Below are 115,020 nucleotides of genomic sequence, written 5' to 3'. Positions count from 1 at the left end.
ATGAGAGGTTCGATACCGTGCCATTCACGCGCAAACGTCGTTTCGTGGCAAGTTCGATGAACAAAGCACCGAGATTGTCACCTGGACGCAGACCCGACAACGACGAAGCCTTATTTGAGGGGCCCGATGCGTCGTCCAACGCCAGCGTTAGTGTCTTGCCAGCCTGGTCTGAAATGGCAAAACCCTTATCCCCCGCAATAAATTCCGCCCAGACGGAACCAGCTTTGTCTTCGCCCCCGACCACGCAGTAGAATTGTTGTGCCAGAAACATCAACGCGTTGCGCGGAATAGCACCTGCGATCAGACGCCCGTGTGCAGCAGCCATCGCACGCTCGCCGGTTAATTCCTGTATTTCGATTTCGCCACGGTGGAATGGTTGTGACATATCAGCCTCCTTCAGTGTCGAATTGGGCGCCACACAGCCTGTGGCGCCCGTCTTTGTTTTTCCGATCAGAACGTTACGATGCGGTAACCTTCATCCAGGTAACGGGACAGATCGATAACGCCCGCTGTGCCTGGAATGGCTTTGTCACCGACCAACTCAAATCCTGCGGATTTCAAATCATCGGTTGCGCCGAAAACTTCAGCGCATCCTTTGCAGGCACCTGCCACGGTGTCTGAAACAGCATTGTAAAGCGCATGGGCTGGGTGCTCTGGGTTGACCAGTTCGCTGGCCCACCGGACGCCTGCACCCTGAAAGATGAGCTCGACTTCCTGTTTCTTATCTTTGAGCTCATAAGCAAGGAACATGGCATTGAAGAGCCGTCCGACCGCCTCTTCCGAGCCTGCTTTGGGGTCGGAATAAACGACGATTGCAGTTTTCGACATAGAATTCTCCTGGGTTGAGTTGACAATTACCGAACGAACGGTAAAAGACAAATGCCTGAGTGGTAAGGTGAGGTCAATATATTTTACCGTTCGTTCGGTAAAATAGTTGTGACAGGAGGTAATTCTGCTATGGGGCGCAAAGCAACCATTGAAGAAAGTGAACTGATGACGCGGCTAAGCCGGGTGTTTCGTGATGTAGGGTATGAAGGTGCCACGCTTACGTCCCTGTCCGCAGAGACCGGGCTGAAAAAAGCCAGCCTTTACCACCGATTTCCCGGTGGCAAAGAACAGATGGCCCGCGAGGTGCTCGAAGATGCTGCAAGTTGGCTCGAGGAAAATTTGCTGTCACCTCTCAGAGGCGACGGGAAACCAGAAGCGCGCATTCGGGCCATGACGCGGAAGCTTGACGAGTTTTACTCTGGCGGGAAACAGGCTTGCCTTTTGAACATGCTGACATCCGCGCGTATTCAGGAAGGGCCTTTCGTTAAACCGATCAAAGATTTGTTCGATTCCTTGATCAGAACTCTCGCGAACCTGTTGTGCGAACACGGGCTTGAGCAGGATGAAGCCCGCCAAAGAGCAGAACGTGCGGTGATGCTCTTGCATGGCAGCCTGGTCCTTTCCCGTGGCACGGGATCGACACAGCCCTTCAAGCGGTTTTTGAAAACTCTTCCAGAAGAATTGATTGGCTAACAAAGACACTTCAGAAAATGAGCTTCAATGGCACCTCCCCTACCCTGCGAGTTGATTTAACCTTCCAATAACGTTGATCTTGGGACAACGCCCGACGAGGTGGTCCAAGGAAAGTTTTGAAAAAGGCCCGGTCCGGCACCAAGTGCCAAAACATGAATCCCTATTAATATGGGTTCTTGGGCGTCCTGTCGTCAGAAAGCGATGCCTGTCTGCGTTCTACTAGCAGTTCGATCGCGTCGGCCAAATGCTCTTCCTGGATATTGTAATCGCCGCGTTCAACACGAAGCTTATGCGCCTGGATCATTACATCGGCATAGCTGCAGCCCATTGGCGGCTCAAACCTGTAAGAGGCTAGCTCAATCAAAAGACCAAGTGGATCTTTGAAATATATTGAATCCATAAACCCACGGTCTTTCGGACCGGAATGTTTGATGCCGCGTTCGTCAAGACGCGTCACCGCCTGCTTGAATGTAGCTTGACTGATCGCGAATGCCAGATGATGGACAGCCCCCGGGTCGGTTGACGTTCGTGTTGAGTCTGGCTTGCGGTTTTCGTTTGTGAAAACAGTGATCAACCGCCCGTCACCGGGGTCAAAGTAGAGATGGCCCTCATTCGGGTTATCCAGGTTTGGCTGATCAAAGATGAAGGGCATGCCCAATACACCTTCCCAGAAATCGATCGAAGTTTGTCGATCTGCGCCAACGATGGTGATGTGATGTACGCCTTGGGTCTGTAGTTTTCGCATGACCATTTCGCCCAATTACTGAATGCCGACAAGCCTAATCCGTTTGTCCTGATCTTGCCAGCATGACCTTCGGCTGGGTTTGACGTTTCACGTATTAGGTTCCTTGTAAAGCGATCCAACCACCCAAAGGCATGGCTGAAAAAAATCATCATGGAATACGATCCAATCATGCTCTAACATTTAGGGCCGACCTTACTGGTTAGCAGATCGCAGGGTTGCGTTATCGCGGAGGCAAGCATGATTAAAGTGCAGGATCTTGGGGTCTTGGATGGCGACGTTCTGTTGTTTGGTGGCCCCTATTCAAATTTAGGCGCCACGCGCGCGTTGATTGCCAAAGCGAAGGCGCTCGGCATTCCGGCGCAACGATGCATTTGCACAGGCGATATCGTTGCGTATTGCGCAAACGCGAATGAAACCGTATCCGAAATCAGGAAATTTGGATGCCCTGTCATCGCCGGGAACTGCGAAAAACAACTTGGAAACAGCGCGCTCGACTGCGGCTGTGGCTTTGACGAGGGAACCACATGTGATCTGTTGGCCGCAGGCTGGTACGCACACGCAAACAACACCGTGAACGCGGATGCGCGCGCATGGATGAACGCATTGCCAGATTTAATCGTGTTCGAACATTTTGGCTGCCGATATGCAGTTATTCATGGCGGCCTTACCAATATCTCCCGTTTCATCTGGTCCACTTCGCCAGAGGAGGTTTTTCGCGAAGAATGCAGTGCAGTAGCGGCCGCCGCAGGACCAGTGGACGTCATCATAAGCGGACATTCAGGAATACCCTTCAGACACGAGATCGACGGGTTTCTCTGGATAAACGCGGGGGTTATTGGCATGCCCCCTCACGACGGTCAGCAAGACACGCGGTATGTCGTGCTCCGTGAAGACGGCGTGTTCTTTAAACGGTTACAATATGATGCAAAGGCAGAATCTGAAGCGATGGTCGCAGCTGGGCTGACGCAGGGATATCATGACTCTCTGTTATCGGGCATATGGCCAAGTGTGGATGTTTTGCCCGATGAGCTACGAGGCTGATCTCGCGGAAATTCGCCTGTAAAAGTTAAAACGCCCTGCCCCAATGGTAAAAATTCATCAGCTTCCTGCCATTGCTATTCGTGTGAACTATGGTGAAGCAGCAACGCTGCTGTATTGATATCGGTCAAAATCCAACTTGCTGGCGGGTCTAGGTAGATTTTGTTCTAACGTATGAGAAGTTTTGAGGGAAAGCAGCATTGGGAAAATGGCAACTGATACTTCGCTATGCGGTTTTTGCTGCTATGGCCACGGTGGCAAACCTTGCGGCGCAACGGCTTGTTCTGAAAACGGTGACTGCTGACCTCCGGCTCGCACTCGCGATTGGTGTTGGGACCATTGTTGGGCTTATCCTGAAATATATTCTCGACAAGCGCTGGATATTTTTTGACACAACCAGCGGAACGGCAACCCATGCGAAAAAATTTACGCTTTACACAGTGATGGGAATTTCAACAACCTTAATTTTCTGGGGTGCTGAAACCGCTTTTTGGATGATCTGGAAAACCGATGCTATGCGCGAGGTTGGTGCAATTCTTGGCCTGATCGTTGGCTATGTCGTTAAGTACAATCTGGACCGCCGATACGTGTTTCAGGATAGCTCCGGTCACTGAATTGGCGTTTAAGTTTCAATTCACGAAAAATGAAACCAGTAAGCCCGGTATCTTCATTTCGTGATCAATACCTTGCATGTTTTGATTTGCGTCAAGTGCCGAGACCTAGCACCATTCTAAGGTGCAATTGAGATAAGCTTCCGCATTGCGGGAACTTAGCAGAGATCGGCACAGACGGGCATGGCCCGGTATGAAATGACGGAGGCGACCTTGAACTACCTGATAACAGGCGGCGCCGGGTTTATGGGCATAAACCTCATCCGGTACCTGCTTGCGCGCGGACATCAGGTTCGGAGCTACGATATAGCCCCGTTCGATTACCCGGAGGCAAACGAGATCTCCGTTCTTCAGGGCGACATCAGGGATCGTTCAATACATCAGCAGGCCTTTGAGGGCGTGGACATCGTCGTTCACTGCGCAGCGGCTCTGCCGCTCTGTAGCCGAGAAGAGATCATGTCGACAGATGTCGAAGGTACACGCAGACTTTTGGACACTGCCGAAAAGGAGAAGATTGACCGGTTCATCCATATTTCGTCCACCGCTGTTTACGGCGTTCCGGACCATCATCCGTTGTTTGAAGATGACAGTTTGATCGGCGTCGGCCCATACGGAGAGGCCAAGATTTTAGCTGAGCAGGTGTGCACTGAGTTTCGCGATAAAGGACTTTGCATTCCTGTTTTGCGTCCAAAATCCTTTATCGGTCCGGAACGCCTTGGTGCATTCGAACTGCTTTATGACTTTGCCTATAACCGCCACAATTTTCCGGTTCTTGGATCAGGCGACAATCGATATCAGTTGCTTGATGTCGAAGATTTGTGTGAGGTGGTTCAGCTTTGTGCAAATAAAGACCAAAGTGCTGTCAACGATGTATTCAATGTGGGGGCCGCGCGCTTTGGAACGTTGCGCCAAAGTTTTCAGGCGGTGCTTGATCGGGCGGGCCATGGCAAGCGTATAATTGGTTTGCCACTGACACCGGCAATCTGGACGCTACGGGTGCTGGAAGCGCTACATCTCTCACCGTTATACCAATGGATTTATGAAACAGCCGGGAAAGAGAGCTTTGTCGGCATAGACAAGCTCGTTGACCGTTTCGAATTTACCCCGAAGTACTCAAACGAAGAGGCATTAATTCGAAATTTCGATTGGTATGTCGCCAACCACGACCGAATTGCTAATGCGACTGGCGTGACACATCGTGTCCCTTGGAAAAGGGGAGCATTGCAGGTGGCTCGCTATGTATTTTGACACGCGAATGATGACGAACACTCTGCTGAAAAGGGTGTTTCAGACTGTTTCTTTAACCATTTTTCTGGGTCTGTTCTGCCATGCAGCATGGGCGCAGTCTGATGAGGTTCTGGAGCAGCAGCGCGTACAATATGACGAAGTTCGCGCTAAGACTATTCTTGAACTGCAGCCATTCAGGCATGAGACAGCGGTGGTTCTAACTGATGCGGATACTGAGTTGAGGTGGGTTTCAATGAATCCCGCAATCAACGGTTGGTTCTTATTGCAAATAGGTACATTTGACAGCAGAACCGCGCCGACAAGTTACCATATCGAGAATCCGAATCCGACCGGGCAAACCGTCAGGTTGGAAACCGGCCCCAACCCAACCCTAATCCTGAATGACGAGACAGGAACCGAATTCTGTGCGCCATGGGCGGACGGACAAAGCGCGTTAAACGAGGCGCGCGAAACCGGCCTGCCCTTCGCGCCCCTTTGCGGAGGTCGGCTTTATCTGCGCAATCAGGTATCCGGTTCCCGCACAAGTCTGGAGCGAACGGCAGAATTTTTACGGGACCATTTCTGGGGCGGAGAAACCATCGTTCGCTTTGTGCGCGACAGTTTCTTCAGGGATAGCCAGTTTGAAACAAGCGAAGAACTTGAGGCGACCGGGTTCGGGCGACTTGCCGTGGGGCCCGGAGCAGCAGCAATAGACGCGCCGCTTGAAGAACGACCCGTCATAGCAACGCAAACGGAGCTTGGACTTAGCGGAACCGATGGACATCGGATGACTTTGGGGCTTTGGTATCCCGTCATCGGCTTGCCCGGTGTCTTTGCAAGCGCGATGCAGCCAAAAGCCATCAGTGAAGCTGTAACGCAAGGCCCGGGTGTGACAAGCGCATTGGATTGGGTCGAAGCCCGCGCCATCACTTATCTGGTTGCTTTCGACCTGGGCCGTTTTGACCTTAACTTTGCTTTGGGCACGGATCATCCAGGGCTTGGATGGTCGCCCCGGCCACCGTCACGTATAAGGCCACGCGGAGTGCCGGGGCCTGATGGTATAAATTCGCCGCGACCGCTTGTGACCCTCGGAATGGTCAACCCAGCGCTAGCCGACCGAACAGTCGCTGTTTTCACTGGCGGGTTCAAGCGTGCGCATGGAGCCTTCAAATGGGGGGACTACATATCAATCAACTTTGGAACCCACTATGGGTTCATTGAAAACGGAACGATCCTGAGCAAACTACAACCTAGTCTTTCAACCCTTTACGTGCTTGCGGATGGCACGATCGGAATGAAAACGTGGACGGAAGACGACAATGTATTGCTGCCGCAGATCAGGTTCGCCCGCCAGAACGGCGTACCCCTTTTAGAAACCGATCCGGAAACCGGCCTTGGTGTCCCCGGGGCATTGGTGACGCGCTGGGGGCCGGGCAATTGGTCTGGGTCGGCTGACGCAAAACTTCGCACTCTGCGCGCAGGTGCGTGCCTTCGTGAATCTGAAGGGGAAAGATATTTGATCTACGGATATTTTTCCACGGCGACGCCCTCAGCCATGGCGCGAACCTTTCAGGCCTATGGATGCAAATATGCGATGTTGCTCGATATGAACGCGCTCGAACACACCTATCTTGCGCTCTATGTGCGCCATGAAGGAGACCTGCTCGTCGAACATCTGGTTCCGGGAATGCGTCTGATTGACAAAAAAGCGCGTGATGGCAGCCTGATTCCAAGATTCTTGGGGTTTGTTGACAATCGGGACCTGTTTTACCTGACACTTCGGGAGGAATAATCACAATGCGTGGCCTTGCGATAATATTAGTTTTTTTACTTGTCGGCCTCGACTCAACCGTCGACGCCCAAACAACCCTACAGCAGCGCAATGAGCTTTTATTTCAGCAAATCAACCAGGTACATCGCCTAAGTGATGTTGAAATGAGCCAACTAAGACGAATATTTCAACGTTCCGGGTTTATCGGTCAGGGCAACCCTGCGATCACGAACCATCCGCTTACACCTGAACAGTGCCGCGCACGTATACCGGATGGAACCAACGGTTATAACAATGCCAGAAACGAGAGGGTTTGTGGCGACCGTTACATGGCGCCGCTTTATGATCCGCGCACACAACAGCCAAGAGACGCGACGGCCTGCATTGACCAGTTTGAGTTCCCCAACATTCCTTGCACCTACCCTGTGGTCTGGACAAAAGCGGCTGAAGCCGCAGAGATTTGTGCTGCCGTGGGTAAACGCCTTTGCGATGCCCATGAATGGGAAGGTGCCTGTGCAGGTGCGCTGGAACCACCAGACTATCGGTTTGATCTGGCGGCAGGAGTTTCGGCAGGAACTGCCGTAAGGCGCATGCAGGCAGCGCATAACGCCAGATACGCGCCCAGCAAAAGCTGGAGCTATGGTCCCGAATATGAACGCGGAACATGTGCCGCCGCGAGTCAGAAAAGCGCGACATGCGGCGGCGGTGGATTTCGGAGCTGCGGGTCAAATACCTATCCAACCGGAAGTTTCCCGAATTGTCGCAGTGCGCTTGGTATTTATGATCTGAACGGAAACGCAGCCGAGCATATGAACCTGCCGCTCTCGCCCGGCCAGATGGCCAGCCGTGGCAGCACGACACTCGGCGTGACCGAGATGAAAGGCAGTTGGTTCATATTTGACAGATATCGCGCCCATCCGGATTGGTGCCGCTGGAGGGCCCCGTTCTGGCACGGCTCACGGGTAATGAGTTCTGGTAGTCACGCGAATTATCATCTGGGATTCAGGTGTTGTAAAACCATAGACTAACCAGCCCGTTCATTCATCACTTAACATTTAAAAATAATGATATCAGTTGCTTAGAGAGATCAATAGATCCTGCGCATTGGTAATTGGCCCTTCTTCGCTGACGATTTGCGCCAATTCCGGGTTCTGCATAATGCTTGTCAAAGATTGGGCATTGCCATTCACGAATGCGGTCTGGCTCACAAGTCTTACGCCGTGACTATAATCTGCATAACGCGCTCCGTGCACAGTGCTAAGCGGCTGAATCGGAATGCCATTGGTCCGGTGCCAGCCATAGATCGCAACCTTACCGGGTGCCGCACGCAGCCGCATCGAAAACACTAGGTCTTTCTTCTGGCCCGCTGTCAGCGCATCAAGAGACCTGCCTGAGCGCGCGCGCATCGTGTCGACAGTCGAATTGTGTTGCATCAGATAAGATGTCGACGTCATCTGATTGGTCGGGCTCATCGGACTAGGCTCCAAATGTACAGCGGCCTGTGAATAGATCGCGTCAACCATTTTCGTTGTCGGAAGGAAAAATCCAAACCGCACCGCAATTCTTGCGGCAGCTGGCAGCCCCATCGGGACACGCACAAAGTCACGATCATGACCGATTGCAAGATAATCCGGCGTAACGCAGATCGTTACTTGGGCGTTTTGTCCGTCCGACAACTCCCCCTCGAATATAACCGGTGTAAGTTTGCGCAAAAAAGCAGGAATGTTTCCATCTAAAACCTGCTCAGCGACAACCTGATCCCGCTCAGAACCGCTTAGGTGAAGCAATCGGTCCATAACGACACTCCCCACCAATGCACGCGCCGCACGCGCCGGAATTTGCTTTGTTAACTGGCTGTTACACTCGGCTGCTGATGCACTAAAGTTGATCATAGCTGGAAAAATTATAAAAGCGATAAAGACAAAAAAGTTGATCCGCCCAGTAATGGAAAGTCTTTTCATATGCTGTCCGTGTTCCAATTATTTTTTTTAGAGTGATACTCTTTGCCAAGAAAACTGGATTTCAGTCAAGTCGGGCCGATCAGGCGGGCGGAAATCCGCTAGTCACCGCTACAATTTAGCGATATGGAAATCAGCTTGGATACGACTATTCTTTTACATTTTCACCTCGATATCTCGACAATATCTGTCAGCGCATGCGTTCATGGTCCACATTCTTCCGGCAAGCTAAACATTGATTGGCCTTAAAGTATCTTTCTTTGGACAAAAAAATGACCCTAAGAAACGCGAGGCTTCAAACGATAAAACTGATGCAAAATCAGACAGGCGACGACAGAGGTTATTATGAATCTGGCTTCTCAATACGAACCAGGACATGCGGAGAATCGTTTTCCGCCGTCTGAAAGTAATTTGAAAAACGTTGGTCTGTTTGTCCTTCGCGACGAACACCGGATTGCGGAACCAGCCTTTCTTTTTTCGGCAAACGCACTGCGCATCACGTGCGGCGTCTGCAGTGGCGAAAAGATAGAGAGTGTCGAGGATTTTATCGCAGGTGACACGTTGAAATTGGCCAGCTCGGCAAATGCGAAACCCGCATTTCTTAGCGGTTCAGAAAATCAGATCGTGATTACGATGGCCAGACCTGTCGACGTGGGTGCAAACCAGTTTGTTGGCAACAACGTTCACCCGATCGCACTGATGTCTGAAAACGGCCGCGCATTGAGCGGCTCAATCGTTGCGGACACATCAACAACACAAGGCTCTGTTTTTCTTTTACTCTCTGAGGAGATGGAGCCGAACGTTGAATACACCATCCTTTGGTGTGGCCCAAACTAATGCCTCTTGGGTAAATGTTTACCCACCCCCTGCTAAGCATTTTTTTTGGCATGGTGTTTCTCAAAGAAATGTGACCCAGCGCGCTTGCGTAAAGGCATTTCATCGGTGATAAATCATATAGATTTTCACCAATATGAAAGACAGCATGTCACCTCTTATGGTTTTGAAAGCACTGGCAAACGACAAACGCCTGAAAATCATGGAATGGGTCCTCTCTCCGGAGGAGCATTTTCCACCGCAGCAAGATGGCGATCTTGTTGAAGACGGGGTTTGCGTCGGATTTATCACCGAAAAAATCGGTCTTTCGCAGCCAACTGTAACGTCACATATGAAACAGCTCGCCGATGCTGGACTGGTCACCTCTAAGCAAATTAAAAACTGGGTTTTTTATAAACCTGACAGGCCTGCCATTCGCCGTGCAATGTCTGAGATTGGCACGTTGCTGGATTTGGACAGGCAGTCGTAAAAAACGATGTCTCAAAAATCGAAAAGCCATGTGACTTTGACAATTGAGAGCTTCAAGACCTTTGGGAACTGCGTGGACGCCGTCGGGACTGAGGCCTTTCCCAAATTGCTAAGCCAGCTCTGCGCCGATCTCTGTTTGGCCGATGCGGTTTATCTTTGTGCCTTTTTTGACCATCAAAAGCCGGTTCCCCTTTACGCAAATCACGATGATGAAAAAAACTCGGACCGCCTTAAAGCTCTACAACGATGTTGCCTATGTTCTGAATCCCTTTTTCAAGTGATTTCAGGATAAGCTTGGCGACGAGGTTATTCGCCTCAGTGACTTTGCGTCTGATAATTTCAAGAAAAGCGAGTATTACCAGCTTTTCTACTAGGCGATGGGGTTGCGCGACGAATGCGGCCTGATGATCCATATCAGCGATACTGCCGCATTGTTTTTCTCGTTCGGGGTTCATCAAAAGGGGCATCGGACGCGCCCGGCGCAACTGCGCATGGCACTGCCCTTCGTCGTGTCACTTGCCAAAAGATACTGGACGGTTCTGACACCGGAACGCACGGACGGCACCGGGCGGCTGGCGGCCCATCTTGACGCCGCATTTAATGCGTTTGGTTCAACAATACTCAGCCCCCGCGAAGGAGAGATTGTACACATGATCCTGCGGGGGCATTCAAGCAAAGCCATTGCCAGGGCCTTTGATAACAGCCCCGAGACCATCAAGGTGCACCGTCGGCGTGTTTACACAAAACTGCAGATTGCCTCGCAAGGAGAGCTACTTTCGCTCTTTTTGTCAGCCCTTTCCGCCGCACCGCCTTCAAGCACGAAAGACCCGCTGGTACACTTCAACATTGCACAGGAGTAACACTGCACTGCGTCTATTCAAGCTGGACAATGGAAAGCTGCACATCCTCGTCACCAAGCACGGTCGTGGTATGGCCTGATCCCGAAACATCTTCCATCCGCCATATCGCACCGGCACCAAACTCGCGAACCTCACCACTACCTGCTTCCACTCTTAACCTGCCCGACAGGCAGAACCCGACCTGCCTGCGCGGCGAAGGATGCTTTGCACCACCCCATCCCGCGGGAAGAACAAGATATAACAGATGCTTGCAGTCTTCTTTTTGCGAGATCGGCATTGTCGGTGCGGGTGGTGCAAAATCACCTGATGACAGTGGAATTTCTACATCCGCGAAGTACGAAACACCGTTTTCGTCCTCAGTCATGTGCAAATATTGCATGATGCTGATCTCTTTCTTCCAAAATGTTTCTGGCAAGATATCTGAAAAGCGCTTCTTATTGTAATGGCTGGTTTCAATATCTTGGTAGGGTTGGCCTTTGTCACTGAAGTCCGTCCCTCTGTTGATACAAACGAAAACACTTGATCAAACCCGTCTGCGTGGCCATGCTATCTGACTGTAAGCAAAACACACCAGCCGACGGGCCATGAACAACAGTTTCAAAGACCATTTCCCGCTGCGAAAATCCCGCGCCCATGAGGTGACGGGCCCCACTGCCCTGAGTTTTGCCGCAATCGCCTGTGGGCATGGGGGAAAAGGCGCGATGTGGATCGTGGAAAGCTGGCAGCAGGAAACGCTCAACCCTGTTGGCCTCGCCCCTTTCTGTGATCCTGCAAAGGTGGTTCTGGTGCGTGCGGATAGCCCCATCGATGTGCTGGCCGCCTCTGAAGAAGCCTTACGCTCGGGTGCGGTCAGCACTGTTGTTGCGGAACTGACCAAACCCTTAGGCCTGACGGCCGGGCGGCGCCTGCAATTGGCCGCAGAGGCGGGAAAGACGACGGGTGTCTTCATTATTTCTGACGGGATGGGCAGCAACGCAACAGAAACCCGCTGGCGGTGTTCGCCAGAATTTGACGCGCAGGACTCGACTCTTCAGCGGTGGGAACTTATTAAGAACAAATCGGGAACATTAAAAGTTTGGAGAGTCCGCTGGGATGCAGAAGCGCGTCGTGTCATTGTGGTTTCCGAGGCTGGCGAGTGACCGCTTTTTGCGCGCACGCACCATGGACGCGCCCTTTGCCCTGACGCTTCGCGAAAACAACACCGAGCGGCTTTATTGTCTGAACATGAAAGCCGAAGAGCTGGGTCTTAGACGCGGCATGGGGTTTTCCGATGCGCGTGCGCTTTTTCCCGACTTGCAGACCTGCCCTGCCGATCCGCGTGCTGACAGCCAGTTTCTACGGGCTCTTGCCCGTTGGGCCGCGCGCTATTGCCCCTGGGTCGGGCAGGAAGGCACGGACGGTCTGGTTCTGAACATCACCGGCTCGGCCCATCTGTTTGGGGGCGAGGCTGCACTGCTTGCAGATATGCGCGCACGGCTGTCGCGGGCGGGGCTGACGGCACGGCTCGGGCTGGCCGATACCCGTGGTGGCGCATGGGCCCTGGCACGGTTTGGTGAAGGGGTCGCCCTGCCCGACAAAACGCTGGAAAAGATCGCCCCCCTGCCGGTTGCTGGTTTGCGATTGTCCGGGTCGGTCTGCGACACGCTGCAGCGTCTGGGCATCAACAGCATTGCCGATCTGCACGCCCTGCCCCGTGCCACGCTGACCCGGCGCTTTGGCCGCGAACCGCTGCTGCGGCTTGATCAGGCCCTTGGCGACCAGCCAGAGGATGTCTCGCCCCTACCTGATCCGCCGCGCTACAGCGCGCGCCTGAGCCTGCCAGACCCAATCGGCCTTGCCAGCGATGTCATGGCAGGGCTTGAACGGTTGCTGGGGCAACTCTGCGCGCGATTGACCGACAGGGAACAGGGTGCGCGCACCCTGCAACTCACATTGCGGCGCGTTGATCAGGCCAGCCAGCAGGTAGAACTGCGCCTCGCCCGGCCCCTGCGTGATCCGGCCCGCATCCTGCCCTTGTTTCAGAAAGGCGTCGAAACCGTTGATGCCGGCTTTGGTATTGATCAACTGCGTCTTGAGGCCACCTTGGTCGAAGACCAGCCCTTGCGCCAGATCAGCCACGCCAGCAGCGGACCAGACGACAAACTGGATGACCTGATCACGCGCCTTGGCAGCCGGATCGGGCTGGACAATATCATCCGGTTCCTGCCCGCCGACAGCCATATCCCGGAACGCAGCTATATTACCGCATCGGCTGCCTATAGCGCGCCCGGCGGCGCATGGCCTGTACTACATCACCGCCCGTTGCGCCTGTTTCCGCCAGAACAGATCGCCGCATCCGGGCGCACCCCGCCGCGCGGGTTTCGCTGGCGGCGCATGGCGCTGTCCACGGCGCGCGCCACGGGGCCGGAACGCATTGCGCCCGAATGGTGGCTAGAGGATGAAGCATGGCGCACCGGCCTGCGTGATTACTGGATGGTGGAAACCCGTCAGGGGCGGCGGCTGTGGCTTTTCCATACCCCGCAAAACCCCGGCTGGTATGTGCAGGGGGAATTTGCATGACTGCACCACAAGCCCCACGTTCACACGACAATGGGTACAATCGCGGCTATGCCGAACTTTGCGTGACCTCGAATTTTACCTTTCTGACCGGGGCATCGCACCCCGAAGAGCTTGTGACACGTGCTGCGGAACTCGGCCTTGCAGCCATTGCCATCACCGACCGCAATTCGCTGGCGGGTGTCGTGCGGGCCTGGGCGGCCCTCAAGGAACTGAAACGTGAATCGACAGAGGATATCCATATCCGTTCAAGTCAGCGCATTGACCCAAGCAGTCGGCAGGATATTGGCAATCACGTCATGCTTGCCCGCCCAGCGCAACGGCCCTTACCGCGCCTGATTGTCGGGTGTCGTCTGGTGTTGCGCGCCAGCCCGGTTGACTGGCTGGCCCTGCCTAAAAACCGCGCGGCCTATGCGCGGCTTTCCCGATTGCTGACCCTTGGAAAACGCAGAGCCGAAAAAGGGGAATGCCACCTGACCCTGAGCGATTTTCTGGAAGGTGCCAAGGGGATGATCCTGATTGCCCTGCCCCCGAAAAAAGCAAAACAAACAGGTCCAGAGCAGCACGATGTCATGATCCATATCCGCCGCACGGCCACCCATTTCCCCGGTCATGTTTTTCTGGGGGCTGCCCCCCGGTATGACGGCCGCGATCAGGCTTATTTTGACCATTGCGCGCGCCTTGCCCATCGCTGCGCGGCCCCGATGGTTGCGGTTGGCGATGTCATCATGCATCACGGCAAACGCCGCCAATTGGCCGATGTGCTGACCTGCATGCGGGAACATATAATGATCGAGGATATCGGCACGCGCGCGCTCCCCAATGCGGAACGCCGGCTGAAAGGACCAGACGACATGGCTCGGCTGTTCCGCCACCACCCCGCCGCGATCAGCCGCAGTCTTGAAATTGCAGCCCGCTGCACCTTTGATCTGGGGGAGCTGTCTTATGAATACCCCGATGAAATAAGCAATGGCGAAGCCCCGCAGGACCGGCTTGCGCGCCTGACGCACGAGGGGCTCGCGCGCCGCTACCCTGACGGGGTGACAGACCATGTGCGCGCGCTTGTTGCAAAGGAACTGAGGCTGGTCGAAAAGCTTGGGTTTGCCGCCTATTTCCTGACGGTGCATGACATTGTCGAACACGCGCGCAGTCTGAACATCCTTTGTCAGGGGCGCGGATCTGCTGCAAACTCCATCCTCTGCTATGCGCTTGGTATCACCGACGTCGGACCCGAGGTCATCACCATGGTGTTTGAACGCTTCATGTCCGAACACCGGGGCGAGCCACCTGATATCGACGTCGACTTTGAACATGAGCGCCGCGAAGAGGTCATCCAACATATCTACGAGCGCTATGGCCGCCACCGCGCCGGGCTTTGCGCCACAGTGATCCATTTTCGCACCCGTGCCGCGATACGCGAGGTGGGTAAAGTGATGGGGCTAAGCCAGGATGTGACCGCCAGCCTGTCAGGGCAGATCTGGGGCATGTCGGGCGGCGGTGTTGATGAAAACCGGGTGCGCGAGCTTGGCCTTGACCCCGCAGACCGGCGGCTGGCCCAGACCCTGCGCCTGATCGGAGAGTTGATCGGCTTTCCCCGGCACCTGTCGCAGCACGTGGGCGGCTTTGTCATTACCAAGGGCCGGCTGGACGAACTCTGCCCGATTGAGAATGCCGCGATGGAAGACCGCACCGTTATTGAGTGGGACAAGAATGACATCGACGCCCTTGGCATTCTGAAGGTCGATGTGCTGAGCCTCGGGATGTTGACTTGCATCCGGAAGTGTTTTGATCTGATTGCCGGTCACGGGGGCGAACAGCTTTCTATCGCCACGGTGCCGCAGGACGACACCCCAACCTATGAAATGCTGTGCAAGGCTGATGCTGTTGGGGTCTTTCAGGTCGAAAGCCGGGCGCAGATGAATTTCCTACCCCGGATGAAACCGCGTAAGTTTTATGACCTTGTGATCGAAGTTGCGATCGTGCGGCCCGGCCCCATTCAGGGCGGCATGGTGCATCCCTATATCAACCGCCGCCAAGGGCGCGAGAAACCGGAAATCCCGTCAGAAGCGTTGCGCGGTGTGCTGGGCAAAACGCTTGGTGTGCCCCTGTTTCAGGAACAGGCGATGCAAATCGCCGTTGTCGCGGCTGGATTTACCGCAGAAGAGGCGGATCGCCTGCGCCGTTCGCTTGCCACCTTTCGGCGGATGGGCACCATCGGCACCTTTCGTGACCGGTTTATCAATGGCATGCTCGAGCGTAATTACACCCCCGATTTTGCAGAGCGTTGTTTCAGCCAGATCGAAGGCTTTGGTGAATACGGCTTTCCCGAAAGCCATGCAGCCGCCTTTGCAATGCTGGCCTATGTCTCAGCCTGGCTGAAATGCCACCATCCTGCGGCCTTTGCCTGTGCCTTGCTGAACGCGCAACCCATGGGGTTTTATGCCCCGGCCCAGATCGTGCGCGATGCGCGTGAACATCAGATCGAGGTGCGCCCGATCTGTGTGAACAACAGCCTGTGGGACAACACGCTGGAACGCCGCCCGGACGGCGCACTTGCCCTCAGGCTGGGATTTCGCCAGATCAAGGGGCTGCGAGAGGATGACGCGAGTTGGATCGTGGCGGCACGCGGCAATGGTTATCCGGACCCAGAGGCGCTTTGGCTGCGGGCCGGCATTACACCTGCTGCGCTGGAACGGCTGGCCGAGGCGGATGCGTTTTCCGACATGGGGCTTGGGCGGCGCAACGCACTTTGGCGGATCAAGGCCATTCGCAGTCAACAGCCCCTACCCCTGTTCAATGACCCGATTGAAGGCGAAGGCATTGACGAGCCCGCCGTCACCCTGCCCGCCATGCATCTGGGGCAAGAGGTTGTGGAAGACTACGTCGCCATGCGCCTTAGCTTGCGCGCCCATCCGATGGAACTTCTGCGCCCCTCGATGCCCGGCCTTATCCCGCACGGCGAGTTGGCTACGGCCTCTCTGGGGCGCGCTGTCGTCTGCGGCCTTGTGATTACCCGTCAGCGCCCCGGCACAGCCTCGGGTGTCGTATTTCTGACGCTGGAAGATGAAACAGGTGTCAGCAACGTGATTGTCTGGCCAAAGGTCTGCGCGCATTATCGCCGTGCGGTAATGGGCGGGCGGCTGCTGCGGGTCACCGGCTATCTGCAACGCGAAGGTATTGTTGTGCACCTGATCGCGCAGCGTATTGAGGATATGTCTCACAGCCTTGCGCTGCTTGGCCACCCAAATGCAGACAGCATTGGCCAGACCCAACCGCAGGCAGACGATGCCCCGCGCAGAACCGCGAAAAAGCCCGCCGCCCGCGCATACCACCCAAGGGATCAGGCGAAGAAATTATTCCCAAGCCGGGATTTCCATTAGAAATGCCAAGCGGCCAAGGCGAATGAACGGGGATGCCCTATTCGCATCAAACCTATGTTGGTCTGCGAAAAATTGTCAGAATTTCATCGCGACAAATACTGGCACGGAATTTTCCGTGTACGCCTGTTACCCCGAATTTGTTAATAAAATGGGTATATTCCAGCCCCAGATTATACTTGTTTTCCGCACCGCCAAAAGCATGGCCAATATCCCAGCGCAGTTGCGGGGAAAACACGATTTGACCGTCCACACCTGCCCCCTGATCACCGATGAAATCGACAAACCCTTGAGCGCTGAACTTCTGGCTTCCAACCTCAAAACGGCGCATTCTACACGAAAGTCGCCTGATAGGTCGTGTCCAGATTGCGATCGAAAGGATCGGTAACATTGTCGTAAGCGTAGACCCCGAAAGTGAACACGTTGAAACCGGGCACATTAAAGCTTGCACGCAGCCCGTAGAGCCCCACAAGAAAATCATCGCCCTGGTTAATGCCAAAATCCGGACCAATATCACTGATGAAACCGGACTCCCCGAAACTCAACCCCAACGCGCTGCCGTTCAGGTGCCCGTAGATTTCGCCATAACGACTGCTCTGGGTATTTGTTGAGGGTCCGTCGTGATCGCTGAACAAATCAACAAAGAAAAAGACATCACCATGTTCAAATGCTGTGAAGTGTTCCAGCGTAATCGGTGTGCGCGCTGTTTCATCTAACCCGTTGCGCCCAAGACGGTAGCCATCACCAAAGTGAAGCTGTGCTTCGGTGGTAGAAAAGGCTTGCACGCCACTGCCGGCCAGCGTGCTGGCAACGACCACTGCGGTAGCCGCGATATTTTTGTGTAATAATTTTTCCATGCGTAGTGCCTTTCTGCTTTTCCATTTGATCGTCGTGATGATTGTCTCTTTTCGTTCGTTAGCTTTTTTGAGTTTACGGCCATCCAGCTTTCACGGGCTGTTATTTCTCTGTGAAACGGCTTCAAAAATTCTTGTATTTTTTGTGTTCACCCGCGCCGGTGGAAATCGACTTCTTTGCTAAAGGATGGCTACTTTGGCGGCGGCACGTCACAGCCAAGGCATCTTTCACTTTGCAAGCCTGCCAATTGTCGGTCAAACAGAGTATTCAGGGAAAAAACCGCAAAAACAGGAAACCATCGCATGCAGCAAAATTCGATTTCCATCACTCCGGCGTGGCCCAGCATGCTGTTCCTGTGTGAATGGGCAGAGCACGCAACTCATGCTCCAAACATTGTCTCGCATATTAATGAACTTGCATCTGGTTACAACGAGCCAATCGCAAGCGGTGTCGCCAAATCCGCGAAACCGGCGAAGGGCCTTATAGAAAGCCCGCTGAACCTGTTCACAACCACAAAGAACGAAAGCCTTCTAAAACTGGTCAACTGGATATCGAACAGCGTTAAGGTTGCAGTCAGCAAAGTGAACGGCGATCAGGTTCCTCCAGAGCGTTTGCAACTTGAGTTCTCGCAGAGCTGGTTTCACATAACGAATGATGGCGGCTTCCATGACGCGCATACACATGGTGCATGTTCCTGGTGCGGCATCTATTATCTTGTCGCCGGTGAAGCGGGCGAAGTCAGTGCAGACGGCAATGCTGTGGCTGCAAATGGCATTAACCGGTTTTACAGCCCTCTCAGCAGCGGCGGGTTGGTCCGTGACTACGGAAACGCCTATCTCGGACGCGGCTTTCTGGACGTCCAGCCACATGACGGGCGGCTGGTGATTTTTCCGTCATATCTGTTACACAGCGCCCTTCCCTACACTGGCGAAACAGACCGGATCGTGATGGCATTCAACACCCGCACTCGGGCCATGTAGGGTTAAAAAAAACAGCCGGGATCGCGGTACAGCGAAGGGATCAGAGCCGGTCGTCACCGTGCCAGAACCAAATCAACCTTTAGACCTCCAAGCCGGTCGCTTTCGCTCAGACGCAGGGTGCCACCATGCCCCCGCGCAATATCAATTGCGATTGACAGTCCAAGACCAACACCGCTGCCTTTGTTTTGGTTGCGGCCAGGTTCTAGACGCGAAAACGGCTTTAACGCTTCTTCTCGGTCTTCAGGCGCAATACCCGGGCCATCATCCTCCACAGAGATGCGCACCGCTTTTTCGGTAATAGCAACGCTGACTTCGGCGCGCGTCCCGTAGCGCACGGCATTGCCAATAAGATTATCAAGCGCACGGCCAATCGCCGTAGGCCGCACCAAGACCTCCCCAGCCCCCTCTTCGGAAACGAGTTGCACATCTTTGCCCGCTCGCTCCGCGTTTTCAACGGCCGTGCGAGCGATCACCATTGGATCTGAGAGCACCAGTTCATCCCCAGCGGCACCCCGGGCAAAGTTCAGGAACCCGTCCAGAAGCCGCTCCATTTCTGCGACGTCCTGCAACATGGCATCAACATCTTCATTTTCGTCCACCATAGACAAACCAAGTTTGAGGCGCGTCAACGGGGTGCGCAAATCGTGGCTGACACCAGATAGCATAAGGGTACGCTGTTCGATCTGCCTTTCGATACGCGACCGCATATCGAGAAACGAGCTTCCGGCTGCCCGCACTTCAAGCGCACCAGACGGGTTATAGGGAACTGACCTGCCCTTCCCAAAGGCTTCCGAAGCAACGGCAAGCCGTTTGATGGGGCGCAGCTGGTTGCGCAAAAACAAATAAGCAATCACGGTCATCAACAAGCTCACAGCGATCATCAGAACTAACAATTGGTGCGGATTGGTTGCGGACACACGGGACCGCGAGAATTCTACCGCCATGTTACCGTGGCGCGTTTCAACCTGTAAATGCACGATATCGCTGTCACCTTGCAGATCTATGACCGATATCGGCAAGCCACCGCTGCGTAGCGTTTCAATGACTGTGATGCCTGTAAGATCGGCGAAGTCACGTTTGTCCGCAGTCGCACTGGTACCGGCTCCCGGCAATGTGATCGTCATTTCCAGTGGATCAGCCAGAGCCTTTGAACCTTCCTGCGCCTCTTCAAGCCTTTCCTCAGCCTCGATCTCATCGAGAAGATACGCGAGTTCCAGCTCAACGTTTTGCGTCATCTGCTGTGTCACACGGTCAAAATGGCGCTGGATAAAGACGATGGACACAACCAATTGAATTGTGACAATCGGCACAATCAGAATAAGTGCGGCACGCCCATACAGGCTGCGTGGCATGAAACGTTTGAGCCAACCGAAAAACATGACAAAAGACTAGCGATACCATCGACAAACGGAAAGCAGGATTATGAGCGCAAAAGAGAATGTTCCACCGCCGACCGGCGTCGCAGAAATGCTGGAGCCTGGATTGCGTCGTATTCTTGCGCCAAACCCATCGCCAATGACGTATCACGGCACGAATACCTATCTGGTGGGCGAAAGCCATGTTGCGGTAATTGACCCTGGGCCAGACAGCCCTGCACATCTCTCAGCCATCCTGAACGCGGTGAATGGCCAAAAGGTAGAGGCGATATTGGTCACTCATAGCCATCTGGATCATTCTCCCCTGTCGCGGGCTTTGTCGGAAAGAACCGCAGCTCCCGTCATGGCCTATGGCGACAGTCGCTCTGGGCGGTCGCAACTGATGGAAAAACTGGCCGCATCAGGCCTTGTCAAAGGCGGAGAAGGCGTTGACCCGGCGTTTGCGCCTGACGTGACGCTCGCAGACAATCAAGAAATCAAATCCGCCGAATGGAGTCTGCGAGCGCTCTGGACACCCGGGCATTTTGGAAATCATCTTAGCTTTGTCTGGGGGAATGCGGTTTTTACAGGAGATCACGTCATGGGATGGGCCAGTTCGCTGGTGTCTCCGCCAGATGGTGACCTGACCGCGTTTATGGCATCTTGCGCGCGTCTGGCAGCAAGAAATGACAGAATATATTACCCGGGCCACGGTACCCCGGTTACAGAGCCAAAGGCGCGTATCGACTGGCTGATCAGCCACCGCCACAGCCGGGAAGCGGAAATACTGCGCGCCCTGTCCAAAGGCCCGCAAAGTGTAAAAGCTCTGACCGCAGACATGTACACAGATGTTCCCGCTGCCCTTTTGGGTGCTGCAGCACGGAACGTGTTTGCGCACCTGATTGATTTGTCTCAAAGATCACTTGTGAAGACTAAAGGTGAACTTGCGATTGACGCAGTTTATTCGCTCATTTGACAATTGTAGCAGATTCCGGTGCTTTTGTGATAAAACCCTCTGGACGCCGCAAAAACCTATCGCTATATCGTGCGTCGTGTTCCGGCGTAGCTCAGCGGTAGAGCAGTTGACTGTTAATCAATTGGTCGTAGGTTCGATCCCTACCGCCGGAGCCAAATAATCATACATTATCAATTACTTATTGATTAGTTGAGTTTGGCAAAGTTCATATGAATGTTTCACGAAAGAGTGAGGCAAACGTTTAAGTGTGAATTTTTCGCTGCTACTCTGGCCAGCAAATTCAGTTTTTTACTATTAGTAACAAACACCATATGTTGCTTGGCGCTCTTCACCACCTCGTCAGTCCGGCTTTCGTTACCCCTTGGCACCAGAAATTTCGCGTGCCATTTTTGGTGATGCGCCCTACCGTCCGCATTGCGGCCCTTTCCAGCACCGATGGAGTAATAATGAAATCGATCGACCAGACCCTGCTGGTGAACATCAGAAAAAAGTTCGCGCAGGTCGACCATTGTCCGCAACAAGGCCCACGCGTCTTTTTCGAAAATGCTGGTGGCGCCTTGACGCTGAATTCTGTGGTTGAGTGCTCAGCTCTATATGCCTCGATCCCCGACAACCAGGGGCGTGACAATCCGGCCAGCCACGAACTTGTGCGGGTCATCAACAAGGCAAAGGACGACATGCGCGTCTTTATGAATGCGCCGGGCGGGCAGTTCTTTGTTGGCGAAAGTGGCTCTGAACTGCTGTTTCGCCTGATCTCGAACGCCTGTCTTGGCACACCCGAGGGCGGAGTTGTTCTTGGCTCGACATTGGAACACCCCGCAACGCGAAGCGCCTGTGACCGCTGGGCAAAGATTGCACGCCAAAGTCATGTTTTAGTTCAGCATGATGGCGCAACAGGCACGCTGGAGCCTGCCGCCTATGCCGCCAAAGTTACAAAAGACACGCAGGTTGCCACGATCGTGCACACTTCTCCTGTCACCGGTATGAGCGTCGATGTGGCCGCCGTCGCCGCCGAGATACGCAAGGTTGCACCGGATTGTTTCATCATCGTTGACGGCATTCAGCACGCTGCTCATGGCCGGATCGACATCGCTAGCTATGACATCGATGGCTACGTGATTTCACCTTACAAAGTGTTTTCGCGTCACGGGTACGGGTTCGCCTGGATATCTGATCGGATGGGCGCCCTGCCCCATGACTGCCTGATTGATGGACCGGCTGACAATTGGGAAATGGGCACGCGCGATACCGGCGCCTATGCCACCCTGTCCGAAGTCGCCGCCTATTTTGAATGGCTGGGGGAACAGGTCAGCGACACGACTGATCGCCGTGAAAAATTTGTTGCGGCGGGTGAAGCGATTCATGCGCAGGAAAAAGCGCTGACCGACGCAATGATCCACGGCACCGGAAACCTGGAGGGGCTGGCAGAAATGGAAAAGGTGCATCTGATTGGCGGCGTTGACAACCCGGCGCGCGAAGGCCTTGTTTCGCTTTATGTTGATGGCGTGCCCTCGGTCGATGTGGTTGCCAGGCTGAACGCGCAGGGCATCCGCACGCATCTGCGCAAAGACGACCATTATTCAGGCAATATCCTGAAACCTTTGGGGCTTGCGAGCTGCGTTCGCGTATCGATGTGCCACTACAACAGCGCGCATGAAGTTGCCCAGTTTCTTGCAGCACTGAAAACCATTGCTGAGTGAAGCGATCAAAGGTTTACTATGCACAACGAAACCAGGGCCTGAGAGCCCGATTTATTTGTGGGTACATCGCGCATTCTCGGGCTAGCTTCGCGTCGAATCTCTGCAAAATGCGGACCCTGCCTGTGGGCCGTGTTTCTGGGTTAAATGCAGGCAAGGGAACGTATAGATGAAGACACATGCACAGGTCGTTGTTATCGGAGGCGGGCTTGTTGGCTGCTCGATCCTCTATCACCTGGCGAAACTTGGCTGGACAAACGTTGTTCTGTTGGAACGGGACGAACTGACAAGTGGTTCAACCTGGCATGCGGCGGCCAATATTCATGGTCTTCACGACAACAACAATATCACGCGAATCCAGCATTATACGATGAACCTCTACAAAGAGCTGGAAAAGGAAACCGGACAGGGCTGCGGTGTGTTTCAGCCCGGCTCGCTATACCTTGCCCAGACAGAAGAGCGAGAGCATCAGCTTCGCCTGCAAGAAGCCAAAGCAAAATTCTACGGCCTCAATTTTTATGAGATCGACAGGGAAAAAGCGCTGGAATTGCACCCGCTGGCGCAGTTTGACGATATTCGCTGCATCATGTTTGAACCAGAGGGCGGCAATGTTGACCCTTCGGGCGTCACGATGGCCTACGCTGCGGGTGCGCGCCAGATGGGGGCAACGGTTGAACGGTTTTGCCCGGTCATCGGAACAGAACAACAACCGGATGGCAGTTGGATCGTCCGCACCAAGAAGGGCGACATTCATGCACAATGGGTCGTGAACGCCGGCGGTCTTTGGGGCCGCGAGGTTGCTGCGATGGCGGGGATAGAACTGCCGCTACTGCCGACTGAACACCAGTATTTTGTAACCGAAGCCATTAGCGAAGTTGCGGATCTCGGGCGGCGCCTGCCCTCTATAGCGGACCGCGATGGCGAATATTATTTCCGTCAGGAAGGCAACGGATTGCTGATCGGTGCCTACGAAAAAGACATGAAGTTCTGGGCCGAAGACGGCACGCCCCAAGGTTTTGGACACGAACTTTTTGCCGATGACCTTGACCGTATCATGGAAAACGTGATGCGCGCGATGGACCGGGTGCCGGCAGCGGCAACAGCCGGCGTGAAACGTGTGATCAATGGCCCGATGATCTGGAGTCCGGATTCAAACGCATTGTTCGGAACGGTGCCCGAGCTTCAAAACTATTTCTGCTGTACCGGCATCATCCCGGGCTTCAGCCAGTCGGGTGGTCTCGGCCTTTTGGCCGCCCAATGGATTATCGAAGGCGAGCCCGAATATGACATGTTCGCCTGGGATCTGGCACGGTTTGGCGACTGGGCCGACAAGAAATTCACCAAGGCACGGGTGCGTGACCAGTACCAGCACCGTTTCAAAATTCATTTCCCGAACGAAGAACGCTCAGCGGGCCGCCCTGCCCGTGTGCGCCCGGCTTATGAAATGCAAAAAGGAATGGGCGCTGTCTTTGGTCTGAACTGCGGCTGGGAGCATCCATTGTGGTTTGCTGATGCGCCGGGAGCAGAGGAAACCATCGGTTTCACGCGACAAAACTGGTTTGAGCCTGTCGGGCGTGAAGTAAAAATGTTGCGGGACAATGTTGGCGTGATCGACATTTCGAACTTCGCAAATTACGTGATCAAAGGCACGGGCGCACAAGACTGGCTGGACGCCTTGGTCGCCAACCGTGTCCCGTCCGAGGTTGGCCGTTCCTGCCTGACCCCGCTGATCGGGGTGCGCGGCGGTGTCGCCGGGGATTTCACCATCACGAAAGTCGCGGATGACAAATACATGATGGTCGGCTCTGGCATGGCAGAACGTTATCACCAGCGATTCTTCAATATGATTGAATTGCCGGAAGGCACTACCTTTAAGGTCGAAACAAACAATATTGCGGGCTTTAACGTGGCTGGGCCAAAGTCGCGCAGCATGTTGCAACGGCTTACCAATGCTGATCTTTCAAATTTTGCGTTCCGCTTTATGCGTTCAAAAACCATCGAGGTCGCCGGTATCGAATGTTTGGCGATCCGTGTCAGCTTTACCGGTGATTTGGGTTGGGAGCTGCATTGCGACGAAAAAGATCAAGTGCAGCTTTACACCGCTTTGCTGGATGCCGCGCGTGAATTTGATGGCGGTCCGGTTGGCGGCCGTGCGCTTGGCAGTCTTCGGATTGAAAAAGGCTACGGTTCGTGGGGGCGTGAGTATTCTCCGGAATACTGGCCGCAAGAGGTTTCGCTTGAACGCCTTATCAAGCTCGACAAAGATTTCTTGAATAAAGAGGCATATTTGTCAGTCAAAGATAATGTAGCTCGTGAGCGGCTTTCAATCTTTGAGGTTGAAATAACAGACGATGCCGACGCCTCGGGTGGTGAGCCCATTTTCCTACCAGATGGCACGCCAGTAGGCCGTGTAACATCCGGCGCTTTCGGCTATTCGGTCGGCAAGTCCCTTGCGCTTGGATACGCAAAGGAAGGTGTCGCAAAACCCGGGGACACTGTTCACATTTTCATTCTAGGCAAACCACATAAGGCCACACTTCTTGCGAAACCTCCCTTTGATCCTGATGGTGACAAACTGCGGGCGTGATATGAAACAGGGCCGCCCCCCTTGGGACGGCCCATTAAATCCACAAAAACCTGCTCTCCTGTCAAAATTATTCCGTCCGCATTCTCAAACGTCCATCTCTGCGGCAGCCTTTAACAACCAGTTCTTGAACAGTTTCACTGACGGAGTCGCCGATTTATCTTTGAAGTCTGCGAAATATGTCCAGGGGCTTGAAATATCGAACGCGAATGGCTCGTACAGCAGCCCGCGTTCCAGATAGGGTTTCACCAGCGATTTTGGCATCACCGCACAACCAATGTTCTTGACCGCCATTTCCAGCGCGAGATTTGAAATGTTTGTCTGGAACCCTGCTTTCAACCCAAGTTCCCCCAAACCAAAATGTTTCGCTATCAGTTCCCAATAAACGGGCCGTCCGAGAATATGGATCAGATTGGCGTCATCTAGTTGCACGGGATCACTCAAAGCTACACCGCTGACCTGATAGGATGGCGCGCAAACGAGTGAGAGCTTTTCATTCCAGAGCTTTACCGCGTCTCCATTTACGTCATCCAGATGATTGATAGTAATGCTTATGTCCGAAATCTTTGGTTCCACATCCGTCCAGACAGTTCCATGAACGGTAAGGATGATATCAGGATGCAGAATGTTGAAATCCTGCATGACCTGCGGCAACCAGCTTTCTGCCAAACTGATTGGGCAGGAAACCACCACCTCTCGCTTGTGGCTGATCGAGATCAGAGAATCCGTTGCAACATCAATCTCTTGCAGGGCGTGACGGATCGAGGGCAAATAGGCCTCTCCGACTTCGGTCAACGTTAATGACCGCGGATGGCGCACGAACAACGGGCGTCCGATAAATTCTTCCAACGAACGTATGTGATTACTGACCGCTGATTGGGTGCAATTCAGCTCTTCCGCAGCACTGGTGAAACTCAGATGGCGCGCTGCGGCCTCAAATGATCGCAAAAAGGTAAGATGAGGTACATTTTTCATAGGGCTTTAGTATACCAAACTCAAAATCGGTTCTATTGCCTATGTTCCCTTGCCGGACAAAGACTGTCTTTGCATAAAAGTGGCAGATTAGGTTCGCAGATCATGCGAAAATGAAGCTATGATTGAGCAACACGCTAACACGTCATGTGCATTAAATTTAAGATGTCGGATAGATTGAAACCAAGGACCAGTAAATGATTAACCCCACCGTTATCATTCACACAGAAAACGCCGAAGCCGCGCGTGACCTGGTTGCAAAACAGCACCCGGATCTACCAATTTTTGCCTGTGATACCTACGAAGATCTGCCTGCGCTGATTGAAGAAACACAAGCCGAAGTGGTCTATGCAATGCGCTTCCTGGATACGCCTGACTACCCCCGAGAAACGCTGGTTGAAAGCGCTTCGGTCAAATGGGTATCGGTCGGCGGTTCGGGTATAAATCACATAACCCCTTGGGATACTAAACGGTTAATCGTGACAAATTCAGCGGGTGTCGCAGCGGACATGATGGCGCAGTATGCGCTTGGGGCAATGTTGCATTTTTCGCTTGGATTTCCTGCTTTTCGTGCCGCCCAAAACCGCCATGAATGGATATCGGCAGAGGTTGAACCGATCGACGGTAAAACTGTTTTGATCATTGGCCTTGGCAACACCGGCGAGGCTGTGGGGGCGCGTTGCAAACCCATGGGACAGAAAACCATCGGTGTGCGGGCGCAACCAAAGCCGACCGACAATGTAGACGAGGTGTACGGCATTGATGCATTGCCAGACCTGTGGCACCACGCTGACTTTATAGTCGTTTGTGTGCCTTTGCTGGACAGCACAAAGGGGCTTGTCAGTTCCGATGCCTTCGCGCGAATGAAACCGGATGCCGTCATCATAGATGTGTCGCGAGGTGGCGTTATTGACGAAGGTTCGTTGATCCGCGCGCTTGATGAAAACAGTATTCGCGGTGCAGCCCTTGATGTCTTCATGACCGAACCTTTGCCAGCCGATCATAAGCTTTGGGCATATGACAACGTGATCATCACCCCACATTGCTCTTCCGTTTATGCGGGATGGGACCTGAAATCTGTCGAAATGTTTTCGGAGAACCTCGGGCGGTACCGAAGGGGCGAAACTCTAACAAGAATTGTCGATCCAAAGCGTGGCTACTGACGGGACGTAAAAGCGAATAGAAAAGTTAAAGCTCATTCTTCAGTTTGCTTTACCTCGCTGAGGGCGTGTAAGGCGGATGACAAATCAGAGTCAAAAACCTTTTGCGCTGTTCAGCTGATTTTGCGGTTTGGCTGTCCAATTATTTCCGGCGGAACGCTCGCTGTACCAATGGTCAAGCGATGCAACAGCTCTATTTGCCCAGAGGTATCAGTCTTGGCGTAGATTGAGCAAAGATGGGACCTGACCGTGACTTCACGAATGGAAAGACCGGATGCAATGTCTTTTACAAGCATGCCCTCTTTAACCATCGTGCAAATTCTGTATTCGCACCGACTAAGCTCATACGGGTTGTTGATGTCCAGTATCAGTTTTGAGGGCAGCCCTGGTTGATCAAGCGTCTTTTGAACGCGCGATTGTGCCAGCAACTTTTGTACAGTACCCGGCAAACGCTGCTCCCATGTTTTTGACAAGGTCGCCGCAAGCAGAGAAAGGTGGTTTTTATCGTCTTTGCCAAGATTCGATTTTTTGCCAAGATTCGATTTAAAGTGGAGTTCCAGATAATCATAGTGCCCGGCTGAATTTTCCAGGCCGATTAGTCCAACATCGCTCAGACCGCTACTTAGAAATCGCTGTTGAATGTGCAAACTCTCCACGGCATCAAAATCCTCAATCAAATCGGACCACAACCACAAGGTGCCGGTTTTTGAAACGCCAAGGTTCTCGCCAAGCATTATTTCCGCGAATGAAGAATGCCCGCGCGCAATACATTTATCTGACTTCTGATCAACTACAGCGACTTTCCTCGGCTGCCAGTTGCCCTCAACAAAGCGGACAATCAGCGCGGCATCGGACTTGTAAAGTGACAAAAGACTGAAAAGAGCGTTTGTGATTTTGCCCTGACCGTGCAGTGCCTGAACCCATGTTGCCAACACATCAAAACTGTTTGGATTAATCGGTCGTCCTGCGCGATTTTGAAATAACTGACCCACAACACACCTCAAACATAAAAACTCGTACCAAAAGATTTCTACAACCACTGCCCTCCAGCCAGAGGGGCATTCAGATTTTCCTATCTGACACTTATCTAACGCAAGGTTTTCGAGGCAATTTGCTTACTTGACCTTCACAAGGAAAGCGCGGCAAGGCACAATCCTTTGTTATTAAAGTATTTTTTCGGCTTATTTGGTCGAGGAGCTGAAAGTGGGATCAAACATCTTTGTGTCAGCTATTCAAAACAATAGCCAATTTTATGCCTCATTATCGCCTTAAACTTGGCAGCGAAGCGTACTGAGCATGATTCGAAACAGGTAAGCAAACTAAACACCAAAAAAGCGTCCCTGAGGCGACCGCCTTCTGTGATTGAACATCCCAAGGTTGCTTTATTCATTGTGTTGATGGATGTGTGCTGCACCCTCACCCGCGTATTTTAGAAGGTGAATGGCGGGAGGTTTTCACATTGGAGTCGCCACGCACAGTATTGACTTGGTAAAAATACATTTATGGCGGGGTCGCACGATGAAGGTTTGCAATTTTGAATTGGTCAGGGATTTTTTTAGAGGACATTCGCGATGAACCTGCCAGTTAAGCAGAAGTCGAGTGACCGCTTCGGGTATAGGGCAACCCGGCAATACAGCAGCCTAGCGAGAAGCCGACGCAAAAAAGCGCTGCAATCCATTACTGGCTACAGTGTCGTTACGACGTTAGATGGTGTGAACAAGCTGGAATACACGTTCGATCAGCCCCCGACAGCCGCACAAATTGTCGCTCAGTTTGGACCCAAAGCCTTTGTTATCAGCGCCAATCCCTGCCAACGCTCGCCAAGAAGCAGGGCCAACGTTCGGCTGATCACGAAACAGTAGTTTTCTGCAGAGGTGTTTTTTACGAAAGCGACTCACTGTTGTGCCGCGTTTCGCATTCCGGAAAACAAAACTGCTTCGCACCCGCCTTTGGACGACGTGCACTCCACTTCAGATACAAAATTGAAACAAAAACAAATCTATCTGAAACACGTTTTCCGTCATCGGTACCCAAAATTTGCGCTATAAAGGCGTATTGAAGAGGGGACCAACAATGTCTAAGAACACAAAGATCAGAAAGACGAACGGGCGTGGACGCCTGTTTGACAGCATTTTGGATACGGTCGGCGACACGCCCTGCGTGAGGGTTAACAACCTCGCGCCTGAAGGCGTTACCATTTATGTGAAGGCTGAATTTTTCAATCCGGCTGCGTCAGTTAAAGACCGTCTTGCGCTTAACATTATTGAAGAAGGCGAACGGAACGGAACGCTAAAACCGGGCCAGACCGTTGTCGAAGCGACCAGCGGGAACACCGGTATCGGACTTGCGATGGTCTGTGCGCAAAAAGGATATCCGCTCGTTGTAACAATGGCTGATAGTTTTTCGATTGAACGGCGCAAGCTTATGCGAATGCTGGGCGCAAAGGTCGTACTGACACCCAGAGCCGAAAAAGGCTTAGGGATGTACAAAAAGGCGGTTGAACTGGCTGAAGCAAATGGTTGGTTTTTGGCCCGCCAATTTGAAACAACTGCAAATGCCGATATCCACGAGTCGACCACTGGGCGCGAAATTATTGCTGATTTCAAAGGTGAGCGTCTGGATTATTTTGTGACCGGCTACGGAACTGGCGGCACCGTGACAGGGGTTTCGCGCGTTCTGCGCAAGGAACGTCCTGAAACGAAGATCATCCTGACAGAGCCTGCAAACGCCCAGCTGGTTGGAAGCAACGAGCCCCAGAAACGCGGCGATGGCGGCTCACCCGCAGCCAGCCACAGCGCGTTCGAGCCGCATCCGATTCAAGGGTGGACACCTGACTTTATACCTTTGGTTCTACAGGAAAATATCGATTCAAAGGGCTATGACGAGCTTATCCCAATCGCCGGTCCTGTCGGAATAAGCTGGGCTCAGAAACTTGCCAAGCACGAAGGAATTTTAACGGGGATCTCAGGCGGATCTACCTTTGGAATCGCGATGGAAGTCGCGGCCAAAGCAGCACCTGGATCTGTCATTCTATGTATGCTGCCTGACACAGGTGAACGTTACATGACCACACCTTTGTTCGAGACAATTCCTGAAGACATGGATGAAGAGGAAACCGCGCTTTCTCTCTCAACACCCGGCTTTCATATGAGCTAATCCACACCTGAGCGGCGCATCCTTTTTGATGCGTCGCTTTGTCTTTTCGATCCAACAATTCCAGAAAAGTTCAAAGAGAGACTTACTACGTCTAAAAAAGAAGAAACTCTTGACCCGAATGACTGGTCTGACATACGTGCTCTTTCACATAAAATAATCGACGAAGCCATTGATTTTACACGTGATGTCCGGGACCGCCCGCTTTGGCAAACGATGCCGGACGACGTGGTCGGCCTTTTTTCCGAGCCGCTGCCTCAGGAACCAACTGCAATCGAAAACGTTTACAATCTGCTGACCGAAAACATGATGCCTTACCCGATGGGAAACATCCATCCGCGGTTTTGGATGTGGTACATGGGGTCGAGCAATTACACCGGGGCGCTTGGCGATTTTCTGGCAGCGATTCTTGGTTCTAACCTTGGCGGTGGTAACCACGCCGCAAGTTGTATTGACCAGCAGGTGGTCGACTGGTGCAAAGAGATGATGGGGTTTCCCAAATCTGCGAGCGGAACGCTGGTCAGTGGCGGCTCAATGGCGAATATCATTGGGCTGACCGTCGCGCGCAACCAGATGGCAGGTATTGATGTCCGTGAAGAAGGGGTCGCGGTGATCAAACAACCCCTTCGGTACTACGGATCTGACCAGATTCACAGTTGCCACCAGATCGGTGTTGAAACACTTGGCTTGGGAAACAAGGCGCTTTGCAAGGTTCCGTCAAACCCCGATTGCACAATGAACATCAGCGCCCTGGAACAAGCTATCACCAATGATCGGGCGGCTGGCCTCAAACCCGCCTGTGTCATCGCGACATCTGGCACTGTGAATACCGGGGCCATCGATGATCTACATGCTATCGAAGCAATTTGCCGGCGCGAAAACATGTGGTTTCACGTCGATGGCTGCATTGGTGCTCTGATCGCAATTGCGCCTGAGAACAAACACCGGGTGGCTGGTATCGAACGCGCCGATTCCATTGCGTTGGACCCTCACAAATGGCTACATGCCCCGTTTGAAGTCGGATGCGCATTGGTGCGCGATCACGACGCCCACTACGGCGCATTTACCCTTACGCCTGAATATCTTGAGATGACGGAGCGCGGCATCGCATCTGCACATTGGCTGCATGACTATGGGGTTCAGACATCTCGGGGCTTTCGAGCGCTTAAGGTTTGGATGGCGCTCAAGGAGCATGGCATCCAAAAATTCGGCCGCCTGATCGACCAGAACTTCAACCAAGCAAGATATCTTGATGAATTGGTTCAGAAAGAACCAATGCTAGAACTTGCGCACGAAACAAACATTAATATTGTTTGCTACCGCTTTAATCCCAAAGGTAAATCAGAGTCTGAGCTAAAGGAAGTCAACACTGAAATCATGCTTCGGATGCAGGAAACCGGTGTTGCTGCCATTTCAGACACGACCGTTCGGGGGAGTCACTGTCTTCGTGTTGCGATCAACAATCACCGAACGACCCTGGCTGACCTGGATTTCCTTGTGAAGGAAACGGTGCGTCTAGGTGCTGAAATTTGCCAACCGAATTCGTAGAGCAAGCCAGCGGTTGGGCTTAATTCTAACTTAGTTCGGACAATCCGCGTGAAAACCCTGTACCAGCACGCAAAGGGTGTGTGTCTGGATTGTTGCGATCAATTGATAGTTATCAATGCAGCCTGCCTGTTATCAGAAGAACATACCTCCATAGACCAATCAGCAACGGAGGATGGCATGAAACATCGTGCTTTAACGCTCGCATGCGCTTTAGGCGCTGCTATGACTTTTGCAGCATCTGCATTCGCTCAGGATTCCGCGCTCGGCAGGACAGAATTTAGCATGCGCTGTGCTGTCTGCCATGGCAACGGCGGTATGGGAGACGGAGAGATCGGCGGTTTGTTCAGCCAACAGCCAAAAGATTTGACGCTTCTGTCGAAAGAAAACGGCGGTGCGTTTCCATTTTCAGAAGTGTATCAGGCTGTAGACGGGCGGCGCGATATTGCGGCACACGGAATGCGGACAATGCCAGTCTGGGGTGATTATTTTATGGCAGATTCCATGCGTGACTTGCCGTCATCCCATGGATTGGATTCGGAGGCCATCGTGCAGGGTCGTATCTTGTCGGTTGTGTATTTTCTTCAAAGTATCCAGCAACCTTAAGTAATTTCTCTCTCGGCATTATTCTTTGGCAGGCCGGTTTGAAAAAGGGCTCTCATGATCATTCGATCCAAAGTCGCTTAATGGCTGTGTTATTTTTCCGAGGCTTGGGTAGAAGCGCCCGAGCCTCGGAAGCAGTTTAAACTGTTTTCACCGGATGAGGCATCATTCAGGAAGGCAGTCTGGAACGCTCAAATCCTTTACGGGGTCGTTTGGACCACATTCCTCACCCGAAATCGGGTATTGGTCGGGGCCAGTGCAACCAATCAGAAAAACGGCAGTCAGCGCCAAAGCAATAAGGCTGGACAATTTCATTTTATATCCTTTCCAGATACCGAACCCCGCAAAGATCAGTTGCAAAGCGGTCTGCCCGGGTGCAGTTAATGTTTGCAGGGAATTATTAGCCAAAAGACCGTTGCAGTAATTTGATATCCATCAAACAAGCCTGCTTTTTAAGCCGCCTTTCAAGTTTTGAGCGAAATCAAAGAACAAACAGGCGGCACCTGAGACTATGTGCAGGGAAAGGTGCGTTCATGCCAGACCTAATCTTCAGGACCGAAGGGGTGACCAAGGTTTATGATACCGGCGAAGTAAAGGTCTACGCGCTTGCTGGCGTGGATTTAAAACTCTTTGCTGGTGAGTTTACAGTTCTTCTTGGCGCGTCCGGTAGCGGTAAGTCGACGCTGCTGAATATTCTGGGTGGACTGGACCATGTGACGGAAGGCCGGGTCTGGTTCAAAGAACTGGAACTCACACAATTAAATGATCGTGGTCTGACATGGTTCAGGCGCGACCACGTTGGGTTTGTGTTTCAGTTTTATAACCTTGTTCCAAGCCTGACCGCACGTGAAAATGTTCAACTGGTTACCGATGTCTCGCCAGATCCAATGGCGCCGGAAGAGGCATTGGAACTTGTAGGGCTCGGTCACCGGATGGATCATTTCCCCGCAGAAATGTCCGGCGGAGAACAGCAACGAGTGGCGATCGCCCGCGCGATTGCGAAACGCCCCGAAGTGCTTTTATGTGATGAACCGACAGGTGCGCTTGACAGCAAAACGGGCATTCAGGTGCTGGAAGCCTTGAAGAACATCAATGACCGTTTTGGAACGACAACGGTTGTGATCACGCATAATGCGGCAATCCAGAAGATGGCCCATCGGGTGATCCATTTTCAGGACGGGCGTATTAGCAATGTTTATACAAATGACCAAAGACTTCCGCCTTCCGAAATTGTGTGGTGAGCGGGGCAATGCAAGCATTAGACCGAAAGTTACTACGCGATTTCAGACGTCTTTGGGCGCAGGCATTGGCCATCGCACTGGTGCTTGCCTGCGGCGTAGCGATATTCATCACGTCCTTTGGTATGTACCGCGCGCTCGAGGAAACCCGCATCGCTTACTACGAGCGCAATCGGTTTGCAGACGTCTTTTCCGATGCCCGCCGCGCGCCGCTTTCCCTCGCACGTGAAATAGAAACAATCGAAGGTGTATGGGCGGTTGAAACACGTGTATCCGGTGCCGCAATTCTTGACATCCCGGGGCGCTCCAAATCTGCCGTTGGACGCATCCTTTCAATCCCGACGTCGGGCAGATTTTCTCTGAACGTTCCACTGCTAAGGTCGGGGCACGTTCCGGACCCGGAAACCACAGATCAGGTTCTGGTGAATGAACCGTTCGCACAGGCCAACGGCTTTCAGATCGGTGATGTTTTTGCCGCAAATCTTAACGGCCAGAAAAGGCCGTTGACCATCACCGGAACAGTGCTTTCGCCCGAGTTCATCTATACGATTGGCCCAGGCGGTTTGATGCCAGATAACGAAGGGTATGGCATTATCTGGATGCCAGAAGATGCTGTCGCCGCCGCGTTTGACATGGCAGGTGCTTTCAATCACGTCAGCCTCAAACTCAGGGCAGATGCCCGGGCTGAAACCGTCGTAAGCAGCCTGGATAATTTGCTAGAACCTTATGGCGGACTTGATGCTTATGACCGTTCACAACAACAATCAGATGCTTTCATTGATGCTGAAATCAAACAACTCCGAAGCACCTCTATCATCCTACCACCGGTTTTCTTTGGTATTACGGCCTTTTTAGTCAACATGGTGATCGGCCGTATTATTGCACTGGAGCGGAGCGAAATCGGGCTTTTAAAAGCGATTGGATATTCTAACTTCGATATCTGCCTTCACTACCTGCTGCTGGCTGGGCTCATCGCTGTCGTTGGTATCGTGATTGGTTGGGGTGTGGGAAGTTGGCTTTCCCAGTCTCTAGCCCGTCTTTACGCCGATTTCTTCAATTTTCCATTTCTGATCTACCGGGTTTCTTATGATGCTTACATCATTTCCGGAATTATCGGTGTCGCGACAGCGGCTGTTGGCGCGATACGAAGCGTTCTTAACGCAGCACGCCTTGCGCCTGCGGTTGCGATGTCCCCACCTGCCCCGCCAAAGTACAAAAGAAACACGCTTGACCATGCACTTCTTGCTTTGCGCCTTTCGCAGCCGACCATGATGATCTTTCGCAACCTGATGCGCTGGCCCGTCCGGTCAGCACTTACCACACTTGGCTTGTCTCTTGCGGTCAGCATTCTGGTTGCTGCAACATTTTTTGACGATTCGCTCGACACCATCGTCGACACGGCCTTCTATCAATCAAACCGGCAGGACGCGGTTCTTACCTTTACAGATGAAATGCATGAAAGTGTCTTGGAAGACGTTCGAAGGCTACCGGGCGTGCTACAGGCAGAGAGCAAACAGTACTATCCTGCCACCTTGCGAAACGGCCATCTGTCTAAACGGATTGCGATCGAGTCCAGCCGTCCAAATCCCGATCTCAGCCGTGTCATCGACAGCGATGGCCGGGTGGTGAACCCGCCAGCAAACGGTATTATGCTCTCAGACCGGCTCGCGTCTGAACTGAATGTGCGGGCGGGTGACACAATAGCTGTCGATTTTCTGAGCGGGCGGCGTGAATCACACAAAATTATGGTCGCAGGAACCGTGACACAATATCTTGGCCTTGGTGCCTATATGGATATGGATGGTCTGTCGGCGCTGTTTCGCCAGAAACCGCGGATTGGTATTGTGAACGTAACGCTTGATGAAAATCAAACTGACAATTTTCATGCTGCCTTGAAAGAAGCCCCAAACCTGGCGGGAACAACGATGATGACTGAAACGCGGCAATCCTTTCTGGATACAATCCGCCAGAATGTGATCATCATGACAACGATTTATGTAATTGTTGCGACGCTGATCACGGTTGGGGTGGCTTACAATGGTGCGCGCATACAATTGTCTGAACGCGCCAGAGAACTGGCAAGCCTGCGCATCCTTGGCTTCACCCGCGGTGAGGTCTCGTTTATCTTGATGGGCGAGACGATGATCCTTGCGCTGCTAGCGCAGCCTTTGGGGTGGTTGATCGGGGTCGAGATTGCCCGCCTTATGACAAACGGGTTCACGAGCGACCTGTACACCATACCTTTGATTTTAAAGCCCACGACATTCAGTTTTGCGAGCCTTGTTGTCCTGAGTGCTGCATTGGTGGCAACATTGGTGGTGCGCAGACGGCTGGATCGCCTGGACCTTGTTGCCGTTATGAAAACGCGAGAGTGAGCCGATGAAGCTGAACCTGCGAAATGTCGTATTGTCGACGCTGCTTGCTGCCGTGATTTCTGCGCTGCTGTACGTGACGTTCCGGACCGATCCGATCCCTGTTGATCTGCAGCCGGTTACGCGCGAAAACCTGCAGATCACAATCAACGCTGATGGCAAAACCAAGATCCGCGATGTTTATGAGGTTGCAACGCCCATAGCAGGAACAGCGATACGTTCCCCTGTTGAGGTCGGGGATACCGTAATTGGTAATGAAACGGTCGTCGCCGTTGTTGAGCCCGTCACGCCAAGTCTGCTTGACGGCAGAAGCCGGATTCAGGCCGAAGCTGCGGTGCGTGAAGCAGAAGCAGCGCTACATGTTGCGGAAAGTGAGATAAGCCAGGCCGAGGAAGAGCTTGCCTACGCGCAAAGCCAATTCAACCGAATTCAGACTCTGGTCTTGCGTGGGGTCACATCTGAGACTCAGTTGGAAGATGCAGCGCAGCATGTCGCGATCAGACAGGCTGCTAGAGCGGCGGCATTTGCACGTCTCGACATGGCAACGGGCTCACTAGACCGCGCACGTGCAGTATTGCTCGAACCAAGCGGCGGCAGGTTTGGTGATTTGCCCACCTGCTGCGTGGAACTGCGCGCGCCAATTGATGGGACCGTTTTATCTGTAGATGTTGTCAGCGAACGCCCGGTAAGCGTTGGAACGCGCCTTGTTTCCATTGGAGACCGCAACAATCTGGAAATCGTTGCAGATCTTCTTTCGAGCGATGCCGTTCGAATTGGTCCGGGCACCATGGCTATTGTAGAGCGTTGGGGCGGCCCAAACCCGTTATCGGCACGGCTGGTTTCAGTTGACCCAGCAGCACGTACAATCGTTTCGTCCCTGGGGATCGAAGAGCAACGTGTTGATGCCACTTTTGAACTGTTATCTCCGCTGGGCGAACGCAAAGGTCTGGGAGACGGGTTTTCGGTTTTTCTAAGGGTTATCGAATGGCAGGCTGAGGATGTCCTGCAAGTTCCGCTCAGCGCACTGTTCAGGTCCGAGGGAAAATGGGCTGTTTTCGTCGCAGATGACAGCGTTGCCCATAAGACAGAGGTAACGATTGGCCGACGCAATGGAACAAACGCCCAAATCATCAACGGTTTAGAGGAAGGACAACAGGTTATCACGCATCCCAGCGACGAAATTGCAGACGGTGTGGAAATCGTCAGCCGCTCTCAGATGTAAAATACGAGAAAATTCAAACGCCGCGAAGAATTAAGTCGGATAATTGAGTAAAATCAAAGCATGCATCAAACGCTACGGTAAGCTTGACCCAGCCTAGCTAGGAAAGTGTGGCAGATGCAAGCCAGAGCGGTTCGTCTATTCGACATATTCGGGTTTCAAATAAAGGTGGAGCCCAGCTGGATTTTGATTGCAATTCTGATCGTCTGGAGCCTCTCCTCAAGCTTTTTTCCTGATGCATTACCCGGCCTCGGACAACTGGATTATATTGCCCTGTCGATCATTGCGATGCTGGGCCTTTTCGCCTGTCTCATTCTGCATGAACTGGCACATTCCCTTGTTGCACGGCGTTTTGGGCTTGGCGTTGGGGGGATTACACTTTTCATTTTCGGTGGTGTTGCAGAGCTAGAGCATGAACCGGCTGACGCCAGATCTGAGTTCTGGATCGCGATTGCCGGGCCTTTGATGAGCTTTGCTTTGGCCGGTATCGTGTATCTGATCAGCCGATTGACTGCAGGTGCTGATCTTTCGGCACCTTTGCAGGTTGTTCTTAACTATCTTGCCGTGATCAACCTTGTGCTTGCATTTTTCAATCTTCTGCCGGCGTTTCCGCTTGATGGTGGGCGGGTACTCAGGGCCGCCCTGTGGCATTGGTATGGTGATCTGACACGCGCAACACGAGTCGCAAGCAACTTTGGTGTGGGCTTTGCCTATTGTTTGATGGCGCTCGGGTTTCTAACCTTGTTTTCAGGCGGTAGAATCAGTGGGCTCTGGCAAATTCTGATTGGGATTTTCCTTTTGACGGCGGCACGAACGGCCTACCAGCAGGTCATTTTCAAAGCTGCATTCTCCGGAAAAACCGTTGCTGATCTGATGACCCCTGCCCCATGGTCCGTCGAACCCGAAGAAACCTTGTCAGACCTTGTCGAAAAAATTCTGCTGCACCACGCAGTCAGTTTTGTTCCCGTCTGCGAAGGGGAACACCTGCTTGGTTACGTCGATAGCGGCATCTTGCAGAAGATCGATCGGGAACATTGGCCCGACACGCAAGTCGCCGACGTTTTTGTCGCCACGGACAGCAAAAACACCGTCAACCTGGATATGCCAACAGAAACCCTGATGGAACAAATTGTTGAGACTGGGCGGCGGAAATTTCTGGTTTCTCGCGACGGTCGGCTTATTGGGGTCATCACACTGTCAGATCTTCTGTCCTTTATTGCAATACTTCAGGAGTTGGGCGGACCAACGAAGCCCAAAAAAAGTAGCGACTGAATCCGGCACAGTGAGATATCAATATGAAGAACATACTGATCATTCAGGGCCATCCAGACGGTGTTGAACCGCACTTCTGTCACGCGCTTGCCAATGCCTACGGCGAAGGAGCTGTATCTGCGGGCCATACGGTTCATACAATTGATCTGGGGCGGCTTGATATCCCCATGTTACGCTCCAAAAAGGAATGGGAGACCGGAACACCCCCCGATTTTGTAAAGGACGGGCAGGAAAAGATACTTGAAGCAGATCATATCGTTTTCATCTATCCGCTCTGGATGGGAACCATGCCTGCGTTGATGAAAGCCTGGCTTGAGCATGTGTTACGGCCAGATTTTGCATTTGATTTAGAAGGCGGAAACAGCTGGACTGCCAACTTGAAAGGCAGATCAGCACGTATAGTCGTTACAATGGGAATGCCCGCAACTGCCTACCGATGGTTCTTTTTCGCCCACAGTCTGAAAAGCTTTGAAAGGAACATACTAAAGTTTTCCGGTATTCGCCCGGTTCGCTGGTCTTTAATTGGCATGGTTGACACCAAGAACAGTGCCGGTCGGGAAGCATGGGTAAAACAAATGAAGGCAGACGGGGCAGCCGCCCGATAGGAAAAACACACCAACTGCTCGGCAAAAACTATGCTGTTTTAAGTTATTGACCTTTGCACCCTTAAGCGTGCCATATTCTGTGCATGACCAATGTCACTGCCAAGAATGAGGCGCTGCTGGATGCCCTGCTAAATGCAGCCGTCGATGCAATAATCGTTTCCGATGAAACGGGAAACATTATTCGTTCAAACCCTGCAGCAAGCAAGATGTTCGGATATGAGCCTGACGAAATTCTGGGGTTAAATGTTAGATCTCTCATGCCCGATAAGATGGCGGCCAAACACGGCGATTTCTTGCAGCGCTATCTCGAGACAAGAGAAACCTCCATCATTGGTGTCGGTCGCGACCTCGAGGGGCAAAAGAAAGATGGTTCCATTTTCCCGGTGCATCTTTCCATCGGGAGCGCAGAAGTCGGAAGGCAGGTTTTTTTTGTCGGTGTCCTGCACGACCTCACTGAACGGAAAAACGCCGAAACTGCGCTTAACCGGTCACAGAGACTGGAAGCAATCGGTCAGTTAACGGGCGGCGTCGCACATGATTTCAACAATTTGCTGACTGTTGTCATCGGCAACCTCGAACTGCTTGAACCTACGCTGAGAACAAAAGAACAGTCGGAGTTACTAAATGATGCGCTAGAGTCTGCCGAACATGGCGCTGATCTTATTCACCGTCTTCTGGCCTTTGCCCGAAGAAGCCCGCTCGCCCCGGTACCGGTCGATATTAGCGTATTCGTCGATCGCGTCGGTAAAATTTTAGCCCGGACAATAGGCGCACGATACGATTTAAACATCGTTCCAAGCCCAAATATTTGGCATGTGCATGCTGATCCTGCGCAACTGCAAACAGCAATCCTTAACCTCGCGTTCAATGCGCAGGACGCAATGCCAGATGGTGGCAAGCTGGTGATTGAAACGTCCAATATTGTGATCGATGACGCCTTTATGGCGAAAGAGATTGAAATTGAAATGGGCAGATACGTACGGCTCTCCGTCACTGACACGGGGCATGGGATGAGCCAGGCAGAATTGGGCCAGGCCTTTGAACCTTTCTTTACCACAAAACCCGCCCGCAAAGGAACGGGCCTTGGCTTGTCTATGGTTTACGGTTTTGTAAAGCAATCCGGTGGTCATGTCGCACTTTACAGCGAGCCGGGTCAGGGAACTACGGTCAACCTTTATCTTCCAGCGTCAGATGGCGACGCGGTGAAAGTCGATGATCTCACAAAAGTTTCTGTCGCGGGCAACGGCCAAACCATTTTGGCGGTCGAAGATAATCCGGCGATCCAACAGATATCCCTGTTGCGCCTTGAAGCACTGAATTACAACGTCATCGGTGCCGCTGATGCCGCCGAAGCCTTGGAATTTTTGGCTGACAGATCAGACATCGATCTGATGTTCACCGATCTCGTAATGCCAGGTGACATGACAGGATATGATCTCGCCAAGACCGTGCATGAAAAACGGCCAAGAATCAAAATTCTTCTGACTTCGGGCTATGCCGAAGACCTGCTAAATGGTGGCACACTTTCCAAAAGTGGATTTCGCCTGTTACGCAAACCCTACCGCCAAGCGGATATCGCCGCGGAAATCCACGCATTGCTTTCTGAAGATCAGAGTTAATATCTAGCCGCGCTCCACATCGGTGGCAAAGATATATCCAATTCCGCGAACGGTTTTAATGAGCATTGGATTGGCAGGCTCTCGTTCAAGTTTTTTTCTAAGCCGGGCGACCTGATTGTCGATTGTCCGATCCAATGGAGTCCATTCAATTCCATTCAACTGATCCATAATGTGTTCGCGTGACAAAACACGTTTAGGGTGTTTCAAAAATATCTGGAGCAAATTAAAATCACCAGTCGTGAGTTCTGCTACGTTTCCGTCACGGTCAAGCAACTCAAACCGTTCAGTATTCGCAACCAGTCCATCAAAGCGAAAGCTGGTACTTTCAGTATTCCGGGACACTTGGTTATCAGACGCGCCAGCAGATGGCTGCGCCCGCGCATCCGTTCTCCGCAGAACGGTTTTGACACGGGCCAGAACTTCGCGAACGTGAAATGGTTTCGTGATGTAGTCGTCTGCGCCAACCTCAAGCCCGACGACCCGGTCAATAACATCCCCCTTGCCAGTCAGCATAATTATCGGAACATCTGAACGCCGTCGAATCGACTGCGCAATGGTAACACCGCTTTCGTGGCCAAGGTTCAGATCAAGTGTTATGAGCCGGATATCATTCTGCTCAAGCGCAGAAATTACATCCCGTTCTGTTTCAGCCTCAAGAACAATATAGCCGTCACCTTCCAGGCAACGGTGCAATAACTTGCGAACGCTTCGGTCATCATCCACAACCAAAATCAATGGGTTGCTACCGTCGCGCTTCAAATTAATACCCCCATTTGTTGAGTCGAATTCTTAGAGTATGAGTGATATTGTTTCGATTACAATAGCGGACATATTCATACAAAGTAATACATTCAACAAATAACCCCTGCGACAAAGTACCGATAATTTGAGCGGTGGCAACATATAGGGGGTTAACATGTATGTCACAGTGCCAAATGAATTTTTCCCACAGGCCGGAAAACCGATCTATCGTCAAAGGCAGAGCGACAAACAATCCCGGGTGAAAGAACGGGCCCTTATCACTGGCCAGACCCTCTTTAGAGAGGGCGACAGAGCCGACTATGTGTATGAGGTTGTCAGCGGGGTCATGCGTTTAACCCGGGTGTTGGAAAACGGTCAAAGACAAGTGATATCGTTCGGCTACCCCGGTGACGTGATCGGGTTCCCCCGAAACGGCCGCTACCACACTGAATGCGATGTTATCTCGGCCGGCACGGTCAAAATGTACCGTCGCGATGCGCTTCACAGTTGCGCCACCGACGTCGCGCTGCACAAGTTTCTGACCGAATCTGCACTTGAAGAAATTGCCTTGATGCAGGATCATTTCCTGATGCTCGGACGAAAAACGGCAAAAGAAAAACTTGCGTCTTTTCTGATCGCACTGATGAACCGTGCAGGAACACCTTTAGGGCAATACAAAAAGATCAAGCTGCCAATGAGCCGGTCTGATATCGCAGATTTTTTAGGTCTGACAACCGAAACCGTAAGCAGGACTGTATCGGAATTCCGGCATAAAAACATTATTGCGCTGGATGATGCGCATACTGTGATCGTGTTAGAAGAGGACGAATTGCTAAAAATCGCCTATAGTAACTGATTGGCACAAACCATTCTGATCGACCAAAATCTCACTAGCTTCAAATTTTGGTCGACGGCCAGAATTCGCGGATCGCTTCTGGCAGAGACGCACGAATATCTTCAATCTCGCCGCTTGAAAGCCGTGCGTTAAGAAAGCGCAGCACCGTCCTTATGTCCTCTGAACCTCGATATTCCGTTACATTCGAAACTTCTGCATCAATCTCGGCAAGAAATGCGTCAAGGTGACGGTCCTTGCCTTTGGTGGGTGATGGGTTCCAGCCTTCATAAAACATACCCCGTATCAGCAAGGGCAGCTGTGCTGTGAACTGGGCGATCTCATCGTGGCTCAGATAGTCGCGGAACGTGCGCATCGTAACACGCAGCAGTCTAAGCGCATCTTTGTGGCTGCTCCAATCCAAGCGTTCGCAAAGTTCGTTGATCCATTCATGTGTCAAATGGACCGTGTGTTCGATAACTTCCAAGCCCTTTGCAGTCATGTTATTCCCCTGGTTACAGCGTAATTGTCCGAACAAGTATTTCAACAAACGACATTTTTCGCGCTCTGTATATGTCGAAATCCTGTAAAGCGATTGTAGAGAAACAATTTTCTGCTGGCTTGATCCGTATCAATTTTTTACGAAAATTGTACTGGTAGCTTTAAAGTTGATCGTCCTCAGTCAAACCGTTCGCGGCCAAATCTGCAGAAGTTTTGAAATGTTGAACGCCCCATCAAGAACTATCTGTCGCACTCCGCGCTTAGGGACGCATAAGTTTGCGTTCGATAGAAGCGCTCAATGACGCCTCAAAAAGCTATAAATATACTCCGCTCAGGTTTTGTGGCGATCCCGTTGTTGGGTCTGATCCTGGGTCTTGCCGCGCTTTGGTATGGAAACGCTACCGCCGCCTCTGTTCTATGGGTCGCGGCAACCTTGCCAGTTCTGGCAAAACTATGCGCAGAGATATGGGTCAGCCTGCACAGGGGCGACTATGGTCTCGACATAATTGCAGCCCTGTCGATGACAGCCGCTCTGGTTTTTGGGGAACACCTGGCCGCTGCGGTTGTGGCGCTGATGTATGCGGGTGGGCAGTATCTTGACGCCTATGCAGCGCACCGTGCCCGGCGCGAAATGACAGCGCTACTCTCTCGTGTCCCGCGCACCGCATTGCGTCACCTTAATGGAGAACTGGAAGAAGTTGCTCTTGATGACGTCATCCCGGGCGACCGCCTTTTGGTGCGGAACGGAGATATCGTTCCCACGGACGGAACAGTTTCAGAGGGTGTTGCAGTACTGGACCAAGCCGCCCTGACCGGAGAGTCCCTTCCCGCACGGCATTCCGTTGGTGACGCTGTCATGAGCGGCGTAACCAACGTTGGTGATCCCTTCGATATTGTCACCACACGAAAAGCAGCTGACAGTACATATGCAGGTATTGTGCGTCTCGTTGAGCAAGCCCAAAAAAGCAAAGCGCCCATGACGCGGCTTGCTGACCGGTTTGCGATCTATTTCCTGTTCGCAACGCTCGCAATTGCGGGTGCGGCCTGGGGCCTCTCGGATGATCCGATACGCGCTGTCGCCGTGCTTGTGGTGGCAACGCCCTGCCCGCTTATTCTTGCTGTCCCTGTTGCCTTGGTTTCGGGGCTTTCGCGCGCGGCAAGCCACGGCATTTTGATAAAGGGCACCAAAGTTCTGGAGCTCATGTCGCAGGTTCAGACTTTTGTTCTGGACAAGACCGGAACGCTGACCGACGGCAAGGCGCATATTGTGGCCACCTCCGCCACGACAGAGATGGGCGCGCAGGAAATGCTTCGCATTGCCGCCTCGCTTGACCAGACATCGAAACACACAATCGCCCAGACGCTTGTCGCAGAGGCACGAAATCAGGGTTTGAACCTTTCAATACCAAAATCTGTCAAAGAAACGGCCGGGGAAGGCATGGAAGGCAATGTTGACGGGCGCCAGGTTATCTTGGGCGGCCGCGCCTTTGTGGCAAATAAAATTGGTCTCGATCCATCAAATCTTACGAATTCGCACGAAACACCCGGTGCGATCAGCGTGGCGATGGCGGTAGATAGTCAGTGGGTTGGTGAATTGATATTTGCCGATGGCCTGCGCGACGGTACTGACGCTTTTTTGAAGAACATCAGGGATTTCGGTGTTCGCCGCATCGTTCTGGCGACCGGAGACAGACGTGATGTTGCCAAAGAGGTTGTTGATGGCCTTGATTTTGATTCCATCAATGCCGAATTGACGCCGGAACAGAAAATCAGAGTCGTGCTGGTAGAGCGCAAAAATGGCCCGGTCATGATGATCGGGGACGGTGTGAACGATGCGCCCGCCCTTTCAGCCGCGGATATCGGTGTTGCAATGGGTGCCCGTGGTGCCGCGGCATCAGCCGAAGCTGCTGATGTCGTTTTGCTGGTTGACCGGCTTGATCGCATTCATTCGGCCCTAAAGATCGCACGCCGTTCCAGAAATATAGCACTACAAAGTGTTTATGCAGGCATTGGGCTGTCATTGCTTGGCATGTTTGCTGCCGCCTTTGGTCATATCACCCCTGTTCAGGGCGCTCTTTTGCAGGAAGTGATTGATGTGGTTGTCATTCTGAATGCACTACGCGCACTGCAGGGGAACTCAATAACTGAACAAAAGCAACCGTTCGCGGCTCCCTAGATCAGGCACCACTTTTGCGACCTTCTGAAAACTGTTCCATTATCGCAATAACCTCTGCGTCACTGACTTGAGGAAAGCTGTGATAATAGGCCCCTACAGACATAAAACTGCCGGGCGTCATAAGGCAGATCATTTCATCAGCCAACGGCTTGAACGCTTCGATCGTGCCAGGCGGTGCGACGGGAAGCGCAAGGATTAGGCGTGCGGCGTTCTTTTGTCTGAGCGCTTTTAATGCAGCGCGAAGTGTAGCACCGGTCGCGACACCATCATCGACAACGACCAGTGTTTTTCCTTTTAGGGATGGGCGAGGCCGCCCCCCAAGGTAGAGTTCCTTGCGACGCTCGATTTCAGGCAACAGTGCAGCACCCATCGCCTTGATATCCGTCTTGCTTAACTCGAAAGCCCGCGCAATCCGTTCGTTCACTTCGATCATTGGCTGATCGCCATCGACAATGGCCCCAACAGCAAGCTCGGGCTGGCCCGGCGCGCCAATTTTACGTACGAAAGCCAAATCAAGGGGCAGATCAAAGGCCCGGCAAATTTCCGCAGCCACAGGCACACCGCCGCGCGGCAACGCGATGACCACAGTTTCTTTTGGATCAGGCGTTGGCAGCGCTTCGGCCAAAAGCGCGCCAGCATCCGCCCTGTTGTTGTACATATTCCTTCGCCAGGTCATGTCTTACACCTTGTTCGCCTGCCCCCAATTGAATTCTGTGTCAGGCAACCGATGGGGGTTTGCGTTACTGATCTAGTCTACAGCCAATCGCCGTTTCTTCGATTGATCCTGATCAAAGAGCGGGCCATTCGCACAATCTATCAATGATCTGGCTTACAGGTGCTATATGAGGTCACATGTCAAAAATTCTGACCATCACCCTGAATCCTGCGGTGGACATTTCCACATCGGTCGAACGCGTTGTTGCAGGGCCAAAACTGCGATGCGCCACGCCCAGGGTCGACGCAGGTGGTGGTGGTATCAATATCTCCCGCGCAACTCAGATACTGGGCGGGTCAAGCACCGCCTTTGTCGCGACTGCCGGGCGAACCGGGGCAACCCTGCTTTGCTTGCTGGAAGAACTCGGCGTTACTGTTCTGCCTTTCGACGGACCCGGAGAAACCCGCCAAAGCATTATGATCACGGATGACAGCACAGAGGCACAGTACCGTTTTGTCCTACCCGGGCCAGTTTGGGCAAAAGAAGAAACGGCCCGCGCGCTATCCGAAATTAAAGAGGCGGCACCGAAATATCGCTATATTGTTCTTAGTGGAAGCATGCCACCCGGCACGCCTGATGATATCGTTTCAACCCTAGCAGATATTGCAAACAATGCAGGTGCAAAACTGTTAGTAGACACCTCCGGCGCAGCCCTTAAACAGACCGTATCAGCGCCAAAGCACAAGCCGTATCTGGTAAGACTAAACCAACGTGAAGCAGAAAATGTATCTGGCCGATCTCTTGTAAATGAACGCGATTATATTGCGTTTGCCGCTGACCGTGTCGCAGCGGGTGTCGCGAACGTCATTATTGTCGGGCGCGGGCGCGACGGTTCTGTTCTGGTGAGCAAAGACGAATGTTTGACTTGTACGGCTGCAGAGGTCGCCATCAAAAGCCGAACGGGTGCGGGCGACAGTTTTCTCGCGGCACTGACGCTTAGCCTGTCACGTGGTGAGCCGCATGCCATTGCTTTCCAATGGGGCGTCGCTGCAGCCTCTTCCGCCCTTACAACAGACGCGACAGCGCTTTGCACTAAAGCAAGCACTGAACGTTTGCGCGCAGAATGCGACATCGCACGTATTTAGAACTAATTGTCTGAACAGAAGCCGAATTTTTCGCCTTGCGAAGCAAACACGCGAAATATTCGTTTTGACGCAAGTCAATGCTATGATCCTGACTGACCTTCATAGTCAGTTCATAGAATAGTGGGATGATGGTTATGTCCAAAGCGAAACCAAGCAGACGCAATATGCCCTTGCCCCTAGAGGTGGGAGAGTTGCGGCGCGAGTGCGACCCTTCTGCCTTTACCTTTAAGACAACCAAAGAATTGAAAGACATCCAAGGGTTAATCGGACAAGAACGCGCGATGGACGCGTTGCGACTGTCAGCGCGGATATCCCACAGGGACTTTAACTTATTTGTTCTTGGTCCTTCAGGAACCGGACGCCACCGCGCTGTTGAAAAACTATTGGGGGAACAAGCCGAAAAACGCCCCATTCCTTGCGACTGGGCCTACGTCAACAACTTTGACGCACCGCACAAGCCTCATGCGCTGCGACTTCCTGCGGGCATGGCTGAGCAATTGAAATCTGCGATGGAAGAACTTGTAGACGATATGGCGGTCGAAATCCCTGCCCTCTTTGAATCAGAAGATTACCAAACCCAACGCCGTTCAATTGAACAGGAGTTCGGCGAAAGACATGAAACCGCATTTTCGGATTTTGTGGATCACGCAAAAGAACAGAGCGTTGCGGTACTGCGCACGCCAGTCGGGTTTGCATTGGCCGCCATAAAAGATGGCGAGATTATAAAGCCCGAAGTTTTTGAGAAACTCAGCCAAAACGATCAAGATGCGATAACGTCAAAAATAGAAACCCTGCAGGAAGAACTGTCTGCCGTTCTAAAAACCTTCCCGGCTCTTGAAAAAGAACACCGGCGGCGGTTGGAAAGACTGCACGCCGAACTGGCGGAACAGGCTGTTGCAGGACAAATCAAACAGGTACAGCAAAAATTTTTGGGTGTCGAACCAATCAAAGAGTACCTCGAGGCGGTTCGCGGCGACATGGTCACCAATGCAGAATTGTTTCTTCAGGTTCGCCAGGGTGGCGATCAGGGCCCCTTCCCGCAGGCGATATTGAAATTCCACCGGGAACCAATTTTCCAACGTTATGCCGTCAATGTCATGGTTTCGCACAATGGCAACAAAGGCGAAGGCGCACCGCTGGAAAAAGAAAGCCTTCCCACTTTGGGGAACCTGACCGGTCGGATCGAACATGTGTCTGACATGGGTGCGCTTATGACCAACTTTACCCTGATCAAACCCGGCGCGCTTCACCGTGCAAACGGGGGGTATCTGGTCATGGATGCCCGTCGGTTGCTGAGCGAACCTTTCGCATGGGATGCCCTTAAGCGGTGTTTGGACAACAAAGCGATCTCAATCACTTCAATGTCAGAACGGCTTAGCCTTGTTTCTACAACGTCACTTGAACCAGATCCAATTCCGCTGGATGTGCGCATCGTGTTGATTGGTGATCGCTATCTTCATGCGCTTTTGGTTATGTTTGACCCAGATTTCAGCGCTTTGTTCAAAGTTCAGGCCGATTTTGAACAAGATGTGGAACGCACTCCGAAAACGCTTCAGCTTTTCGCCCGCTTGATTGCTGCATCTGCGCGACATGACGGCTTGCGCCCGCTGACAGCTACCGCAGTTGCCCGTCTGCTGGATGAAGCGGTCAGGATGGCCGAGGATAGCAAGCGGCTATCGCTCAAGCTTGGCGCATTGGCTGATATTCTACGTGAGGCAGAATATTATGCAGGCGAAGCAAAGCGCGACACCATCGACAAAACAGACGTTGAACAAGCGATCAACCAGGCAGAATATCGCGCGTCGCGCATCCGCGATCGCAGCCAGGAAATGATCACACGCAACACGATCCTTATCAAAACCAGCGGTAAGGACGTCGGGCAGATAAACGGCCTTTCTGTTATCGACCTTGGCACGCATCGCTTCGGCCGCCCCTCGCGCATTACGGCGCGTGTGCGCGTTGGTGCCGGTAAAGTCGTTGATATTGAGCGCGAAGTCGAACTTGGTGGCCCGCTTCATTCCAAGGGCGTTTTCATACTATCGGGCTATCTGGCCACCCACTACGCGCTGGATGTACCGATGTCTTTACAGGCCAGTATTGTATTTGAACAAAGCTATGGCGGTGTCGACGGGGACAGTGCGTCATCAGCAGAGCTTTATGCGCTTTTGTCTGCCTTGTCAGGGGTTCCGATTTTACAAAGTTTCGCAGTCACCGGGTCCGTGAACCAAGCCGGGGAAGTTCAGGCGATTGGTGGCGTAAATGAAAAGATCGAGGGGTTCTTTGACATTTGCAAAACCCGGCGGTTGACGGGTCATCAAGGCGTTCTGATACCCAAGGCAAATGTTGACCATCTTATGCTTCGGCCCGACGTTGTCGACGCCGCGCGCAAGGGTAAATTCCGGATTATACCTGTCGAGACAATTGATCAGGGTCTGGAACTTGCAACCGGGGTCGAAGCCGGAAAAAGGGGCCGCAACGGGCGTTTCCCTGATGGCTCGGTCAATGCCTTTGTTGAAAGCCGCATGTACGAGTTCGCTCAGCTCCGTAAAAACTTTGCGCGTTCCGGAAAAAACGGCCCGAACGGGGAAGAGTCATGAACAAGAGCAAAGACAAAGAAACCACTGGTTGCATAATTGTGGGGGCGAGTTGCTATGCAGATGCGACACCTGCCCTGAACCTCGCCGCAATGCTTGCGCCGCTTACGAAGGCGGACATCAGGGGTATTCTTGTTGAAGAAGACCAGTTGCTGAGTATTGCGCAGTTCCCGACCTCACGCATTGTATCCCCTGCCGGAGAACGAATAGTTACACCTTCACTGCAACAAATGCTGACGGTTTTAGCCGGCGATGCCCGTGCTTTTGAAAAAGCAGTTTCTGATCTTGCGCGCGCGAGCTTTCGAAGCTGGACGTTCGAACGGTTTAGGGGCGAAATGCTAAGCCATTTGCGCGCAACAACAGGTAGCCACGACATTCTGTTGATTGGCCACCAAACCGTCCATCAGTACATTGGAGACGTCGTGCTTGTTCATCAGCCGGGACGTGACTACAAAGCGGCCTTCAGTCTGGCGAGACACCTATCAAACGATCTGAAAAAACCGTTGTTTATTGCTGCGATTGCCACCGACCAGCATGAGTATTCAGCAGCAATCCGCGAACAACGCGAAATGTTGCAAGACGCCCACCAACGGGGATCATCCGGCGAAATTTTTGACACGAAATCAGACTTGCTCACACGGCTTTCCCATTTCAACGCGGCAACGGTTGTTATCGACATCGATGCCGGTCCGTTTCAAACTAACGAAGAACTTCAGGATTTTCTGGATAAAGCACGTTGCCCGGTCGTGGTGGTTGGGGCGCATGCGGGCTCTCACACGCTCGAATATAGCACGGTCATTCCCGAGACTCGTTGAATCTAACCGAAAGCAGTTTCAAATTGACGCAAGACGTGCATCCCAAAAAAAGCGATCTTAACACACGATCACCCGCACCAGAAAAACAGGAACTGCTGCGTGCAATATCGCTGCCTTTGCTTGTTTTGTATGGTCTTGGGGTTACCATTGGTGCTGGCATCTATGTGCTGATCGGCGCAACCGTTGCGCAAGCAGGCATCTATGCCCCCAGTTCGTTTCTGATTGCTGCTTTTGTGATGGCGTTTAGCGCAGGCAGTTTTGCTGAACTAACCGGAAGATTTCCCAAAAGCGCAGGCGAAGCCATCTATGTGGACGCAGCTTTTGGCAAACCGTGGCTGACCCGCGTAACGGGTGGGTTTGTGATCTTGTCCGCTATCGTGGCTGCTGCGGCGATCACCCTTGGAGGCACGGGATATGTTTTGGCAATTCTGGATCTTCCGCAACCATTGGTCGTCATTGCAATTGTTGTTCTTATGGGAACGGTCGCGGGTTGGGGGGTGCTGGAATCTGTGACATTTGCAGCCGTTTTTACGGTTCTGGAAATTATAGGCCTGCTCATCATTATCATAGCTGGCATCTGGGCCCATCCGGATATCCCGCAAAGACTTCCCGAAGTCTTTCCACCTTTAAGCAACCCTGCGGCGATGAGTGCCGCTTTCACGACAAGCCTGATCGCTTTCTTTGCCTTCATCGGTTTTGACGATGTCGTTAATCTGGTGGAAGAAACCAAAGACCCGATCAAAAAGATGCCACGGGCGATCATACTGACGCTTTTGATTGTCACGTTAGTTTATTTTTCTGTGGCGACGGTTGCTGTAATGACAATTCCACATCAGGCTCTTGCGACCACTGGGGCGCCAATCAGTCTTATGTTCGAACAGCTTACAGGTTTGTCGCCGTTGGCTATCTCTCTGATTGCCATTGTTGCGACACTGAATGGGATTGTCATTCAGATTATCATGGCGTCACGGGTACTTTACGGGCTTGGAAATGCAGGGCGAATTCCGGAATTCTTTGGGAGTGTGAACGCTTCAACCCACACACCGTTGGTTTCGACATTCATTGTTTCGTCATTGGTTCTTGTGCTGGCGCTTTTCTTTCCGATTAGTCGGCTTGCAGAACTGACAACGCAGATCATTCTGGTGGTTTTTACTTTGGTGAATCTGTCGCTAGCCACCATCAAGTTTAGAAAAGCCAAAGCCCCGGACGGTGTTTTCATTGTTCCGGTTTGGATTCCCGTATTGGGATTTTTATCCTGCATAGCACTGCTGGCAGGGCCCTTCATCCTATAGCCAGACACAGGGCCAGGTTTCAGTTAATCCATCAGATCTTGCCAATGATGGCAGGCAACTTCATGTTCACCGCTGGAATGTTCCAATTTCGGTTCTTCTTTGCGGCAGATATCTGTTGCGTAAGGGCAGCGCGTCTGGAACTTACAACCCGGCGGAGGGTTTGTCGGTGACGGAATCTCTCCCTCCAGCTTTTGCGCGATGTTCGGAGCATCCGGGTCAAGCGACGGTATCGCAGATAGCAAAGCTTTTGTGTACGGGTGGCGTGGTGCGGCAAAGAGCTCTCGTGTCGGGGCGGACTCGACAAGCCTGCCCAGATACATCACCGCCACATGATCGCAAATATGGGCAACAACACTAAGATCATGACTGATGAACATAAAGGTTAGACCCATCTCTTGCTGGATCTCTTTCAAAAGGTTCAGAACATCAGCCTGAATTGAAACATCAAGGGCCGCAACGCTTTCATCTGCCACAACAAAGCGTGGGCCGGAAACAAGCGCCCGGGCAATCGAAATACGCTGCCGTTGCCCACCCGAAAACGCGTGTGGGAAACGGCGAAGATGTTCAAGGTTCAGACGGCATTTCGCAGCAATTTCGCGCACGCGTTCATCTGTTTCTTCGCGCGAGGACGTCAGCCCCATAACCTCAAGCGGCTCTGCGATAATATCCCGCACCGTCATCCGCGGGCTAAGCGCAGCGTATGGATCCTGAAAAATCAACTGCGCACGCGAGCGGTAGTCTTTCAGCGCTTTGCCATCAATTTTCGTCAGGTCGTGCTGAACTTCACCATCGTTATATTGAACCGATCCGCGCGAAATTGGCGCCGCCTTTAGCAACGCGCGCCCAAGCGTTGTTTTACCGGAACCGGATTCGCCAACCAAACCAAAGAAACTGCCTTTTTCGATGTCCAGATTGACACCTTCAACAGCGCGAACAACCACAGCGGGCCCAAAGAGCCCACCGCCACGAATGGGAAAGTGAACTGAAAGGTCACGGGCTTCAATCAGAAGGTCGTCACTCATTTTGCAGCTCCCTCGTTAAACAAATGGCAAGCCACACGGTGACTATCGGCAACCGTTGTGAAATCTGGCAAGTCGCGGCTGCAAACTGCCCCAAGATTAGCTGAACAACGCGTGTTAAAAACACAGCCTGATGGGCGGTCAAGCGGGGAGGGAATATCCCCCGGAACCGGGGTCAGCGGTCTGTCGAGGTCATCAAGGCTTGGCAGCGCTGCCAGCAAGCCCTTGGTATAGGGGTGTGCCGGTCTGCGAATAACATCGCGCACAGTCCCCTGCTCTACGATTCGACTGAGGTACATCACAGCAACGGAATCTGCCGTTTGCGCAATAACGCCCAGATCGTGGGTAATAAAGACGATGCCCATGCCAAATTCGGTGACGAGATCCTTCATCAGGTCAATGACCTGCGCCTGAATGGTTACGTCCAGTGCGGTTGTCGGCTCATCCGCGATCAGCAGTTTCGGCCTAGTCGAAAGCGCCATCGCAATCATCGCCCGTTGGCGCATGCCACCAGAGAGTTCAAAGGCGTATTGCTTGAAACGCGTTGAGGCGTCAGATATCCCAACACGGTCCAGCATCTCGATTGAGACTTCTTTAGCGCGTTTAGCATTCATATCCGTATGAATTTGCAACTGTTCGACCATTTGATCGCCAATTGAAATCGCGGGTGCAAAGCTCGCCATCGGTTCCTGAAAGATCATCGAAATTGCACCACCACGCACAACACGCAAGTCTTTCGAACTTTTCAGCGTCATAATGTCAACCGGGCCGTCATCAAGATGCAAAACGATCTTTGTGCGTTCGTCATAGACTGCGTTTGATGCGTTAAGCTTCATCAGTGATTTTGCCGTGACTGATTTTCCTGAGCCGCTTTCGCCGACAAGACCCATGACTTCGCCGGCTTCCAGCGTGAAAGACACGTTATCGACGGCAGTGATCAAACCCTCATCCGTTTTGAATTTAAGGGTCAGGTTTTCTACATCAAGAAGGCGCGTCATTTATGGGAATCCGAATAGGGATCGGCGGCATCTCTCAGTCCGTCTCCGACGAACACAAAGGCCAACACGAGCGTTATGAAGAAGATCACAGGAATAAAGTACCACTGGTAGTTCAGCAGAACATCTGCACTGGTTACGTTCTGCAGCATCACGCCAAGCGAGTTTACCGGGTCTTTAAGCCCAAGCCCGATAAAGCTGAGCGCGGTTTCAGACAGAACCATGTAAGGAAATGAAATCACCAGATCCACGATGATATAGCTGGTAAAGCTTGGCAGCAGGTGCCGCCGGATCACGTGGCTTGATGACGCCCCGCAAAGCTGCGCGGCCAGCACATATTCCTGACTTCGTTCCGTCAAAAGGTGCGTTCGTATTCGTCGGGCCAGTGTTGGCCAGCCGATCAAACCAAGAACCATCGAAATGAACAGGAACCGCGTTTCGGCGCTCCATACATCCGGAATAAAGGCGGCTAGGGCCATGAACAGCGGAATACTCGGGATTGTCCGAACCGTATCGGTAATCATCTGCAGGCTGGAGTCAAGGAAACCGCCGTAATACCCAGAGATTCCACCAATCACCAATGCCATGATAAAGGCAATAAACACCCCGATTGTACCAACTGCCATTGAGGTATTAATAGCTGTCAGCGTTCGGGAATAAATATCCTTGCCGGTCGAGTCCGTACCAAAGATATGGATCATGCCTTTGTCGACACCAAACAAATGAGTGTTGAATGTGAAACCGGGAATTCTAAAATCAAGCGCTTCACCAGGCAAATTGATGTCAAAAGACAGATACGTGTATTCCGATCCTTCAACAAAGAACTCGAGATACCGACGGCCCTCAAGTTCTGTGTTCACGATGGTCACCCAGCGAAAACTGGTTTCGATCGATCTGGTTCTTTCAGAACTATAGATAAACGGGCGCAATGAGCAGCCGTTGTCATCACAGAAACTGGGAATCTGCGGTGCCCCATTTAGATAGTCTTTATCCCGCCCGGAAATCGTCGCGTCATAGGGTGTAAGGAAAGGTGCAAATATGCCTGACAGGATAAGAATAATCAAAACCCACGCACCAAAAAGGGCGGACTTGTTCTTTTTGAACCTTTGCCAGATAAGCTGCCCCTGAGACGCGGTAAAATACGCCTCTTTTAGTTTCTGGTCGGTGGATGCCTGGTTGTTCGAAGTATCGGTCATATCATTTACCCCACAATACTGCGGCGAACCCGCGGGTCAGTAAGCGCCAGAATTATATCAGTCAAAAAGTTGATCGCGACGATACTGCCCGTCAGCATGAAAATAATCGCACCCGCAAGCTGTTGGTCGTTAGACCGCGCAAGCGCCTCGATCAAAAGCGACCCGGCCTCGGTCAGCGTCAGGATCAGGGCAACAATAGGCAACTCATTGAAAATTCTATTCAGATCAAAACCCAAGGAATTGATGATCGGACTGAGTGCGTGGCGAGCTGGATAACGCATCAGTAATCGTCGTCCTGAAACCCCTCGGGCCTCTGCGGCCGTGACATAGAGCTTGCCAATCTCGTCAGACATCAAGGCTCGCACTGTCTGGATCGCGAACGCAGTTGCTGACCAGCCCAGAATAAAGATCGGAAGCCAAGCATGGCCAAGAAAATCCATGACCCGTTCATAGGACCATTCGGCATCCCGGAATTCTTTTGAGAATAGCCCGGTCAAGCTATCCCCGAACATTACTGTCGAAAACAGCATCACCATCAGCGCCAGCAAGAAATTCGGTAAAGCCAGTCCCAGATAGCTGACAAGGCGCAAGCTGTTGTTCAAAACACGGTTGTTGGACGTTGCCGAGATAATCCCGACAGGAATAGCGATGATATAAGCAACCATCAAAGACGTGAGGCAAAGCCCGAGGCTTAGCCAGAATTTCTGACCCAGAAGCTGGCTGATGTTCAGGCGCAAAATACAGCTGTCGCCAAATTCACCTTGAAATGCGTTGATAATCCAAACACCCCAGCGCTGGACATATGGTTTGTTAAGGCCAAGTCGGATGCGCTCTGCTTCAATATCTGCAATCGAGATTACGGCGCCCTGGGAGTTTTTAAATGCAACATACCGCTCGGCGCAATCGCCGGGGACCAGTTCCATCAGGGTAAAGACGATAAAGGAAACCAATATCAGAGTTAATATCGCCAGCGAGGCTCGAATTGCTACGAACTTTGAGAATTGAAGCATTATGGTTCTTACGCCCCCGCGATATTGGAAAAGCTCTTTGGCTCATTTTATTTTTGAACTGCGGGCAATCGAAACTGCCCGCAGTTAGTTTTTGTCTTCAGAAGACTACTTTATTCGTCAAAATACCACTGCGTCGCGCGGTACGGATAGGTCCGATAGTACGCGTACGATTGGGTTTGGAATTCTGCGAAGTTCTTCAGGGTGTTTGAGTGATAGATCGGTGCGACCGCTTTTACAGTCCCGATGAACAACTGGCTTTCTGCCATCGTTCTAGCGAGCCTGAGGCCAATCTCGTTCGATTCATCGGACCCTGCAATTGCAGACTGGAACGCGTTGATATCGTCCATCATTCCGTAAACATAGTCGGGTGGTTTGATACCTGCAGCACCGTCAGAGTCGATGTATTCGCCCCAGAGCATTGCAGATCTCAGGTTGAAATAGTTGTCAAACGGCGGGATGAACAGCTCTGAAATACCAAGGATAACCGCGAGTGGTTGGCCTTTTGCATACATAGTCACATCAAGCTGGTTCGAAGATTGCGCCGAACGATACTCGTCCGTCGTAACTTCTTTCACCGTGTTATCAATGCCGACGTCTTTCCAGTTTTGTCCCACAAGTTCTACCAATTTGACAGAGATAGCTTGGGTCGCAACTTGCAGGTTCAGAACGAGCCGGTCGCCATTTGGCAATTCGCGCATTCCGTCGCCATCCACATCAACCATACCGATTTCATCCAGCAGGGCGTTTGCGGCATCCGGATCGAATTGAGCTAGGTATTGCTCAACCTCTTCTGGAACAAACGAAGGTGTTGGCGAGAAAGCAATATACTGCTGAGGACGACCAAGACCAAAATAAACGACTTCGTTAATCTCATCACGGTTAATCGCCAAAGACATAGCTTGGCGGAACTTCAGGTTACCAAACGCTTCGCGCTTGCCTTCATCGGCAGAGGTTACGTTGAAAGCAAAGGTTGCCAGGGCGATCTCTGGTTTCAGATCAACCGAGAAGTTACCTGTTTCCTGATTTTCAAGAAGCAATGGTGCATAATCAAGGTTTAGCGCCTGAGATTTATAGTCAACTTCTGCGTTGACCAGTTTCAGAAGGCGAACTTCGCTTTCACCAACAAAAAGCTCGTCCTGCTCGTTGATATAAGGAAGCTGGTTACCTGCAGTGTCAACCTGGAAGAAATACGGGTTGGCAACCAGATGGCGACCTTCCGTTGTTTCAGAAATCAGGATGTGACTTTCCAAAGTTGGTGTCGTGTCTGCTGGCATCCCGGCAACCTTGTCAGGATGTGACAACATAGGTGTCGGTGTATCCATCCAGTCAGAACTACCATAGTAAGCGGCGATCGCTTCATATCCGGTCTCAAAACCAAGAGCTTGCGCGTTTGCATCTGCGTTCGGATCAACCGCTGGGTGGAACTGGCCAAGGAAATGCTTGGGCTGGAAGCCCTGCGCATAGTGGTTCGCAAAATGCGAAAGCAAACCAGGCTTTGGCGCTGGCAGGTTAAACCGGACAGTTGTTGCGTCAACCGCGTCCACTGTCATTGGCTCGCCACCAACAAGAACATAATCTTTCGGGCTTGCGATCACATTTGTATCAAGCGCCAGATTTTCATACCAGAACTCAACATCTTCGGCGGTGAATGGTGCACCATCTGACCATTTGTGACCTTCGCGCAAAAAGAATGTCAGCTGCGTGAAGTCTTCATTCCATTCCCAGCCTTTGGCAACGTTTGGAACAATGGTTTCAAGGTCGTCAGAGTAACGAACAAGGTTCACGTGGCGCACAGACATAAAGTCTGATGTTCCGGACTCTGTTGCATTCGACAGAGCATCCAGTGTGCCACCATAAGAACCGATTGCATCGTAAGGTGCTACAACCAGTGGCTCAGCCGGAAGGCGATCTGCAAGGGCCGGAAGGTCACCGTTACCGCGAATGCGGGCGTTCATAGCCTCAATGTCGGGGTTCGCAGAGAACTCCATTTCGCAGTTCGCCAGCGACTGGAACTCTGAAAGTTCATATTGCTGCGGGAACGCGCCAGGGGCGACTCCCATCATGTCCGCGACTGTCACCGCCGGGCACGAGGCAGCAGATGCCCCGGTCGCCAGCGCAAGCAGCGCGACTCCAGAATAAAAAAGCGATTTCATATTTTTTTCTCTCCGTTGTTGTTCAAACCGGACTGACTTGCCAGTCCGGGTGTCTTGTTTCGACATCATTTATTTACTCAACTTGTACCCATTGAGTTGGCTCTTGGCCTATCTGAGTATCCTCACCAATCCTCTGTTTTAGAAGATTCATATGTCAACTAGCACAAACACGTAGCAGCTATGGCTAACTCGAGCGAGACTGAACTTAAGCCTTTGAGCTGTCAATGATCTTTCAAAACCCTCCTCTGTAATTTCACACGTTTGTCATATTGGGCGGCAACAAGGCCGGGCGATAGCACGGTTGCTCCGACTGGATTGATCGGAGCAAATTCCATTGTGAAACATGTTCGTGCCTTCGTTTGGCGTGCTGTGTTTTTAAATTTCGGCATCAGCATCATCCAATGTTTCGATAAGGCGGGTTTCGAGCAGTTGGCCGTTACGGTAGAGCAGCGGGTAAGCAACCGCAGAACACTGACTGTTCAAATCTTTGAGGCCGCGCAGCGTTTCAAGATGAACATCACTTGATTCGAAGCTAACGGCACCGCCTTCAGACAATCGCTTCAAATGGCGCTTTCGGCTTTTGCTTTCGACACGCGCAATTTCAGCCTTTTCAGCAATAAGCAGACGCGCGCTTTCCAGATCATCCGAGACCAGAACGTTTGAGGCGAGACGCATGTTAGAGATCACACATTCATGCATTGAAACGAGCTCTGACCACCCCGCCTTTGAAAACCGCAGCTCTTTCTTTGCAACCTCCCGTGCGAGCGGAAGCAAACGCTTCGCAACAGTATCCCCCGCCATACCAAGATTTATCGCGTAGTCAGCCAGCTCGCGTGCGAGTTTAACATCAAGCTTGCTCATGTTTTCCGTCGACATCTCTGCGACGTAGCGACGGACACCCGTCCTGGTTTTGTTTACCTGTTGGTCAAGCGCAATAAGTTCAGAAATACGTCGGCTGTCACCGCTTTCGTAAACCTCCATCACCGGATGCGCCATTCGTTCAACAAGTTCGCTCATTCTAAGAATTTCGCGCTTGAGGCTGGCAAGCGCCAGGCGCGGATTGTCCAGAACGGTTCTGTCGAGGGCGCTTATCGGCTCTGCTAGTGTTATTCCGGCTTCCGCCACTTCATCTGGAAAATATATCTCGGCGACGCCACCCATCTTACGTACGAATGGTAAAGCCAAAAGCAGAAGCGACAGGTTGAAAGCGATATGTGTATTGATCAATGTTTGAGCCGGGCCCATCATTGATAAGTAGGTTGTGACTGGGAGCAGATTCACCAAAAAAAGTGTGACGAGCGCCCAACTGCCGCGCAGCAGGAAGTTTGCAAAAGGAACGCGCCGTGCAAGCGGGCTCATCCCGCGTGACAACCATATAGGAATGATTGCTGACCCAAGGTTTGCGCCCAGGACCAATGAAATACCCGCCTCAAGCGGAATAGCCCCGATTGCAACAAGCGTGACACACATCAGGATCGTTGCGACGCTGGAATGCATTACAAAAGCAAGTGCGGCACCCACAAGAAACGCTGTCAGATAATCGCGTGCAAGGTACTCGGCGATAGCAGGAAGAAAGTCACTTTCCCGGATCGGGTCCATCGCCTCGCGCAGAAACCGCAACGAGATCAGAATAAACGCGATTCCCATTACGATACGGCCGTATTGGCGAAGCCTGCGCTGATCGCTGTTTACAAAGAGCCACCCCCCAGCAGCCAAAAGAAGCGGGACCAGCCAATCAAGTCGAAAGCTGAGGATCTGAATGATAAGAGCCGAACCAAGATCGCCCCCCAAAACAACGGCCAGTCCGGTTCCAAAACTCAAAACGCCACTCGCTGAAAAACCAGCAACCAAAAGCGCAACCGCAGCAGAAGATTGCAAAACGACAGCAAGCCCCAACCCGGCAGACGAAGCACCCAGTAAGCCTTCTCTTTCGGTTAGAATACGTTGGAAAGATGCGCCAAAACCGCGCTCAATCCCTGTTCTGACCATTCGCACAGCAAACAGCAGCAACATCGTCGCCCCGGCAAGATTTATGAGAAACCCGAGTATGGCCATGTTTCTATTCGCTTACCAACTTAAGAAGTTCTGCGTGAAGTTCGGGCGTCGCAGCGGCAACAACCCTGCCCTCAGAGTTCATCGTCATGGAATCGCCTTGCCAGTCTGTGATGATCCCGCCTGCAGCCTCGATCAGCGCGGTAACGGGCAAATGGTCATAAGGTTCCAGACCAAAATCGACCAGGGCATCAATGTAGCCCGCAGCCAAAAGTGCATGGGGATAACAATCATACGACATACGTCGCGTTTGCCCAGCATTCATCAGCCGATCAAAAACATCCGGCAGCGCTTTGTAAATTCGCTCTCCTTCATTGATGTAAAGGATAGCCTTGTTCAGGTCCGTCTGTTCGGAAACCCGTATGGGTTTGCCGTTCAGCGTTGCTCCCTGGCCTTTTGCTCCGGCAAAAATTTCCCCGGTCGCAGGCATACCAACAACCCCCATGTCCGGAACTCCATCAACAAGATGCCCCAGAAGAAAGCCAAACAAGGGATGCCCCGACAGGAATGAACGCGTTCCGTCAATGGGATCTACAATCCACATTTTCGAGCGGCCTTCGCCTTCAACACCGAATTCTTCACCAAATATACCATGGTTCGGAAATTTTTCAGAAATCACACGCCGAACGGCTGTTTCGACTGCTTTGTCAGCCTGCGTAACCGGGCTTTCATCAGCTTTAAATTCAATTCCAAGCTTGCCCCGAAAATGACGGAGCGCTTCGGCGCCAGCTGTCTCAGCAATTGAAATTGCGTCCGAAATGGTTGGCGCTTTCATGGCTGTTCTACTTTCTCGTTTGCGATACGCACTTCAACGCCCCATTTCGCCAAAACCGCAGCGAGCTTTTCGTCAGGTGGCGCATCGGTAACCAGGTGGGTAACTGTTTCAGGCGGGCACACTACCACGGGGGCACGTGCCCCAAACTTTGTCGATCCGGCCGCAAACACAACTTTATCTGCCTGACCGCTCGCAACTCTTGTTAAGCCAGCTTCTGCGGGATTCATTACCATAAATCCAAATTCGGATGAAATCGCATTCGCCCCGAATATTGCCAGATCATAGGTGAACTGTCGCACGTAAGCTTCTGTTTCACTTCCAAAAGTTCCTCTTTCACTCGGTTCCACCTCGCCACCCGCCAGGAAAACGCGGTTGTCATTGTGGTTCGCCAGCGCCTGCGTGACTGATATGGAGTTTGTCACAACCATCAGGTTGCGACGCAGCCGAAGCTGCTCAGCCACATAAGTTGTAGTGCTGCCAACGTTCAGAAAAAGCGTCATGTCATCACTGACCATATCGGCGACAGCATTCGCAATTCTGGATTTTTCCTTGGGGTTTTGCCCAAGGCTTCCAGAAAAAACCGGGGCTTCATCATTTCCGCGCAGATAGGTTCCACCATGCACACGCTCGACTCTACCCGCTTTGTCGAGCGCCTTAACCAGTCTGCGTACCGTTTCCTCGGACACACCCATCACCTGGGAAATCTGCGCATTTCTGGCCGAGCCGCCTAACCGTTGCAAGACGTTCAAAAGCTCGTGGCCTCTGTGGGTTATTGTGTTTTTTTCGTGCGCTACGACAGCTTGATTCCGTGTCATTGGGCGGAAAACACCACATATATCCACATTTGTCCAGAATAATGGTTGAAAATGACCGAATATAATCATTTGGTTTTATCAAATTGCTGGAAGGGGATTCGGCGTGTCAGACCAGAAAAACGTCATGTTCATTATTATCGACCAATTGCGTGCGGATGCACTGTTTGGCGAATTGGCAAACCATGTCGACCTGCCGAACCTGCGCGCCCTGATGGGCGAAGCTGTAACCTTTAAACGCAATTATTCTGTGACAAACCCCTGCGGCCCATCCCGTGTTTCCATTTTGACTGGGCAATATGCGATGAACCACCGAAGCGTACGAAACGGCACACCGCTTCGACATGACACGCCCAACCTTGCCACAGAGGCGCGCAAGGCAGGCTATATGCCGATGTTGTTTGGTTATACCGACACATCACAGGACCCGCGGGCCTACCCGCCCAATGATCCGGCGCTGAAAACTTACGAACACTCGATGTATGGGTTTTACGAGGTTGTCGAAATGCGGCTGGATGAATCTTATCCGTGGCGCGCGGATCTGATTGCCAAAGGATATGATGTTCCGGACTATTCGGAACATTACGTTCCCGCTGCCCCCGAAGGACGCGCGCGCCGTATAGATGACCCGGCCTTTTACAAAGCTGAAGACAGTGACACGGCCTTTCTGACAAAGGCCTGCCTGACAAAGCTTGCTGCGCGGAAAAAGGAAAGCTGGTTCAGCCATCTGACCTATATACGCCCACATCCACCGCTTGTTGCCCCTGCACCATACAACCGGATGTATGACCCGAAATCCCTGCCCCAGCCCGCACGCTTGGATAGCGCAGCGTCAGAGCGGGAAATTCACCCCTTTTTCGCCCCAGCACATGCCCATCAGCCAGCAGAGAGCTTTGTAAAAGGCTTTCCTGATCTGAAAGCAGATGACGATGATATCCAGACGCTTCGTGCGGTCTATCTTGGGCTGGCAACCGAAGTCGATTTGCATATCGGTCGTGTCATCACCTTTCTGAAGGATACCGGCCAGTACGACAATACGCTGCTGGTTGTAACTGCGGACCACGGTGAAATGCTGGGCGATCGGTTTAGTTGGGGCAAGATGTCGGTCTATGATGCGGCCTATCACACACCGCTTATCGTCCGCGATCCGCTCAACCCCCAAATGCATGGGGCAGAAGTCAGTAAACCAACCGAGACGATTGATATCACTCCCACAATTCTGGATTGGATGGGGCAAGATATTCCGAGCTCGATGGATGGGTCATCACTCACTCCGTTCCTGAGTGGCGGCAACACGGAGAATTGGCCGGATTACAGCTATTCAGAGCTTGATTTTGCAAACCCGGTTTCACCGACAATCTGGCAGCAGGAACTTGGGCTGGGGCCAAGTTCAGCGAACCTCGCGATCTTGCGTGGGCCACGTTACTCGCTGGTGCATTTTAACGGCGGCCTTCCCCCGTTGTTGTTTGACAAAGACGGCGAAGGAGAATTCCGCAATCTGGCGGCAGAGCCTGAAATGACGCCAATCGTTTTGGACATGACCCGGAAATTGCTGGATCACCGAATGGAAAACGCGGACCAAACCCTTGCAACGACCATGATCACAGCCAAGGGCCCTGTCAGGGGTAGCCGATAGTTCAGGTGGCGAAGTCACGAGTTTGATCCAATTTTGGTTGAAAGTCTCTCAGTAAAAAAGGCTGGAACGAACCAAATAGAGGGTGTGTATTGAGGTTAGGAACCCGCTATTCCCAATGAGAACCGTCGTAGAGATGTTTAGAAGAATAATGGAAATGTAAGCCATCCTCGCAAAGGGAACCACAAATGCACGGTATCCATTGAGCAAAAGCATGGAACAAATTGCGATCAGAAATGTGAGAGTGGAGTGAATTTCAATTGGCGCCAAAAGCTGCGCTTCACGCAACAGAACGGATATACCAACGTTAATTGTTAGAAAAATAACGATTTCCCTAAAAATGGGATTCTCTTTAATTTTCACAGTTTGAATTCTCCACACGACCAACGTGCTCATTCTTCAACGGGTTTATATTCGACATTTACCTGGCAATTTCTGCTCAAAATTGTTGAAAACTAGAGAATGGATAGCGTTTTTGTTGATTTCAGCCCCCGCTGAGACGTCAAAGTTCATAAACTTCAAGACGACGTGTACCCAAAGTTTTAAGTGAGTTACGTTGAGATACCAAACTGGGGTTTAGGGGCGAAGTTTCTTTTCTCTAAAATTTTATTCGTCGGTGATCCATGGCACTGCAGCACGGCCAAGGGTCCTGCCTGAAGAGGCCGCTAAATCAAAGCTTGTCGCGCAGGGAAAACCACAGCATCGCCAGCACCAGCAAAGGCGAGCGTAGCGCGGCCCCACCCGGAAACCGCGGGGTTGGCACATTCGCCATAAGGTCGAACTTTTCAGCCTGCCCGGCAATTGCCTCTGCCGCAATCTTCCCACCCAAAGTTGCCATCGCGACCCCGTGACCGGAATAGCCACTGGCCGAAAGGATATTCCCACGAAGCCGTTCAAAATGCGGCATCCGGTTCATCGTTATGCCAAGTGTACCGCCCCAGGCATAATCAATGCGGATATCTTTAAGTTGCGGGTAAATCTCTGACATCGGTTTACGCACCAGCCCGGCAATGTCCTTTGGGAAACGATAACCGTAGGACTCTCCGCCACCAAACAACATCCGCCGATCTTCGGACAGGCGAAAATAGTTGATGACAAACTTTGAATCGGCAACGGCATAGTTGTTCCGGATCAGTGCCTCGGCATCTGCTTCGCTCATCGGCTCAGTTGCCGCGATAAAGTTGTTGATCGGCATCACACGGGCCGCGACCCTGCCTTGCAGGTGGCCAAGATAGCCGTTGCAGGCCAGAACAACGTAGTCCGCTGTAATCTCAGCGTTTTGAGTAGTGACTTTCGCGGGTTCAGCCTCTATCAGCCCCGTCACTTTGGACCGCTCAAAGATGCGCACGCCTTTTTCTGCCGCAAGTTTTGCAAGACCAAAGGCGAACCGCAACGGGTGTGTATGGCCACCGCCCATATCAAGTGTTCCCCCGTGGTATGCAGGAGAGCCAACAAGATGGCGCATTTCTTCGCGGTCAATAGATCGAATGAGGTCGTAGCCGTATTCGTTTCTCAGCTTTTCGGCGTAGGAATGGTTTTCAGGAACAAGCCGCGAGCGGTGATCGGCATGGATGATGCCGTCCACAAATCCGCAATCCATGTCATGCGTTTTTATGAGATCACGCACCAGTTGGACGGACTCAAGGCCAATATCCCAAAGTTCGCGGGCAGTCTCTTTTCCGACCATTTTTTCAAGCGCGTCCTGTTCGACGCGCTGCCCGGTGCCAACCTGTCCGCCATTGCGCCCCGAGGCCCCAAAGCCAACCCGGTGCGCGTCAAGCAGAATGACATCATAGCCCTTGTCCGCCAGTATAACTGCAGCCGAAAGCCCGGTGAAACCCGCACCAACGACACAAACGTCACAAGCCAGTGCCCCTTCCGCAGCCGGAAAGGGCGCAGGTCCCTTGGCCGTTGCTGCGTACCACGACGAAGGATACTCGCCGACGCGGTCGTTGGATGTCAGAATGTCCACGCCAATGCTCCTTGCGACTTAAGCCGCTTTCAGCAGACCGTCGCTCTTGATGCTTGCGTAAGTCTCGTCCAGCGATCTGGCAGCGCGTTCCACAAGCGTATCAATCTCTGCGGGTTTGATCACCAGAGGCGGCGCAATAATCATCCGGTCTCCAACGTGGCGCATGACCAGTTGGTTCGCAAAACACCGCTCGCGGCAACGCAAGCCGATCATTCCTGCTTCGGATGCAAAATTTGCGCGCGAGGATTTATCGGGCGTTAGGGCGATTGTCGCCATAAGACCGACAGATTTCGCCTCTCCGACCAACGGATGATCAGCGAGTTGCCCCCATTTTTCAGCGAGGTATGGCCCTGCCACATCATTCACATGATCGACGATTTTTTCTTCTTCGAGAATGCGCAGGTTCTCTAGCGCAACGGCCGCCGCAACCGGATGACCGGAATAGGTGTAGCCATGATTGAAATCGCCCGCATTGGCGACAACATTTGCCACCTCGTCACACACAATCGATCCACCGATTGGTACGTAGCCTGATGAAAGGCCTTTGGCGATTGTCATGATATCCGGGCGGATGCCAAATGTCTGGGATCCAAACCAGTTGCCGGTCCGGCCAAATCCACAGATCACTTCATCCGCGATCAGCAGAATTTCATGTGCATCGCAAATCCGCTGGATTTCAGGCCAGTAGGTTGATGGCGGGATAACCACACCCCCGGCACCCTGCACCGGTTCCGCGATAAAGGCCGCAACTTTGTCTTCACCAAGTTCAGCGATTTTCGCTTCTAACTCGCGGGCGCGCAGCAGGCCGAATTCCTCTGGGCTCATATCACCGCCTTCGGCATACCAATGCGGCTGACCAATATGCACAACATCTGGAATGGGCAGTCCGCCCTGTTCATGCATCGGTGTCATACCACCAAGGCTTGCCCCGGCCATTGTTGATCCGTGGTACGCGTTATGACGGCTGATGATTACTTTCTTGTCCGGCTTGCCCTTGGCCGCCCAATAATGCCGCACAAGGCGCATGTTCGTGTCGTTCGCCTCAGATCCAGATCCAGCATAGAACACATGGTTCAAATCGCCGGGCGCCAGTTCTGCCAGACGCGCCGACAGTGCGATGGCAGGCACGTGCGATGTCTGAAAGAAAGTATTGTAGTAAGGCAATTGCTTCATCTGCCGCGCCGCAACATCTGACAGTTCGTCCCGGCCATACCCGATGTTGACGCACCACAAACCGGCCATAGCGTCCAGAATTTCGTACCCTTCAGAATCCGTCAATGTCACACCCGAGGCTTTCGTAATGATGCGAACGCCTTTTGCAGCAAGCTCTGCCCCGTCGGTAAACGGGTGCATGTGGTGTGCAGCATCAAGTGCCTGAAGTTCAGCAGTCGGCATATGGTTCGTAATCATGTTCATCTCATGACTCCTTTAGAAATTGACGCTCTCAGACGTTCAAAAGCAGATGTTGGCGTTCCCAAGGGGAAATCTCGCGCTGGAACTCTTCGAGTTCAGCATTTTTTATTCCGGCGTAGAGCTCGCAAAACTCAACGCCAAGGATTTCCTGAATCGTTCTATCATTGTTAAACTCGTCCATCGCGACATTCAGGCTACGAGGTAGTACAGCGCCCTCCTCATAGACTTCCCCGGTTGCAGCAGGGCTTGGGTCAATCTTGTTGACCATGCCCAGATACCCGCAAGCCAGGCTTGCCGCGATTGCTAGATACGGATTTGTATCAATCCCCACGACGCGGTTCTCAACACGCCGCGCGATTGGCGGCGAATTCGGAATACGAAGCCCGGTGGTTCGGTTATCGGCTGCCCATTCGAGATTTACCGGCGCACTCATCCCGGCTGTAAAACGGCGGTAGGAGTTTACATAAGGTGAAAGCAAAGGAACGACAGATTTCAGATGGTATTGAGAGCCACCAATAAAGTGAAAGAACTCAGCCGTTTCAGAACCATCCGGCGCAGAGAAAATATTGTCGCCGGTTTTTGCATCAATCACACTTTGATGGATATGCATCGCACTTCCGGGTTCGTCACGCATGGGTTTTGCCATGAACGTCGCGAATGTTCCGTTTTTCAGCGCTGCTTCTCGAATTGCGCGTTTGAAATAAAATACCTGATCTGCCAACACCAGCGGATCACCGTGCAAAAGGTTGATCTCTATCTGTCCAGCGCCGCCTTCCTGAATGAGCGTATCAATCGCAAGACCCTGCGCCTCTGCGTAATCATATATGGTATCGATCACTGGCCCGTATTCATCTACGGCCACCATGGAATAGGCTTGTCGCCCTGCCCCGCGCCGCCCCGTACGACCTACAGGTGGTTCGATCGGTTCATTGGGGTCGACATTTGGCTTAATAAGATAGAACTCTAGCTCGGGTGCAACAACGGGTCTCCAACCTTTGTCAGTATATAAACCCAGAACACGCTTCAGCACGTTTCGCGGCGCAACGGCAACCGGCTTACCATCGCGGGTTTCAAGATCGCTGATCACCTGAAGCGTCACATCATCAGCCCACGGCACAGCGGACGCCGTTGCCATATCCGGCCTTAGGACAACATCATATTCCATCCACTGGTTCTTGATATCAAGATCGACGTATTCACCCGTAATGGTTTGGTAAAACAGGGAAATTGGCAGAAAGAACGTGCTGTCCGGGCTGAATTTATAATACGGCATGGATTTACCGCGCGACATACCTGCAAGGTCCGGAATAATACATTCCACCTCTTCAATACGCCGCCCTGACTGATACTCTTTGAAAGCATCAGGCAAGGACTCTCTCCAGTCAGTTTTGTTGTCAGAAGCCACGATATCACCAGTTTTTATTGCTTTTCCCAAAGCGGGATCTCCGCCGCATTCTCCCATGTTACCGGCAGCGAAACAAACTCGAACCCGTATCGCTTATAACGCTAATTTGGGTCGGCAGGTCACGCTCAGTCTGGACGCACGGGGCGACTCGGCGTTGTAGGGTCAGAATATGATCAAATTATTTACTGTCAATTGGTTTTGATCAAAATATCTATTTTCCCAGTGACATTTTAATTTGTTCAAGCCCTTGGCGCAAATCTTCCTTGATAGCATTTGCGGCTGCGTCGGCGTCTCCGATACGCAAGGCATCAAGTGCTTCCTGGTGCTTATCCGGAAGATTGTAGGTCCCAAATCGACCACAGACAACGCGTAATGACGGCCCAACCCGTAGCCACAAAGTGCTGACAATGGATCTCAGAATATGCGCTTCTGAAATTCTGTAGAGCCCGGCATGGAACCGATAGTTTTGCTCCAGATAGGCGCGAACGTCGCCATTCGCGATCGCGACATTCAATGCTTTGTCTATCTCGCTCAGCTTCTCGATCTGTTCAGGTAAAATCTTTTGCGAGGCCAGATATGCAAGGTGCGGCTCAATAGCGAGCCGGGCAAATGTAAGCTCTTCCAACTGAGAAACAGACAGGACTGGTACACAGATTCGTCTGTTGCCAAGAAACTCAAGCGCGCCTTCGGCTGTCAGGCGGCGAATCGCCTCGCGCACGGGGGTCATTCCCACCTCCAACACGGACACCAACCCCTGAATCGTGACCGCCTGCCCCGGCGCTAACTCTCCAAAAAGAATCATCTCCCGGATTTTCCGATACACTAATTCGTGCGTCGGTAACTTACGATAAGACATGTCCACGTCTTATTTCCTTTACTAAGAACCCGCCTTGGCATTTCAAAAATCCAAACTGCTTTTCAGCTTAAACCTTCACGAAAAAAAATACCATATTGCATTGAGTCGTTTTTTTTGATCAAATCTTGCGCAAGAGGGTAAAACGACTCTCTCTCAAAAACAACGGGAGTAATATTTATGAAACAGACATGGCTACCGCTGGCCGCCGCTCTAACACTGAGCGCCGCTGCTGCCACCGCGGAGGAAGTCCGGGTCTACAACTGGTCTGACTATATCGACGAAGATCTTCTGACAAAGTTCGAAGAAGAAACCGGTATTGACCTGATTTACGATGTGTTCGATTCAAACGAAGTGCTGGAAACCAAACTGCTTGCTGGTGGATCCGGCTACGATGTTGTCGTTCCCTCAGGCACCTTCCTGCAGCGCCAGATTGTTGCAGGTGTCTTTCAGCCACTCGACATGTCGCAACTTTCAAATGCCGGAAACCTGTGGGAGCCGATCAAGGCCCGTACAGAGGTGTATGACCCAGGCAATGCTTATTCAATCAACTACATGTGGGGCACGACCGGACTTGGCGTAAACGTCAACAAAGTTATTGAGGTTTTGGGCGAAGACGCACCAATCGGGTCGCTCGCCCTAATTTTTGAACCCAGCAATATGGAAAAGCTGGCGGAATGCGGCGTTCACATGCTTGATGCACCTGTCGAGATAATCCCGGCTGCTCTGGCATACATCGGCGAAAACCCCGATAGCCAAGACCCGGATGTAATTGCAAAGGTAGAACCACTACTCACTGCTATCGCTCCTTATGTGCAAAAGTTCCACAGCTCTGAATACATTAATGCGCTAGCAAACGGTGACATCTGCGTTGCATTCGGCTGGTCCGGAGACATTCTACAAGCCCGCGACCGCGCCGACGAGGCCGACAATGGTGTTGTAATTGAATATGCCGCCCCGTCAGAAGGCGCCTTGATGTGGTTTGACCAGATGGCGATTCCGGCTGATGCCCCCAACCCATCGGGTGCGCATAAGTTTCTGGACTTCATTCTGAACGCTCAGAACATGGCTGCCGCTTCTAACTACGTTTACTATGCAAACGGCAACCTCGCCTCTCAGGAATTCCTCGAAGAGGATGTGATCGGCGATACAGCGATTTATCCGGACGAGGAAACGCTCGCCAATCTTTATACAACGACACCCTACGAGCCAAAAGTTCAGCGGATCGTCACGCGTCTTTGGACCAAAATAAAGTCCGGTATCTAATCCGGGTTTCTGTGCCCCGCGCCCCCAAAAAAGGCGCGGGGTTTATTTGTTTAAGCATGGTGACTTCATGGCGCATTCTTCCAGCACATCTACATTCGCACCTTGGGAAGACTCCGAACAAAAACCATTGATCCAGTTCAAGAATGTGACCAAGCGGTTCGGTAGTTTCACTGCGATAGATAATCTGAACCTCGATATTTTTGAGCAGGAATTCTTTGCACTGCTGGGCCCGTCGGGATGCGGTAAAACCACCCTGATGCGCATGCTTGCGGGTTTTGAATCCGCCACCGAAGGTACAATTTTGCTGGATGGTCAGGACATGGCACCGGTTCCGCCCAACAAGCGGGCCGTGAACATGATGTTCCAGTCCTACGCTTTGTTTCCCCATTTGACAGTGGCAGACAATGTCGCTTTTGGGCTGAAACGATCAGACATGCCCAAATCTGAGATCGAAGGCCGTGTCGACGAAATGTTGCGCCTTGTGCGGCTTGAAAAATTCGCAACGCGAAAACCGCATCAGATATCCGGCGGTCAACGCCAACGGGTCGCTCTTGCCCGCTCGCTTGCGAAAGCACCAAAACTTCTGTTGCTTGACGAACCCCTTGGTGCGCTTGACAAAAAGCTGCGTCAGGACACGCAGTTTGAGCTTATGGATATTCAGGAAAAAACCGGCACAACCTTTGTCATCGTGACCCATGATCAGGAAGAGGCAATGACAGTTGCCAGCCGCGTGGCCGTTATGGATGAAGGTAGGCTGGTTCAGGTCGACACACCCGCCCGCATCTATGAAAACCCAAATTCCGTTTACGTTGCAGACTTCATCGGGGATGTGAACATCATCGAAGGAAACGCGTCCAACAAAGGTGACGGTCTTGTCGAAATAAACTGGGCCGAAGGACAGCCAGCAATCCAGGGAACTGCGACAAACGCGGTGCAAGATGGCACGCGTGTAACATTCGCAATCCGGCCTGAAAAAGTAACGATCACCCAAGAGCGTGTTTCAGATAAGGCGAATTGTATTGAAGGCAAGGTGCTTGATATCGCGTACCTCGGGAATATTTCCACCTATCACGTGGAACTTCCTTCTGGGCATGTCATCAAGGCACAGGCAGCCAACAACCGTCGTCTCGCCCGTCGCAGTTTCACTTGGGAAGACGCGGTCTGGCTTTCGTTTACGGATACAGCCGGCATCGTCCTTTCGGATAATGCGGGGGGCTGAAAATGAATGTTCGCCGCCTGTTTTTGATTTTTGTGCCATATTTATGGCTGCTTGCGTTATTTCTGGTGCCCTTTCTGATCGTGCTAAAAATCGCGCTATCGGATGGGGCGCTCGCCATTCCGCCTTATATCCCGACACTGGATTTCTCAAATGGTTGGGAAGGGATCAAAACCTTTTTCGCGGGTCTGGATATGGAGAATTTCATCTTCCTGACCGAAGATGAACTTTACTGGCGGGCGTATCTGTCGAGCCTGCAGATCGCTGCGATATCCACAGCTATAACTTTGCTGGTCGGATATCCCATTGCTTATGGCATGGCTAAGGCCCCGGATGAATGGCGCCCTACCCTGATGATGCTTGTGATCCTGCCCTTCTGGACCAGCTTTCTGATCCGGGTGTATTCTTGGATGGGTATCCTGAGCCAGGAAGGTTTTTTGAACCAGTTTCTGCTTTGGACAGGTATCATCAACGACCCCCTGACAATTTTGAACACTAACACGGCGGTCTATATTGGCATTGTTTACACCTATCTGCCCTTCATGATCCTGCCGATTTACGCGGCCATTGAGAAACTGGATGAATCCTTGCTTGAAGCCGCTGAAGATCTGGGATGTTCCCGGATGCAGGCCTTTTGGCTGGTGACAATTCCCCTTTCCAAATCAGGCATCATCGCAGGGTGCTTTCTGGTGTTCATTCCGGCGCTGGGTGAATTTGTGATCCCGTCTGTGCTTGGCGGTTCAAAAACGCTGATGATCGGTAAGGTACTTTGGGAAGAGTTTTTCTCGAACCGGGACTGGCCTGTCGCGTCAGCAGTCGCCGTCATCCTGCTTTTGATCCTTGTTATTCCTATCATCCTGTTCCAGCGCAACGAGCAGAAACAGAGGGAGAGTGAAGGATGACCCGCCGTTTTTCATGGTTCAACGCCACTTCACTGACGCTTGGCTTCACTTTCCTTTACCTGCCAATGCTCATCCTGATTATCTACAGCTTCAACGCCAGTAAGCTGGTGACGGTCTGGGCTGGCTTTTCAACTAAATGGTACGGCGAACTGCTCCACAACGAGGCGTTTCTTGACGCGGCGTGGGTGACGTTAAAGGTTGCTGTCCTCTCCTCCACCTTTGCAACGGTGCTCGGCACAATGGCCGCATATGTCATGGTGCGAGGCGGGCGGTTTCGGGGCAGAACATTGTTCTCCGGCATGATTTATGCACCACTTGTGATGCCCGAAGTTATCACCGGCTTGTCGCTTCTGTTGCTGTTCATTGCTATTGGATTGGATCGTGGCGTTGTTACCATTGTGTTGGCCCATACAACGTTTTCAATGTGCTACGTGTCTGTTGTAGTTTCCTCGCGGCTGGTCACGTTCGATCGTTCTTTGGAAGAAGCGGCGCTTGATCTTGGGTGCAGCCCCTTCGACGCTTTCAAAAGCGTGACTTTGCCAATCATCGCACCTGCGGTTATTTCTGGTTGGTTGCTGGCCTTTACCTTATCTCTTGACGATCTGGTCATTGCCTCGTTCACCTCTGGCCCGTCGTCTACGACCCTGCCAATCAAGATATTCAGTGCAGTCCGCCTGGGTGTCAGCCCGGAAATCAACGCGCTTTCAACGATTATGATCGCCATCGTTGCGATCGGTGTGATCACTGCCTCACTCGTATCAAAACAGGCAATCGCCCGTCGACAAAACGAAGAACAAAAGGCCCTAAAGCAATGAGCGATTTTCAGGCAGAGTATGATGCCTATTGCAACGAATATGGAACGCCAGACCGCATCGAAATGATGCTCTGTGACCTCAACGCTGTTTTGCGCGGTAAATGGCTGCCCGGCGACGAGGTCGACAAGCTTATTAACGGCGGGGTTCGCCTGCCAATGTCGACATACGCGCCAAATATTCTGGGGTCCGAGGTTGAAGCGACTGGGCTTGGCATCACGATCGGCGATCCTGATGGGTTTATCGTTCCTGTAGACGGAACTTTGAAACCTGTTCCCTGGGCGAACGGAAATGTCGCCCAGGTTCTCGTTGAAATGGTCGATGAAGACTGCAATATCAGCAGCATTTCAACCCGCAACCACCTGAGAAACGTGATTGACCGGTTCGAAAAAGAAGGCCTGCACCCCGTTGTGGCCACCGAGCTTGAGTTCTACATCGTGAAGCGTCGCGACGATTCTTCCGATGCGCCCTCCCCGCCGGATGGTCTGCCCGACGCGCAGAACTATGATCTTGAGGTGCTCAACCAGTCAGAGGCAATCCTGACAGAAATTCTGGAAACCTCCAAAGCGCAAGGTCTGGCAACGGATGCGTTAATTGCCGAATACGGGCCCGGCCAGTTTGAGATCAATTTCCACCACACTGACGACGTACTGGCAGCGGCCGATACTGCGCTTATGTTCAAACGTCTGGTGATCGGCATCGTGGACGGGCACGGGCTGGAAGCAACCTTCATGGCAAAACCCTATGCTGAAGAACCGGGCAATGGGATGCATGTTCATGCGTCTGTTGTTGACGATGACGGCAACAATATTTTTGCCTCTGAAAATGACGAAGACGTATCTCCGCGCCTGAAAGCAGCAGTAGCAGGAGTTTTGGGAACGATGCGCGATATGCAGGCGATTTTTGCGCCACATATGAATTCGTACCGTCGGTTTCAGCCAAACAGCTTTGCGCCTTCCGCACCGGACTGGGGGCTTGATCATCGGGGGGCGGCCATTCGGCTGCCGGAAATTTCCGGCCCGGGTGCGCGGTTAGAGCATCGGATAAGCGGCGCTGATGTGAATCCATATCTTGTTCTCGCGGCGATCTTGGGGGGCATTCACTACGGTCTGCATCATGAATGTGACCTGCCACTGCCACTTGAAGATGATAAGTCAAGCGATGCAGAACCTTTGACCCACGACTGGACAACTGCAGTTGCTCTGTTTGAAGAGTCAGACTTTGCCAAAGATTTGTTTGGCGAAGATTATCAGAAAATCTATACGGCCGTGCGCCGCGATGAAATAAAAGAGCTGACCTCTATTATCACAGCGGTTGAGTATCGCTATTACCTTAGCCGCCTCTGAAGGTTCCCGATGAAACGGATTTACGAAGCAGCGGCCTATGCCTCGTCTTCGGATGATGGGTGCTATTGGCGTACAACAATAGACGACGCGCGCGCACCCTACCCGCATGTCGAAGACGAAATCACCTGTGATTTTGTTGTCGTCGGCGCGGGTTTCACCGGTTTATCTGCAGCACTGCACCTCGCAGAGAGGGATGCTGGGCGTATTGTCGTGCTTGATGCGAAAACACCAGGTTGGGGCGCATCGGGGCGTAACGGTGGATTTGCCTGCATTGGAGGCGAAAAATCGAGCACCCGCGCACTGCGTAAACGATACGGGCAGGAAGATGTCGCGCTCTATCATCAAAGCCAGCGTGCATCGATTGATCTGGTCGCTGAACTGATTGAAAAACACGGAATAATTGCCGACACCCATTCCAATGGTGAAACACTGCTCGCACATCGCCCTAAGGACGTAGCCGGTTTTCAGGACTACGCTGATTTATTGCAGGCTGATTTTGGCGTCAAAGCGCAAATCATCAGGCGCGACGAGCTCGCTGAACATGGGATGAACAGCCCCCGGTTTCACGGCGCGATAACCTCGCCTTTGGGGTTTGCACTGAACCCCCGAAAATATGTTCTTGGGCTGGCCCATGCTGCGCTCGATGCCGGGGTTGAAATATATACACAATCACCAACAACAAAGATTGGCCGCTCAAACACCGGCGACCACCTGATCACCTGCCCCAAAGGTCTTGTTAGGGCAAAGACGTTATTGCTCGCAACAAACGGATATAGCAGTGAAAACATTCCGGACTGGTTTGCGGCTCGGTATTTGCCGGTTCAATCAAATATCATCGTGACCAGAGAGATGAGCGAAAGCGAGATAGAGGCGCAGGGCTGGACCAGCGATCAGATGTCTTACGATACTCGCAATTTGTTGCACTATTTCCGCCTTATGCCCAATCGGCGTTTTCTCTTTGGAATGCGGGGCAGCACGCGCACGACGCAAACCTCGACCGCAAAGATGAAACGCGATATCAGGCGCGATTTTGAAGCGATGTTTCCTGAATGGAGCGCGGTTGAGACACCGCATTTCTGGGCAGGACTTGTCTGTCTCTCGCGCAATCTGACACCCTACGCCGGGCCGATTGCCGACTGGCCAAACGCCTATACAGCACTGGCCTATCACGGAAACGGGGTCGCGATGGGCACCTATGCCGGATCGCTGCTTGCGGATATGGCGACAGGCACCAAATCGAGAATTCGCATTCCGGGCCTCATGCAGGCGCCGCTCAGAAAATTTCCGCTTGGGCGGTGGCGCCGTGCGATACTGCCGCCTGCCTATTCGTGGTATGCGCTTATGGACAGAGGATAACGAACGATGAGTACCAAGAAACTGCGCATAGGCATTTTGGAAACCGGCCGCCCACCAGAAGAACTGGCCGCAAACCATGGTGACTACCCCGGTATGGTTGCTGATTGGCTCACTCCATTTAACGCGGAGTTTTCGAGCTACGCGGCACTGGATGGAGAACTGCCAAAATCACCCGAGGAATGTGACCTTTGGGTTATTACGGGGTCGCGGTTTGGCGTCTACGAGGGGCATGACTGGATCGCTCCGCTAGAGGCATTCATCCGTGACTGCCGTGATGCCGGCAAAAAGATGATTGGTATCTGTTTTGGCCACCAGATCATTGCGCAGGCCCTGGGCGGAAAGGTTGAAAAATCCGACAAAGGCTGGGGTCTGGGCGTGCATCGCTACGATTTGGTTGATTGGCCAGAAGCACTTGGCCCTCCGCCAGACACGTTCAACATACAGGCCTATCATCAGGACCAGATCGTTAAACCACCGGAAGGTGCAGAACAGATTGCCCGCTCAGATTTTTGTGAATACGCAGCCCTCTGGTACCCCGGCTTTGCCATAACGGTTCAGGGGCACCCGGAATTCGCCAAGCGCTACACCAGCGAACTGCTTGAAAGCCGCAGAGGCACGGTTCTGAGCGACGCCGATGCCAATCAGGGGCAGGCAAACATGGTGTATGAAACCACGAGGCGAGAGTTGGCTCAACTGATCAACGACCACCTCGATACCATTTAACATTCTACCGATGGAGACCACGATGACCGACAACAAGGGTGACTTCGCGTTCCGTTCCGACACAAACGAAGGCAGCTGGCACGAGATGACCTACGGTGGTGCACTAAGCTTTCTGCGTCGCCGCTACAGCCGTGACCTTGACGGGGTGGATGTTGTGGTAAGCGGCGTTCCCTACGATTGCGCGGTGACATACCGGACAGGCTGTCGGCTGGGGCCGCGTGCAATTCGTGCTGGCTCTGTCCAACTGGCAGAACTCAAGGCTTTTCCTTTTGGTTTCAATCCTTTCGACACCCTTTCTGTTGTTGATTACGGCGATTGTTATCTTGACCCGCATCATGCAGCCAGTGTTCCCGCAGCAATCGAAGCACACGCAGATGCAATACTGGCGTCCGGTGCTAAGATGCTGACCCTTGGGGGCGACCATTTTGTTGCCTACCCTCTGCTCAAGGCCCACGCTAAGAAACACGGCCCCATCGCGCTGGTGCAGTTTGACGCGCATTGCGACACATGGGATGACGACGGAAGTGCAATTGACCATGGCACAATGTTTGCCCATGCGGTCGCGGAGGGCGTGGTTGACGCCAGCAAATCCACCCAGATTGGCCTGCGCACCTTTAACGATTTTGATGCCGGGTTTGAAATGCTGACCGCCCCATGGGTGCATCGTAACGGCATAGACGCCGCGCTAAAAATTATCCGCGAACGTGCCGGGGACACGCCGGTTTATATTTCATTCGACGTTGACGGGTTAGACCCCGCGTTCGCACCGGGAACCGGTACACCCGTCATGGGTGGGCTCAGTTCCTGGCAGGCGCTTGAATTGCTCCGGGGAATGGGCGGCATGAACCTTGTCGGCATGGATGTCGTCGAAGTTGCCCCGGCTTATGACCATGCAGAAATTACAGCTATTGCCGCTGCTACAGTCGCACACGACTGGCTATGTTTGCTGGCAGAGGCAAAAGGCGCAAAACGCAAGGAAATGGGACGGCTGTAGAAATTACGCGCGACCGAATGGTTCATTTCGATCAACTGCCCAGGTCGATTCTAACGGTAGGTCTCTAAGTGAGCCTCAAAAATAGTTCGCAAGCTGTCCGTGTCACTTGGTCCTCTGACGATTTGCACCATCTCGCCACGGGCATCAAACAATAAAAGCGTGACGTGCGGTACGCCATATCGCGCGGCAAACGCACTACCATCAGAGGTTTTGATATTCGCAACCAGAAACGTAAAATCGTCGCTGTCAAAGGATTTCAAAGCTTTACGGATCTGTCGTTGAAGCGTTTGACAAAGCGAGCACTGTGGGTCGTGTATCTGAACGATTGACGGCTTGCCCTGTCCGACCTTGGTTAGATCCGCCTCGCAAATAGTGGCTTGAACAGACTGGACCGAGAAAAAAACAACCCCCGCAAAAACTGGAAGCGCAATCGCTCCATTGCGAATGAAGCGTAGAAAACGCCGCCGCCCTTCTATTCGAGCTTTCTCAGCGATTAACGCGGGATTAACCTGCCCACCGCTGCGCTTCTTTCGAGGTTTTTTCGGTTGCCTCTTCATAAGTGCACGCTCTCCGGGAAAGTCTATAAATGGTAGAGCAACATCGCGAGCTTTCGGGCAGGGCACAAATCACGTTCGGTTGATCAGGGTTTGAAGCCGTCGTTCGCCGTGGCCTGTTCAAACTACCGAATTTGTCTGATCTTAGATGTTCCCCAACACCCCCTGCCCCTAAACCACCTGCAAAAACAGACGGTAGTATCAACAAAGAATTAGCTTTGATCAACGCAGCATTGCCGCTTGAGTAATAGCGCGTCGAAACGCCGCCAAAATCTGCGCCCGCAAGCTTTAGCGCCTTTCAAACCTAAACAATTCCGGCAGCTAAAACGCCTTGAACGTCAGGGTCGTCAGCGAGCGATCTATCCCTTCAATCGTCAGCAGATTGTCGTTCAGGAATTTGCCTACATCCTGCCCTTCGGGAATGTAGATTTTCAGCAGCAAGTCATAGTCACCACTGGTTGAATAAAGCTCTGAGTGTATTTCTTTCAAAACGACTTCTTCCGCAACGTGGTAGGTCTGTCCGGGGCGGCAGCGTAGCTGCACAAAGACGAGCGTGGTCATATCACTCTCCGATTGGGGTTCTACCCCTAGGGTTTGCACAGATGCCGCACCCCCTACAACAGTGAATTTCTGTAGCTTGGATTATTTGTACTTGCAGCCTATAAGCCGAACGAACACATAGCGGAGGTCCAGATGCGGACGGCAACAATCACGCGCAAGACAGCTGAGACCGATATTTCGGTCGAGGTGAACCTCGACGGAACCGGATCATACGACAATAATACCGGTGTTGGGTTCTTTGACCATATGCTTGACCAACTCGCGCGCCATTCGCTGATCGACATGAAAATCCGCGCAAAGGGCGACCTTCACATTGATGACCACCACACGGTCGAAGACTGTGGCATTGCGCTGGGTCAGGCGTTGAGCAAAGCGCTGGGCGACAAAAAGGGCATCCGCCGCTACGGCGAATGCCACCTTCCAATGGACGACGCACAAGTGCGGGCGGCACTTGATCTTTCTGCGCGCGCCTATCTGATATGGAACGTCAGCCTGCCAACGCCAAAAATCGGCACCTTTGATACAGAGCTTGTGCGCGAGTTCTTTCAGGCGCTCAGCACGCATGGCGGCATAACGCTGCATGTTGATCAGTTGCATGGCTTTAACAGCCACCACATTGCAGAAGCTGCCTTTAAGGCCGTAGCGCGCGCGTTGCGTCTGGCGGTTGAGGTTGATCCGCGTAAAGCGGATGCAATTCCATCGACCAAAGGCGCGCTCTAGGAAATGCTGACTGCGATAATCGACTACGGCTCAGGCAATCTGCATTCGGCAGAAAAGGCCTTTCAACGGATGGCAGGCGAGGTGAACGCCGGTCAGGTCGTGGTAACCTCTGACCCTGATGTCATTGCCGGGGCTGACAGGATCGTTTTGCCCGGCGATGGTGCTTTCCCGGCGTGTCGCGCAGAGCTGTTCGACCACAAGGGCATTTTCCAAGCTATGGAAGACGCTGTCGTTCGCCGTGCCCACCCCTTTCTGGGCATCTGTGTCGGGATGCAACTGATGGCCAGCTGGGGGCGCGAATATGTGGACACGCCCGGTCTTGGCTGGATCAAGGGAGATGTCGTCGAAATCAAGCCCAGCGACCCAAAGTTGAAAGTTCCCCATATGGGCTGGAACAATCTGGTGTTTGACGGTGATCACCCTGTTCTTTCAGGGTTGGTCGAAGGGTGCCATGCGTATTTCGTGCACTCCTACCATTACCGGGTTGAAGACCCAGCCGATCTGCTGGCGCATGTCGATTATGGTGGAAAGCTAACCGCCATAATCACGCGTGAAAATATGATCGGGATGCAGTTTCATCCGGAAAAAAGCCAAATGACCGGGCTCCGGATGATTGCGAATTTTCTGAGCTGGGCGCCTTAGTTCGAACGCTGCCACGTTCCGCCGTCGCGACAAATCCCAAAGACACAGCCTGACACCGACAAGGTGTCCCCGTTCAACCGCAGGCGTGAACTGTAGGTCTTGTCCCGATCAGGGGAGTAAATTTTTCCGCGATATGCACCATCGCCACGCGGGCGGGTTTCGGAAATAATATGACGACCGATGTTGTCAGACGCTCTTTCTGCACCGCTGGAATCAAAGGCACGAACCAGCGTTCCGCATAGCGCATCACCACAGGGCGTGACTTCGATCAGGCCAGAGTCCCCATTGTCATCGGGGGCAGTGCGCCACATTCCTTCCAGCGGGTCAGCGAATGCCGCAGTGGCAAATCCGATTGAAAATGCGGCGATGATAGCTATTCGTTTCATTTAATTTCCTCCCAAAACTTTGGCGCAGTCTGAGTGGACCTTTTGCTCCAAGGCAAGTGTGACGTTGGGTCCTCTCGGGATTTTGATCTTGGCTTTGCAATTCCGGGCCCATCATGCAAAACAGCGCGAAACTAAAGTTAACGGGACTATCAGCCATGATCCTTTACCCAGCCATTGACCTGAAAGACGGCAACTGCGTGCGCCTTTACAAAGGTGAGATGGAACAGGCCACCGTTTTTAACGACAACCCTGCAGCGCAGGCCAAAGCCTTTGAAGATGCGGGGTGCGAATGGCTGCATCTGGTTGATCTGAACGGGGCTTTCGCGGGTGAGCCGGTTAATGCGGTCCCGGTTGAGGCGATTTTGAAAAGCTGCTCTATCCCGGCCCAGCTTGGTGGTGGTATTCGCGATATGGCGACAATCGAGATGTGGCTGAGCAAGGGGCTTGAGCGGGTTATTCTTGGCACAGTTTCCGTTGAAAACCCCGATCTCGTCCGCGATGCGGCGCGCGCCTTTCCCGGTCATGTTGCGGTCGGTCTTGATGCGCGCAACGGGCGTGTTGCGACACGCGGATGGGTGGAAGAAACCGATATGATGGTAATGGACCTTGCCAAATCGTTTGAGGACGCCGGCGTTGCGGCCATCATCTATACTGACATCAACCGCGATGGCGCGATGCAGGGCCCGAATGTCGAAGCCACAGCCGCCCTTGCCAACGCGGTTTCGATTCCGGTGATCGCCAGTGGCGGGGTGTCGTCAATGGCCGACCTTGAGGCATTGAAAAATTGCGGCGCGCCTTTGGATGGCGCAATCTCCGGACGCGCGCTTTATGATGGACAAATCGATCTTGCTGCAGCGGTTTCCTTGCTAAAAGGTTAGTTTTCCAAAGCCTTGGCCGTCAGGTTTGCCAGTGCCCCGGTCATTTTCTGGACGACCATCGCATCCGCAGGCACATCAAACCCTTCAAGCATTTCAACGGGCTGTTCATAAGACAGCCAGACTTGCCCGTCCGTGTCCTGATAGGCCAAGACTCGCAGCGGGAGCAACATTCCCGCTTGTGGATCAGCCTGCAGCGCGGCGGTTCCAAGTTTCGGGTTACCAAAAATCAGCAATTCCATTGGATTTAAACTTTCACCAACGCTTTCGGCGCCGCCAGCATGATTGATACGCGCGAAAACCGTGGCGCCTGCGCCGGTCACTGTAGCCTCAAGACGATCAATCGTCTCTGCGACCGTAAAGGGGCTCGCGACCTTTACCGGGTCAGCACCTGCAAGCGTTGCGGTTAAACTCAGAATAGCGGCAAGAAATGGCAGTTTCATAATAAACTCCGATTGATTTCAACGAAATACCCCTCAAACTCACTTAGTTCTCTGGCCTTGGCAAGAGAAGGCCAGTAAAAGGCGCGTGACTTGAAAGGCCGATCCATGCTGAAAACTCGTATCATCCCCTGTCTTGACGTCGCTGAAGGGCGCGTTGTGAAGGGTGTGAACTTTGTCGATCTGATAGACGCGGGCGACCCGGTTGAAAGCGCACGTGCCTATGACAAAGCCGGTGCTGATGAGATTTGCTTTCTCGACATCAAGGCCACGCACGAAAATCGTGGCACAATGTTTGACGTCGCACGCCGCACGGCCGAGCAGTGCTATGTCCCGCTGACCATCGGCGGTGGGGTACGCTCTGCACAGGACGTGCGGGATTTGCTCCTCGCAGGGGCGGACAAGGTCAGCTTCAATTCAGCCGCGGTTGCAAACCCTGACGTGATTGCAGAAGCAGCCAACCAATTCGGCAGCCAGTGTATTGTTGTCGCGATCGACGCCAAGTCTGTCAGTGAAGGCAAATGGGAGATTTTCACCCACGGGGGCCGCCGCGAGACAGGGATTGATGCGGTTGAATTCGCCCGCACAGTCGTTGGTAAGGGCGCAGGTGAAATTCTTCTAACCAGCATGGACCGTGACGGCACGCGTGCAGGCTTCAATATCCCGCTGACACGCGCAATTTCTGACTCTGTTTCGGTGCCCGTCATTGCATCGGGCGGTGTTGGCACGCTGGATCATCTGGTTGAGGGCGTGACCCTGGGCGGCGCCAGCGCTGTCCTTGCCGCGTCAATCTTTCATTTTGGCGACTACACCATCCGCGAAGCCAAGGAATACATGGCCGCCGCGGGCATCCCGATGAGGTTGGAATGAGTGCACTTGAAAGACTCGCAGCGACTATTGCCGCTCGCAAATCAGCCTCTGCTGATGATAGCTGGACAGCAAAACTCTTGTCCAAAGGACCAGAGAAATGCGCCGAGAAATTTGGCGAAGAAGCGATTGAGGCGATCATTGCAGCAGTAAAGAACGACAAGGCGGAGTTAACCGCCGAGGCGGCAGATGTGCTCTATCATCTGTTGGTCATGCTGGCAGCGCGCGACGTGGAACTTGCTGACGTTCTGGCAGAGCTTGAACGCCGTGAAGGCAAGTCTGGTATCGAAGAAAAAGCTGCCCGGCCAAAAGCTTAGTCAGGAGCGCCCCAAGCCGGACCCACTGTGTTGCGCAGGCAGCCCACCCCCTCGACACAGGTTTCGACAACATCGCCCTCTTTCAGAAAACGCGGCGGGGTGTGCGCTGCTGCAACCCCTGCCGGTGTGCCAGTTGCAATGATGTCACCAACCTCAAGCGTCATGATCCGCGATAAAAACGCTATGATTTCAGCGACAGAGAAGATGAGTTTCGCGGTTGTCCCATCCTGCAACAAATCCCCATTCACACGGGTTTGGACACCCAGGTTTTGCAAATCCCCCATGGCTTCGCCCAGAACAAGCGCTGGACCACAGGGGGCAAATGTATCGATCGCCTTTCCACCCGTCCAAAGCTGGTTTGCCATCTGCAAATCCCTTGCACTAACATCATTCAGCACCATCGCCCCTGCGACGTAGTCCAACGCCTCATCCTTAGAAATACTACGCCCGCGGCGTCCGATCACCACCGCAAGCTCTGCCTCGTAGTCAAGCTTATCGGTATGCGCGGGCGGCAAAATATCATCTGCGGGACCAGCAAGCGAATTCGCGTATTTTGCAAAAAATATTGGGGCATCTGGTGGTGCGATACCCAATTCTTCGGCGTGATCATGGTAGTTTAGGCCGATACAGATAATTTTTTCAGGGTCAGGAACGGGCGGACCAAACCGTGTTGATGATACAGCAAAGGCGGCACCGGATTTCCGCAACTGCGACAGGTTTTCCTGCGCAACACTGGTAAGCTCATTAATCTTCGCCATTCCGTAGCCAAGCACATCCCGATTGGAGCGGAGCGCCGCCACATCGATTGCTAACCAACCGGCCATTTCAGCAACGGCGCGGGTATCTGCAACCTCGCCTTCAAGTAACAAGCCCGGCACCATTTGTCCCGCATTTTCATATGTGACCAGTTTCATACCCGACTCCCATGTACTTTACTTTGTGCTTGTCTATTCTGATTTCACAACAACGGAAATAGGCGCTGTTTCGTTGCGGCAGGCCGTCCCTGATCACAAGTATATGTAGTGGCGTAACAATTGTGGACATCACGCCCGGCCATCCCCATCCTAGTAGAGTTCAAGAACCGTCCTTACGGGCGTACTAACGAAAGGGGATCATAGTTTGACAAAATACAGCAAAACCGAAGAGGCCATTTCGCGGCTGACACGTGAACAGTTTCATGTAACGCAAAACAGCGGCACAGAGCGTCCCTTTACCGGCGAATACAACGATATGAAAGCACCGGGACTTTATGTTGATATCGTATCAGGGGAACCCTTGTTTACGTCTATGGATAAATTCGACAGCGGTTGTGGCTGGCCAAGCTTCACCAAGCCCGTCGAAGACACGTATGTGAAAGAGTTGCGTGATGCAAGCCTTGGTATGGTAAGGGTTGAGGTGCGTTCGACACATGGCGACAGCCATTTGGGCCATGTTTTTCCGGACGGACCTACCGACAGGGGTGGATTGCGCTATTGCATCAACTCTGCCTCGCTGCGTTTCATTCCGGCTGACTCCTTAGAAAAGGAAGGCTACGGCGAATACGCGTCACTTTTTGAGAAAGAGGAGAATTCCTGATGGCTGATACAGAACGCGCAGTTTTTGCAGGCGGGTGCTTTTGGGGCATGCAGGATCTGATCCGCAAAGTCCCGGGGGTCATTTCGACCCGTGTCGGCTATTGCGGTGGCACAGCACCCAATGCCACCTACGCAATGATGAAACACGACACAACCGGACACGCAGAGGCGATTGAGGTAATCTTTGACCCCTCAATCATGAGTTACCGGGGCCTGCTTGAACTGTTCTTTCAAATTCACGATCCAACAACGGTTGATCGTCAGGGCAATGACAGGGGGGCAAGCTATCGCTCCGCAATATTCTATCTGACGAACGAACAAAAGGATGTCGCAGAAGATACAATTGCCGATGTGGAAGCGTCCAGCCTGTGGCCCGGCAAGGTGGTGACAGAACTCTCCCCCGCCACCGAATTCTGGGAAGCCGAGCCTGAACATCAGGACTATCTGGAACGCGTTCCAAACGGATACACCTGCCATTTCGTGCGACCAAACTGGGTTCTGCAACGCCGCGCAGGTTAATGGATATCTGGCGCCGGGTAACAAAATTTCCGGCGTCAATGGCTTGCCCATTGACCCCATGTTCACCCAAAGCTAACGCAATAGGGTAAAGAACACGGAGATGGTCATGTATCAGGGCAACTATCTGGCAGAACGCATCAGCCGGGCATCCGAGGGCCCGGGCGACGCGCTTTTTCTTACGCATCATGATACTGGCCAGACTGTTACTTATAAGGCGTTTTTCGCGAACGCCGAACAAATCGCAGCAGCACTGGTGCGCGCGGGCGTTCGACCCGGTGACAGAGTTGCCATTCAGGCCCCAAAAACCATTTTGATGCTGGAGCTTTATGTCGCCTGCGTTCTGAGCGGTGCTGTGTTTCTACCGCTTAACCCCGCCTACACCCCCCAGGAAGTGAAGTATTTTCTTGGCGACGCGAAACCCGCTCTTTTCGTCTGCGATCCTGAAAAACAAGGCGCGCTTGCAAAAATCGCCGAAGCTTGCGGCGTGAACACGATCTGGACACTGGCCTCGAACGAAAACGGTAGCCTGAAAGACGCCAGAGACGCGGAAACATTGGGTTTTTCGGCTGTTTCGCGAGAGCCGGGTGATCTTGCGGCAATACTTTACACGTCGGGAACAACAGGACGATCAAAAGGTGCAATGCTCACCCATCGCGCGCTTGCCTCAAACTCTGAAGTCCTGAAGGATTACTGGCATTTTGATGCGTCAGATGTGCTGATCCACGCTTTGCCCATATTTCACACGCATGGTTTGTTCGTCGCCACAAACATTACCCTGATGGCGGGCGGATCGATGATCTTCATGCCGAGGTTTGATGCTGAAAAAATACTGGAAACCATGCCGCGCGCAACCGCCCTTATGGGGGTTCCTACTTTTTACACGCGTCTGTTGGAATGTGACGGCCTGCAAGGGGCCGCGCACAATATGCGTTTGTTTGTTTCCGGCTCCGCCCCGCTTTTGGCCGAAACACATGATCGCTGGCGTGCTGAGACGAGCCACGAGATCCTTGAACGCTACGGCATGACTGAAACCAATATGAACACGTCCAACCCTTATGACGGTGCACGACGCGCTGGTACTGTTGGGTTTCCTTTGCCGGGTGTCGAGCTAAAGATAACGGACCACGAAACCGGAACCCCGCTGGGTGTCAACGAAATCGGCATTCTCGAAGTTCGCGGCGACAACGTTTTTTCCGGCTACTGGCAGATGCCAGAGAAAACCGCTGAAGAGCTTAGGGAGAATGGGTTTTTCATCACCGGTGACCTAGGGAAAATCGATGAGGACGGCTATGTGCATATCGTCGGTCGCTCCAAAGATCTGATCATCACCGGGGGGTTCAACGTTTATCCGAAAGAGGTTGAAACACTGATTGACGATCTGCCCGGTGTTGTCGAAAGTGCCGTGATCGGTGTTCCGCACCCGGATTTTGGCGAAGCTGTCGTAGCAATTGTTGTGCCGGAAGACGGCAGCCTTGAAACCGCGGCAATTTCAAATGCACTCTCAGACTCGTTAGCGAAATTCAAACAACCCAGGAAAATCATCCAGGTTGACGCGCTCCCACGTAACACCATGGGAAAAGTACAAAAAGCGGACCTCAGAAAAACATACGGAACGCTCTTCACCTGAAACAGGACCAGAACCGAATGACGGAAAAAGTACTGAATGCCCTTCGCGAGGTTGTTGGAGAAAAGAACCTTCTCGCAGGGTCTGATGATCGTCGTGCCTACGACAACGATGTGATTGGCAAACATGAGGGGCATTCCTGGGCGGTTGCGCAACCGGCTACAACTACCGAAGTCAGCGAAATCCTGAAACTTGCGCATCTTCACGGTATCCCGGTTGTCCCACAGGGTGGAAACACCGGACTTGCGGGCGGGGCGTCCCCGGGTGCCGGTGCAAATCAGATCATCTTGTCACTGGCGCGCATGAACAAGATCACCGAGATCAACGCAGATACACGTATTGCACGCGTTGAAGCGGGCGTCGTGCTTGAAAAATTGCACAACGCCGCAGCAGAGCATGACCTGATTTTCCCACTGTTTTTTGGCGCACGGGGCAGCTGCATGATTGGCGGCAATCTTTCCACGAATGCAGGCGGCTCCAATGTGCTGCGTTATGGAAATACGCGCGCTCTTGTGTTGGGGGTAGAGGTGGTGCTGGCAGATGGTCGGGTGCTGAACCTGATGTCCGAGCTTTTAAAAGACAATACGGGCTATGACCTCAAAGATCTTTTCATCGGTGCCGAAGGCACCTTAGGGGTCATCACTGGCGCGGTGCTCAAACTTTTTCCGCGCCCTAGTGCCTACGCAACCGCCTATCTTGCGATGGGTAACATGGCAGACGCATTGTCCCTGCTTCGTTCGCTGCAGGATTTAACGGGCAATGCCGTGGAGGCCTTTGAGTATATGCCAGCGGGCTATTTTAAGGACTATGTCAAGAAATACCCAGATTGCCGTGCGCCGCTCGAAAATCCGGACAAGGTCAATATTCTTGTCGAAGTCGGCGCGAGTTCCGCTCTCTTGGCCCGACCGGATAGCAGTGGTCGTGCAGCAGTTCATGGCGTGCTGGAAGAAACGCTTGCCAAGCTGGTTGAAGAGGGCAAAATATCAGACGCTGTAGTCGCGCAGACTGATGCCCAACGACTTGCGTTCTGGCATTGCCGGGAAAGTGCGTTTGAACTTTCGACGATGTATGGCCCCATGATCGACCACGATATTTCAGTACCCCTTGGAAAGGTTGATACATTCCTGCGCGAAATGCGCCGGCGTCTGCCAGAAATTGCACCGGAAGCCCGCGATTGTGTGATTGCACATCTGGGTGATGGAAATCTGCACTACTCTGTCGTACCTGCGGAAAATCACGATGGGATTGATCCGGCTTTGGCCGAAAATGTTACGTCTCTGGTCGAAGATGTAATCGCTGAACTTAACGGAAGCTTCAGCGCGGAACATGGTATCGGGCTGTCCAAACGCCCCTCAATGGCACGCCGCAAAGATCGCCCCGCCCTAGATGTTATGAAAGAGATTAAACACGCCCTCGATCCGAAAAACATCATGAACCCCGGCAAAGTATTGCCCTAGCGTCCAAGCCTTTCTTTTTCCCATAAATATCCTCGCCGGAGGCAAGAAACTTAATGCCTCCGGCGGGGATATTTTTTGAAAAAGGTATTAGGATCTAAAGCCAAAAAGGTATTTTTCATCCGACCTGGGTTATCTAGCGAAAGCGCGCCGTGTCGTAAGGTGAAAGATCAATATTTGGCCTTTTCCCATCAATTAGATCAGCGATAAGTCGGCCGGTTTTCGGCCCTGCTGTGAGACCGATATGCTGATGGCCAAAGCCTGCGTAAACCCCTGTGCCACGAATTTCACCAATGAGCGGCAAGCTGTCCGTCGTACTTGGGCGGTGGCCAAGCCATTCCTCTTCGCCTTCGGCTTTGAGGTCTGGAAAACTCGCTTTTACTTTTTTGCGCAAAAAGGCGAGTGGCGCTTTGGACTGACCAGCCTCGAGGCCGCCCAACTCTACCGTTCCGGCACATCGAAGCCCCATAGCCATTGGGGTTGCCACGAATTTTCCAGTGGTGATCATGATCGGCATAGAAGGTTTGACGGATGGGTTCTTGTAAAGAATGTGGTGGCCTCGCTCGCTCTCGAGCGGGATATAAAGCCCCAGCTTTTTCATAAGGGGCTTAGACCACACGCCAGCTGTAAGCACTGCGTTCTCACAATCAAACCGCCCCTTGTCTGTTTCAACAGCCGTTACATATCCGCTGGCCAGATCGAAGTCACGGACGTCCGCCTGAAGCACCGTCCCGCCCATTTCGACAAACTCATCCGCAAGATCCGCCACATATTGGCCCGGGTCCCGAATGTAGCCGTGGTTTTTCATCACAGCGAGCAGGGTGATATCAGAGCTCAGGCACGGCTCGCGTTCTTGCACAGCGCGACCTTCGATCAGTTCGGGAACAAATCCTGCCTCGCGGCGCAACCCCCAACTGTAGGCATCGGCGTCAAATCCGGCGCGGTCTGCATAGGCGTAACCCACATCGCTCTCGACAACCCATTTTTCAGCTCTTGTACCCCGCGCAAGGGCCAGATGCTGCTCAACTGTATCACCAAGGATAGGAGCAAGGCCCACAGCGATACGCCGGGTATCTTTGTCATTCGCATGGCTGAGAAAGCGTATCAACCAAGGCGTAAGACGCGGCAAATAGGACCACCGCAGGAACAGTGGAAAATTAGGATCAAACAGATATTTGGGACTCTTCGTTATGAGTCCAGGCACGGTCACAGCTACAATTGAACTTGCCGCCAAAAGACCGGCATTGCCAAAAGATGTACCCTGTCCCGGCGCACCTTTGTCAATCAGGGTTACGTCCTTGCCCGCACGTCTTAGCCAGATTGCCGTTGATACACCTACAATGCCGGCGCCAACCACGACAATCCTGTTTTCCTTCGCCTTAGCCATCAATGCTTACCCTAACCGCTTGCCACCTTGGCTCGTTCCAACACATTGATCAGATTTCCAGAGCATTCAACTGGTTAATGACGGCCGCTCGAACGAGATCATGGACGTATCCGGATATTTCAGTAACTATGAGATAAATATCCTTTGGTTACAGAAAAACTCAAATGGCGATCAAAATCGAAATGCTGCGATGCTTTGCTACGGTTGCGCAAAGCGGGAACCTTGCGGAAGCGGCGGATGCGTTGCACAGAACACCTTCGGCCGTGTCAATGATGCTGAAACAATTCGAGGATCATATCGGGGCGCCGCTGTTTGAAACGGGGCGAAAATCTCATCTCAGCCAGCTTGGCGAAATGGTTTTGATTGAGGCAGAGCGTGAACTCGTGCATTTCGACCGAACAATCGCCATGATCGAGGGCTTCGCCAGGGCGGAGCATGGTTTCGTGCGGATTGCAGCGACCCCTTCGGTGGCAATCGCTGTCTTGCCGAATGTCCTTCGCCAATTTCGCGCTGAGCGGCCGAACGTGCATATTGATGTACGGGACATGGATTCCGTCTCAGTGTTGCGCGAACTCACGCGGGAACGCGCTGACATTGGCCTTGCCAGCATGTCGGGCACTGTTAGTGATCTCGTTGCAGAACCGCTTTTCTCTGACCGTTTTGGCCTTGTCTGTCCGCTCGACCATCCGCTCGCAAACTCGGCTGATCCACCAACATGGGCTGATTTAGAAGGATGTACATTCATCGCCAACGGGCTGTGCCGACAAATTGAAAATGCTAAATTTAAAGCAGTCTTAGCCGGCTCGAACCTGATGGTTCCCAATACGACATCGCTATTGGCGATGGTTCAGGCGGGTGTCGGAATTACGGTGCTTCCAAAACTCGCGGTTCTTGGTAACTTTCATGACCTCTCTTTTGTTCCACTGAGTGATCCGTTGGCGATGCGGCGGGTAAGCATCGTGACTCGCGCACGCGCAAGCCACGCGCCGGCAGTTGAAGCATTTATTGCCGCCCTGCGTGAGGTCGATTACGACGCAGTATCCATATGAAGGAATCCACTACCGGCCCGAAATTTCAGTTATTCTGAATTATCATTCAGTATTATGAGTTTGCTTAAACTTTCATGCGACACCAAACTACGGGCTATCCCCATCACGGGGCCTTCTATTTGGAATTTGGGGTTTTCATGGCTAGTTGCAAACAAAACTATATCGCGGGACAGTGGGTTTCTGGCGAAAGCGAGATCAAGAACCGCAATCCGTCTGACCTGACCGATCTGATCGGCATGTTCGCGCAAGCAAGCGCAAATCAGCTTGAAACCGCGCTTGACGCTGCAGCGAAGGCTCAGCGCGAATGGGCCACCTATGGTATCGAGCGAAAATACAACGTTCTGATGGCCATCGGAAATGAACTGATGGCACGCGCTCCAGAACTTGGTGAATTACTGTCGCGCGAAGAAGGCAAGCCGCTCGCCGAGGGTAAGGGTGAAGTTTTCCGCGCCGGTCAGTTCTTCACCTACTACGCCGCTGAAACCCTGCGTCAAATCGGAGATAACGCAGACTCAACCCGGCCCGGCATAGAAGTTGACGTGCGTCGCGAACCTGTGGGTGTCGTTGCAATCATTTCACCGTGGAATTTTCCAACCGCAACCGCCAGCTGGAAAATTGCCCCTGCCCTCGCCTTTGGAAATGCTGTGCTGTGGAAACCCGCGAACATAACGCCTGCCTCTGCCGTCGCATTAACAGAGATTATCGCGAAGCAGGACATCCCGGACGGCTTGTTTAACCTTGTGATGGGCGCGGGCCGCAGTGTTGGTCAACGGCTGGTCGAAAGCCCCAAGGTGAATGCGATTTCCTTCACCGGATCCGTTCCGGTTGGCAAAGGGATTGCAATGGCAGCTATCCCGAACCTCACAAAAATCCAGATGGAAATGGGCAGCAAAAACGCGCTGGCCGTTATGGATGACGGAGATCTTGATATTGCAGTGGCCGTAGCACTTGGTGGCGCCTTTGGCGGGTCTGGGCAGAAATGCACGGCGTCATCACGCCTTGTTGTACATGCCGCCGTGCATGACGAATTCGTCGAACGTCTGGTTGCCGGTGCCCGTGCCATGAAGGTAGGCCACGCATTCGCGGAAGATACCCAGATGGGCCCCGTCGTTTCCGAACAGCAATTGAACGAAAACCTTGGCTATGTCGAAATCGGCAAATCCGAAGGCGCAGAACTGCTGTGCGGAGGAGAGCGGTTGGAGATGGCGACTAATGGCTATTACATGTCGCCCGGTGTGTTTGCTGGCACAAGTAACGATATGCGGATCAATCGCGAAGAAATGTTTGCGCCACTGACCTCGGTGATCAAAGTTGACAGCTATGACGAGGCGTTGGCCGTTGTGAATGACACGAATTTCGGCCTGACGGCTGGTATTGTCACGCGTTCACTTGCCCGCGCCACACATTTCCGCCGCAACGCTCGTTCCGGATGTGTCATGGTCAATTTGCCAACCGCAGGCACGGATTACCACGTTCCGTTTGGCGGGCGTGGCGACAGTTCATATGGCCCACGAGAACAGGGGTCTTATGCAGCAGAGTTTTATACGACCGTAAAAACTGCTTACATCGCCTCTGGCACACCGGAGTAAACCCATGACCTATCGCATCGACTGCCTGCAATACGCCAACTGGTCGGAAAAGATTTTTCGCCAGATGCGCGAAGGAAATGTTGATGCAGTTCATGTGACCATCGCCTATCACGAAAACTTTCGCGAAACGGTTCTGAACATTGAGCGATGGAACCGCTGGTTTGAACAATTCCCTGAACTGATCTTTCAGGGGCGTTGGGCAAGCGACGTGAAACTCGCGCGCGATACGGGGCGCACCGCGATCTTTTTCGGTTTTCAAAACCCGTCACCAATTGAAGATGACATTGGGCTTGTCAGGATTGTACATACGCTTGGCGCACGCTTCATGCAGCTAAGTTACAACAACCAATCCCTGCTTGCGACCGGGTGTTACGAGGCCGAAGACCCCGGCATCACTCGAATGGGCAAGCAGGTGATAAGGGAAATGAACCGCGCGGGCCTCGTCGTCGACATGAGCCATTCTGCAGATCGCTCGACACTGGAGGCTATCGAAATTTCTGAGCGTCCCATCGCAATCACCCATGCCAACCCGTATTTCTGGCAACCTGCCCTGCGGAACAAAAAGGATGATGTGATCCGCGCGCTGACGTCTGCTGACGGTATGCTTGGCTTCTCGCTCTACCCGCATCACCTGAAAGACAAATCAAACTGCACCCTGCAAAGTTTCTGCGAAATGATCGCACAAACGGCTGACATGGTGGGTGTGGAACACCTGGGCATCGGTTCAGATCTTTGTCAGGACCACCCCGACAGCGTTGTTGAATGGATGCGGGTTGGACGCTGGTCCAAGGAAATCGACTATGGCGAAGGCTCTGCCTCGGCACCCGGATTTCCGGATATGCCAGATTGGTTTCGCGACAACCGCGATTTTGGGAATATCGAGGTTGGTCTGAAAACCATAGGCTTTAATGACGCAGAGGTCTCTGGCCTGATGGGCGATAATTGGATGCAGTTTTTCGAAAACAGCTTTGGTCCTGCGGGAACATCGGCTTAACTTTTTAACGAACGGAGGCAAACGTGGAAAAAGCTGAAAACACCTGCGAAAAGGCTGCGTTACGACCGCCTTCCCTGGTTATGCGTCTGTCGCGTATGGGTTCAATTCATCAATGCCGCCTGTCGTTCATGCGTATCCTGCTACGCCGTATGAAACACGAGAACTGGACTTTTGATCGCCCTGTCTTTGAGGTCGATGCAAAAGGTGTGGGTCATGCGGTTTACACAGCCAAGGGCCCGAAACGCACATACAGCCTTGTTGCATTTGCGCATGACCTGCCACCTGAAATGCGCTCTGACCGGGTGATCGCAACAGCATGGGATGCTACATTTACATTGTTTGACGGGTTTCCGACGGCAGAAGATATCATTCGGCTGTCCAGAAATGTCCCCCTGCAAGAAGTCGGTCGCGTCAGCAGCAAAGAGCTTTCTGTTTCACGTGCCAACAGATCGGTCCGCCTGTTTGAACATGTCATTTCAAGCCTTGCTGCCGGGCATCAACCCGATGCCAAAATGATCGAAAGCGTGGGCTATCTGATGCGGACAACTGCGGTCTATGGCTCTGGCAAGCTTGGGGCTGCAGATCGTGAAATGATTTGCGACCGGCCAGAATTCACCGCTCCATTTCAATGCGAAATGCTGTCTGTTTTTCTGACACGCACTTTCGTTCTTGATCTTGCTGAACATCTTGCGGCAGCGCGATCACCAGATACTGCTGTTAAGATGGACCCTGCATTGCGTCGCCGTCTGGGTATTGGAAATTCAACCGGGCTTGGCATGGCGCCATTTCTGGTCAACCATCCGGTGTTACTGAACAATTGGGTCGCGGCCCGTGAAGAGGCACTGGCACGCGTGCGCAGTGTCGCAACGGCATCTGACAGCGAAGTTTCGCATTTTCTCGCCTTGCTTCCACGCGCCGTACAAAACGTCGCGGACTGGCATTCGGAGCATCCGATCCAGATCGAAAAACTCGCGGCCCTTAAAGCTGACCTGAAACTTCTCACAACACATGTGACCAAAGCGAACCTCAAGGAAAATGCACCTTGGAACCAGCTCTATCTTTGGGCAGCGGAAAACCTTTCGACGGAAGGTCAGGAACTGCTCGTGTCCCTGATGATGGAACCTTACGGCGATCTGATCGACGAGCTGGCAGATTGTATGAGCGCCGATGAAACCACTGTTTTCCCAATAAATGGGGCCATGTCACTGTCCCATTTGGGTGCACTTTGCGACGAAGTTTACGGCTGGGCGAAGAAAATTGACTGGCAGTCACACGCCGCGCAGGCACGCGCCTGGTATGTGTCAGAAGAAAAGCTGGAACCCCGGCTTGGTGAACGGTTTGAAGAGCCGATCGCCGAATATGAACAACCCCTTTCCCCCGCACGTGACGCTATGCGCATGGTCGAAGATCTGGATACATGGGAGGGGGACGATACAGTCGCCGCTTTCGTTCTGCGCCATCCTGAACATCGACATATCGTGCGTCGGCTGCAACTTAGCGAGCGTTTCCCATATGCCGAAATCCGCGACAACACGATAGATGCTGATGTCCTGCCAATCGACATGCTGCGCTGCAAGCTTGCGTTTTTTGGAGCGACCCATTTTGACCCGCGGTCTGACCGCTGGGTACGCATCAATATGTACCGTAACGCACCCTACCCCGAAGAACTCGCAATGTCGGCTGAAGACTGGTCTTACCCCACTTTGTCAGAGGGTAACGCATGACCTATTCGCTAAACGAAATCGAAGCCATGAGCAAACGCGCCGCACGCGGTGCCGGGTTTGACTGGGGTCTGGCGGAAGAAGCCGGAAAGGCAACACGCTGGCTAAGTGAACAGGGCTTTGCCGGGCCAGAAACGTTAGCAGCGTTGCTGACTCAAAATGACGGACACCCATATGCCAGCCTGTCACCGATTGATGTTAACGATGTCTGGAATGCAAGCACAGGAACGCTATGCCCGCTCATCGCGGGAACTGTACTTTGTGACCTCGCTGCTCGTTTGGATGCAGGGGTTACGCTAGGACAGACAAGCTATCCAATCTTCCTCGTACCTTTCGTTGCAACAGCAGCAAAGGTTTCTGGCACGGCGCTGACGCTAAGCTGGGATAATACTGAAATCTGCGTCTCGTCAGACGGTGGCCTTAGAGTCTCGCACTCGGGCGATCTTGCTGCTTCCGTTACCAAGGCGGTTCTGTGCAAAGGGACAGACCCGTCAAAGTGCACTGACTCTCATAAAAACAGAAAGCAAGACGTCGATGCTAAGGCTTGGGCAACACTTGGCGCATTCGCCCATCGCACCTATGCCCCGGCGACCGAGGAATCCAGGCTCGCGGGTGCGGGTGCAGGTCTGAGTGATAACGACTAAATTCAGACGCTCAAATTAGAACTCGTCACCAACAACACCGCTGATTAGGTTTGAGCGACGAAGTCGGTCTTCAAATGAGCCGCGCAATTCGGCAATCGATTCAAGATAAGTGGTCACTTTCGCGTGCTGAGCGCGTGCCAGTTTAACTGCCTCGGCTGGAGTTGCAGACGCGAGCCGCACTTTGTCGCGCGCCCGTGCTTGCGTAAGCTGATCCTGATCTGCGGTTATAACGGTGGCTATCTTCGGATACCCACCCGTCGTTTGATGATCTGCAAGCAAAACTATCGGATCTCCGTGCCCCGGCACCTGAACTGCTCCGCGAACCAATGCTTCAGACGGCATCGAAAGCTCTTCAGCGATTGGCAGGCTTGGCCCTTTTAGGCGCATCCCCATCCGGTCATAATCCTGCGTCACCTCATAGGGTTCGGACACGAGCGCGCCCAACGTTTCTGGTGCAAAGCAATCATCCTGCGGGCCGGGCACGATCCTGACGTTTCCTGAAAACCTGGCGAAATCCGGAATTGGCAAACTGCAGGTAAACCCTGCCTCAACCTTCGCCTCTGAAACTTCGATAGTCGCGCCTGCAGCAAGCGGGTGACCGCAAAGCCCTGATGCCAGATGTGTCGCCTGACTGCCAAGCCACTCAGAACTGTTGATTTTTCCACAAAAGCCGAGATACCCCCAACTGCCCTCTAACCCAGGACGGATCGTCAGGGTTGAACCTGCCCTGATTGTAAAGACAGACCAAGGGGATTGCGGTTGCCCATCAAGGCTGACGCTGAAGTTCCCGCCGACAAACCCGGCCGTGACATTCCCTTCCGTGCACTTCAGAACCATTCCGCCAATTGATACTTCGATCGCGGCAAATCCTTCGTTTTGTTCAAGGGCGCGGCGAAGCACCGCAAAGCTGGTGCGGTCCATCGGCCCGGAACGCGGAACACCAAAGCGCATAGAACCGGGGCGACCGTCATCCTGAACTGAAACCAAAGGACCCGCGAAAGACACCGTGAACTTGGCGCTCATGTCTTTGCCCCCTGCCCGACCGCGCGTTCAAAATCATCGCGGCTCATGCGCGTGAACTGAACCCTGTCACCGACAGCGAGCGGAAAGGGGTTGTCCTCTCCCGGTCGCAGGAATTGAAAGGGGGATTGTCCGATAATCCACCAACCTGTCGGCATTTTTATGGTCGTGACCAGAGCCTGCGGCCCGGCGATCATCACGGCGCCTGCTGGAATATCACGTACGGGTGCGGTTTTGCGCGGAAGCTGAATTTCCTTGGGAACACCGCCCAAATAGGCGTAACCCGGCGCAAACCCATACATGTATAAAAGGTAGTCGCCACTAAGATGCGCGTTGATGACCTCTTCTTCGCTTAGCCCTGTGCGCACAGCAACCTCAGCCAGATCGGGTGACAAACCATCACCGTAGCAGACGGGAACTTGCCAGATTTGCCCGCTGGTGCGTTCTTTTGACTTCATTGGCCCCAACGCCCGGACCGCCGCCGAAACTGTTTCAAAATCTGTTTGCAAGGGATCGTAGCCAACAAATAGGGCCGCAAATGATGGGATCAATTCGGTCACCCCTTCAATCCCGGCGGCACTTATTGCACTATCTGCCTCAAGAACCTGCGCATGAATGTCTGGATCAACCGCTGCGCCAAACCGCACCATCAAACCACTGTCACCAACCGGTTGTATCGCGGGCTCGATCAGAGACTGGTTCACGCTGGGATGCTTGCGGCGAAGGGCTTTACCGCGTGTCCAGCTGTTTCAAGTGCAGCACGCAGATTACCCGCGATATCAAGCGCCCGTGGCCCGTCGCCGTGTACGCAAATCGAATGCGCCTTGAGTGCAACCGGTTCCCCCCCAACCGTTGGCATCAGCCCGCTTTCAAAGAAGCCAAGCAACCTCTGGGTGGCAACCGCCTCGTCGTGGATCATCGCGCCTTCCGTTCCGCGCGGCACAAGCAGGCCCCCGGATGTATATCCACGGTCCGCAAAAATCTCTGAATAGGTGCGCAGCCCATGCCTGAGGCCCGATTTCTCAAGCTCGGTCCCCGAAATCGCGAGCAATGCTGCATCCGACCCCATAACGGCAACAACCGCGCGCACAATCGCATCAGCAACGTCAGCCACTTCTGCCGCCCAATTGCAAAGCGCACCATGCGGTTTGACATAAGCAACCTCTGTCCCGGCGAGCGCAGCCACACCACAGAGCGCACCGATCTGCGCAGCTGATAACCGCTCCACCTCGGCCATTGTCAGCGGCAGGCGACGGCGACCAAACCCTTCACGGTCTTCAAAGCCGGGATGCGCGCCGATGCTGACACCATTTTCTTTGGCGCAGCTTAAAGCTTCAAACATGGTGGAATTGTCACCCGCGTGACCACCGCAAGCGATGTTCGCACTGGTCACAATCCGCATCATCGCGGCGTCGTCCCCTATTTTCCAAGGGCCGTAGCCTTCGCCAAGATCGGCGTTCAGATCAATCTGTTTCATTAGGATATACTAGGCATGGATTCTCGCAATCTCAATGCTGGGTTTGCGTTTACCTGTAGGAGAATGTTGATCTACGCACTTATTCAAAAAACACCAAGACATGCCTTTTGACAACTGGCAAACCCGGCTATAGTCCGTTTCAAAACAAACATCGGGCAGATTGTGCATGGCAAAGAAAAGCAAAAAAAGCCAAGCCTATAACATCATGATCGTTGGGCAGTCGGGCCGCCTGCAGTATGAGGCGGTGATGTTCGCAGCCTCGTTGCAACACACCAATCCGAATTTCAAAGGTCGTCTTTTTGTCGCCGAGCCTCAGCCCGGCGACCTCTGGGAACGGGACCCGCGTATAAAGGATGTTCAGGTCCGGGAAACGCTTGAGGCATTAGGCGCTGAAATTGTCGCGTTCGAAAACGAACATTTCGGCCAGAGTTACCCCTATGGAAACAAGATCGAAGGCCTGAAAGCGCTGCCCAAGGGTGAGCCGTTTGTGTTTTTTGACACAGATACGCTAATCACAGGGCCCCTGTCCGATGTGCCTTTCGACTTTGATCGGCCCAGCGCGTCCATGCGACGTGAAGGGACATGGCCAACAATTGAACTCTACGGTCCCGGCTACACCGAAATCTGGAAATCGCTCTATGATAAATTTGGGCTCGAATTCGAGAGCTCGCTCGATCTGACGCAGCCCGATGAGTATTGGGAGCGTTATCTCTATTTTAACGCGGGATGGTTTTTTTACCGTTGCCCCCATGAATTTGGTGAGCGTTTCACCGAATACGCCGTTGCCGTGCGTGACGACCCGCCAGATGCACTGGTTTGCCAACAAATGAACCCGTGGCTTGATCAGGTGGTATTGCCACTGGTTATTCATTCTTTCGGGGGTGGGCGCGACACTATTTCACCCGGCCTATTGGATGGGTCTGTAAGCTGTCACTACCGGGTACTTCCCCTGCTCTACGCGCGCGAAAATGACCATGCAATCGAGATATTGGAAACAATAACAGCCCCTAACAAGATCAAGAAAATCATCAAACAGTATGACCCGTTCAAGCGTATGATTTTTCAGCGTAAGGGAAAAAGAGTGCGTGACATGTTTAACCGCAACGCTCTGCCCCGGCGTGAAAAGATGATCCGAAACCAGATTAAACGCGCAAACCTTTGGATGCGGTGAATCGCGTCGCCCCTCCGGATGTGATGCAAAAAGGTTTTTTCCAGGCGCAATCCTGCTGAAATATCCGATATGGAACATTTTCGGAAAACACCAGTTCCGCAAGCAGGCCAATTTGGTGAACGTTGTTCTGATCAACAACACATTCAGTTGTGTGGGCGGAACTGATCGCCTAGTCTCTGGTCGGATAATTGAAACAGCGGAGAACCTTTATGTCCGATACTGCCTCTTACGGCTTTGACACCCTGCAAGTTCACGCGGGCGCCCGCCCAGACCCGGCAACAGGCGCGCGCCAGACGCCGATTTACCAAACGACGGCCTATGTGTTTCGCGATGCCGAACACGCCGCTGCGCTTTTTAACTTGCAAGAAGTCGGGTTTATCTATTCGCGCCTGACCAACCCAACGGTTGCCGTTTTACAGGAACGGATCGCAACCCTGGAAGGTGGCGTAGGGGCGGTCTGCTGTTCATCAGGTCACGCAGCGCAAATTATGGCGCTGTTCCCGCTGATGGAGCCCGGAAAGAACGTTGTGGTATCGACCCGTCTTTATGGTGGCTCAGTCACCCAGTTCAGCCAGACCATCAAGCGCTTTGGCTGGGAAGCAAGATTTGTCGACATCGATGATGAAGCCGCTGTAGCTGCAGCGATTGACGACAATACCCGCGCTATATTCTGTGAATCGATCGCCAACCCCGGTGGCCACATTGCTGACCTTGACGCGCTTTCAGCGATTTCGGCCAAAGCAGGCATACCGCTGATCGTCGACAACACCTCTGCAACGCCATACCTTTGCAACCCGATCAAACACGGTGCGACGCTGGTTGTGCACTCAACCACCAAATACCTGACTGGCAATGGTACGGTCACAGGTGGTTGTGTTGTGGATTCAGGCAATTTTGACTGGTCCGCGTCAGACAAGTTTCCGTCCCTCAGCGCACCAGAGCCTGCGTATCACGGCCTGAAGTTTCACGAGACATTCGGAAACCTTGCGTTCACATTCCACTCCATCGCGATCGGATTGCGTGACTTGGGTATGACCATGAATCCGCAAGGTGCACATTATACGCTGATGGGCATCGAAACGCTCTCTCTGCGGATGGAGCGGCACGTTGAAAACGCAGTGAAAGTTGCGAGTTGGCTTGAAACGGACCCGCGGATCGAAGCTGTGACCTACGCAGGGCTACCGTCAAATCCTTGCTATGGCCGTATCGCTTCTATCTGTCCGAAGGGCGCTGGTGCTCTCTTTACCATCGCGGTCAAAGGCGGTTACGACGCATGTGTAAAGCTCGTCGACAGTCTGGAAATTTTCAGCCATGTCGCAAACCTTGGCGATACTCGTTCTCTTGTCATTCACTCTGCCTCAACGACGCACCGCCAGTTGTCACCGGAACAGCAAGAAGCAGCAGGTGCCGGGGCAAATGTCGTACGCCTGTCTATCGGAATTGAAGATGCAAAGGACCTGATCGCAGATCTGGATCAAGCACTGACCAAGGCATTAAGCTAAAATTTTTAATTGGCGGGGTTTATGCTCCGCCAATCTCAAACACGATAGTGATGCTTGCGGTGGTTGTGATTTCGCCCTGCGCGATTGGCACTGCACCGCGCACCATCGATTCCGCCTGCATCATCATGGGTTGAGCAACGTGCTGGCCCGCCTCAGAAATCGAAATAACGGCGCCAAGTTCCACCCCCGCCGCCTGCGCATAAAGCGCAGCTTTGCGCATCGCATCCTCTACAGCTCTTTGCCTTGCGAGATCTTCACTTTCCTGCGGTTCATTCAGACCAAAACTCAGCCCAAAAAACTGGTTCGCACCGCTATTGAGCACGGCATCCAGAATTTCGCCCATTGCATCAAGGTCCCGGATTCGAACATTCAGCATATTCGAGGCGGTAAAACCCACAACTTTCGGAGCCTCGCCACGACTTGAGCCGCTGTGATCTATCCGTGGCGAAAGATTTAACTGACTTGTTTGCACATCACGCGCTTCTATCCCCGCTTCTGTCAACGCGTCGAGCATTTCGGCAACCTGGACAGAAATAGTGGCCATCGCTTCGGCTGCAGTTTTGCCCTCGGTAGTGACACCCATTGATATGGTCGCCATATCTGGTGTCCCTTCTACCCGTCCGTCACCAGTAACGACGATTTGTCGTAAAATCCCATCGGCCATTGCACCTGAGCACAAAAAAACCGAAACCATCAATATTCCCAAAAACCGCATGATTTTTCCTTTCATATCCCGCACAGTTCCTCTCTTTGACGCAGCCCACAAGCAATTCCTTGGCATTATATTTTCTTGAGCTATTTCCTGCTTTAGAACTATAACTGTCTTCGGGATGTGTTCGTTACTTTGGGTTACTGTGATAGATCAACAAGATGAAGCCAAGTTTCGCCCTTAATCTCTCGCTCGAAGGCATTAGCCTGCTGCACCGCACCCCCGGTGGGTGGCATCTGGTTGGCGAGGTTGATGTAGAGAGCGCTGATCTTGCGGATACCCTTGGGTTTTTGCGGCAAACGGCCGCTGGTCTGGACTCTGCTGGTGTCACAACAAAACTAATCTTGCCCAATACGCAAATCCTGTATTCATTGATTGATGCACCCGGTCCGAGCGTCAGTGACCGCGAATTTCAAATTCGCGCCGCGCTCGCGGGCATGACCCCTTATGCAGTTGACGAACTGGTGTTTGATTGGAAACCAGCCGGTGACAAAGTAAAGCTTGCAGCGGTCGCGCGTGAAACGCTGGAAGAAGCAGAGGATTTCGCCGTCCAGCACAAATTCAACCCGCTGAGTTTTGTAGCGAATCCCGAAGCGAACGATTTTGACGGTGAACCCTTTTTTGGAGAAACCCAGATCGCATCCTCCCTGCTACACAAAGGCGAGCAGTTAGAGCGTGATGCTTTTGCCGTTAAAATTGTACCTTTACCCGAAGCCGCCCCCCTGAAACGGCCCGAACCAACAGAACAAAAGGTTTTGGAAGAGCTTGAAGAACTTGAAGAGGTTGAGGTAACCGAAGACGTCGAGGCAATCCAAGACGTTGGGGAAACCAATGACGTCGAGGCAATCGAAGACGTTGAGAACACCGATCACGTTGAGGAAACTGAAGACGCTGAGGAGACCGATCACGTTCAGGTAACTGAACCGCATATCACAGATAGCGCCATAGCGCTTGAGGATCATGACGATAGCGAGCCTATAGACGAACTCCCGGAGCTATCACTTGAACCCGAAGATACAGAGGCTGAGGCTGAACGCGACCCTGTTCCGGCATTCACCTCAAGCCGGCAGGACACGGACCAGTTGGGCACACCCGAGTCCGATATGTCGGCAGATCTTCCTGCTGCGCGTCTTGTGGTTTTGCCGGGCGATAGTGAAGGTTCGCCACCCAAGGTGGCCGCTGCAGCAAAGCCGATGATTGTAACTGCGGCTGTGGCGCCAGACATGCCGCCGATCGAAAAGATCAGACACACGCCAGCGCCAACCATTACGCCCACCGAAACACCAGAGCTTGTAGCGCCGGTGATTGCGCCCAAACCCGACCATCAAAGCGAAAATTTCGGATTGTCTGAACCTTCATCTGCATTTGCGACAAATATCCCTGATTCAGCGGTGGCCGTGTTTGGCGCGCGGAAAAAATACTTTCAGGGGGGTAAACCCCCGCATCTAGGCCTTGTGTTAACCGCCGTCCTGATAGCCATCATGGCGCTCTTGGCCGTCTGGTCGGTTGTTTTCCTGGACGATAACACGAGCGGGTTGAACGAGGAAAATCCAAGCATCAACGAGACAGCGTCAACTGCCGAGATACCAGAGGTTTCCCAAGCTCAAAACTCAGAGGAAGTTCTGGCCGCTATCGACGATGCGATTGAAGGTGCTCAGGACACGATCCTCACAGAGGAAACTGAGCTACTCACCGAAGAGGCCGAGATCGAAATTACAGAGGCTCCGGAGCCTGTTGTGCCGATGACGATGGAAGAAGCAGAGGAAGCTTATGCCGATTCTGGTATCTGGCAACGCGCTCCCGATGCACCGGACTTCTTGTTGCCTGAAAGCATTGAAGAACTTTACATCGGGTCGATTGATACGCCGACCACGACACATGACGCCGTTGCCCTGCCCGCGTTTGACCCGGAACCCGGCGCTGGCCAGATCAAAGCGCTGAACAATCCGGCAAGTTCCGGAACGGTCTTTACACTTGATGACCGTGGGCTAGTTATTCCCTCAGCAGAAGGAACAGAAAACGCGGATGGTATTCTGGTCTTCGCAGGCAAACCTCCGGTCGTGACACCTTCGCGTCCACGAAGCGCTGTATTGCCAAACTCTGTTCAGATCGACGAAACCGTAACTGGGCAAAACACCGCTCTCGCCGGGTTTCGCCCTGCAGCCCGCCCTGCGGATCTGCAACAACAGCACGAACGAGGACGGTTCGGTGGTCTGACTCTTTCAGAGCTATCGTCGAAACGACCTGTTGCACGACCGGCATCGCCGCAAACCGAACCTACGGTTGACAACACGCCAACAGCGCTTGCTGTGTCACGTTCTCCTGCCCCGCGAAACCGGCCCGGTAACATAAGTGAACTCGTTGCTGCCGCCCGCGCAAACACCCAAAATGCGACAGTAGCAGCTACCGCAGTTGCCGCTGTGCCGACAGGCAGAGCCCCGACAATCCCAACCCGTGCGTCCGTTGCGAACCAGGCGACAGTTACAAATGCGATCAACCTGCGCCGCATCAGCCTGATCGGCGTCTACGGAACATCATCTCAGCGCCGTGCGCTCGTGAGGTTGCCAAGCGGGCGTTACGTTAAGGTCGAAATTGGCGACAGGGTCGACGGCGGTCGGGTCGCCGCGATCGGCGCGCAAGAATTGAGATACGTTAAAGGCGGGCGGAATATTACACTAAGGATGCCCGAAATATAAAAGGCCCCGCCAAAAGACGAGGCCCAGTTCGAGATTGTTTGAGCATCTATTCCGCTGCAATCTCTCCCCGATCAATCTGATCTTGTTCAATTGATTCAAACAGTGCTTTGAAATTGCCTTCGCCAAAGCCATCGTCGCCTTTGCGCTGAATAAATTCAAAGAAGATCGGCCCGATCACGGTTTTTGAAAAGATTTGGAGCAGGATTCGGGTCTCGCCCCCATCGACCACACCTTCGCCGTCGATCAGGATGCCATGTTTCATCATCCGGTCCAGAGGTTCGTCATGCCCAACCACCCGCTCTTTGCTCTTCCTGTAGTAAGATTCCGGTGGGCCGGGCATGAACTTCACACCATTTCCAGCAATCACATCGGTAGAGCTATAAATATCATCTGTTCCGACAGCGATGTGCTGAATGCCTTCACCGTTATATTTTTTCAGATAGGCAACAATCTGTCCGGTTTCCCCGCGATCTTCGTTAATCGGAATGCGGATACGCCCACAGGGCGAGGTTAGCGCGCGGCTGAGAAGCCCTGTAAACTTGCCTTCGATATCGAAGAACCTGATTTCTTTGAAATTGAAGATATCCGCATAATAATGAAACCAGATATCCATATCGCCTTTGTGCACATTGTGCGTCAGGTGGTCGATGTAGTGAAAGCCAACGCCCTCAGGCCACTTTTCGGCAATCCAGTCAAAATCTGTATCGTAGGCGGTTTCGTCACCGCCATTGGTGTCAACAAAGTAAATCAGCGATCCGCCAATTCCAACAATCGCAGGCACGTTCAACGTTTTATCCGCATCTGTGTAAGGTGTTGCGCCTTTGGAGACGGCACGATCATGAGCAACCTTGGCATCCACCACACGCCATCCCATCGAAGGCGCGCAGGGGCCGTGTTCCGCGACAAACCGCATCGCCATGGAATCGGGCTCTGCGTTCAGGATGTAGGTAATGTCCCCCTGCCGCCATAGTTCAATCTGACGTGTTTTATGGGTTGCGGCGTGGACGTAGCCCATACGCGCAAACAATTCACGCAATTCTTGCGGCTCAGGGTGTGCAAACTCTACAAATTCAAACCCGTCCGTACCTGCCGGGTTCTCTGTGCTGATCTTTGATTTCGGCGCATTATGTGGAAAAGGTCCCAGTGCGACAACTCCTGTTCACATTTGGGTGTAATGATACCGCACCTATCGCGCCTTATGTGCGCGTCTTACCCATAATAAACAGATTGATTTGCGGAGTACCCGCATATAAACTGCAAAACATGCAAGTATCTCGCGCAACCATTGACCAAACTGATTGCCGCCTTCTCTCGGAATTGCAGCGGAATGCCTATCTGACCGCACAGGAATTGGGCGACCTTCTGCATCTTTCCGCAAGCCAGGTGGGCCGGCGCAGACAACGGCTGGAAAGCGAAGGCTACATCGTCGGCTACTCTGCACGGCTAGACCCCTCGCGTGTTGGACTGACCGTTCAGGCCTTTGTTCAGGTTCAGATGGTCAACCACGCCGCGGATACGGCAAAAAGCTTTGCAACGTTAATTGAAACACGACCGGAAATTATTAGCGCATGGACACTCACCGGAGAAGCAGACTACCTTTTGCGGGTTTTCTGTGACGATCTACCAGCGCTAAACACGCTTATTCATGATATCCTTTTAACTCACCCCACCGTTGGGCGGGTGCAAAGCCAAATTGTAATGGACCAGTTCAAGTCCGACGCGCCACTGCCAACCTGAGGTAAGTATTTTGGACAGTTTTTTGTTTCTTGCGACAATCTACCTCGCGGCGGCCGTTATCGCGGTTCCGTTTGCTGCGCGGTTGGGTCTTGGGTCGGTCCTTGGGTATTTGCTTGCAGGTATCGTAATCGGGCCAATCATGGGTTTCATTGGCACCGAATCACAGAATTTACAGCATTTTGCTGAATTCGGTGTTGTCATGATGCTGTTTTTGATCGGGCTAGAACTTGACCCGCGCGCTTTGTGGAACATGCGGATGCGCCTGATCGGGCTTGGTGGTCTTCAGGTTGTTCTAACAACGTCTGTCATCACCAGAATTGCGATCTGGCTGGGTCAACCCTTTACAGTTGCGCTGACCATTGGGTTGATCTTTTCGCTGTCCTCGACTGCGATCGTCCTGCAAACGCTCAATGAAAAGAAACTCATGCAGACGGGCGGTGGACGATCTGCATTCTCGGTTCTGCTTGCGCAGGATATCTTGGTTATCCCGATGCTCGCGATAATTCCGTTGCTGGGTGTCTCTGATCTTAAGATCTACGGCCTTGAACATGTTAACGAGTCACACAGCTTTTCACTGGTTGCAGGGTTGCCCGGCTGGGGGGTAACTCTAGTGACGCTCGGCGCGATCGCTTCGGTCGTACTTGCAGGCATATTTCTGACACGCCCCCTGTTTCGCTATATTCACACCGCCAATTTACGTGAAATGTATACTGCAGTTGCCTTGCTGATCGTTATTGCAATTGCGTTTCTCATGACGCTTGTCGGGCTCTCACCTGCGCTTGGCACGTTTTTAGCGGGTGTCGTTCTGGCAAACACAGAATTTCGTCATGAATTGGAAGCGGATGTCGAGCCTTTCAAGGGCCTGCTGCTTGGTCTGTTCTTCATCACGGTGGGTGCTGGCATCAGTTTTTCGACCCTCTTTGCCGACCCTCTGCTTTTCGTTGGCCTCGCTCTTTCGATCATGATGGTAAAGGGTATCATTCTGTTTATGCTTGGCAAAGTCTTCAAGCTAAAAGGCCGCGACCAATGGCTTTTCACGCTTGGTCTTGCCCAGGCCGGAGAGTTCGGATTCGTGCTCACCAGTTTTTCGGCACAGGTGAACGTTATATCAGGCGAATATGAAGACAGAATTCTTCTGGTCATCACGTTGTCGATGTTGCTGACGCCACTGTTCTTCATCCTCTACGATGTCCTGAGCAAACGCATGAAAGAGGCGACCACAGCACCCGAACATGATCAGATCGACGAACAATCACCAATCATAATTGCTGGTGTCGGACGATTTGGGCAGGTTGTGAATCGGATGGTTCAGCTTGCAGGCAAAAAGACAACCGTTCTAGATCATGACCTCGGCACGATAGAGGTCATGCGCAAATTTGGCGTGAAAGGTTTTTTTGGTGATCCGACACGCCCTGAACTCCTGCATGCGGCTGGTCTTAAAGAAGCAAAGGTTCTTGTTGTTGCCGTTGACGACCCCAAGGCGGCAACCAAATTGGTGCAGCTTGCAAGGCGTGAACGCCCGGATTTGCATATTATCGCCCGCGCGCATGACCGTATTCACACCTACGAATTATATCGGGCTGGCGCGAATGATATCGTGCGCGAGATGTTTGATGGTTCGCTACGTGCCGGGCGCTATGTTCTTGAAAACACGGGGCTAAGCGAATTTGAAGCAGCAGCTCATGAAAAAGCATTCTACAAACTTGACCGCTATGCGCTCCGTGAAACTGCAGCGCTGTGGGACCCAGGTATCCCAGTCTTGGAAAACAAGGCATATATGGAGCGTTCGAATGAGCTTCGCATAGAGCTTGAGGCCGCAATCTTACAGGAAATTTCAGATGATCAGCAGAAAAAACAAGATAGCGAGCAAAGTTAACCGTCGCTCACACCTGCTTCGGCAAAGGTAGCCATTCCCGAGTGGCAGGCGATCGCGCCTTTCAGCACGCCTATCGCCAATGCAGCGCCAGACCCCTCGCCCAATCGCATACCCAAATTCAGAAGCGGCTCTTTACCGAGGTGCGACAGGACATCTGCATGTGGCCCCTCTGCCGAAAGATGCCCTGCGATTGCGTGGTCAAGTGCCTCTGGCGCAACCCGGTGCAGAACGGCCGCTGCGGATGAACAGATAAAGCCATCAAGAATAACCGGAATACCCTCTGAACGGGCACGCGCGATTGCCCCGGCCATTGCTGCTATTTCGCGCCCGCCAAGGCAGCGCAAGATTTCAAGCGGGTCAGAGGTTGCGTGAAGCGTGACACCTTCGTTCACAACGCGTGTCTTGTTGTCCAGCCCCGTATCATCGACACCTGTTCCCCGGCCCGTCCATACAGACCCATCCCCGCCAAAAAGCGCCGTCAATATTGCGGCGGCTGACGTTGTATTTCCGATCCCCATTTCGCCCGTAACCAGAAGGTCCGCCGCCGGATCAACCGCCTTCCACCCCGTGGCCAACGCGTCAACCACTTCTGCTTCGCTCATGGCTGGCGATTTGGTAAAATCAGCCGTTGGTGTGTCAAGCGACAGCGCGTGCACATCCAGTTTTGCACCAAAACAATCAGCCAACTGGTTTATAGCGGCGCCGCCGTGCTCGAAATTCAAAACCATCTGCGCGGTGACTTCGGCCGGGAACGCAGAGACCCCCTGTGCCGTCACGCCATGATTGGCCGCAAAGATAATAATCTGTGGATTATCCAGCGAAGGCCTGTCCGTGCCGCGCCATCCGGCATACCAGATCGCAATGTCTTCCAGTCGGCCAAGCGCGCCAGGGGGTTTGGTCAATTGACCGTTGCGTGCCTCGGCAGCTTTCATCGACCCACTATCAAGCTTCGGCCCCGCCTTTAGGCAGGCGCGAAATTCTGCGAGCGTGGAAAAGGCAGCGTTTGACATGTATGGGCCTCGTTGAATATGCGTTGCGCTCTGTTTAACGCTTGGCGCAGACTTGGAAAGAGACAGAAAGGCAAATTAATGGCCGAAGCCGACACAAAACTGATTGCGGCAGGGGATTTTTTGAATTCCCTTGGTCTGCTCAGCCGATTGCCCATCCCTGTCGACACGAATGCCGCAACCTTGCGCGGTGCTGCCGCCGCTTGGGCCTACCCGCTTGTAGGGGCAGTACTGGGCGCCATAGCAATGATTGTCGGATGGGTCGCACTTTGGCTGGGCCTTTCTGCGCCGCTTGTCGCTGCCTTTACTTTGTGCACGCAAATCATGATCACCGGGGCGATGCACGAAGACGGGCTTGCCGACACCGCCGATGGTCTTTGGGGGGGATGGGACCGGGCAAAACGTCTTGAGATTATGAAAGACAGCCATATCGGAACCTACGGTGTTGTCGCGCTTGTTCTGTCATTGCTGGCCCGCTGGGCGGCGATCAGTGCCTTGATCGCGGGCGGTTCCGGACTGATGTTTCTCGTTGCAACCGCCGCGCTTTCCCGTGCGCCAATGGTTGCGGTGATGTCCTGGCTTCCAAATGCACGGCAGGGCGGATTTTCTGCAACGGTTGGTAAACCTCAGACACGAACAGTCTGGATAGCAACTGGTCTCGCAGCTGTGCTTGGCCTTTTGATTTTGGGGGGCACGGCAGTTTGGGCGGTACTCTGGATTTGCGTTGCAGCTTTTTCAGTAGCGCTGCTTGCGCGTGCAAAAATCGGCGGCCAGACGGGTGACATCCTTGGCGCAACCCAACAAATCTGCGAAATCACCGTTCTTGCGGTGCTCTGTTCACAAATTACGCTCTAAAAAAGCCGCCCCCGAAGGAACGGCTTGATTTTGATGTATCGCCCAATTTGGGCAGTTATTTAACTCAGGCAGCAGCAGGTGGCGGCGCTCTGCGTGCAAGAACATCGCCAACTTCGCGCTGTGCGCTCAGCTCATCTGCGCCGGAAACTGCTGCAACTTCGCGGGTCATCCGTTCAAGCGCTGCTTCGTAAAGCTGACGCTCCGAATAGCTCTGCTCGCGTTGATCATCCGTACGATGAAGGTCGCGCACGACTTCAGCAATCGCAATCAAATCACCAGAGTTGATTTTTTGCTCGTACTCTTGCGCCCGGCGCGACCACATTGCGCGCTTCACTTTCGCCTTGCCTTTTAGCGTGGCCATGGCGCGCGCTACGATATCAGGCGAGGAAAGAGACCGCATCCCAACTTCTGTTGCCTTGTTCGTTGGCACACGCAGAGTCATCTTGTCCTTCTCAAAAGAGATCACAAAAAGCTCCAGATTCAGGCCTGCGACTTCCTGCTCTTCAATCGATATGATTTTTCCGACACCATGAGATGGGTACACAACAAAATCATTCGGACGAAAGTCAGGCTTTTTAGATTTACTCATATGTTCTTGTCTTCCTCGATTGCACCTGAAAGTCAGCGAAAAAAAATAAACGGAAAAAACACTTTTCCCGGTTTCTAGTTTTTGGCGCTAATAAAACCACCCTCAAGGCTCGCCGCCCCCAGGATGGTGATTCAGGTATCTTTCAACATTTACAGTGTCAGTATAACAGAAAAACGGCTCCTTCGAAAGCGCCGCAGCGCAGAAGAGTCTCTTAAGACATATATTTCAATGACTTATAAGATAAACTTCCAGTAAAACTGTGTCATTCAGCGTGTGTCTACGCCGCAGAAAAACGAATCACCTTATCAGCCACCTTCACCCGGCGTTTCCGAAAAATACTTCTCGAGCTTGCCTTCTTCCCCGTCACGATCTTCTGCCTCTGGCAACGGGTCTTTTTTCGTGATGATGACTGGCCAAAGCTCTGAATACTTCCGGTTAAATTCAACCCACTTGTCCATATCCGGCTCGGTATCGGGGCGGATCGCGTCTGCAGGGCATTCAGGCTCGCAAACACCGCAGTCGATGCATTCATCCGGATGGATAACCAACATGTTTTCGCCTTCGTAAAAGCAATCAACCGGGCATACTTCTACACAATCGGTGTATTTGCAGGCGATACAGGCGTCGTTGACAATATAGGTCATGCGGATACTCAGGCTGATGTGACTTTGCGCCTAGCTAGTGCAGAGGCGCGGATCATTCAAGCATTCTAGGGTTGGAAAGAAGCATAGTGCGGCGATCTTTCTTAGTTGGACGACCTTTTCCTTCGGTTCTTGGCGCACCCGGAACGCTTTCCCGAATGGGAGTGCGATCTTCGTAAAGCGCCTGCGCCTCAGTTGCAGGGCCTCGCCGGGTGCTAAGCGTAAGAACTTTCACCACTCTTATGGTCTTGCCTTGCGGGAAACTGAGGATATCCCCCACCTTTAAACCGAATGCCGGTTTTGATACTTTGTCAGCATTTACATGTACGTGACCACCAGAAACCAGCTTGGTTGCAAGGCCACGTGTCTTAAAGAACCTTGCGTGCCAGAGCCATTTGTCGAGCCTGATAGATGGGTGTTTGCCCTCTTCCGGCTGTATTTGCCTCTGAGCCACTTACGATTTGTTCCTCAACCCCATAAGTGCGGCCGCAAATGGATTGTCCGGATCAATCCGGTCTTTCTTTTGCAGCCGGGACTGTACCGGTACGGCATTTTGATGCGACGCGCGATTTGGCTTGGGTTTTCCACGTGGTTTGCCCTTGGCACCTGCTTTAACCTGCGGTTTGCTGCGCGCCCAGGTGAAGGTGTAGAACACCTCCTTCTCGACTGGCTCCACTTGTTCAGCTTCGCCGTCACTGGTTGCCGGCGATTCCGCTTCCTCTGCGGTTTCGGGTTTATCCACAAGTTCTGGAACGGCTGATTCTTGCGATATTTCAGCGGGTTCAACCGCCTCTACGACGGGTTCGGCTTTTATTTTATCACGTTCGCCGCGTTCGGCGTTGTACCCCAGACCCTTCATAAGGTCGCTGAACTGTTCAAGCGTCATTCCGGTGATCGAAAGCATGTCGGGCTTGGCCTCAAAGCCGTTCCGGCTATCTTCCGTCCGAAGCAAATCGGCAAGCCGTTCCAGCATATCAACACGAATTGCACGTTCTCCGGCTTGGCGGTACCCGGCCATCAGGTGATAGCCTTCGGGGGCATCTTTAACGGCAGGAATCGTTACCAGACCAGGTGGTGGGCTTTCCGGGAACTCTGAAAGATTTTGCTTTATGGACCACAACAACAAGCGCAAGCGTGTCGCCGCAGGTTTAAGCAAAATTGGCATAAAGATCGTGAACTGCCCAAACCGAATTCCGTGCTTACGCAGCGCACCCCGTGCATCCTGATCAAGTTCTTTGACCTCGGCAGCGACCTGTTCGCGTGGCAGCAAACCGTTCGCCTCGACAATCCGAAACGCAAACCCCCGTGCAATGCCAGTCAGTGTTTCATCACGTGACATCGCCATCAGGGGTTCGAACAACGTAGCAATTTTTCTGTCGATGAAATGCTGGAGCCTGCGATTCACCTTTTCCGCGACGTCAGATCCTGCCTCTTCGTCAACAAAGGCTTCAACGCTTGGTTTGGTTGCTTCGTCGCCAGCCATGACCTTACCAACCGCATACGCGCCCCACATCAGACCACCCTGTTCAGTGTAATCTATCTCTGTGTCGGGAGCATTGTAGAACCTGTCAGCACGCAGATGAAATTCCGGCGCCAGCGCCTGAAATGCGGCCGCGCGTAACGTTTTTGCCTGATCCGGAGAGGCGGTTTTATCCTGACTGAAACGAAACCCTTCGAGACGGCCGACAAACTCGCCCTCAACCGTCACTTCACCTTTATCATTTACGTTGGCCACCAGGCCCTCCTTCTGCTTCAACCGCCGCAACAGAATGCTTGTACGCCGATCAACAAATCTTTGGGTCAGCGCATTGTGTAACGCATCTGACAGGCGATCTTCTACAGCGCGCGTCGCCTCTCGCCAATGGTTTTCGTCATCAACCCACCCGCTTCTTTGCGCGACATATGTCCAGGTGCGAATATAAGCCAGTCTTTTCGACAATGTGTCAATGTCGCCATCGACGCGGTCTATCCTTTTTATCTGTGCCGCAAGCCAGCCATCCGGGACCCGGCCAAGATCATGCAAATATTCAAAAATCTGCGCGAGCAGGGCGGCATGTTCCGCGTGCGAGATTCCCCGGAAATCAGGAATCCGGCACACGTCCCAAAGCAAGCGCACATCTTTTGCCGATCCTATCTTTTGCCGAACGTCTCCCGTTTCTGAAATGCTGCGCAGGGCAAGCAGATCATCTGCATCGCGCACCCGCACAAGACGCGGGTCGTCCGTGTTTTGTTCGAGCGATGTGATCAACCGTTCAGCAGACCCGAATTCAAGCCGAGCATTGCGCCATTGCAGTTTCTTCAGTGGCGCGAAGCGATGATTGCAAATGGCGTCGACCAAACCGTCGTCAAAGGGCATTGCTTCGCCCGTCACGCCAAAAGTACCGTCGCTCATGTGGCGCCCGGCACGTCCCGCGATTTGCGCAAGCTCATTTGGGGCAAGCGCGCGCATACGGCGCCCGTCAAATTTGCTGAGTCCTGAAAAAGCGACATGGTCAATATCCAGGTTCAGCCCCATTCCAATCGCGTCTGTCGCAACAAGGTAGTCCACATCCCCATTCTGGTACATTTCGACCTGAGCATTCCGCGTGCGCGGTGACAAAGCCCCCATAACAACAGCAGCCCCACCCTTTTGCCGGCGTAAAAGCTCTGCAATCGCGTAAAGGTTTTCGACTGAAAACCCGACAATTGCGCTTCTGGGTGGCATTTTGCTTATCTTTTTCGAACCTGAATAGCTTAGCTCTGAAAACCGCTCGCGATAAAGATATTGAGCCCGGGGAACAAGATCAGCGATAACGCTTTTCATCGTGGATGCGCCCATGAACAGGGTTTCCAATTGCCCGCGTGCCCGCAATAGCCGGTCCGTAAAGACATGCCCGCGCTCCGGATCGGCGCATAGCTGAATCTCATCGACCGCCAGAAAATCAACACCCATGCCATCTGGCATCGCTTCGACAGTGCAAACCCAATACTGAACCCGCGCTGGCACAATCCGCTCTTCGCCAGTTACAAGCGCCACCACGCTGGGCCCGCGTAACGTGACAATCTTATCGTATACTTCGCGCGCAAGCAGACGCAAAGGCAGGCCGATCACACCCGTTCTGTGTGCCAACATGCGTTCAATCGCATAATGGGTTTTTCCGGTATTTGTCGGGCCCAGAACAGCCGTAATCCGAGCCTGCTCGCCCATCGTCATAACCAATCTTAGCTGTCGTCAGATATCCTGACCATCCACCTGGCTTTCAAGCCGTTCGATGGCAGTAATTACGTCAGGACGATGCGGATGTATAGCGGTGACCTGACGAAAAACAGCCAGCGCCTCTGAAGGCCTTTCAAGGTCTTCGAGCATCACGCCCAATCCAGTGAGGGCTGCAAAATGGCGCGGGTTTAAGGAAAGCGTGGTGTAAAGATCAGCCATTGCAGGACCATACAGACCTATCTGATAATAAGCGCGCGCGCGTGCGTTCCACCCTTCGGCAAAATCTGGCGCATGATCAATGAGAGCAGTTAAATGCTCTATGGCGGCCTCGTAATCTTCTTCCTCAAGCGCCTGATTGCCGCGTTGAAGCAGCAAATTCATCGAGGCCGATCCGCTACGCGACCATTCTTGCCAGATCTTTTCCTCCACAACCTCCCAATTCTGTAAATCAGGCTGTGCGAGAAGCGTAAAAAGATCATCCAGACCCTCTTCAGCCCGAACAGGTACAGAAAAAGTTAACAATACGCAAAATAACGCAACGATAGGTTTGAGTATGTTGAAAAATACGCTCATAACGAGTGCGAGTGTAACCTAACTGTCGGGGAAATCCAGAACCCGCAGTTCACAATTGGAGGATCGCGCATGAGCGATGTTGTTGAGGCAGCTGTAGCCACATTGAACGGAAAAGGTATTGCCGGTTTTAGCGGAACAGCAAAATTTGTGATCGAGGGCGAAGGCGCGCTTATGATCGATTCTGATGGCGCCCGCGCGGGTGACGAAGAGGCAGAGGTTACGCTGAGTT

General features: G+C 52.8%; 105 protein-coding genes, 1 tRNA gene and 1 pseudogene (2 of these 107 running past the window's edge). 63 read left to right on the top strand and 44 right to left on the bottom strand.

What is annotated here, in order from left to right; translation table 11 throughout:
- Positions 1–385 carry the beginning of a pyridoxamine 5'-phosphate oxidase family protein gene (locus MWU63_RS12290; protein WP_213889861.1) on the bottom strand. The gene continues 530 nt to the left of window position 1, outside the view, so the window shows 385 of its 915 coding nt (coding positions 1–385); its start codon is at positions 383–385; its stop codon lies beyond the left edge, outside the window.
- A 65-nt stretch (positions 386–450) separates the two neighbouring features.
- Positions 451–828 (bottom strand): DsrE family protein, encoded by a 378-nt coding sequence (locus MWU63_RS12285; RefSeq protein WP_247078057.1) that lies wholly within the window; start codon positions 826–828, stop codon positions 451–453.
- Between the two features lie 129 nt (positions 829–957).
- Here MWU63_RS12285 and MWU63_RS12280 point away from each other — a divergent pair, with 129 nt between their 5' ends.
- Positions 958–1,521, top strand: a complete 564-nt coding sequence (locus tag MWU63_RS12280; RefSeq protein WP_213889866.1) for a TetR/AcrR family transcriptional regulator — start codon at positions 958–960, stop codon at positions 1,519–1,521.
- A gap of 163 nt (positions 1,522–1,684) precedes the next feature.
- On the opposite strand, the gene MWU63_RS12275 is transcribed toward MWU63_RS12280, so the two are convergent.
- A complete protein-coding gene (locus MWU63_RS12275; RefSeq protein WP_213889867.1) occupies positions 1,685–2,266 on the bottom strand; it encodes a VOC family protein in 582 nt (193 codons plus the stop codon).
- A 237-nt stretch (positions 2,267–2,503) separates the two neighbouring features.
- Here MWU63_RS12275 and MWU63_RS12270 point away from each other — a divergent pair, with 237 nt between their 5' ends.
- From MWU63_RS12270 to MWU63_RS12250, 5 genes are all read left to right on the top strand, one after another.
- Positions 2,504–3,307, top strand: a complete 804-nt coding sequence (locus tag MWU63_RS12270) for a metallophosphoesterase family protein (RefSeq protein WP_246531736.1) — start codon at positions 2,504–2,506, stop codon at positions 3,305–3,307.
- 197 nt (positions 3,308–3,504) lie between these two features.
- Positions 3,505–3,918, top strand: coding sequence for a GtrA family protein (locus MWU63_RS12265; protein WP_213889868.1), 414 nt, complete (start codon positions 3,505–3,507; stop codon positions 3,916–3,918).
- 180 nt (positions 3,919–4,098) lie between these two features.
- A complete protein-coding gene (locus tag MWU63_RS12260) occupies positions 4,099–5,163 on the top strand; it encodes an NAD-dependent epimerase/dehydratase family protein (protein ID WP_247078055.1) in 1,065 nt (354 codons plus the stop codon).
- A 7-nt stretch (positions 5,164–5,170) separates the two neighbouring features.
- Positions 5,171–6,934 (top strand): hypothetical protein, encoded by a 1,764-nt coding sequence (locus tag MWU63_RS12255; protein WP_247078053.1) that lies wholly within the window; start codon positions 5,171–5,173, stop codon positions 6,932–6,934.
- A 143-nt stretch (positions 6,935–7,077) separates the two neighbouring features.
- Complete coding sequence (locus MWU63_RS12250; protein ID WP_213889871.1) at positions 7,078–7,941, top strand: SUMF1/EgtB/PvdO family nonheme iron enzyme; 864 nt, start codon at positions 7,078–7,080, stop codon at positions 7,939–7,941.
- Between the two features lie 42 nt (positions 7,942–7,983).
- Here the strand turns inward: MWU63_RS12250 and MWU63_RS12245 are convergent, their stop codons facing one another.
- A complete protein-coding gene (locus MWU63_RS12245; protein WP_247078051.1) occupies positions 7,984–8,874 on the bottom strand; it encodes a hypothetical protein in 891 nt (296 codons plus the stop codon).
- 342 nt (positions 8,875–9,216) lie between these two features.
- On the opposite strand from MWU63_RS12245, the gene MWU63_RS12240 reads away from it, so the two are divergent.
- On the top strand, positions 9,217–9,708 hold the full coding sequence (locus tag MWU63_RS12240) for a hypothetical protein (protein ID WP_213889875.1): 492 nt from the start codon (positions 9,217–9,219) through the stop codon (positions 9,706–9,708).
- A gap of 145 nt (positions 9,709–9,853) precedes the next feature.
- Positions 9,854–10,174: a metalloregulator ArsR/SmtB family transcription factor gene (locus MWU63_RS12235; RefSeq protein WP_246531737.1), complete on the top strand. Its 321-nt coding sequence runs from the start codon at positions 9,854–9,856 to the stop codon at positions 10,172–10,174.
- Between the two features lie 229 nt (positions 10,175–10,403).
- Here MWU63_RS12235 and MWU63_RS12230 read toward each other — a convergent pair whose 3' ends face one another.
- Positions 10,404–10,640: a hypothetical protein gene (locus MWU63_RS12230; protein WP_213889882.1), complete on the bottom strand. Its 237-nt coding sequence runs from the start codon at positions 10,638–10,640 to the stop codon at positions 10,404–10,406.
- A 24-nt stretch (positions 10,641–10,664) separates the two neighbouring features.
- Here MWU63_RS12230 and MWU63_RS12225 point away from each other — a divergent pair, with 24 nt between their 5' ends.
- Positions 10,665–11,033, top strand: coding sequence for a helix-turn-helix transcriptional regulator (locus MWU63_RS12225; RefSeq protein WP_213889886.1), 369 nt, complete (start codon positions 10,665–10,667; stop codon positions 11,031–11,033).
- A 13-nt stretch (positions 11,034–11,046) separates the two neighbouring features.
- Here the strand turns inward: MWU63_RS12225 and MWU63_RS12220 are convergent, their stop codons facing one another.
- Positions 11,047–11,412 (bottom strand): cupin, encoded by a 366-nt coding sequence (locus MWU63_RS12220; RefSeq protein WP_213889888.1) that lies wholly within the window; start codon positions 11,410–11,412, stop codon positions 11,047–11,049.
- A 205-nt stretch (positions 11,413–11,617) separates the two neighbouring features.
- On the opposite strand from MWU63_RS12220, the gene MWU63_RS12215 reads away from it, so the two are divergent.
- The 3 genes from MWU63_RS12215 to MWU63_RS12205 are packed head-to-tail and all read left to right on the top strand — an operon-like array spanning position 11,618 to position 16,969.
- A complete protein-coding gene (locus tag MWU63_RS12215) occupies positions 11,618–12,172 on the top strand; it encodes a hypothetical protein (RefSeq protein ID WP_213889889.1) in 555 nt (184 codons plus the stop codon).
- A complete protein-coding gene (locus tag MWU63_RS12210; RefSeq protein WP_213889890.1) occupies positions 12,126–13,592 on the top strand; it encodes a DNA polymerase Y family protein in 1,467 nt (488 codons plus the stop codon). Before MWU63_RS12215 ends, MWU63_RS12210 begins: the two co-directional genes overlap by 47 nt.
- Entirely contained in the window at positions 13,589–16,969 is a 3,381-nt protein-coding gene (locus tag MWU63_RS12205; protein WP_213889891.1) for an error-prone DNA polymerase, read from the top strand. The genes MWU63_RS12210 and MWU63_RS12205 overlap by 4 nt, the downstream gene beginning before the upstream one ends.
- A 52-nt stretch (positions 16,970–17,021) precedes the next feature.
- Here the strand turns inward: MWU63_RS12205 and MWU63_RS12200 are convergent, their stop codons facing one another.
- Together MWU63_RS12200 and MWU63_RS12195 are read right to left on the bottom strand one after the other, a co-directional pair.
- Positions 17,022–17,297 (bottom strand): hypothetical protein, encoded by a 276-nt coding sequence (locus MWU63_RS12200; RefSeq protein ID WP_213889892.1) that lies wholly within the window; start codon positions 17,295–17,297, stop codon positions 17,022–17,024.
- A gap of 1 nt (position 17,298) precedes the next feature.
- Positions 17,299–17,823: a hypothetical protein gene (locus MWU63_RS12195; RefSeq protein WP_213889893.1), complete on the bottom strand. Its 525-nt coding sequence runs from the start codon at positions 17,821–17,823 to the stop codon at positions 17,299–17,301.
- 300 nt (positions 17,824–18,123) lie between these two features.
- Between MWU63_RS12195 and MWU63_RS12190 the strand changes: the two genes are divergently transcribed.
- Complete coding sequence (locus tag MWU63_RS12190; protein WP_213889894.1) at positions 18,124–18,801, top strand: putative 2OG-Fe(II) oxygenase; 678 nt, start codon at positions 18,124–18,126, stop codon at positions 18,799–18,801.
- Between the two features lie 53 nt (positions 18,802–18,854).
- Here the strand turns inward: MWU63_RS12190 and MWU63_RS12185 are convergent, their stop codons facing one another.
- Positions 18,855–20,180 (bottom strand): ATP-binding protein, encoded by a 1,326-nt coding sequence (locus MWU63_RS12185; RefSeq protein WP_213889896.1) that lies wholly within the window; start codon positions 20,178–20,180, stop codon positions 18,855–18,857.
- Between the two features lie 43 nt (positions 20,181–20,223).
- On the opposite strand from MWU63_RS12185, the gene MWU63_RS12180 reads away from it, so the two are divergent.
- The 4 genes from MWU63_RS12180 (at position 20,224) to MWU63_RS12165 (ending at position 25,416) form a co-directional block, all read left to right on the top strand.
- Positions 20,224–21,132 (top strand): MBL fold metallo-hydrolase, encoded by a 909-nt coding sequence (locus MWU63_RS12180; protein ID WP_213889898.1) that lies wholly within the window; start codon positions 20,224–20,226, stop codon positions 21,130–21,132.
- Positions 21,133–21,212: 80 nt separating this feature from the next.
- Positions 21,213–21,287: transfer RNA gene (locus MWU63_RS12175), tRNA-Asn, on the top strand.
- Positions 21,288–21,578: 291 nt separating this feature from the next.
- On the top strand, positions 21,579–22,832 hold the full coding sequence (locus tag MWU63_RS12170) for an aminotransferase class V-fold PLP-dependent enzyme (protein WP_247078049.1): 1,254 nt from the start codon (positions 21,579–21,581) through the stop codon (positions 22,830–22,832).
- A gap of 166 nt (positions 22,833–22,998) precedes the next feature.
- On the top strand, positions 22,999–25,416 hold the full coding sequence (locus MWU63_RS12165; protein ID WP_213889900.1) for an FAD-dependent oxidoreductase: 2,418 nt from the start codon (positions 22,999–23,001) through the stop codon (positions 25,414–25,416).
- An 84-nt stretch (positions 25,417–25,500) separates the two neighbouring features.
- Here the strand turns inward: MWU63_RS12165 and MWU63_RS12160 are convergent, their stop codons facing one another.
- On the bottom strand, positions 25,501–26,388 hold the full coding sequence (locus MWU63_RS12160) for a LysR family transcriptional regulator (RefSeq protein WP_247078047.1): 888 nt from the start codon (positions 26,386–26,388) through the stop codon (positions 25,501–25,503).
- Between the two features lie 194 nt (positions 26,389–26,582).
- Here MWU63_RS12160 and MWU63_RS12155 point away from each other — a divergent pair, with 194 nt between their 5' ends.
- On the top strand, positions 26,583–27,548 hold the full coding sequence (locus MWU63_RS12155) for a D-2-hydroxyacid dehydrogenase (protein WP_213889902.1): 966 nt from the start codon (positions 26,583–26,585) through the stop codon (positions 27,546–27,548).
- A gap of 110 nt (positions 27,549–27,658) precedes the next feature.
- On the opposite strand, the gene MWU63_RS12150 is transcribed toward MWU63_RS12155, so the two are convergent.
- The gene (locus MWU63_RS12150) at positions 27,659–28,537 is read right to left on the bottom strand and encodes a LuxR C-terminal-related transcriptional regulator (RefSeq protein ID WP_247078045.1); all 879 of its coding nucleotides are present in this window, start codon (positions 28,535–28,537) and stop codon (positions 27,659–27,661) included.
- 1,081 nt (positions 28,538–29,618) lie between these two features.
- Between MWU63_RS12150 and MWU63_RS12145 the strand changes: the two genes are divergently transcribed.
- From MWU63_RS12145 to MWU63_RS12135, 3 genes are all read left to right on the top strand, one after another.
- Positions 29,619–30,701: a pyridoxal-phosphate dependent enzyme gene (locus MWU63_RS12145; RefSeq protein ID WP_213889905.1), complete on the top strand. Its 1,083-nt coding sequence runs from the start codon at positions 29,619–29,621 to the stop codon at positions 30,699–30,701.
- Positions 30,702–30,914: 213 nt separating this feature from the next.
- Positions 30,915–32,246, top strand: a complete 1,332-nt coding sequence (locus tag MWU63_RS12140) for a pyridoxal-dependent decarboxylase (RefSeq protein WP_246531738.1) — start codon at positions 30,915–30,917, stop codon at positions 32,244–32,246.
- A 177-nt stretch (positions 32,247–32,423) separates the two neighbouring features.
- Entirely contained in the window at positions 32,424–32,849 is a 426-nt protein-coding gene (locus tag MWU63_RS12135; protein WP_247078043.1) for a c-type cytochrome, read from the top strand.
- Between the two features lie 162 nt (positions 32,850–33,011).
- On the opposite strand, the gene MWU63_RS12130 is transcribed toward MWU63_RS12135, so the two are convergent.
- A complete protein-coding gene (locus MWU63_RS12130) occupies positions 33,012–33,161 on the bottom strand; it encodes a hypothetical protein (RefSeq protein WP_213889908.1) in 150 nt (49 codons plus the stop codon).
- A gap of 218 nt (positions 33,162–33,379) precedes the next feature.
- Here MWU63_RS12130 and MWU63_RS12125 point away from each other — a divergent pair, with 218 nt between their 5' ends.
- The 6 genes from MWU63_RS12125 (at position 33,380) to MWU63_RS12100 (ending at position 41,171) form a co-directional block, all read left to right on the top strand.
- Entirely contained in the window at positions 33,380–34,087 is a 708-nt protein-coding gene (locus tag MWU63_RS12125) for an ABC transporter ATP-binding protein (protein WP_247078035.1), read from the top strand.
- Positions 34,088–34,095: 8 nt separating this feature from the next.
- Positions 34,096–36,459, top strand: coding sequence for an FtsX-like permease family protein (locus MWU63_RS12120; RefSeq protein ID WP_247078033.1), 2,364 nt, complete (start codon positions 34,096–34,098; stop codon positions 36,457–36,459).
- A gap of 4 nt (positions 36,460–36,463) precedes the next feature.
- Positions 36,464–37,678: an HlyD family efflux transporter periplasmic adaptor subunit gene (locus MWU63_RS12115; protein ID WP_213889911.1), complete on the top strand. Its 1,215-nt coding sequence runs from the start codon at positions 36,464–36,466 to the stop codon at positions 37,676–37,678.
- Positions 37,679–37,792: 114 nt separating this feature from the next.
- On the top strand, positions 37,793–38,947 hold the full coding sequence (locus MWU63_RS12110; RefSeq protein ID WP_213889912.1) for a site-2 protease family protein: 1,155 nt from the start codon (positions 37,793–37,795) through the stop codon (positions 38,945–38,947).
- Between the two features lie 23 nt (positions 38,948–38,970).
- Positions 38,971–39,552: an NAD(P)H-dependent oxidoreductase gene (locus MWU63_RS12105; RefSeq protein WP_213889913.1), complete on the top strand. Its 582-nt coding sequence runs from the start codon at positions 38,971–38,973 to the stop codon at positions 39,550–39,552.
- Between the two features lie 83 nt (positions 39,553–39,635).
- Entirely contained in the window at positions 39,636–41,171 is a 1,536-nt protein-coding gene (locus MWU63_RS12100) for a PAS domain S-box protein (protein WP_247078032.1), read from the top strand.
- A gap of 3 nt (positions 41,172–41,174) precedes the next feature.
- Here MWU63_RS12100 and MWU63_RS12095 read toward each other — a convergent pair whose 3' ends face one another.
- On the bottom strand, positions 41,175–41,930 hold the full coding sequence (locus tag MWU63_RS12095; protein WP_246531739.1) for a response regulator transcription factor: 756 nt from the start codon (positions 41,928–41,930) through the stop codon (positions 41,175–41,177).
- Between the two features lie 157 nt (positions 41,931–42,087).
- Between MWU63_RS12095 and MWU63_RS12090 the strand changes: the two genes are divergently transcribed.
- Positions 42,088–42,768 (top strand): helix-turn-helix domain-containing protein, encoded by a 681-nt coding sequence (locus MWU63_RS12090; RefSeq protein WP_213889915.1) that lies wholly within the window; start codon positions 42,088–42,090, stop codon positions 42,766–42,768.
- A gap of 40 nt (positions 42,769–42,808) precedes the next feature.
- Here the strand turns inward: MWU63_RS12090 and MWU63_RS12085 are convergent, their stop codons facing one another.
- Entirely contained in the window at positions 42,809–43,246 is a 438-nt protein-coding gene (locus MWU63_RS12085) for a DUF2267 domain-containing protein (RefSeq protein WP_213889916.1), read from the bottom strand.
- Positions 43,247–43,543: 297 nt separating this feature from the next.
- Here MWU63_RS12085 and MWU63_RS12080 point away from each other — a divergent pair, with 297 nt between their 5' ends.
- Positions 43,544–45,421 carry a heavy metal translocating P-type ATPase gene (locus MWU63_RS12080; RefSeq protein ID WP_213889918.1) on the top strand — a complete coding sequence of 626 codons (1,878 nt, stop codon included), beginning with the start codon at positions 43,544–43,546 and terminating at the stop codon, positions 45,419–45,421.
- Between the two features lies 1 nt (position 45,422).
- Here MWU63_RS12080 and MWU63_RS12075 read toward each other — a convergent pair whose 3' ends face one another.
- Entirely contained in the window at positions 45,423–46,097 is a 675-nt protein-coding gene (locus MWU63_RS12075) for a phosphoribosyltransferase family protein (RefSeq protein WP_213889919.1), read from the bottom strand.
- 176 nt (positions 46,098–46,273) lie between these two features.
- Between MWU63_RS12075 and MWU63_RS12070 the strand changes: the two genes are divergently transcribed.
- From MWU63_RS12070 to MWU63_RS12055, 4 genes are all read left to right on the top strand, one after another.
- Positions 46,274–47,221 carry a 1-phosphofructokinase family hexose kinase gene (locus tag MWU63_RS12070; RefSeq protein ID WP_213889920.1) on the top strand — a complete coding sequence of 316 codons (948 nt, stop codon included), beginning with the start codon at positions 46,274–46,276 and terminating at the stop codon, positions 47,219–47,221.
- A gap of 134 nt (positions 47,222–47,355) precedes the next feature.
- Complete coding sequence (locus MWU63_RS12065) at positions 47,356–49,818, top strand: AAA family ATPase (RefSeq protein ID WP_247078024.1); 2,463 nt, start codon at positions 47,356–47,358, stop codon at positions 49,816–49,818.
- Positions 49,815–50,630, top strand: a complete 816-nt coding sequence (locus MWU63_RS12060) for a hypothetical protein (protein ID WP_213889923.1) — start codon at positions 49,815–49,817, stop codon at positions 50,628–50,630. Before MWU63_RS12065 ends, MWU63_RS12060 begins: the two co-directional genes overlap by 4 nt.
- A 23-nt stretch (positions 50,631–50,653) precedes the next feature.
- A complete protein-coding gene (locus MWU63_RS12055) occupies positions 50,654–51,922 on the top strand; it encodes an amino acid permease (RefSeq protein WP_246531741.1) in 1,269 nt (422 codons plus the stop codon).
- 23 nt (positions 51,923–51,945) lie between these two features.
- Here the strand turns inward: MWU63_RS12055 and MWU63_RS12050 are convergent, their stop codons facing one another.
- The 8 genes from MWU63_RS12050 to MWU63_RS12015 all read right to left on the bottom strand — a co-directional run bounded on the left by MWU63_RS12050 (position 51,946) and on the right by MWU63_RS12015 (position 61,937).
- Positions 51,946–52,944 (bottom strand): oligopeptide/dipeptide ABC transporter ATP-binding protein, encoded by a 999-nt coding sequence (locus MWU63_RS12050; RefSeq protein WP_213889925.1) that lies wholly within the window; start codon positions 52,942–52,944, stop codon positions 51,946–51,948.
- Positions 52,941–53,939, bottom strand: a complete 999-nt coding sequence (locus MWU63_RS12045) for an ABC transporter ATP-binding protein (RefSeq protein WP_213889926.1) — start codon at positions 53,937–53,939, stop codon at positions 52,941–52,943. The genes MWU63_RS12050 and MWU63_RS12045 overlap by 4 nt, the downstream gene beginning before the upstream one ends.
- Positions 53,936–55,132: an ABC transporter permease gene (locus MWU63_RS12040; protein ID WP_213889928.1), complete on the bottom strand. Its 1,197-nt coding sequence runs from the start codon at positions 55,130–55,132 to the stop codon at positions 53,936–53,938. The genes MWU63_RS12045 and MWU63_RS12040 overlap by 4 nt, the downstream gene beginning before the upstream one ends.
- A 5-nt stretch (positions 55,133–55,137) precedes the next feature.
- Positions 55,138–56,142 carry an ABC transporter permease gene (locus MWU63_RS12035; RefSeq protein ID WP_213889929.1) on the bottom strand — a complete coding sequence of 335 codons (1,005 nt, stop codon included), beginning with the start codon at positions 56,140–56,142 and terminating at the stop codon, positions 55,138–55,140.
- Between the two features lie 110 nt (positions 56,143–56,252).
- Positions 56,253–58,295, bottom strand: coding sequence for an ABC transporter substrate-binding protein (locus MWU63_RS12030; protein WP_213889930.1), 2,043 nt, complete (start codon positions 58,293–58,295; stop codon positions 56,253–56,255).
- A 375-nt stretch (positions 58,296–58,670) separates the two neighbouring features.
- Positions 58,671–60,350 carry a Na/Pi cotransporter family protein gene (locus tag MWU63_RS12025; RefSeq protein WP_213889932.1) on the bottom strand — a complete coding sequence of 560 codons (1,680 nt, stop codon included), beginning with the start codon at positions 60,348–60,350 and terminating at the stop codon, positions 58,671–58,673.
- Positions 60,351–60,354: 4 nt separating this feature from the next.
- Positions 60,355–61,122, bottom strand: a complete 768-nt coding sequence (locus MWU63_RS12020) for an inositol monophosphatase family protein (protein ID WP_213889934.1) — start codon at positions 61,120–61,122, stop codon at positions 60,355–60,357.
- Complete coding sequence (locus MWU63_RS12015; RefSeq protein WP_213889935.1) at positions 61,119–61,937, bottom strand: DeoR/GlpR family DNA-binding transcription regulator; 819 nt, start codon at positions 61,935–61,937, stop codon at positions 61,119–61,121. The genes MWU63_RS12020 and MWU63_RS12015 overlap by 4 nt, the downstream gene beginning before the upstream one ends.
- A gap of 103 nt (positions 61,938–62,040) precedes the next feature.
- Between MWU63_RS12015 and MWU63_RS12010 the strand changes: the two genes are divergently transcribed.
- Positions 62,041–63,570, top strand: coding sequence for a sulfatase-like hydrolase/transferase (locus tag MWU63_RS12010; RefSeq protein ID WP_247078022.1), 1,530 nt, complete (start codon positions 62,041–62,043; stop codon positions 63,568–63,570).
- A 667-nt stretch (positions 63,571–64,237) separates the two neighbouring features.
- Here the strand turns inward: MWU63_RS12010 and MWU63_RS12005 are convergent.
- From MWU63_RS12005 to MWU63_RS11990, 4 genes are all read right to left on the bottom strand, one after another.
- Positions 64,238–65,539 (bottom strand): FAD-binding oxidoreductase, encoded by a 1,302-nt coding sequence (locus MWU63_RS12005; RefSeq protein WP_247078013.1) that lies wholly within the window; start codon positions 65,537–65,539, stop codon positions 64,238–64,240.
- An 18-nt stretch (positions 65,540–65,557) separates the two neighbouring features.
- Positions 65,558–66,955: an aspartate aminotransferase family protein gene (locus MWU63_RS12000; protein ID WP_213889937.1), complete on the bottom strand. Its 1,398-nt coding sequence runs from the start codon at positions 66,953–66,955 to the stop codon at positions 65,558–65,560.
- Between the two features lie 28 nt (positions 66,956–66,983).
- The gene (locus MWU63_RS11995; protein WP_247078072.1) at positions 66,984–68,357 is read right to left on the bottom strand and encodes a glutamine synthetase family protein; all 1,374 of its coding nucleotides are present in this window, start codon (positions 68,355–68,357) and stop codon (positions 66,984–66,986) included.
- 211 nt (positions 68,358–68,568) lie between these two features.
- On the bottom strand, positions 68,569–69,213 hold the full coding sequence (locus tag MWU63_RS11990; RefSeq protein WP_213890115.1) for a GntR family transcriptional regulator: 645 nt from the start codon (positions 69,211–69,213) through the stop codon (positions 68,569–68,571).
- Between the two features lie 177 nt (positions 69,214–69,390).
- On the opposite strand from MWU63_RS11990, the gene MWU63_RS11985 reads away from it, so the two are divergent.
- The 8 genes from MWU63_RS11985 to speB all read left to right on the top strand — a co-directional run bounded on the left by MWU63_RS11985 (position 69,391) and on the right by speB (position 77,825).
- Complete coding sequence (locus MWU63_RS11985) at positions 69,391–70,476, top strand: polyamine ABC transporter substrate-binding protein (protein WP_213889939.1); 1,086 nt, start codon at positions 69,391–69,393, stop codon at positions 70,474–70,476.
- A 67-nt stretch (positions 70,477–70,543) separates the two neighbouring features.
- A complete protein-coding gene (locus MWU63_RS11980; protein WP_247078009.1) occupies positions 70,544–71,695 on the top strand; it encodes an ABC transporter ATP-binding protein in 1,152 nt (383 codons plus the stop codon).
- A 2-nt stretch (positions 71,696–71,697) separates the two neighbouring features.
- Positions 71,698–72,594, top strand: a complete 897-nt coding sequence (locus tag MWU63_RS11975) for an ABC transporter permease subunit (RefSeq protein WP_213889943.1) — start codon at positions 71,698–71,700, stop codon at positions 72,592–72,594.
- Complete coding sequence (locus tag MWU63_RS11970) at positions 72,591–73,409, top strand: ABC transporter permease subunit (protein ID WP_213889945.1); 819 nt, start codon at positions 72,591–72,593, stop codon at positions 73,407–73,409. Before MWU63_RS11975 ends, MWU63_RS11970 begins: the two co-directional genes overlap by 4 nt.
- The gene (locus tag MWU63_RS11965) at positions 73,406–74,752 is read left to right on the top strand and encodes a glutamine synthetase family protein (RefSeq protein WP_247078007.1); all 1,347 of its coding nucleotides are present in this window, start codon (positions 73,406–73,408) and stop codon (positions 74,750–74,752) included. Before MWU63_RS11970 ends, MWU63_RS11965 begins: the two co-directional genes overlap by 4 nt.
- A gap of 9 nt (positions 74,753–74,761) precedes the next feature.
- A complete protein-coding gene (locus MWU63_RS11960; RefSeq protein WP_247078005.1) occupies positions 74,762–76,108 on the top strand; it encodes an FAD-dependent oxidoreductase in 1,347 nt (448 codons plus the stop codon).
- Positions 76,109–76,114: 6 nt separating this feature from the next.
- Positions 76,115–76,831: a type 1 glutamine amidotransferase gene (locus MWU63_RS11955; RefSeq protein ID WP_213889948.1), complete on the top strand. Its 717-nt coding sequence runs from the start codon at positions 76,115–76,117 to the stop codon at positions 76,829–76,831.
- Between the two features lie 22 nt (positions 76,832–76,853).
- Positions 76,854–77,825 (top strand): agmatinase, encoded by a 972-nt coding sequence (speB, locus tag MWU63_RS11950; protein WP_213889950.1) that lies wholly within the window; start codon positions 76,854–76,856, stop codon positions 77,823–77,825.
- Positions 77,826–77,875: 50 nt separating this feature from the next.
- Here speB and MWU63_RS11945 read toward each other — a convergent pair whose 3' ends face one another.
- Together MWU63_RS11945 and MWU63_RS11940 are read right to left on the bottom strand one after the other, a co-directional pair.
- The gene (locus tag MWU63_RS11945; protein WP_247078003.1) at positions 77,876–78,382 is read right to left on the bottom strand and encodes a thioredoxin family protein; all 507 of its coding nucleotides are present in this window, start codon (positions 78,380–78,382) and stop codon (positions 77,876–77,878) included.
- 318 nt (positions 78,383–78,700) lie between these two features.
- Complete coding sequence (locus MWU63_RS11940; protein WP_213889954.1) at positions 78,701–78,940, bottom strand: Lrp/AsnC ligand binding domain-containing protein; 240 nt, start codon at positions 78,938–78,940, stop codon at positions 78,701–78,703.
- A gap of 132 nt (positions 78,941–79,072) precedes the next feature.
- Between MWU63_RS11940 and hisB the strand changes: the two genes are divergently transcribed.
- Positions 79,073–79,660 carry an imidazoleglycerol-phosphate dehydratase HisB gene (gene hisB, locus MWU63_RS11935; RefSeq protein ID WP_213889955.1) on the top strand — a complete coding sequence of 196 codons (588 nt, stop codon included), beginning with the start codon at positions 79,073–79,075 and terminating at the stop codon, positions 79,658–79,660.
- A gap of 3 nt (positions 79,661–79,663) precedes the next feature.
- Positions 79,664–80,302 (top strand): imidazole glycerol phosphate synthase subunit HisH, encoded by a 639-nt coding sequence (gene hisH / locus MWU63_RS11930; protein ID WP_213889958.1) that lies wholly within the window; start codon positions 79,664–79,666, stop codon positions 80,300–80,302.
- Here hisH and MWU63_RS11925 read toward each other — a convergent pair.
- On the bottom strand, positions 80,299–80,688 hold the full coding sequence (locus MWU63_RS11925) for a DUF2147 domain-containing protein (protein WP_247078001.1): 390 nt from the start codon (positions 80,686–80,688) through the stop codon (positions 80,299–80,301). The two genes, hisH and MWU63_RS11925, sit on opposite strands and share 4 nt — an antisense overlap.
- Before the next feature lie 155 nt (positions 80,689–80,843).
- On the opposite strand from MWU63_RS11925, the gene hisA reads away from it, so the two are divergent.
- Complete coding sequence (gene hisA, locus MWU63_RS11920) at positions 80,844–81,566, top strand: 1-(5-phosphoribosyl)-5-[(5-phosphoribosylamino)methylideneamino]imidazole-4-carboxamide isomerase (RefSeq protein ID WP_247077999.1); 723 nt, start codon at positions 80,844–80,846, stop codon at positions 81,564–81,566.
- Here the strand turns inward: hisA and MWU63_RS11915 are convergent.
- The gene (locus MWU63_RS11915) at positions 81,563–82,006 is read right to left on the bottom strand and encodes a DUF302 domain-containing protein (RefSeq protein ID WP_213889962.1); all 444 of its coding nucleotides are present in this window, start codon (positions 82,004–82,006) and stop codon (positions 81,563–81,565) included. The genes hisA and MWU63_RS11915 overlap by 4 nt on opposite strands.
- Positions 82,007–82,111: 105 nt before the next feature.
- Between MWU63_RS11915 and hisF the strand changes: the two genes are divergently transcribed.
- Positions 82,112–82,873, top strand: a complete 762-nt coding sequence (gene hisF, locus MWU63_RS11910; RefSeq protein WP_213889964.1) for an imidazole glycerol phosphate synthase subunit HisF — start codon at positions 82,112–82,114, stop codon at positions 82,871–82,873.
- On the top strand, positions 82,870–83,187 hold the full coding sequence (locus MWU63_RS11905; protein WP_213889966.1) for a phosphoribosyl-ATP diphosphatase: 318 nt from the start codon (positions 82,870–82,872) through the stop codon (positions 83,185–83,187). The genes hisF and MWU63_RS11905 overlap by 4 nt, the downstream gene beginning before the upstream one ends.
- Here MWU63_RS11905 and MWU63_RS11900 read toward each other — a convergent pair.
- Complete coding sequence (locus MWU63_RS11900; protein WP_213889968.1) at positions 83,184–84,101, bottom strand: fumarylacetoacetate hydrolase family protein; 918 nt, start codon at positions 84,099–84,101, stop codon at positions 83,184–83,186. The two genes, MWU63_RS11905 and MWU63_RS11900, sit on opposite strands and share 4 nt — an antisense overlap.
- Positions 84,102–84,306: 205 nt before the next feature.
- Here MWU63_RS11900 and msrB point away from each other — a divergent pair, with 205 nt between their 5' ends.
- The 4 genes from msrB to MWU63_RS11880 all read left to right on the top strand — a co-directional run bounded on the left by msrB (position 84,307) and on the right by MWU63_RS11880 (position 88,361).
- Entirely contained in the window at positions 84,307–84,762 is a 456-nt protein-coding gene (msrB, locus tag MWU63_RS11895; protein ID WP_247077997.1) for a peptide-methionine (R)-S-oxide reductase MsrB, read from the top strand.
- Positions 84,762–85,280, top strand: a complete 519-nt coding sequence (gene msrA / locus MWU63_RS11890; protein WP_247077995.1) for a peptide-methionine (S)-S-oxide reductase MsrA — start codon at positions 84,762–84,764, stop codon at positions 85,278–85,280. The genes msrB and msrA overlap by 1 nt, the downstream gene beginning before the upstream one ends.
- Before the next feature lie 106 nt (positions 85,281–85,386).
- Positions 85,387–86,907, top strand: coding sequence for a malonyl-CoA synthase (locus MWU63_RS11885; RefSeq protein ID WP_247077993.1), 1,521 nt, complete (start codon positions 85,387–85,389; stop codon positions 86,905–86,907).
- Positions 86,908–86,924: 17 nt separating this feature from the next.
- Positions 86,925–88,361 (top strand): FAD-binding oxidoreductase, encoded by a 1,437-nt coding sequence (locus MWU63_RS11880; RefSeq protein WP_247077991.1) that lies wholly within the window; start codon positions 86,925–86,927, stop codon positions 88,359–88,361.
- 133 nt (positions 88,362–88,494) lie between these two features.
- Here the strand turns inward: MWU63_RS11880 and MWU63_RS11875 are convergent, their stop codons facing one another.
- Entirely contained in the window at positions 88,495–89,745 is a 1,251-nt protein-coding gene (locus tag MWU63_RS11875; protein WP_247077981.1) for an FAD-binding oxidoreductase, read from the bottom strand.
- Positions 89,746–89,909: 164 nt separating this feature from the next.
- Between MWU63_RS11875 and MWU63_RS11870 the strand changes: the two genes are divergently transcribed.
- The 5 genes and pseudogenes from MWU63_RS11870 to MWU63_RS11850 all read left to right on the top strand — a co-directional run bounded on the left by MWU63_RS11870 (position 89,910) and on the right by MWU63_RS11850 (position 95,742).
- The gene (locus MWU63_RS11870; RefSeq protein ID WP_213889976.1) at positions 89,910–90,794 is read left to right on the top strand and encodes a LysR family transcriptional regulator; all 885 of its coding nucleotides are present in this window, start codon (positions 89,910–89,912) and stop codon (positions 90,792–90,794) included.
- Positions 90,795–90,918: 124 nt separating this feature from the next.
- Positions 90,919–92,383 (top strand): annotated as a pseudogene (locus MWU63_RS11865) (aldehyde dehydrogenase family protein).
- 4 nt (positions 92,384–92,387) lie between these two features.
- A complete protein-coding gene (locus MWU63_RS11860) occupies positions 92,388–93,377 on the top strand; it encodes a membrane dipeptidase (RefSeq protein WP_213889978.1) in 990 nt (329 codons plus the stop codon).
- Positions 93,378–93,457: 80 nt separating this feature from the next.
- Complete coding sequence (locus MWU63_RS11855; RefSeq protein ID WP_213890117.1) at positions 93,458–95,101, top strand: hypothetical protein; 1,644 nt, start codon at positions 93,458–93,460, stop codon at positions 95,099–95,101.
- Positions 95,098–95,742, top strand: coding sequence for a DUF3726 domain-containing protein (locus MWU63_RS11850; RefSeq protein WP_213889979.1), 645 nt, complete (start codon positions 95,098–95,100; stop codon positions 95,740–95,742). The genes MWU63_RS11855 and MWU63_RS11850 overlap by 4 nt, the downstream gene beginning before the upstream one ends.
- A 15-nt stretch (positions 95,743–95,757) precedes the next feature.
- Here the strand turns inward: MWU63_RS11850 and MWU63_RS11845 are convergent, their stop codons facing one another.
- From MWU63_RS11845 to MWU63_RS11835, 3 genes are read right to left on the bottom strand one after another with little or no spacing between them, the layout of a single operon-like run.
- On the bottom strand, positions 95,758–96,765 hold the full coding sequence (locus MWU63_RS11845; RefSeq protein ID WP_247077979.1) for a biotin-dependent carboxyltransferase family protein: 1,008 nt from the start codon (positions 96,763–96,765) through the stop codon (positions 95,758–95,760).
- The gene (locus tag MWU63_RS11840; protein ID WP_247077968.1) at positions 96,762–97,466 is read right to left on the bottom strand and encodes an allophanate hydrolase subunit 1; all 705 of its coding nucleotides are present in this window, start codon (positions 97,464–97,466) and stop codon (positions 96,762–96,764) included. The genes MWU63_RS11845 and MWU63_RS11840 overlap by 4 nt, the downstream gene beginning before the upstream one ends.
- A complete protein-coding gene (locus tag MWU63_RS11835; RefSeq protein ID WP_213889981.1) occupies positions 97,463–98,239 on the bottom strand; it encodes a 5-oxoprolinase subunit PxpA in 777 nt (258 codons plus the stop codon). Before MWU63_RS11835 ends, MWU63_RS11840 begins: the two co-directional genes overlap by 4 nt.
- Before the next feature lie 166 nt (positions 98,240–98,405).
- On the opposite strand from MWU63_RS11835, the gene MWU63_RS11830 reads away from it, so the two are divergent.
- Entirely contained in the window at positions 98,406–99,410 is a 1,005-nt protein-coding gene (locus MWU63_RS11830; RefSeq protein WP_213889983.1) for a hypothetical protein, read from the top strand.
- A gap of 209 nt (positions 99,411–99,619) precedes the next feature.
- Positions 99,620–100,912: an O-acetylhomoserine aminocarboxypropyltransferase/cysteine synthase family protein gene (locus tag MWU63_RS11825; protein WP_213889984.1), complete on the top strand. Its 1,293-nt coding sequence runs from the start codon at positions 99,620–99,622 to the stop codon at positions 100,910–100,912.
- Positions 100,913–100,931: 19 nt separating this feature from the next.
- On the opposite strand, the gene MWU63_RS11820 is transcribed toward MWU63_RS11825, so the two are convergent.
- Positions 100,932–101,642 carry an SIMPL domain-containing protein gene (locus MWU63_RS11820; protein ID WP_247078071.1) on the bottom strand — a complete coding sequence of 237 codons (711 nt, stop codon included), beginning with the start codon at positions 101,640–101,642 and terminating at the stop codon, positions 100,932–100,934.
- 140 nt (positions 101,643–101,782) lie between these two features.
- Between MWU63_RS11820 and MWU63_RS11815 the strand changes: the two genes are divergently transcribed.
- Positions 101,783–104,317, top strand: a complete 2,535-nt coding sequence (locus tag MWU63_RS11815) for a hypothetical protein (protein ID WP_247077966.1) — start codon at positions 101,783–101,785, stop codon at positions 104,315–104,317.
- Positions 104,318–104,363: 46 nt separating this feature from the next.
- On the opposite strand, the gene hppD is transcribed toward MWU63_RS11815, so the two are convergent.
- The gene (gene hppD / locus MWU63_RS11810; RefSeq protein ID WP_247078069.1) at positions 104,364–105,461 is read right to left on the bottom strand and encodes a 4-hydroxyphenylpyruvate dioxygenase; all 1,098 of its coding nucleotides are present in this window, start codon (positions 105,459–105,461) and stop codon (positions 104,364–104,366) included.
- Between the two features lie 119 nt (positions 105,462–105,580).
- Here hppD and MWU63_RS11805 point away from each other — a divergent pair, with 119 nt between their 5' ends.
- Both MWU63_RS11805 and MWU63_RS11800 read left to right on the top strand, forming a co-directional pair.
- The gene (locus tag MWU63_RS11805) at positions 105,581–106,054 is read left to right on the top strand and encodes an Lrp/AsnC family transcriptional regulator (RefSeq protein ID WP_213889988.1); all 474 of its coding nucleotides are present in this window, start codon (positions 105,581–105,583) and stop codon (positions 106,052–106,054) included.
- A gap of 10 nt (positions 106,055–106,064) precedes the next feature.
- On the top strand, positions 106,065–107,930 hold the full coding sequence (locus MWU63_RS11800; protein WP_213889997.1) for a cation:proton antiporter: 1,866 nt from the start codon (positions 106,065–106,067) through the stop codon (positions 107,928–107,930).
- Here MWU63_RS11800 and cobT read toward each other — a convergent pair.
- Positions 107,927–108,940, bottom strand: coding sequence for a nicotinate-nucleotide--dimethylbenzimidazole phosphoribosyltransferase (cobT, locus tag MWU63_RS11795; RefSeq protein WP_213889999.1), 1,014 nt, complete (start codon positions 108,938–108,940; stop codon positions 107,927–107,929). The two genes, MWU63_RS11800 and cobT, sit on opposite strands and share 4 nt — an antisense overlap.
- A 78-nt stretch (positions 108,941–109,018) precedes the next feature.
- On the opposite strand from cobT, the gene cobS reads away from it, so the two are divergent.
- Positions 109,019–109,792: an adenosylcobinamide-GDP ribazoletransferase gene (gene cobS / locus MWU63_RS11790; protein ID WP_213890001.1), complete on the top strand. Its 774-nt coding sequence runs from the start codon at positions 109,019–109,021 to the stop codon at positions 109,790–109,792.
- A gap of 64 nt (positions 109,793–109,856) precedes the next feature.
- Here cobS and MWU63_RS11785 read toward each other — a convergent pair whose 3' ends face one another.
- The 5 genes from MWU63_RS11785 to MWU63_RS11765 form a co-directional block, all read right to left on the bottom strand.
- Positions 109,857–110,381, bottom strand: coding sequence for a CarD family transcriptional regulator (locus tag MWU63_RS11785; RefSeq protein ID WP_213890002.1), 525 nt, complete (start codon positions 110,379–110,381; stop codon positions 109,857–109,859).
- Between the two features lie 305 nt (positions 110,382–110,686).
- Positions 110,687–111,025: a ferredoxin FdxA gene (fdxA, locus tag MWU63_RS11780; protein ID WP_213890003.1), complete on the bottom strand. Its 339-nt coding sequence runs from the start codon at positions 111,023–111,025 to the stop codon at positions 110,687–110,689.
- A gap of 52 nt (positions 111,026–111,077) precedes the next feature.
- Positions 111,078–111,476, bottom strand: coding sequence for an RNA-binding S4 domain-containing protein (locus tag MWU63_RS11775; RefSeq protein ID WP_247077964.1), 399 nt, complete (start codon positions 111,474–111,476; stop codon positions 111,078–111,080).
- On the bottom strand, positions 111,477–114,209 hold the full coding sequence (locus tag MWU63_RS11770) for a helicase-related protein (RefSeq protein WP_213890124.1): 2,733 nt from the start codon (positions 114,207–114,209) through the stop codon (positions 111,477–111,479). It abuts the gene before it with no gap.
- A 24-nt stretch (positions 114,210–114,233) separates the two neighbouring features.
- On the bottom strand, positions 114,234–114,791 hold the full coding sequence (locus MWU63_RS11765) for a tetratricopeptide repeat protein (protein WP_213890005.1): 558 nt from the start codon (positions 114,789–114,791) through the stop codon (positions 114,234–114,236).
- A 69-nt stretch (positions 114,792–114,860) separates the two neighbouring features.
- On the opposite strand from MWU63_RS11765, the gene MWU63_RS11760 reads away from it, so the two are divergent.
- Positions 114,861–115,020: the 5' portion of an SCP2 sterol-binding domain-containing protein gene (locus MWU63_RS11760; protein WP_213890007.1), read on the top strand. It continues 128 nt past the right edge of the window; the window shows 160 of its 288 coding nt (coding positions 1–160); its start codon is at positions 114,861–114,863; its stop codon lies beyond the right edge, outside the window.

Source organism: Pseudohalocynthiibacter sp. F2068, from assembly GCF_023015645.1.
In the GTDB taxonomy this organism is placed as follows: domain Bacteria; phylum Pseudomonadota; class Alphaproteobacteria; order Rhodobacterales; family Rhodobacteraceae; genus Pseudohalocynthiibacter; species Pseudohalocynthiibacter aestuariivivens.
The sequence above is the reverse complement of the archived record's forward strand: the minus strand, read 5'-3'. Positions and strand labels throughout refer to the sequence as shown.

What these genes read in the sequence shown, in the direction of transcription:
- MWU63_RS12285 (WP_247078057.1), bottom strand. Translation starts at nt 828, where the DNA reads ATGTCGAAAACTGCAATCGTCGTTTATTCCGACCCCAAAGCAGGCTCG.
- MWU63_RS12280 (WP_213889866.1), top strand. Translation starts at nt 958, where the DNA reads ATGGGGCGCAAAGCAACCATTGAAGAAAGTGAACTGATGACGCGGCTA.
- MWU63_RS12275 (WP_213889867.1), bottom strand. Translation starts at nt 2,266, where the DNA reads ATGCGAAAACTACAGACCCAAGGCGTACATCACATCACCATCGTTGGC.
- MWU63_RS12270 (WP_246531736.1), top strand. Translation starts at nt 2,504, where the DNA reads ATGATTAAAGTGCAGGATCTTGGGGTCTTGGATGGCGACGTTCTGTTG.
- MWU63_RS12260 (WP_247078055.1), top strand. Translation starts at nt 4,099, where the DNA reads ATGGCCCGGTATGAAATGACGGAGGCGACCTTGAACTACCTGATAACA.
- MWU63_RS12255 (WP_247078053.1), top strand. Translation starts at nt 5,171, where the DNA reads ATGATGACGAACACTCTGCTGAAAAGGGTGTTTCAGACTGTTTCTTTA.
- MWU63_RS12250 (WP_213889871.1), top strand. Translation starts at nt 7,078, where the DNA reads ATGAGCCAACTAAGACGAATATTTCAACGTTCCGGGTTTATCGGTCAG.
- MWU63_RS12245 (WP_247078051.1), bottom strand. Translation starts at nt 8,874, where the DNA reads ATGAAAAGACTTTCCATTACTGGGCGGATCAACTTTTTTGTCTTTATC.
- MWU63_RS12240 (WP_213889875.1), top strand. Translation starts at nt 9,217, where the DNA reads ATGAATCTGGCTTCTCAATACGAACCAGGACATGCGGAGAATCGTTTT.
- MWU63_RS12235 (WP_246531737.1), top strand. Translation starts at nt 9,854, where the DNA reads ATGTCACCTCTTATGGTTTTGAAAGCACTGGCAAACGACAAACGCCTG.
- MWU63_RS12230 (WP_213889882.1), bottom strand. Translation starts at nt 10,640, where the DNA reads ATGCCCCTTTTGATGAACCCCGAACGAGAAAAACAATGCGGCAGTATC.
- MWU63_RS12225 (WP_213889886.1), top strand. Translation starts at nt 10,665, where the DNA reads ATGGCACTGCCCTTCGTCGTGTCACTTGCCAAAAGATACTGGACGGTT.
- MWU63_RS12220 (WP_213889888.1), bottom strand. Translation starts at nt 11,412, where the DNA reads ATGCAATATTTGCACATGACTGAGGACGAAAACGGTGTTTCGTACTTC.
- MWU63_RS12215 (WP_213889889.1), top strand. Translation starts at nt 11,618, where the DNA reads ATGAACAACAGTTTCAAAGACCATTTCCCGCTGCGAAAATCCCGCGCC.
- MWU63_RS12210 (WP_213889890.1), top strand. Translation starts at nt 12,126, where the DNA reads ATGCAGAAGCGCGTCGTGTCATTGTGGTTTCCGAGGCTGGCGAGTGAC.
- MWU63_RS12205 (WP_213889891.1), top strand. Translation starts at nt 13,589, where the DNA reads ATGACTGCACCACAAGCCCCACGTTCACACGACAATGGGTACAATCGC.
- MWU63_RS12200 (WP_213889892.1), bottom strand. Translation starts at nt 17,297, where the DNA reads ATGCGCCGTTTTGAGGTTGGAAGCCAGAAGTTCAGCGCTCAAGGGTTT.
- MWU63_RS12195 (WP_213889893.1), bottom strand. Translation starts at nt 17,823, where the DNA reads ATGGAAAAATTATTACACAAAAATATCGCGGCTACCGCAGTGGTCGTT.
- MWU63_RS12190 (WP_213889894.1), top strand. Translation starts at nt 18,124, where the DNA reads ATGCAGCAAAATTCGATTTCCATCACTCCGGCGTGGCCCAGCATGCTG.
- MWU63_RS12185 (WP_213889896.1), bottom strand. Translation starts at nt 20,180, where the DNA reads ATGTTTTTCGGTTGGCTCAAACGTTTCATGCCACGCAGCCTGTATGGG.
- MWU63_RS12180 (WP_213889898.1), top strand. Translation starts at nt 20,224, where the DNA reads ATGAGCGCAAAAGAGAATGTTCCACCGCCGACCGGCGTCGCAGAAATG.
- MWU63_RS12170 (WP_247078049.1), top strand. Translation starts at nt 21,579, where the DNA reads ATGAAATCGATCGACCAGACCCTGCTGGTGAACATCAGAAAAAAGTTC.
- MWU63_RS12165 (WP_213889900.1), top strand. Translation starts at nt 22,999, where the DNA reads ATGAAGACACATGCACAGGTCGTTGTTATCGGAGGCGGGCTTGTTGGC.
- MWU63_RS12160 (WP_247078047.1), bottom strand. Translation starts at nt 26,388, where the DNA reads ATGAAAAATGTACCTCATCTTACCTTTTTGCGATCATTTGAGGCCGCA.
- MWU63_RS12155 (WP_213889902.1), top strand. Translation starts at nt 26,583, where the DNA reads ATGATTAACCCCACCGTTATCATTCACACAGAAAACGCCGAAGCCGCG.
- MWU63_RS12145 (WP_213889905.1), top strand. Translation starts at nt 29,619, where the DNA reads ATGTCTAAGAACACAAAGATCAGAAAGACGAACGGGCGTGGACGCCTG.
- MWU63_RS12140 (WP_246531738.1), top strand. Translation starts at nt 30,915, where the DNA reads ATGCCGGACGACGTGGTCGGCCTTTTTTCCGAGCCGCTGCCTCAGGAA.
- MWU63_RS12135 (WP_247078043.1), top strand. Translation starts at nt 32,424, where the DNA reads ATGAAACATCGTGCTTTAACGCTCGCATGCGCTTTAGGCGCTGCTATG.
- MWU63_RS12130 (WP_213889908.1), bottom strand. Translation starts at nt 33,161, where the DNA reads ATGAAATTGTCCAGCCTTATTGCTTTGGCGCTGACTGCCGTTTTTCTG.
- MWU63_RS12125 (WP_247078035.1), top strand. Translation starts at nt 33,380, where the DNA reads ATGCCAGACCTAATCTTCAGGACCGAAGGGGTGACCAAGGTTTATGAT.
- MWU63_RS12120 (WP_247078033.1), top strand. Translation starts at nt 34,096, where the DNA reads ATGCAAGCATTAGACCGAAAGTTACTACGCGATTTCAGACGTCTTTGG.
- MWU63_RS12115 (WP_213889911.1), top strand. Translation starts at nt 36,464, where the DNA reads ATGAAGCTGAACCTGCGAAATGTCGTATTGTCGACGCTGCTTGCTGCC.
- MWU63_RS12110 (WP_213889912.1), top strand. Translation starts at nt 37,793, where the DNA reads ATGCAAGCCAGAGCGGTTCGTCTATTCGACATATTCGGGTTTCAAATA.
- MWU63_RS12105 (WP_213889913.1), top strand. Translation starts at nt 38,971, where the DNA reads ATGAAGAACATACTGATCATTCAGGGCCATCCAGACGGTGTTGAACCG.
- MWU63_RS12100 (WP_247078032.1), top strand. Translation starts at nt 39,636, where the DNA reads ATGACCAATGTCACTGCCAAGAATGAGGCGCTGCTGGATGCCCTGCTA.
- MWU63_RS12090 (WP_213889915.1), top strand. Translation starts at nt 42,088, where the DNA reads ATGTATGTCACAGTGCCAAATGAATTTTTCCCACAGGCCGGAAAACCG.
- MWU63_RS12085 (WP_213889916.1), bottom strand. Translation starts at nt 43,246, where the DNA reads ATGACTGCAAAGGGCTTGGAAGTTATCGAACACACGGTCCATTTGACA.
- MWU63_RS12080 (WP_213889918.1), top strand. Translation starts at nt 43,544, where the DNA reads ATGACGCCTCAAAAAGCTATAAATATACTCCGCTCAGGTTTTGTGGCG.
- MWU63_RS12075 (WP_213889919.1), bottom strand. Translation starts at nt 46,097, where the DNA reads ATGACCTGGCGAAGGAATATGTACAACAACAGGGCGGATGCTGGCGCG.
- MWU63_RS12070 (WP_213889920.1), top strand. Translation starts at nt 46,274, where the DNA reads ATGTCAAAAATTCTGACCATCACCCTGAATCCTGCGGTGGACATTTCC.
- MWU63_RS12065 (WP_247078024.1), top strand. Translation starts at nt 47,356, where the DNA reads ATGTCCAAAGCGAAACCAAGCAGACGCAATATGCCCTTGCCCCTAGAG.
- MWU63_RS12060 (WP_213889923.1), top strand. Translation starts at nt 49,815, where the DNA reads ATGAACAAGAGCAAAGACAAAGAAACCACTGGTTGCATAATTGTGGGG.
- MWU63_RS12050 (WP_213889925.1), bottom strand. Translation starts at nt 52,944, where the DNA reads ATGAGTGACGACCTTCTGATTGAAGCCCGTGACCTTTCAGTTCACTTT.
- MWU63_RS12045 (WP_213889926.1), bottom strand. Translation starts at nt 53,939, where the DNA reads ATGACGCGCCTTCTTGATGTAGAAAACCTGACCCTTAAATTCAAAACG.
- MWU63_RS12040 (WP_213889928.1), bottom strand. Translation starts at nt 55,132, where the DNA reads ATGACCGATACTTCGAACAACCAGGCATCCACCGACCAGAAACTAAAA.
- MWU63_RS12035 (WP_213889929.1), bottom strand. Translation starts at nt 56,142, where the DNA reads ATGCTTCAATTCTCAAAGTTCGTAGCAATTCGAGCCTCGCTGGCGATA.
- MWU63_RS12030 (WP_213889930.1), bottom strand. Translation starts at nt 58,295, where the DNA reads ATGAAATCGCTTTTTTATTCTGGAGTCGCGCTGCTTGCGCTGGCGACC.
- MWU63_RS12025 (WP_213889932.1), bottom strand. Translation starts at nt 60,350, where the DNA reads ATGGCCATACTCGGGTTTCTCATAAATCTTGCCGGGGCGACGATGTTG.
- MWU63_RS12020 (WP_213889934.1), bottom strand. Translation starts at nt 61,122, where the DNA reads ATGAAAGCGCCAACCATTTCGGACGCAATTTCAATTGCTGAGACAGCT.
- MWU63_RS12015 (WP_213889935.1), bottom strand. Translation starts at nt 61,937, where the DNA reads ATGACACGGAATCAAGCTGTCGTAGCGCACGAAAAAAACACAATAACC.
- MWU63_RS12000 (WP_213889937.1), bottom strand. Translation starts at nt 66,955, where the DNA reads ATGAACATGATTACGAACCATATGCCGACTGCTGAACTTCAGGCACTT.
- MWU63_RS11990 (WP_213890115.1), bottom strand. Translation starts at nt 69,213, where the DNA reads ATGTCTTATCGTAAGTTACCGACGCACGAATTAGTGTATCGGAAAATC.
- MWU63_RS11985 (WP_213889939.1), top strand. Translation starts at nt 69,391, where the DNA reads ATGAAACAGACATGGCTACCGCTGGCCGCCGCTCTAACACTGAGCGCC.
- MWU63_RS11980 (WP_247078009.1), top strand. Translation starts at nt 70,544, where the DNA reads ATGGCGCATTCTTCCAGCACATCTACATTCGCACCTTGGGAAGACTCC.
- MWU63_RS11975 (WP_213889943.1), top strand. Translation starts at nt 71,698, where the DNA reads ATGAATGTTCGCCGCCTGTTTTTGATTTTTGTGCCATATTTATGGCTG.
- MWU63_RS11970 (WP_213889945.1), top strand. Translation starts at nt 72,591, where the DNA reads ATGACCCGCCGTTTTTCATGGTTCAACGCCACTTCACTGACGCTTGGC.
- MWU63_RS11965 (WP_247078007.1), top strand. Translation starts at nt 73,406, where the DNA reads ATGAGCGATTTTCAGGCAGAGTATGATGCCTATTGCAACGAATATGGA.
- MWU63_RS11960 (WP_247078005.1), top strand. Translation starts at nt 74,762, where the DNA reads ATGAAACGGATTTACGAAGCAGCGGCCTATGCCTCGTCTTCGGATGAT.
- MWU63_RS11955 (WP_213889948.1), top strand. Translation starts at nt 76,115, where the DNA reads ATGAGTACCAAGAAACTGCGCATAGGCATTTTGGAAACCGGCCGCCCA.
- speB (WP_213889950.1), top strand. Translation starts at nt 76,854, where the DNA reads ATGACCGACAACAAGGGTGACTTCGCGTTCCGTTCCGACACAAACGAA.
- MWU63_RS11945 (WP_247078003.1), bottom strand. Translation starts at nt 78,382, where the DNA reads ATGAAGAGGCAACCGAAAAAACCTCGAAAGAAGCGCAGCGGTGGGCAG.
- MWU63_RS11940 (WP_213889954.1), bottom strand. Translation starts at nt 78,940, where the DNA reads ATGACCACGCTCGTCTTTGTGCAGCTACGCTGCCGCCCCGGACAGACC.
- hisB (WP_213889955.1), top strand. Translation starts at nt 79,073, where the DNA reads ATGCGGACGGCAACAATCACGCGCAAGACAGCTGAGACCGATATTTCG.
- hisH (WP_213889958.1), top strand. Translation starts at nt 79,664, where the DNA reads ATGCTGACTGCGATAATCGACTACGGCTCAGGCAATCTGCATTCGGCA.
- MWU63_RS11925 (WP_247078001.1), bottom strand. Translation starts at nt 80,688, where the DNA reads ATGAAACGAATAGCTATCATCGCCGCATTTTCAATCGGATTTGCCACT.
- hisA (WP_247077999.1), top strand. Translation starts at nt 80,844, where the DNA reads ATGATCCTTTACCCAGCCATTGACCTGAAAGACGGCAACTGCGTGCGC.
- MWU63_RS11915 (WP_213889962.1), bottom strand. Translation starts at nt 82,006, where the DNA reads ATGAAACTGCCATTTCTTGCCGCTATTCTGAGTTTAACCGCAACGCTT.
- hisF (WP_213889964.1), top strand. Translation starts at nt 82,112, where the DNA reads ATGCTGAAAACTCGTATCATCCCCTGTCTTGACGTCGCTGAAGGGCGC.
- MWU63_RS11905 (WP_213889966.1), top strand. Translation starts at nt 82,870, where the DNA reads ATGAGTGCACTTGAAAGACTCGCAGCGACTATTGCCGCTCGCAAATCA.
- MWU63_RS11900 (WP_213889968.1), bottom strand. Translation starts at nt 84,101, where the DNA reads ATGAAACTGGTCACATATGAAAATGCGGGACAAATGGTGCCGGGCTTG.
- msrA (WP_247077995.1), top strand. Translation starts at nt 84,762, where the DNA reads ATGGCTGATACAGAACGCGCAGTTTTTGCAGGCGGGTGCTTTTGGGGC.
- MWU63_RS11885 (WP_247077993.1), top strand. Translation starts at nt 85,387, where the DNA reads ATGTATCAGGGCAACTATCTGGCAGAACGCATCAGCCGGGCATCCGAG.
- MWU63_RS11880 (WP_247077991.1), top strand. Translation starts at nt 86,925, where the DNA reads ATGACGGAAAAAGTACTGAATGCCCTTCGCGAGGTTGTTGGAGAAAAG.
- MWU63_RS11875 (WP_247077981.1), bottom strand. Translation starts at nt 89,745, where the DNA reads ATGGCTAAGGCGAAGGAAAACAGGATTGTCGTGGTTGGCGCCGGCATT.
- MWU63_RS11870 (WP_213889976.1), top strand. Translation starts at nt 89,910, where the DNA reads ATGGCGATCAAAATCGAAATGCTGCGATGCTTTGCTACGGTTGCGCAA.
- MWU63_RS11860 (WP_213889978.1), top strand. Translation starts at nt 92,388, where the DNA reads ATGACCTATCGCATCGACTGCCTGCAATACGCCAACTGGTCGGAAAAG.
- MWU63_RS11855 (WP_213890117.1), top strand. Translation starts at nt 93,458, where the DNA reads ATGCGTCTGTCGCGTATGGGTTCAATTCATCAATGCCGCCTGTCGTTC.
- MWU63_RS11850 (WP_213889979.1), top strand. Translation starts at nt 95,098, where the DNA reads ATGACCTATTCGCTAAACGAAATCGAAGCCATGAGCAAACGCGCCGCA.
- MWU63_RS11845 (WP_247077979.1), bottom strand. Translation starts at nt 96,765, where the DNA reads ATGAGCGCCAAGTTCACGGTGTCTTTCGCGGGTCCTTTGGTTTCAGTT.
- MWU63_RS11835 (WP_213889981.1), bottom strand. Translation starts at nt 98,239, where the DNA reads ATGAAACAGATTGATCTGAACGCCGATCTTGGCGAAGGCTACGGCCCT.
- MWU63_RS11830 (WP_213889983.1), top strand. Translation starts at nt 98,406, where the DNA reads ATGGCAAAGAAAAGCAAAAAAAGCCAAGCCTATAACATCATGATCGTT.
- MWU63_RS11825 (WP_213889984.1), top strand. Translation starts at nt 99,620, where the DNA reads ATGTCCGATACTGCCTCTTACGGCTTTGACACCCTGCAAGTTCACGCG.
- MWU63_RS11820 (WP_247078071.1), bottom strand. Translation starts at nt 101,642, where the DNA reads ATGAAAGGAAAAATCATGCGGTTTTTGGGAATATTGATGGTTTCGGTT.
- MWU63_RS11815 (WP_247077966.1), top strand. Translation starts at nt 101,783, where the DNA reads ATGAAGCCAAGTTTCGCCCTTAATCTCTCGCTCGAAGGCATTAGCCTG.
- MWU63_RS11805 (WP_213889988.1), top strand. Translation starts at nt 105,581, where the DNA reads ATGCAAGTATCTCGCGCAACCATTGACCAAACTGATTGCCGCCTTCTC.
- cobT (WP_213889999.1), bottom strand. Translation starts at nt 108,940, where the DNA reads ATGTCAAACGCTGCCTTTTCCACGCTCGCAGAATTTCGCGCCTGCCTA.
- cobS (WP_213890001.1), top strand. Translation starts at nt 109,019, where the DNA reads ATGGCCGAAGCCGACACAAAACTGATTGCGGCAGGGGATTTTTTGAAT.
- MWU63_RS11785 (WP_213890002.1), bottom strand. Translation starts at nt 110,381, where the DNA reads ATGAGTAAATCTAAAAAGCCTGACTTTCGTCCGAATGATTTTGTTGTG.
- fdxA (WP_213890003.1), bottom strand. Translation starts at nt 111,025, where the DNA reads ATGACCTATATTGTCAACGACGCCTGTATCGCCTGCAAATACACCGAT.
- MWU63_RS11770 (WP_213890124.1), bottom strand. Translation starts at nt 114,209, where the DNA reads ATGGGCGAGCAGGCTCGGATTACGGCTGTTCTGGGCCCGACAAATACC.
- MWU63_RS11765 (WP_213890005.1), bottom strand. Translation starts at nt 114,791, where the DNA reads ATGAGCGTATTTTTCAACATACTCAAACCTATCGTTGCGTTATTTTGC.